The sequence below is a fragment of the Streptomyces sp. CB01635 genome, assembly GCF_002803065.1.
Taxonomy (GTDB): domain Bacteria; phylum Actinomycetota; class Actinomycetes; order Streptomycetales; family Streptomycetaceae; genus Streptomyces.
This window is the reverse complement of record NZ_NNBL01000024.1, coordinates 1-114107: the sequence shown is the minus strand read 5'-3', so window position 1 is coordinate 114107 and position 114107 is coordinate 1. Positions and strand designations below refer to the sequence as shown.

At 69.0% G+C, this 114107-nt stretch carries 99 protein-coding genes and 12 pseudogenes (1 of these 111 running past the window's edge); 56 read left to right on the top strand and 55 right to left on the bottom strand.

Annotation, left to right across the window (positions count from 1 at the left end; translation table 11 throughout):
• The 5 genes from CG723_RS36710 to CG723_RS36690 form a co-directional block, all read left to right on the top strand.
• Positions 1–937, top strand: partial view of an alpha-galactosidase gene (locus CG723_RS36710; RefSeq protein ID WP_100597863.1) — the 3' portion only. The gene continues 1163 nt to the left of window position 1, outside the view; 937 of the gene's 2100 nt are visible here — the last part of the coding sequence; its start codon lies beyond the left edge, outside the window; it ends in the stop codon at positions 935–937.
• Between the two features lie 80 nt (positions 938–1017).
• Positions 1018–2316, top strand: a complete 1299-nt coding sequence (locus CG723_RS36705; RefSeq protein ID WP_100597862.1) for an ABC transporter substrate-binding protein — start codon at positions 1018–1020, stop codon at positions 2314–2316.
• A 1-nt stretch (position 2317) separates the two neighbouring features.
• A complete protein-coding gene (locus CG723_RS36700) occupies positions 2318–3262 on the top strand; it encodes a carbohydrate ABC transporter permease (protein ID WP_100597861.1) in 945 nt (314 codons plus the stop codon).
• On the top strand, positions 3262–4104 hold the full coding sequence (locus CG723_RS36695; RefSeq protein ID WP_100597860.1) for a carbohydrate ABC transporter permease: 843 nt from the start codon (positions 3262–3264) through the stop codon (positions 4102–4104). The genes CG723_RS36700 and CG723_RS36695 overlap by 1 nt, the downstream gene beginning before the upstream one ends.
• Positions 4101–6245 carry an alpha-galactosidase gene (locus CG723_RS36690; protein ID WP_100597859.1) on the top strand — a complete coding sequence of 715 codons (2145 nt, stop codon included), beginning with the start codon at positions 4101–4103 and terminating at the stop codon, positions 6243–6245. Before CG723_RS36695 ends, CG723_RS36690 begins: the two co-directional genes overlap by 4 nt.
• A 490-nt stretch (positions 6246–6735) precedes the next feature.
• Here the strand turns inward: CG723_RS36690 and CG723_RS36680 are convergent, their stop codons facing one another.
• The 9 genes from CG723_RS36680 to argH form a co-directional block, all read right to left on the bottom strand.
• The gene (locus tag CG723_RS36680) at positions 6736–7530 is read right to left on the bottom strand and encodes a hypothetical protein (RefSeq protein ID WP_159032626.1); all 795 of its coding nucleotides are present in this window, start codon (positions 7528–7530) and stop codon (positions 6736–6738) included.
• Positions 7531–7616: 86 nt separating this feature from the next.
• Positions 7617–7757, bottom strand: coding sequence for a hypothetical protein (locus CG723_RS46560; RefSeq protein ID WP_159032625.1), 141 nt, complete (start codon positions 7755–7757; stop codon positions 7617–7619).
• Between the two features lie 161 nt (positions 7758–7918).
• Positions 7919–9277 carry an MmgE/PrpD family protein gene (locus CG723_RS36675; RefSeq protein WP_100597857.1) on the bottom strand — a complete coding sequence of 453 codons (1359 nt, stop codon included), beginning with the start codon at positions 9275–9277 and terminating at the stop codon, positions 7919–7921.
• Positions 9274–10170 carry a polysaccharide deacetylase family protein gene (locus tag CG723_RS36670; protein WP_100597856.1) on the bottom strand — a complete coding sequence of 299 codons (897 nt, stop codon included), beginning with the start codon at positions 10168–10170 and terminating at the stop codon, positions 9274–9276. The genes CG723_RS36675 and CG723_RS36670 overlap by 4 nt, the downstream gene beginning before the upstream one ends.
• Positions 10167–11039 (bottom strand): polysaccharide deacetylase family protein, encoded by an 873-nt coding sequence (locus tag CG723_RS36665; protein WP_100597855.1) that lies wholly within the window; start codon positions 11037–11039, stop codon positions 10167–10169. The genes CG723_RS36670 and CG723_RS36665 overlap by 4 nt, the downstream gene beginning before the upstream one ends.
• Positions 11040–11042: 3 nt before the next feature.
• Positions 11043–11915 (bottom strand): ABC transporter substrate-binding protein, encoded by an 873-nt coding sequence (locus tag CG723_RS36660; RefSeq protein ID WP_100597854.1) that lies wholly within the window; start codon positions 11913–11915, stop codon positions 11043–11045.
• A gap of 23 nt (positions 11916–11938) precedes the next feature.
• Positions 11939–12721: an amino acid ABC transporter ATP-binding protein gene (locus CG723_RS36655; protein ID WP_100597853.1), complete on the bottom strand. Its 783-nt coding sequence runs from the start codon at positions 12719–12721 to the stop codon at positions 11939–11941.
• A complete protein-coding gene (locus tag CG723_RS36650; protein WP_100597852.1) occupies positions 12721–13635 on the bottom strand; it encodes an amino acid ABC transporter permease in 915 nt (304 codons plus the stop codon). Before CG723_RS36650 ends, CG723_RS36655 begins: the two co-directional genes overlap by 1 nt.
• An 82-nt stretch (positions 13636–13717) precedes the next feature.
• Positions 13718–15151: an argininosuccinate lyase gene (argH, locus tag CG723_RS36645; RefSeq protein ID WP_100597851.1), complete on the bottom strand. Its 1434-nt coding sequence runs from the start codon at positions 15149–15151 to the stop codon at positions 13718–13720.
• Positions 15152–15415: 264 nt separating this feature from the next.
• Here argH and CG723_RS36640 point away from each other — a divergent pair, with 264 nt between their 5' ends.
• The gene (locus CG723_RS36640; protein WP_100597850.1) at positions 15416–16072 is read left to right on the top strand and encodes a GntR family transcriptional regulator; all 657 of its coding nucleotides are present in this window, start codon (positions 15416–15418) and stop codon (positions 16070–16072) included.
• A gap of 542 nt (positions 16073–16614) precedes the next feature.
• Positions 16615–18825: a sulfatase-like hydrolase/transferase gene (locus tag CG723_RS36630; RefSeq protein ID WP_100597848.1), complete on the top strand. Its 2211-nt coding sequence runs from the start codon at positions 16615–16617 to the stop codon at positions 18823–18825.
• Between the two features lie 61 nt (positions 18826–18886).
• Here CG723_RS36630 and CG723_RS46555 read toward each other — a convergent pair whose 3' ends face one another.
• Complete coding sequence (locus CG723_RS46555) at positions 18887–19024, bottom strand: hypothetical protein (protein WP_159032623.1); 138 nt, start codon at positions 19022–19024, stop codon at positions 18887–18889.
• A 488-nt stretch (positions 19025–19512) separates the two neighbouring features.
• Here CG723_RS46555 and CG723_RS36625 point away from each other — a divergent pair, with 488 nt between their 5' ends.
• The 5 genes and pseudogenes from CG723_RS36625 (at position 19513) to CG723_RS48190 (ending at position 23950) form a co-directional block, all read left to right on the top strand.
• On the top strand, positions 19513–20157 hold the full coding sequence (locus CG723_RS36625; protein WP_100597847.1) for a LysE family translocator: 645 nt from the start codon (positions 19513–19515) through the stop codon (positions 20155–20157).
• 81 nt (positions 20158–20238) lie between these two features.
• Positions 20239–20743: pseudogene (locus tag CG723_RS36620) on the top strand (integrase core domain-containing protein); the annotation flags it as partial.
• Between the two features lie 382 nt (positions 20744–21125).
• The gene (locus CG723_RS36615; protein ID WP_100597846.1) at positions 21126–22466 is read left to right on the top strand and encodes a hypothetical protein; all 1341 of its coding nucleotides are present in this window, start codon (positions 21126–21128) and stop codon (positions 22464–22466) included.
• A gap of 138 nt (positions 22467–22604) precedes the next feature.
• Positions 22605–23159 (top strand): NUDIX hydrolase, encoded by a 555-nt coding sequence (locus tag CG723_RS36610; protein ID WP_159032622.1) that lies wholly within the window; start codon positions 22605–22607, stop codon positions 23157–23159.
• Positions 23122–23950: pseudogene (locus tag CG723_RS48190) on the top strand (integrase core domain-containing protein). The gene CG723_RS36610 and the pseudogene CG723_RS48190 overlap by 38 nt, the downstream one beginning before the upstream one ends.
• A 152-nt stretch (positions 23951–24102) precedes the next feature.
• Here the strand turns inward: CG723_RS48190 and CG723_RS36600 are convergent.
• Positions 24103–25134 (bottom strand): glycoside hydrolase family 5 protein, encoded by a 1032-nt coding sequence (locus CG723_RS36600; RefSeq protein WP_100597844.1) that lies wholly within the window; start codon positions 25132–25134, stop codon positions 24103–24105.
• Positions 25135–25735: 601 nt separating this feature from the next.
• Between CG723_RS36600 and CG723_RS36595 the strand changes: the two genes are divergently transcribed.
• From CG723_RS36595 to CG723_RS36590, 3 genes are all read left to right on the top strand, one after another.
• A complete protein-coding gene (locus CG723_RS36595) occupies positions 25736–28594 on the top strand; it encodes a family 43 glycosylhydrolase (protein WP_100597843.1) in 2859 nt (952 codons plus the stop codon).
• Positions 28595–28748: 154 nt separating this feature from the next.
• A complete protein-coding gene (locus CG723_RS48185) occupies positions 28749–29078 on the top strand; it encodes a hypothetical protein (protein ID WP_234374709.1) in 330 nt (109 codons plus the stop codon).
• Entirely contained in the window at positions 29006–29821 is an 816-nt protein-coding gene (locus CG723_RS36590) for an integrase core domain-containing protein (protein ID WP_234374708.1), read from the top strand. Before CG723_RS48185 ends, CG723_RS36590 begins: the two co-directional genes overlap by 73 nt.
• Positions 29822–29852: 31 nt before the next feature.
• Here the strand turns inward: CG723_RS36590 and CG723_RS36585 are convergent.
• Together CG723_RS36585 and CG723_RS36580 are read right to left on the bottom strand one after the other, a co-directional pair.
• A pseudogene (locus CG723_RS36585) lies at positions 29853–30331 on the bottom strand (RNA-guided endonuclease InsQ/TnpB family protein); the annotation flags it as partial.
• 194 nt (positions 30332–30525) lie between these two features.
• Entirely contained in the window at positions 30526–31215 is a 690-nt protein-coding gene (locus CG723_RS36580; protein WP_100597842.1) for a FadR/GntR family transcriptional regulator, read from the bottom strand.
• Between the two features lie 242 nt (positions 31216–31457).
• Between CG723_RS36580 and CG723_RS36575 the strand changes: the two genes are divergently transcribed.
• Together CG723_RS36575 and CG723_RS36570 are read left to right on the top strand one after the other, a co-directional pair.
• Positions 31458–32678: an aminotransferase class V-fold PLP-dependent enzyme gene (locus CG723_RS36575; RefSeq protein WP_100597841.1), complete on the top strand. Its 1221-nt coding sequence runs from the start codon at positions 31458–31460 to the stop codon at positions 32676–32678.
• A gap of 73 nt (positions 32679–32751) precedes the next feature.
• On the top strand, positions 32752–34410 hold the full coding sequence (locus CG723_RS36570) for an AfsR/SARP family transcriptional regulator (RefSeq protein WP_100597840.1): 1659 nt from the start codon (positions 32752–32754) through the stop codon (positions 34408–34410).
• Positions 34411–34417: 7 nt separating this feature from the next.
• Here CG723_RS36570 and CG723_RS36565 read toward each other — a convergent pair whose 3' ends face one another.
• Genes CG723_RS36565 through CG723_RS36545 form a run of 5 tightly spaced genes read right to left on the bottom strand, consistent with a single transcriptional unit; the run spans position 34418 to position 40038 of the window.
• A complete protein-coding gene (locus CG723_RS36565) occupies positions 34418–35437 on the bottom strand; it encodes an ABC transporter ATP-binding protein (protein WP_100597839.1) in 1020 nt (339 codons plus the stop codon).
• On the bottom strand, positions 35434–36438 hold the full coding sequence (locus tag CG723_RS36560) for an ABC transporter ATP-binding protein (RefSeq protein ID WP_100597838.1): 1005 nt from the start codon (positions 36436–36438) through the stop codon (positions 35434–35436). Before CG723_RS36560 ends, CG723_RS36565 begins: the two co-directional genes overlap by 4 nt.
• 15 nt (positions 36439–36453) lie before the next feature.
• Positions 36454–37356 (bottom strand): ABC transporter permease, encoded by a 903-nt coding sequence (locus tag CG723_RS36555; RefSeq protein WP_100597837.1) that lies wholly within the window; start codon positions 37354–37356, stop codon positions 36454–36456.
• Complete coding sequence (locus CG723_RS36550; protein ID WP_100597836.1) at positions 37349–38275, bottom strand: ABC transporter permease; 927 nt, start codon at positions 38273–38275, stop codon at positions 37349–37351. Before CG723_RS36550 ends, CG723_RS36555 begins: the two co-directional genes overlap by 8 nt.
• Before the next feature lie 53 nt (positions 38276–38328).
• Entirely contained in the window at positions 38329–40038 is a 1710-nt protein-coding gene (locus CG723_RS36545) for a peptide ABC transporter substrate-binding protein (RefSeq protein WP_234374707.1), read from the bottom strand.
• Positions 40039–40217: 179 nt separating this feature from the next.
• On the opposite strand from CG723_RS36545, the gene CG723_RS36540 reads away from it, so the two are divergent.
• The 10 genes and pseudogenes from CG723_RS36540 to CG723_RS47125 all read left to right on the top strand — a co-directional run bounded on the left by CG723_RS36540 (position 40218) and on the right by CG723_RS47125 (position 50378).
• Positions 40218–41816: an ABC transporter substrate-binding protein gene (locus CG723_RS36540; protein ID WP_199842033.1), complete on the top strand. Its 1599-nt coding sequence runs from the start codon at positions 40218–40220 to the stop codon at positions 41814–41816.
• Positions 41817–41863: 47 nt separating this feature from the next.
• Entirely contained in the window at positions 41864–44893 is a 3030-nt protein-coding gene (locus CG723_RS36535) for an alpha-mannosidase (RefSeq protein ID WP_100597833.1), read from the top strand.
• 148 nt (positions 44894–45041) lie between these two features.
• Complete coding sequence (locus CG723_RS49395; protein ID WP_442802623.1) at positions 45042–45215, top strand: hypothetical protein; 174 nt, start codon at positions 45042–45044, stop codon at positions 45213–45215.
• A 9-nt stretch (positions 45216–45224) separates the two neighbouring features.
• A pseudogene (locus CG723_RS49390) lies at positions 45225–45447 on the top strand (integrase core domain-containing protein); the annotation flags it as partial.
• A 68-nt stretch (positions 45448–45515) separates the two neighbouring features.
• Positions 45516–46609 (top strand): annotated as a pseudogene (locus CG723_RS36525) (integrase core domain-containing protein).
• A 9-nt stretch (positions 46610–46618) separates the two neighbouring features.
• A complete protein-coding gene (locus CG723_RS36520) occupies positions 46619–46840 on the top strand; it encodes a transposase domain-containing protein (protein WP_442802622.1) in 222 nt (73 codons plus the stop codon).
• A 99-nt stretch (positions 46841–46939) separates the two neighbouring features.
• Entirely contained in the window at positions 46940–48625 is a 1686-nt protein-coding gene (locus CG723_RS36515; protein ID WP_100597832.1) for a ribonuclease J, read from the top strand.
• 150 nt (positions 48626–48775) lie between these two features.
• Positions 48776–48949 carry a hypothetical protein gene (locus CG723_RS48180; protein WP_234374706.1) on the top strand — a complete coding sequence of 58 codons (174 nt, stop codon included), beginning with the start codon at positions 48776–48778 and terminating at the stop codon, positions 48947–48949.
• Positions 48950–48958: 9 nt separating this feature from the next.
• Positions 48959–49594: pseudogene (locus CG723_RS36510) on the top strand (helix-turn-helix domain-containing protein); the annotation flags it as partial.
• A 61-nt stretch (positions 49595–49655) separates the two neighbouring features.
• Positions 49656–50378, top strand: coding sequence for an IS3 family transposase (locus CG723_RS47125; protein WP_199842032.1), 723 nt, complete (start codon positions 49656–49658; stop codon positions 50376–50378).
• Here CG723_RS47125 and CG723_RS36500 read toward each other — a convergent pair.
• Positions 50341–51078, bottom strand: coding sequence for an SDR family oxidoreductase (locus tag CG723_RS36500; protein WP_100597831.1), 738 nt, complete (start codon positions 51076–51078; stop codon positions 50341–50343). The genes CG723_RS47125 and CG723_RS36500 overlap by 38 nt on opposite strands.
• Positions 51079–51188: 110 nt before the next feature.
• Between CG723_RS36500 and CG723_RS36495 the strand changes: the two genes are divergently transcribed.
• The 3 genes from CG723_RS36495 (at position 51189) to CG723_RS36485 (ending at position 55166) form a co-directional block, all read left to right on the top strand.
• Positions 51189–51989, top strand: a complete 801-nt coding sequence (locus CG723_RS36495) for a helix-turn-helix transcriptional regulator (RefSeq protein ID WP_100597830.1) — start codon at positions 51189–51191, stop codon at positions 51987–51989.
• A 67-nt stretch (positions 51990–52056) separates the two neighbouring features.
• The gene (locus CG723_RS36490) at positions 52057–52527 is read left to right on the top strand and encodes a MarR family winged helix-turn-helix transcriptional regulator (RefSeq protein ID WP_100597829.1); all 471 of its coding nucleotides are present in this window, start codon (positions 52057–52059) and stop codon (positions 52525–52527) included.
• Positions 52524–55166: an FUSC family protein gene (locus CG723_RS36485; protein WP_100597828.1), complete on the top strand. Its 2643-nt coding sequence runs from the start codon at positions 52524–52526 to the stop codon at positions 55164–55166. The genes CG723_RS36490 and CG723_RS36485 overlap by 4 nt, the downstream gene beginning before the upstream one ends.
• On the opposite strand, the gene CG723_RS36480 is transcribed toward CG723_RS36485, so the two are convergent.
• On the bottom strand, positions 55163–55570 hold the full coding sequence (locus tag CG723_RS36480) for a Ser-Thr-rich GPI-anchored membrane family protein (protein WP_100597827.1): 408 nt from the start codon (positions 55568–55570) through the stop codon (positions 55163–55165). The two genes, CG723_RS36485 and CG723_RS36480, sit on opposite strands and share 4 nt — an antisense overlap.
• Before the next feature lie 227 nt (positions 55571–55797).
• Here CG723_RS36480 and CG723_RS36475 point away from each other — a divergent pair.
• Positions 55798–56018: pseudogene (locus tag CG723_RS36475) on the top strand (integrase core domain-containing protein); the annotation flags it as partial.
• Between the two features lie 373 nt (positions 56019–56391).
• Here the strand turns inward: CG723_RS36475 and CG723_RS36470 are convergent.
• From CG723_RS36470 to CG723_RS36445, 6 genes are all read right to left on the bottom strand, one after another.
• On the bottom strand, positions 56392–56622 hold the full coding sequence (locus CG723_RS36470) for a DUF6480 family protein (protein ID WP_100597826.1): 231 nt from the start codon (positions 56620–56622) through the stop codon (positions 56392–56394).
• 302 nt (positions 56623–56924) lie between these two features.
• Positions 56925–57269 (bottom strand): hypothetical protein, encoded by a 345-nt coding sequence (locus CG723_RS48175; protein ID WP_234374705.1) that lies wholly within the window; start codon positions 57267–57269, stop codon positions 56925–56927.
• A gap of 85 nt (positions 57270–57354) precedes the next feature.
• On the bottom strand, positions 57355–57678 hold the full coding sequence (locus CG723_RS46550) for a hypothetical protein (RefSeq protein ID WP_159032621.1): 324 nt from the start codon (positions 57676–57678) through the stop codon (positions 57355–57357).
• Positions 57679–57791: 113 nt separating this feature from the next.
• Positions 57792–59006: an enoyl-[acyl-carrier-protein] reductase FabV gene (fabV, locus tag CG723_RS36460; RefSeq protein WP_100597825.1), complete on the bottom strand. Its 1215-nt coding sequence runs from the start codon at positions 59004–59006 to the stop codon at positions 57792–57794.
• Positions 59007–59341: 335 nt separating this feature from the next.
• The gene (locus CG723_RS36455; protein ID WP_100597824.1) at positions 59342–59767 is read right to left on the bottom strand and encodes a DUF4267 domain-containing protein; all 426 of its coding nucleotides are present in this window, start codon (positions 59765–59767) and stop codon (positions 59342–59344) included.
• Positions 59768–60132: 365 nt separating this feature from the next.
• Positions 60133–60579, bottom strand: coding sequence for a DUF1772 domain-containing protein (locus CG723_RS36445; RefSeq protein WP_100597823.1), 447 nt, complete (start codon positions 60577–60579; stop codon positions 60133–60135).
• 90 nt (positions 60580–60669) lie between these two features.
• Between CG723_RS36445 and CG723_RS36440 the strand changes: the two genes are divergently transcribed.
• The 3 genes from CG723_RS36440 to CG723_RS36430 all read left to right on the top strand — a co-directional run bounded on the left by CG723_RS36440 (position 60670) and on the right by CG723_RS36430 (position 64175).
• Entirely contained in the window at positions 60670–61248 is a 579-nt protein-coding gene (locus tag CG723_RS36440; RefSeq protein ID WP_100597822.1) for a TetR/AcrR family transcriptional regulator, read from the top strand.
• 1095 nt (positions 61249–62343) lie between these two features.
• Positions 62344–62883: an ArsR/SmtB family transcription factor gene (locus tag CG723_RS36435; RefSeq protein WP_100597821.1), complete on the top strand. Its 540-nt coding sequence runs from the start codon at positions 62344–62346 to the stop codon at positions 62881–62883.
• Positions 62880–64175 carry an MFS transporter gene (locus CG723_RS36430; protein ID WP_100597820.1) on the top strand — a complete coding sequence of 432 codons (1296 nt, stop codon included), beginning with the start codon at positions 62880–62882 and terminating at the stop codon, positions 64173–64175. Before CG723_RS36435 ends, CG723_RS36430 begins: the two co-directional genes overlap by 4 nt.
• 176 nt (positions 64176–64351) lie before the next feature.
• On the opposite strand, the gene CG723_RS36425 is transcribed toward CG723_RS36430, so the two are convergent.
• Positions 64352–65404 (bottom strand): FUSC family protein, encoded by a 1053-nt coding sequence (locus tag CG723_RS36425; protein ID WP_100597819.1) that lies wholly within the window; start codon positions 65402–65404, stop codon positions 64352–64354.
• Positions 65405–65721: 317 nt separating this feature from the next.
• On the opposite strand from CG723_RS36425, the gene CG723_RS46545 reads away from it, so the two are divergent.
• Together CG723_RS46545 and CG723_RS36420 are read left to right on the top strand one after the other, a co-directional pair.
• Positions 65722–65868, top strand: a complete 147-nt coding sequence (locus CG723_RS46545; protein WP_159032620.1) for a hypothetical protein — start codon at positions 65722–65724, stop codon at positions 65866–65868.
• A 280-nt stretch (positions 65869–66148) separates the two neighbouring features.
• A complete protein-coding gene (locus CG723_RS36420; RefSeq protein WP_234374704.1) occupies positions 66149–67249 on the top strand; it encodes a PP2C family protein-serine/threonine phosphatase in 1101 nt (366 codons plus the stop codon).
• A gap of 92 nt (positions 67250–67341) precedes the next feature.
• On the opposite strand, the gene CG723_RS36415 is transcribed toward CG723_RS36420, so the two are convergent.
• Together CG723_RS36415 and CG723_RS36410 are read right to left on the bottom strand one after the other, a co-directional pair.
• Complete coding sequence (locus CG723_RS36415) at positions 67342–67785, bottom strand: TrmO family methyltransferase domain-containing protein (RefSeq protein WP_234374703.1); 444 nt, start codon at positions 67783–67785, stop codon at positions 67342–67344.
• A gap of 234 nt (positions 67786–68019) precedes the next feature.
• Entirely contained in the window at positions 68020–69342 is a 1323-nt protein-coding gene (locus tag CG723_RS36410) for a UDP-glucose dehydrogenase family protein (RefSeq protein WP_100597817.1), read from the bottom strand.
• Between the two features lie 243 nt (positions 69343–69585).
• On the opposite strand from CG723_RS36410, the gene CG723_RS36405 reads away from it, so the two are divergent.
• Together CG723_RS36405 and CG723_RS36400 are read left to right on the top strand one after the other, a co-directional pair.
• Positions 69586–70257: a HEAT repeat domain-containing protein gene (locus CG723_RS36405; RefSeq protein WP_100597816.1), complete on the top strand. Its 672-nt coding sequence runs from the start codon at positions 69586–69588 to the stop codon at positions 70255–70257.
• Between the two features lie 3 nt (positions 70258–70260).
• The gene (locus CG723_RS36400) at positions 70261–71265 is read left to right on the top strand and encodes a MerR family transcriptional regulator (protein ID WP_100597815.1); all 1005 of its coding nucleotides are present in this window, start codon (positions 70261–70263) and stop codon (positions 71263–71265) included.
• A gap of 691 nt (positions 71266–71956) precedes the next feature.
• Here CG723_RS36400 and CG723_RS36395 read toward each other — a convergent pair.
• The 3 genes from CG723_RS36395 to CG723_RS36385 form a co-directional block, all read right to left on the bottom strand.
• On the bottom strand, positions 71957–73198 hold the full coding sequence (locus CG723_RS36395) for an IS110 family transposase (protein ID WP_100597814.1): 1242 nt from the start codon (positions 73196–73198) through the stop codon (positions 71957–71959).
• A gap of 661 nt (positions 73199–73859) precedes the next feature.
• Positions 73860–74975, bottom strand: a complete 1116-nt coding sequence (locus CG723_RS36390) for a PP2C family protein-serine/threonine phosphatase (RefSeq protein WP_100597813.1) — start codon at positions 74973–74975, stop codon at positions 73860–73862.
• Between the two features lie 377 nt (positions 74976–75352).
• Positions 75353–75988 carry an ATP-binding protein gene (locus tag CG723_RS36385; RefSeq protein ID WP_351255330.1) on the bottom strand — a complete coding sequence of 212 codons (636 nt, stop codon included), beginning with the start codon at positions 75986–75988 and terminating at the stop codon, positions 75353–75355.
• Between the two features lie 177 nt (positions 75989–76165).
• On the opposite strand from CG723_RS36385, the gene CG723_RS36380 reads away from it, so the two are divergent.
• Together CG723_RS36380 and CG723_RS36375 are read left to right on the top strand one after the other, a co-directional pair.
• Positions 76166–76801, top strand: a complete 636-nt coding sequence (locus CG723_RS36380) for a TetR/AcrR family transcriptional regulator (protein WP_234374701.1) — start codon at positions 76166–76168, stop codon at positions 76799–76801.
• Between the two features lie 400 nt (positions 76802–77201).
• On the top strand, positions 77202–77702 hold the full coding sequence (locus tag CG723_RS36375; RefSeq protein WP_100597811.1) for an SMI1/KNR4 family protein: 501 nt from the start codon (positions 77202–77204) through the stop codon (positions 77700–77702).
• Between the two features lie 778 nt (positions 77703–78480).
• Here CG723_RS36375 and CG723_RS48165 read toward each other — a convergent pair.
• The 3 genes from CG723_RS48165 to CG723_RS36355 form a co-directional block, all read right to left on the bottom strand.
• A complete protein-coding gene (locus CG723_RS48165; RefSeq protein ID WP_234374700.1) occupies positions 78481–78624 on the bottom strand; it encodes a hypothetical protein in 144 nt (47 codons plus the stop codon).
• Positions 78625–79658: 1034 nt separating this feature from the next.
• Positions 79659–79871, bottom strand: coding sequence for a hypothetical protein (locus CG723_RS36360; RefSeq protein WP_159032619.1), 213 nt, complete (start codon positions 79869–79871; stop codon positions 79659–79661).
• An 874-nt stretch (positions 79872–80745) separates the two neighbouring features.
• A complete protein-coding gene (locus CG723_RS36355) occupies positions 80746–81015 on the bottom strand; it encodes a hypothetical protein (protein WP_199842031.1) in 270 nt (89 codons plus the stop codon).
• A 244-nt stretch (positions 81016–81259) separates the two neighbouring features.
• Here CG723_RS36355 and CG723_RS36350 point away from each other — a divergent pair, with 244 nt between their 5' ends.
• From CG723_RS36350 to CG723_RS36335, 4 genes and pseudogenes are all read left to right on the top strand, one after another.
• Positions 81260–81646 carry a hypothetical protein gene (locus tag CG723_RS36350; protein WP_234374699.1) on the top strand — a complete coding sequence of 129 codons (387 nt, stop codon included), beginning with the start codon at positions 81260–81262 and terminating at the stop codon, positions 81644–81646.
• 23 nt (positions 81647–81669) lie between these two features.
• Positions 81670–81920 (top strand): annotated as a pseudogene (locus CG723_RS36345) (helix-turn-helix domain-containing protein); the annotation flags it as partial.
• A 148-nt stretch (positions 81921–82068) separates the two neighbouring features.
• Positions 82069–82470, top strand: a complete 402-nt coding sequence (locus CG723_RS36340; protein WP_234374698.1) for an integrase core domain-containing protein — start codon at positions 82069–82071, stop codon at positions 82468–82470.
• Positions 82471–82767: 297 nt separating this feature from the next.
• Positions 82768–83463, top strand: coding sequence for an alkaline shock response membrane anchor protein AmaP (locus CG723_RS36335; RefSeq protein WP_234374697.1), 696 nt, complete (start codon positions 82768–82770; stop codon positions 83461–83463).
• On the opposite strand, the gene CG723_RS36330 is transcribed toward CG723_RS36335, so the two are convergent.
• Both CG723_RS36330 and CG723_RS36325 read right to left on the bottom strand, forming a co-directional pair.
• Entirely contained in the window at positions 83358–84164 is an 807-nt protein-coding gene (locus tag CG723_RS36330) for a TIGR03084 family metal-binding protein (RefSeq protein ID WP_100597808.1), read from the bottom strand. The genes CG723_RS36335 and CG723_RS36330 overlap by 106 nt on opposite strands.
• Before the next feature lie 76 nt (positions 84165–84240).
• Positions 84241–84750 carry a flavin reductase family protein gene (locus tag CG723_RS36325; protein ID WP_100597807.1) on the bottom strand — a complete coding sequence of 170 codons (510 nt, stop codon included), beginning with the start codon at positions 84748–84750 and terminating at the stop codon, positions 84241–84243.
• Between the two features lie 76 nt (positions 84751–84826).
• Between CG723_RS36325 and CG723_RS36320 the strand changes: the two genes are divergently transcribed.
• Positions 84827–85348, top strand: a complete 522-nt coding sequence (locus tag CG723_RS36320) for a MarR family winged helix-turn-helix transcriptional regulator (RefSeq protein ID WP_234374696.1) — start codon at positions 84827–84829, stop codon at positions 85346–85348.
• A 104-nt stretch (positions 85349–85452) separates the two neighbouring features.
• Positions 85453–85987: pseudogene (locus tag CG723_RS49385) on the top strand (helix-turn-helix domain-containing protein); the annotation flags it as partial.
• 227 nt (positions 85988–86214) lie between these two features.
• Here the strand turns inward: CG723_RS49385 and tcuA are convergent.
• The 8 genes from tcuA to CG723_RS36270 all read right to left on the bottom strand — a co-directional run bounded on the left by tcuA (position 86215) and on the right by CG723_RS36270 (position 95650).
• The gene (tcuA, locus tag CG723_RS36305) at positions 86215–87711 is read right to left on the bottom strand and encodes an FAD-dependent tricarballylate dehydrogenase TcuA (protein WP_100597805.1); all 1497 of its coding nucleotides are present in this window, start codon (positions 87709–87711) and stop codon (positions 86215–86217) included.
• Between the two features lie 84 nt (positions 87712–87795).
• Positions 87796–88731 carry a pyruvate carboxyltransferase gene (locus CG723_RS36300; RefSeq protein WP_100597804.1) on the bottom strand — a complete coding sequence of 312 codons (936 nt, stop codon included), beginning with the start codon at positions 88729–88731 and terminating at the stop codon, positions 87796–87798.
• 9 nt (positions 88732–88740) lie between these two features.
• Complete coding sequence (locus tag CG723_RS36295; RefSeq protein ID WP_100597803.1) at positions 88741–90384, bottom strand: AMP-binding protein; 1644 nt, start codon at positions 90382–90384, stop codon at positions 88741–88743.
• Positions 90381–91409: an LLM class flavin-dependent oxidoreductase gene (locus CG723_RS36290; RefSeq protein WP_100597802.1), complete on the bottom strand. Its 1029-nt coding sequence runs from the start codon at positions 91407–91409 to the stop codon at positions 90381–90383. The genes CG723_RS36295 and CG723_RS36290 overlap by 4 nt, the downstream gene beginning before the upstream one ends.
• 7 nt (positions 91410–91416) lie before the next feature.
• Entirely contained in the window at positions 91417–91917 is a 501-nt protein-coding gene (locus CG723_RS36285; protein ID WP_100597801.1) for a PaaI family thioesterase, read from the bottom strand.
• Positions 91910–92902 (bottom strand): Ldh family oxidoreductase, encoded by a 993-nt coding sequence (locus CG723_RS36280; RefSeq protein ID WP_100597800.1) that lies wholly within the window; start codon positions 92900–92902, stop codon positions 91910–91912. The genes CG723_RS36285 and CG723_RS36280 overlap by 8 nt, the downstream gene beginning before the upstream one ends.
• On the bottom strand, positions 92899–94215 hold the full coding sequence (locus tag CG723_RS36275) for an MFS transporter (protein ID WP_100597799.1): 1317 nt from the start codon (positions 94213–94215) through the stop codon (positions 92899–92901). Before CG723_RS36275 ends, CG723_RS36280 begins: the two co-directional genes overlap by 4 nt.
• Positions 94216–95032: 817 nt before the next feature.
• Entirely contained in the window at positions 95033–95650 is a 618-nt protein-coding gene (locus tag CG723_RS36270; RefSeq protein WP_100597798.1) for a TetR/AcrR family transcriptional regulator, read from the bottom strand.
• Between the two features lie 311 nt (positions 95651–95961).
• Here CG723_RS36270 and CG723_RS36265 point away from each other — a divergent pair, with 311 nt between their 5' ends.
• Together CG723_RS36265 and CG723_RS36260 are read left to right on the top strand one after the other, a co-directional pair.
• Entirely contained in the window at positions 95962–96159 is a 198-nt protein-coding gene (locus tag CG723_RS36265; protein WP_100597797.1) for a hypothetical protein, read from the top strand.
• 36 nt (positions 96160–96195) lie between these two features.
• A complete protein-coding gene (locus tag CG723_RS36260; protein ID WP_100597796.1) occupies positions 96196–96810 on the top strand; it encodes an NIPSNAP family protein in 615 nt (204 codons plus the stop codon).
• Here CG723_RS36260 and CG723_RS49380 read toward each other — a convergent pair.
• Complete coding sequence (locus CG723_RS49380) at positions 96711–97169, bottom strand: DUF6879 family protein (protein WP_351255525.1); 459 nt, start codon at positions 97167–97169, stop codon at positions 96711–96713. The genes CG723_RS36260 and CG723_RS49380 overlap by 100 nt on opposite strands.
• On the opposite strand from CG723_RS49380, the pseudogene CG723_RS36255 reads away from it, so the two are divergent.
• A pseudogene (locus CG723_RS36255) lies at positions 97170–97646 on the top strand (IS5 family transposase); the annotation flags it as partial.
• Positions 97647–98341: 695 nt separating this feature from the next.
• On the opposite strand, the gene CG723_RS36250 reads toward CG723_RS36255, so the two are convergent.
• Genes CG723_RS36250 through CG723_RS36240 form a run of 3 tightly spaced genes read right to left on the bottom strand, consistent with a single transcriptional unit; the run spans position 98342 to position 100922 of the window.
• Positions 98342–99124, bottom strand: coding sequence for an FAD:protein FMN transferase (locus tag CG723_RS36250; RefSeq protein WP_234374694.1), 783 nt, complete (start codon positions 99122–99124; stop codon positions 98342–98344).
• Positions 99117–99548 (bottom strand): FMN-binding protein, encoded by a 432-nt coding sequence (locus CG723_RS36245; protein ID WP_100597795.1) that lies wholly within the window; start codon positions 99546–99548, stop codon positions 99117–99119. The genes CG723_RS36250 and CG723_RS36245 overlap by 8 nt, the downstream gene beginning before the upstream one ends.
• 9 nt (positions 99549–99557) lie before the next feature.
• Positions 99558–100922, bottom strand: a complete 1365-nt coding sequence (locus tag CG723_RS36240) for a ferredoxin reductase family protein (RefSeq protein WP_100597794.1) — start codon at positions 100920–100922, stop codon at positions 99558–99560.
• Positions 100923–101094: 172 nt separating this feature from the next.
• Between CG723_RS36240 and CG723_RS36235 the strand changes: the two genes are divergently transcribed.
• From CG723_RS36235 to CG723_RS36225, 3 genes and pseudogenes are all read left to right on the top strand, one after another.
• Positions 101095–101826 (top strand): response regulator transcription factor, encoded by a 732-nt coding sequence (locus tag CG723_RS36235; RefSeq protein ID WP_100597793.1) that lies wholly within the window; start codon positions 101095–101097, stop codon positions 101824–101826.
• Positions 101823–103247 carry a sensor histidine kinase gene (locus CG723_RS36230; RefSeq protein ID WP_100597792.1) on the top strand — a complete coding sequence of 475 codons (1425 nt, stop codon included), beginning with the start codon at positions 101823–101825 and terminating at the stop codon, positions 103245–103247. The genes CG723_RS36235 and CG723_RS36230 overlap by 4 nt, the downstream gene beginning before the upstream one ends.
• Positions 103248–103269: 22 nt before the next feature.
• A pseudogene (locus CG723_RS36225) lies at positions 103270–103686 on the top strand (alpha/beta hydrolase fold domain-containing protein); the annotation flags it as partial.
• On the opposite strand, the gene CG723_RS36220 reads toward CG723_RS36225, so the two are convergent.
• From CG723_RS36220 to CG723_RS36200, 5 genes and pseudogenes are all read right to left on the bottom strand, one after another.
• Positions 103661–103954: a hypothetical protein gene (locus tag CG723_RS36220; RefSeq protein ID WP_159032618.1), complete on the bottom strand. Its 294-nt coding sequence runs from the start codon at positions 103952–103954 to the stop codon at positions 103661–103663. The pseudogene CG723_RS36225 and the gene CG723_RS36220 overlap by 26 nt on opposite strands.
• Positions 103955–104004: 50 nt before the next feature.
• Positions 104005–104499 (bottom strand): Dps family protein, encoded by a 495-nt coding sequence (locus tag CG723_RS36215; RefSeq protein WP_100597789.1) that lies wholly within the window; start codon positions 104497–104499, stop codon positions 104005–104007.
• Positions 104500–104767: 268 nt separating this feature from the next.
• Positions 104768–105439 carry a TMEM175 family protein gene (locus CG723_RS36210; RefSeq protein WP_100597788.1) on the bottom strand — a complete coding sequence of 224 codons (672 nt, stop codon included), beginning with the start codon at positions 105437–105439 and terminating at the stop codon, positions 104768–104770.
• Between the two features lie 129 nt (positions 105440–105568).
• Positions 105569–106284 (bottom strand): annotated as a pseudogene (locus CG723_RS36205) (HD domain-containing protein).
• A gap of 35 nt (positions 106285–106319) precedes the next feature.
• The gene (locus CG723_RS36200) at positions 106320–107087 is read right to left on the bottom strand and encodes an SDR family NAD(P)-dependent oxidoreductase (RefSeq protein WP_199842030.1); all 768 of its coding nucleotides are present in this window, start codon (positions 107085–107087) and stop codon (positions 106320–106322) included.
• A gap of 703 nt (positions 107088–107790) precedes the next feature.
• On the opposite strand from CG723_RS36200, the gene CG723_RS36195 reads away from it, so the two are divergent.
• The gene (locus tag CG723_RS36195) at positions 107791–108654 is read left to right on the top strand and encodes an NAD(P)-dependent oxidoreductase (protein WP_159032617.1); all 864 of its coding nucleotides are present in this window, start codon (positions 107791–107793) and stop codon (positions 108652–108654) included.
• A 201-nt stretch (positions 108655–108855) separates the two neighbouring features.
• Positions 108856–109803 (top strand): NAD(P)-dependent oxidoreductase, encoded by a 948-nt coding sequence (locus tag CG723_RS36190; RefSeq protein WP_100597786.1) that lies wholly within the window; start codon positions 108856–108858, stop codon positions 109801–109803.
• Positions 109804–109950: 147 nt separating this feature from the next.
• On the opposite strand, the gene CG723_RS36185 is transcribed toward CG723_RS36190, so the two are convergent.
• Positions 109951–110748 (bottom strand): VIT1/CCC1 transporter family protein, encoded by a 798-nt coding sequence (locus tag CG723_RS36185; protein ID WP_100597785.1) that lies wholly within the window; start codon positions 110746–110748, stop codon positions 109951–109953.
• A gap of 269 nt (positions 110749–111017) precedes the next feature.
• On the opposite strand from CG723_RS36185, the gene CG723_RS36180 reads away from it, so the two are divergent.
• Complete coding sequence (locus CG723_RS36180) at positions 111018–112445, top strand: Dyp-type peroxidase (protein WP_234374692.1); 1428 nt, start codon at positions 111018–111020, stop codon at positions 112443–112445.
• 82 nt (positions 112446–112527) lie between these two features.
• Positions 112528–113583, top strand: coding sequence for a YVTN family beta-propeller repeat protein (locus CG723_RS36175; protein WP_159032616.1), 1056 nt, complete (start codon positions 112528–112530; stop codon positions 113581–113583).
• Positions 113584–114107: the final 524 nt, after the last annotated feature.

Below are 114107 nucleotides of genomic sequence, written 5' to 3'. Positions count from 1 at the left end.
CGACGCGGGTCTGACCGGTCCTGTGCGGGTGCGCGATCTGCGGGCCCGCGCGGACCGCGGCGTCCACGACAGCTCGTACACGGTCGAGGTCCCCGGCCACGGCACGGCCTTCCTGAAGCTGGACGGCAAGGACACCGCGCCGGGCACGCGTCTGGGTGTGCGCTCGCCCGCCGATCCGGCCGCCGTCGGCGACGACGTGTTCTCAACCACCACCTCCGGAACGGTGGTTGAGAACGGCACTTCGCTGGGACGTCCCGGCGACGGTCGCGTCACGGGCAGGCCAGTGGCTCGCGCCAACGGCAAGGGACGTACCGAGGTGTACGTACGCGCCACCGACGGCCACCTGTACCGCAGGCAGATCACCGACGGCCGGGCCGTCGGCGACTGGCGGCGCGTCTCGGGCCCGGCCGTCTCCTCCGCTCCCGCGACGGCCGGAACCGGCACGGCCCCCGACACCCTCGCCGTGCGCGGCGAGGACGGCGGCCTCCTCGTCCGCTCGGCCGCGGGCGACTGGCAGCGGCTCGGCACCCCCGACGGTCTCGGCCTGTACGACGACCCGGCGGCCGTGACCGATGCCGACGGGCACGTGCATGTCGCCGTGCGCGCCACCGACAGCGCCGTGTGGACCCGCGTCCGCGACACCGACGGCTCCTGGTCCCCCTGGGCCTCGCTCGGCGGCGCCACCAGCGCCTCGCCCGCCCTCGCCCTCGACGGCGACACCGTACGACTCGTGTCCCGGGCCGGCGACTACACCGTGTGGCAGCGCTCGCTCGCCGCGGGCCAGGGCGACGACGCCTGGAGCGGCTGGTCCAAGCGCACCGAGTTCGCCAGCGCGGCCCTCGCTGGCACGCCCTCCCTCACCGGCACGCCGCTGACCGCCACGTTCCGGGGCGTCGACGGGCAGCTGTGGCAGGCCCCGCTGCCCGCGTCCGACTGACCGGCATGCCCTCTCCCCCACCCGCACACCGCCCGGGACCGCCACCGCACGGTCCGGTCCCGGGCCTTCCAGGAGTCACCATGTCCCCCTTGCCCACCGGCAGTTCACGTCCCAGCAGACGGCGCCTGCTCACCGGCGTCGGAGCCCTCGGCGCCGGTGCCGCACTGAGCGGCTGCGTCACGTCCGTACGCTCCAACGTCTCCTCCGGCGGCGACGTCACCCTGCAGTCCAACCTCTCGGCACCGCAGGCGAAGACCGCGCTGCAGAAGGTCGTCGACGGCTTCAACCAGCGCGGCGGCGCCTCGGCCTCACTGAACACCGTGGCCTCGGAGACCTTCCGCACTCAGCTGCCCACCTACCTGACCTCGGCCAACCCGCCCGATCTGTACACCTGGTACCCGGGGTCGGTGGCCGACGCGTACGCGCGCCGCGACCTCCTGCTCAGCCTCGACGACGTGTGGCAGAGCCCGGACCTGTCCCGCTACAGCAAGGCGCTCAAGAGCTTGTGCACGTCGCGCGCGGGCCACAAGGTGTTCGTGCCGACGAGCTACTACTGGTGGGGCTTCTTCTACCGGAAGTCCAACTTCAGGAAGTGGGGCGTGGACGAGCCGCGCACCTGGGACGACTTCCTCGACCTGTGCGAGACCCTGCAGCGCAAGAAGGTCACCCCCATCGGGCTCGGCGCTGGCAGCGGCACCGCGTGGGTCGCGTCCTCCTGGTTCGACTACCTCAACATCCGCATCAACGGCGCCCAGTACCACCGCGACCTGCTCGCGGGCCGGCACCGCTTCGACGACACGGAGGTGCGGCGCGTCTTCGACCGCTGGGACGAGGCACGCCCCTTCATCGACAAGCGCGGCACCGCCCTCGCCTTCCAGGACGCCACCACGGAACTGCTCCAGGGACGTACGGGAATGATGCTCATCGGCACGTTCTTCGCCGACTCCGTACCCAAGGACCAGCTCGACGACATCGACTTCTTCCGGTTCCCCGAGATCGACCCGAAGGTGCCGATGGCCGAAGAGGCGCCCACCGACGGCTACTTCGCCGGCGCGCGCACTCCGCGCGAGCGCCAGACCAAGGAGTTCCTGCGCTACCTCGCCACCGCCGAGGCACAGGAGACCTACCTCAAGAGCTCCTCCGGCACCGCGCTGCCGACGCATCCCGACGCCAAGGACAGCGGGACCGCCCTGGTGAAGAAGGGCCGCGCGCTCGTCGAGTCGGCCGCCGAGGTCACCCAGTTCTTCAACCGTGACTCCAGCGACCAGCTCTCCCCCACTGCCGACACCGCCCTCATCCGCTATCTGTCCGAGCCGGACCGCGTCGCGTCGACCCTGACCACGTGGCAGCGGGACGCCGAGAAGATCTGGGGGAAGTGACATGGCCCTCCTCGACACCGATACCCGCCCGGCCGCGGGCCCGCGCAAGACGTCGTCCGCCCGCCGCCCACGCCGGGGCGCCGCCACCCGCGTACCGCCCCTCGTCGTCGCCTTCGTCCTCGTCCCCCTGCTCGCCGAGGGCTTCTGGGTGTTCTGGCCCGCCCTCCAGGGCTTCTATCTCGCGATCACCGACTGGGACGGCATCTCCGCCGCCCACCTGATCGGCCTCGGCAACTTCCGTGAGATGGCGCACGACACGGTCTTCTGGCACGCCCTGGCCAACACGGCGAAGTGGCTGGTGCTGTTCGGCGGTCTGTCCGCGGTACTCGGGCTCGGCGCCGCGCTGCTGCTCCAGCAGGAGCGCCGCGGCGTCGGCTTCTACCGCGCCGCACTCTTCCTGCCCGTCGTCTTCTCGCTCGTCGCCACCGCCCTCGTCTGGCAGGCGATGTACCAGCCGGACGGACTCATCAACCAGGTCCTGGAGGGTGTCGGCCTCGACAACCTCACCCGCTCCTGGCTCGCCGACCGCGACACCGCCCTGTACGCGGTCCTGCTGCCCGCGCTGTGGCGGCAGATCGGGTACGTGATGGTCCTCTACCTGGCCGGTCTCAAGGGCATCGACCCGATGCTGTACGAGGCCGCCAAGGTCGACGGCGCCAGTCGTCTCCAGCAGTTCCGGCACGTCACGCTCCCCCAGCTCAAGAGCGTCAACGCGGTCGTCCTCTCGGTCATCATCATCGACTCGCTGCGCTCCTTCGACGTGGTCTGGTCGCTGACCCGCGGCGGCCCGTACCACTCCTCCGAGCTCCTGAGCACCTACATGTACTCGACGGCGTTCCAGTCGCTGCGCCTCGGCTACGGCTCCGCGCTCGCCGTCGTCATCTTCCTGCTGGCCTTCGGCGTCATCGCCTCCTATCTCGTCCGCGCCTTCCGGGAGGCAGACTGATGAACAGCCCCACCCTGCTGCGCCGCCGCGCCGCCACGGCCGGGTTCCACCTCGGCGCGGGAGCCCTCGCCGTGCTGTGGCTCGTCCCGATCGTCCTCGTCGTGATCACCGCGACCCGCACCTTCGACGACATCGCCGCCAACGGCCTCGGCTCGGCACCGCACTCCTTCAGCCTCGACGGTTTCCGTCAGGCCTGGACCGAGGGCGGACAGAAGCAGGCTCTGATCAACAGCCTGCTCGTCACCGTACCCAGCGTCCTGATCTCCCTGCTGCTCGCGTCGATGGCCGCGTTCGCGCTCAGCCGCTACTCCCTGCCGGGTCGGCGCACCCTGCTGCTCGTCATGCTGGCAGGCAACCTCCTGCCCCCGCAGATCCTGCTCATCCCCGTCTCCAAGATGAGCGAACTCGTCGGCATCTACGACTCGTTGTGGGCTCTCATCGGCGTACAGGTCGGTTTCGGCATCGGCTTCTACGTCTTCGTGCTCCACGGCTTCATGCGGTCGATCCCGCCGGAGGTGCAGCAGGCGGCGGTGATCGACGGGGCCGGGCCCGCGACGATCTACTGGCGGATCGTGCTGCCGCTGGCCCGCCCCGCGCTCGCCGCCCTCAGCGCCCTGTCCTTCACCTGGATCTTCAACGACCTGCTGTGGGCGATCAGCGTGCTCCGTACGGAGACACACATGCCGATCACGGCGTCGCTGATCAATCTGCAGGGCCAGTACGTCTCGCAGTGGAACGTGATCGCGGCGGGCTCCGTCATCGCCGCGGCCCCGACCGTCCTCGTCTTCCTCCGCTTCCAGCGCCACTTCGTGGCCGGCCTCAATCTTGGAGCAGTCAAGTGAGCACCACCGACCGCCCGTTGGACCGCTGGGTCCTGCGCACGGCCACCACCGTCTACGCCGTCACACTGGGCGGGGACGGCGAGGGCGACGGTCCCGGCGCGGGGATCTGGCCCGAGCTGTCGGTGTGGGGGCCGACGGGCGCGGAGGACGGCCCGGCCCCGCTGGAGTGGTCGCGCCGCACGCACTTCGTCACGCCCGCCGACCTGGCGCCCGCCGAGTACATCCCGCACGGCCTTCGCCCGTTCAACGGCGCCGACCTGACCGCGAGCCGCCCCGGTGGCGAACGCGGAGTCTGGTGGCGCTTCACCGAGGCGCGCCAGGAGAACGACGCCGCTCTCGACCTCACCTTCGACGACGACGTCCTCGGCCTGCGCGTCACGGTCCGCTACGCCACCGTTCCCGGCACCGACATCATCCGCCGCTGGTCCGAACTGACCTGCACGGGCGACGAGACGCTACGCCTGGAGCGGATCGACTCGGCGGCCGTCAACGTGCCCGTGTCGGCGCAGGGCACCCGCGTCACGTATCTGACCGGCCAGTGGTCGCAGGAGTTCAGCTTCACGCAAACCCAACTGACGCGCGGCACACTGGAGTTCGGCAGTACCCAGGGCGTGCCGGGCCACGCCTACGCACCGTGGCTCGCGGTCCAGGACGCGGCGCACCCGGACCGTGGCGCCGACTCCCCCACGTACGGCATCGCCCTGGAATGGGCGGGCAACTGGCACATGGCCGTCGACGCGGAGCCCGGTGGCGCAGTGCGGGTGCGCGCGGGTCGGGTCCCGCACGAGGGTGCCGTACTGCTCGCCCCCGGCGAGACACTGGTGACGCCCAAGCTGGCCTGCGCGTTCAGCCCGGACGGCCTGGACGGTCTGTCCCGCGTCTGGCACCGCTACGAGCGCCACCTGGCGGGCGACCGGCTCACCCGCCGCCGTCCCGTCCTCTACAACTCGTGGGAGGCGACCGAGTTCGACGTGCGGGCCGACCACCAGCTCACGCTCGCCCGCCGGGCCGCGGACCTGGGCGCGGAGCTGTTCGTGGTCGACGACGGCTGGTTCACCGGCCGACACGACGACACCGGCGGACTGGGCGACTGGCACCCCGATCCCGCACTGTTCCCCCAGGGCTTCGACCGCTTCATCGACGACGTACGCGCCCTCGGCCTCGACTTCGGACTGTGGGTGGAGCCCGAGGCGGTCAGCCCGGCATCGAAGCTCTACGCCGAACGCCCGGACTGGATCTACCAGTTGCCGCATCGCACAGGCCGCCGCGTCCGCAACCAACTCCTCCTGGACCTCGGCCGCGAGGACGTCCAGGACTTCGTCCTCGGCACCCTCGACCGACTCCTCGGGCGCTACGACATCTCGTACCTGAAGTGGGACATGAACCGCCCGCCCACCGAGCGCGGCCGCCCCGGACCGAGGTCGGCGCAGCAGCTCGACCTCGACGCCGCGCACGTGGCGGGCTACCTCCGCGTCCTGGACCACCTCCGCGCCCGCCACCCGCACGTCACCGTCGAGGGCTGCGCGGGCGGCGGCGGCCGGATCGACCACAGCACGCTCGCCCGCACCGATGTGGTGTGGCCGAGCGACAACACCGCCCCGCTGGACCGGCTCCGGATCCAGTACGGCTACCTCCACGCACACGCGCCGCACACCATGAGCTCCTGGGTCACCGACGCGCAGGGGTTGTTCGACCCACGGCCGCGCTCCCTCGCGTTCCGTTTCGTCAGCGCGATGACGGGCGTCCTCGGCATCGGCGCCGACCTCGGCGCGTGGAGCGAGGAACAGCTGGCTTCGGCCGCACGGTGGATCGCTCGCTACAAGGACGTCCGGGACGTCGTCCACCACGGCGACACCTACGTCCTGGGCTCGCCGGACGAGCCGACATTCGGCGTCGAGTCCGTCGCGCCCGACGAGGCCCGTGTCGTGGTCGCCGCCCTGAGCACGGGCCGGCTCGACGGATCGCCACTGGTCCCGGGCCGCCCCGATCGCCTGCGCCTCAAGGGAGTTGACGCCGGGGCGCGGTACCGGGACGAGACCGATGGCCAAGAGTACGGCGGCGCGTACCTGCGCCACGTGGGCCTGCCGTTTTGCTGGAGCGCCGAGCACGACGCCGAACTCACGGTGCTGCGCCGCCTGTGACGCACGTCGAAACGGCGGGCCTCCGGCCGGATCCGAGGGGACGCGTTCTCTCCCCACTCACTCACCCGCCCCAGGAGTCACAGTGCGGCGTATGGCGCCGTCCTGCGCGCGTTGTAGCGCTACCGTCGGGGGTCGAGGGTGTCCGCGCGGGCGAGTTGGTCGCGGCGTGCTCGGTCAGCCGCCGGCCACGAGCGCAGGGCGTATGTCATCAGGGAGCGCTGCACGGCGGACGAGGGTGCTCATCGGCACCGGCATGCGCAAGGGCGAAGCCCTCGGCCTCTACTGGGACGCCATCCACCTCGACCAGGGCGTCCTCTACGTGCGCTCCACACTCTCCGCCATCAACAACAACCGCCTCGTCCTCACCACCCCCAAGACCCGATCGAGGCGCAACTGGGTCGCCATCTCACCCCGCGTCACCACCGGCACCCGCAGTGTTGGGGCCGTTGTCTTTATCAGGCCGTTTCGGCGGGGTCATGCGGCTGTTGCCTCACGGCTTAAGCACATCCGCGCCTGCAGACACGAGGGTCCCCACCATGGCTAGTCCCGCCAGCACGGCACCAACAGTCGCGATCTTGTCGGTAGAGGAAAGGCGGTGCCAGGTGTTCCCCGTCGGCAGATCGGCAGTCACGGCCAGGGCCGCCTTGTCACCCCGCATCCTGACAAAGTGCCGAACGGCCCCACTGAGGCACCACAGGATGAGTGCGCTCAGCACTATCAGCCCGCTTGTAGGGGCCTCGCCACTGGCCTGGGTCAGCGCGCGCTTGCCGTTCGCGAGTACCACTTCCTCCTGATAGCCGGGGTACACGGTAGTGCTGTACCACAGGGCGAAAGCCCAGAGCAGGATGCCGTAGATGGAGGTACGCAGCCTCTTGGCGGATGGAGGACTGGGCTGTTCCAGGCGCCCAGCGGCCTGCGCGGTCAGGAATTCACTTACGCGGGCTTCGATGCCACGCGCCCACGTTGAGTCAGTGGGAGTCTCGACTGCCAATGCCGTGCGGTCAGAGTCTATTTCGATCTTGCATACCGAGTCGGGAGCGGGCCCTTGCACCGCGATGGTTAGGTTGTCCCAGGGCCGGTTGACCGCTACATCGGGCGAAGCCTCCACGTCGGCCACGAGGGCAGCCAAGGAGCCGGCCCGAAAGGGAGACGTGCCAAATTGAGTGGCGAAGGACACCGATCCCGGAGGCAGGTCATCCTCAACCATGTCTGAAAGCTTGTTGAGTTGAGCGCGGCCGAAGCGGCATCCGTAGTACCGCTTGATGTGGGCGTACGGCGAGGGCATGTCCATATGTTGGCAGCGCACGGTCGGCCACCGCCACAGATTGGCCTCAACGCAGCAATCTACCGATCGTGTTGGTCCGTCCGGGGCTATCGACGACCTTCGAGGCGGTTGCCGACGAGGGCGCTGCGGCCGGTGGCGAGCTGGTCGGGGTCGGCGAGTTCGGTGAGGCGGTGGCCGGCAGCGTCCATGCGGTCGGTACTGTCCGTGCCGACGACACAGGTATCCATCTGGTCCTCAAGTTGGGGGAATTGCCCTACCGGGTGGACAAGGCCCCGTTCCGCCCCGATTCGACCATCGCGTGGAGCAGTCGACACACTCCTGGACCCCGACAAGACCGACTCCGACTCAGCGGCACCCGCAACCCGAGCCGCGCCCTGATTCGCGCGCCTTACGCGCCTGCCAACAGCCCTGCGAGCTCGCGCACATCGCCCGTCGCGGCCATGCCGAACGCGGCGTCCTCCAGCACCCGTGTCCGTTCCGGTGCGAGGACCCGCCCGGCCAGTGCACGGAACTTCTCGCGGACGACTGGCTCGGTGAGCGGGTTCCCCGGCGAGCCGCTGGCCTGGGTGATCCGTCGCGCCCAGCATCGCCCGGCGGTACCGGTCACGGTGACGACCGGTTCCTCGGTGGCCGGCATCTCCTCGTCGACCTCGAGTGCGATCCGCTCCATGGCGGCGCGCAGCTCAGACCCGGTCCTATGCTCCTGCGCGTACGCGTCGAGTCCCGCATGCCCATGGGCGAGTACGGCGGCCACCGCGTAGGGAAGGCTCAGCTGCGCCGCGGCCAGCGTCGCGGTCGACCGGCCCCCGCACATGCCGTGAAGGAACGGGCTGAGGCGCACGTGGACGGAGGCTATGTCGGCCGCGTCCAGCCGCTGCTCGGCCATGATCGCGAGCAGCGCGTCGACGGACGAGTGGGTGCCGCGGCACGAGGCGTATGGCTTGAGAGAACTGCGCATGATCTTCCAGTTGCGGCCCAACTCCTTGGTTAGCGCAGCCGGTTCGGCCTCCTGGCCGGCGTAAGTGGTGAGCAGACCGCCCCAGGTGTCGTCGAGCAGCGTCGAAGGGCCCGTCATCCCGGCGGCCGCGAGGCGTGCCGCGAGCAGACCGCTCTCGGCGGCGCGGCCCGCGTGCAGGCGTTTGGCCATGGCTCCGTCGTGGACGAAGGCCCACAGTCCCGCGCTGCCGCTGGAGGCCAGGCCGAGGGCCGCCTGCGTCTCTCGGGCGGGGAGGCCGAGGACGTGTGCCGCGGCGGCTGCCGCACCGAAGGGACCGCAGGTTCCGGTGGAGTGCCAGCCTGCCCCGTTGTGCGCCTCGTAGCCGCCGAGTGCTTCGAGCATCCGGCGGCCCACGTCGTAGCCGAGGACGATCGCGGTGAGCAGGCGGGCGCCGCTCACCGGGGAGGTACTGGCGTCGGCAGCCGCGAGCGCGGCGGGTACGACGACCGCGCCCGAGTGGTCGCAGCCGCCGGTGTCGTCGACTTCGTAGGCGTGGCTGGAGATGCCGTTCACCAGAGCGGCCGCTCTGGGGGTGAGCCGCTCTCCCGTCCCCCACACCGGGCAGTCGCCCCGCTCGTCGCCGAGCACCGACAGCGCGATCCGGGTCTCCTCGCTGTGCGCCCCGGCGAGCCCGGCGCCCAGCGTGTCCAGGAGGTGAACGGTCGCCTTGCGCATGACGGCGTCCGGCAGATCGTCGTACGTGGTGTCGGCAATCAGGTCCGCGAGATGGTCCAACGACGCGGCGGTCATGCGGCGCCCTCCCGGTCCGCCGTCAGCCGTGCGAACAGGTCGGCGGGGTGTCCTGGGTCGTTGGCCGGGTGCTGCGCCCGCCACCGGTCGGCGATCTGCGATCCGGTGGCGAGCCAGACGTCCGGGTGGCCTTGGATGTGGGTGATGAGCTCCCGGACGAGTCCGATCCTGCCCGGCGTGCCCGTCACCTCGGGGTGCAGGCGCAGCACGTAGCAGAGCCCGAAGCGGTGGTACGCGGTGAACTCCTGGGTCCAGTTGCCGAGGACGTGTGCGTACGACGCGATGCGCGACTGCCCCGTCGGGAAGGGCGGTTCGAGGTTGAAGAAGAAGTACTGGTGATCCTCGAGTTCGTACTGGACCGGGATCTCGACGACACCGTGCGTGCCGGGGTGGAGGTAGGGCAGGTCGTCGCCGGGTGACGACGAGGACCAGTCGATGCCGAATCCGGTGAGCCGACTGCCGAGACCCGGCTTCCACTCCCCCGCCGGGGTGCGGAATCCGCGCACATTCGAGCCGGTCACCTGGCGCAGCCGGTCGGCTCCGTCGCGGGCGGCGCGGGTCTGTTCGTCGAGCGTCAGGTCCTGGAAGTCCTCGTGCGTATCGCCGTGACAGGCGAGTTCGTGCCCGGCCGCGGCGATGCGTCGCACTGCCTCTGGGTGCCTCTCGGCGTTGCGTCCCGGCACGAACCACGTGGCGGGGACGACGAGTTCGGCAAAGAGGCCGAGCAGCCGGTCGATGCCGCGGTCGGTTCCGTACCTGCCGACGGACAGGGTCTTGCCCCGGTCCGCAGTGGCGGGCGAGCCGCTGAGGATGGCGAGATCGGCGTCGTGGTCGACGCTGATCATGACGGCGGCGCGGGCGCCGTTCGGCCAACGGCCTCGGATCTCCTTCATGCGGCCGCCACCTGCGCTCCCTGCCCGCTCTCGATCCACCAGTCGGCCACGTCGTCACAGCGCGCGAACCAGACGTCGTCGTGTGCCCGCATGTGGGCGATCAGTTCCTCCAGGATCAGCAGCCGGCCCGGCCTGCCCGAGACCTTCGGGTGGAAGAGAGTGGTCAGGCAGAGCCCTTCGGCGCGGTATCCGTCGAACTCGCGCTTCCAGTTGTCGAGCGCCAACGCGTAACTGGCGATCCGGTCCTGGCCGCTGGGGTAGTCGGGGTTGCGGTGGTAGGCGAGGAAGGCATAGTCGTCGAGGTCCCAGCGCGCCGGGATCTCCACCAGGTCGGTGGTGACGCCGTCGACGGTGTGCCGGTAGGGGCGGTCGTCGCCGCGCATCGAGCTCGAATAGCGGAACCCGTGGTCGCGCAGGATGCGCGGAGTCTCGGGGTGCCAGTCGCCGGACGGGGAGCGGAAGCCGGTGGCCTCGGTGCCCAGGACGTCGCGGAACACGCGCTGGCTGCGGGTGATGACGTCCGCCTGCTCGTCGGCCGTCAGGTCGTAGTAGCACTCGTGGCGGTAGCCGTGGTGGGCGACCTCGTGACCGCGCTCGACGATCTGACGGCAAGCCTGCGGCCAGTGCTCCACCACCCAGGCGGGGGTGAAGAACGTGGCGGGGACACCGCCGTCGTCGAGGAGGTCGAGCAGGCGGGGCAGCGCCCGGTGCGGGCCGTAGCCGCCCAGGGCGAAGTAGCCGGGCCGGTCCCACAGGGAACCGTCGAGCATGGCTCCGCCTGTGGGGCCGTCCAGGTCGAAGGCGAGGGCGACCGCGCTGCGGCGCCCGTGCGGCCAGCGCGGCGGGCGCGGGTCTGCGGGGGTGTGCATGAGTCAGCCCTCAACTCCGTTGAACTTCGGCACGGTTGATCCGTAGGACAGGCCGGCCTTCTTGAGGATGCGCTGGTACGTTCCGTCGGCCCGCAGCTTGCGCAGCCCCTTCATCACCAGCGCCGCCATGGGTCTGTCGTCCTTCTTGACCACGGCGGCGAACGGTTTCGCGGGCATCGGCTCGAGGACCGCGCGGAACCGGCCGGGTTCGGTGCGGTCGAAGAAGGCCAAGTTCTCGCCGCCCTGGATGGCGACGTCCGCGCGCTTCTGCTCCAGTTGGAGGCGGGCTGCGGCGCCGGAGTCGGTCGGCAGGATCTGCACGGCCGGCTTCCCCTTGCCGGTGCAGTACTTCTTGTTGAAGGCGAGGGCCTGACCGTAGTAGTCGGTGGTCTTGCTGACGGCCAGCTTGCGGCCGCACACGTCTGCGGCGGTACGGAAGTCGCCGGCCCGCGAGGGCAGGGTGTAGAGGCGGCCGACCGTGTCGAAGTAGTCGACGAAGTCCACGGTCTCCTGACGCTCCACCGTGTCGGAGATACCGGACATCACCAGGTCGACGCGGGAGGTCGCGACCGAGTTCATCAGCTGGTCGAAGCGCTGCTCCACGAACGTGACCTTGAGGCCGAGTTCGTCGCCGAGCGCCCGGGCCAGGTCGACGTCGACGCCCACCAGGCGGTTGGTCTTCCCGTCGCGGTACTCCATGGGCGGGAAGTCGGGCGACAGGCCGACCTTGAGCTCCTTGCCGTCGACGACGGAGGGCGGGAGGCCGCCCTGGCCGCCGGCGGATGCGGGCAGGGTGGTGCTGACGCAGCCGGTCAGGGCGGCCGTCGCACCGAGGCAGACGGCGACGGACACGAGCGCGCGGATCGGACGGGACATGACTTCTCCTGCCGACGTGCGGCTCACAGGACGCGCGCCAGGAACGACTGGGTGCGCGGGTGCTGAGGGTTCCCGAGGATCTCGGACGGCGGGCCGATCTCCAGGACCTTGCCGCCGTCCATGAACGCCACCCGGTCTGCGACCTCGCGGGCGAAGGCGATCTCATGGGTGACGACCATCATCGTCAGGCCGCTGCGCGCCAAGTCCTTCATGACGTCGAGGACTTCACCGACCAGCTCGGGGTCGAGCGCGGAGGTCGGCTCGTCGAAGAGCATCAGGTCGGGTTGCATGGCGAGGGCGCGCGCGATGGCGACCCGCTGCTGCTGCCCGCCGGAGAGCTGGCGCGGGTAGGCGTCCGACTTGTCCTTGAGCCCGACCTTGCCGAGCAGGGCGACGGCGCGTTCGCGGGCGGCCTCGCGGGCCACCCGCTTGACGCCGACGGGCGCCGCCATCACGTTCTCCAGGGCTGTCATGTGCGGGAAGAGGTTGAACCGCTGGAAGACCATGCCGATGCGCCGGCGCTGCCGGGCGATGGCCCGCTCGTTCAGCCCGTGCAGCTTGTTGCCCTGCTGCCGGTAGCCGATGGCTTCGTCACCGACCCAGATCCGCCCCGAGTTGACCTGCTCGAGATGGTTGATGCAGCGCAGGAAGGTGCTCTTGCCCGAGCCGGACGGGCCGAGCAGGCACACCACCTCGCCCTGGTGCACCTCGAGGTCGATGCCCCTGAGGACCTGGAGGTCGCCGTAGCTCTTGTGCACCGACTCGGCCCGCACCAGGGCGCGTTCGTTGGTCGTGGTGACGCTCATCACGAGACCGCCTTCTTCTGGTTCAGGCCCGTGCGCAGCCGCTGCAGAGGCGTCGCGGGCAGCGCGCGACTGCTGCTGCCCTTGGCGAAGTGCCGTTCCAGGTAGTACTGGACGACCGAGAGGACCGAGACCGCAGCCAGATACCACACGGCACACACGATCAACAGTTCCATGATCCGGTTGTTGACGAAGTAGATGTGCTGCGCCTCCGAGAGGATCTCGCTGACACCGATGGCCGAGGCGAGCGAGGTCGTCTTGAGCATGCCGATGGTCTCATTGCCGATCGGCGGCAGGATCACCCGCATCGCCTGCGGCAGCACGATCTGTCCCAGGGTGCGCAGGCGTGACATGCCGAGCGCCTGGGCCGCCTCGGTCTGCCCCTCGTCGATGGAGAGCATGCCGGCTCGCACCACTTCGGAGGTGTACGCGCCCTGGTTGAGGCCGAGACCGATGGCGGCGGCGACGAACGGGGTGACCAGGTCGACGGTGCGGGCGCCGCCGATGCCGGGCAGGGACACGTAGGGGAAGAGAAGCCCGATGTTGAACCAGGCGAGCAGCTGCAGATAGACCGGGGTGCCTCGGAACACCCATACGTACAGCCAGCCGACGCCGGAGGTGACCGGGTTTCGGGAAAGGCGCATCACCGCGGCGAGCACGCCGAGAACGATGCCGATGACCATGCCGACGACCGTGAGGACGAGGCTGATGAGGAGCCCCTTGAGGAGCACGCCCATCGTGAAGTACTCCTTGACGACGCCCCAGTCGATCGCCGCGTGGGCGAGGGCGTAGCCCAGCCAGCACAGAAAGGCCACGACCGCGAGGGCGCCGATCCACCGGCCGTAGTGGGTGCGCGGCACCGCGACGAGTTCGCTCGTGTCCACGGTTTCGGAGCCCGCCGCTACTGCTTCGGACATGGCCTGGCTCTCTTCTCCGGGTGTCCCGGTGTCGGTGGGCAAACAGGAGGGAAAGGCGTGGGAGGCACGGACCGGCCTGTGCTCATGTGCGGGGGCCCGCGTACTCGGCGGCCCACGCGCGCTGCTCGGCGACGAGTGCCACCAACTCCCCGATCTGCTCGTCGACTCGGACGGGCGCGGTGCCGCCCTGTCCGCTGCGCGCGGCAAGGGCCGCTTCCACGGAGAGGACGGAGCGCACCTCGGGCGTGAGCCGGGCGTCGACGCCCGCGTAGTCCTCGTCGCTCAGCTCCTCCAGGTCGACCCCGCGCTCCTCACAGAGCCGCACGACGGCCCCGGTGATCTCGTGGGCCTCGCTGAACGGGACGCCGCGCCGCGCCAGCCAGTCCGCGATCTCGGTGGCGAGGGTGAATCCGGCGGTGGCCTGCGCGCGCAGCTCCTTCTCGTCGACGACGAAGGTGCGGACGAGCCCGGACATCGCGGGCAGCACCATGAGCAGCGTCTCCACCGTGTCGAAGGCGGCGCGCTTGTCCTCGGCAAGATCCCGGTTGTAGGCGAGCGGAAGGCCCTTGAGCGCACCGAGGACCCCCGTCAGATTGCCGGTGAGACGGCCCGCCTTGCCGCGGGCCAACTCGGCGATGTCCGGGTTCTTCTTCTGCGGCATGATCGACGAGCCGGTGGCGAAGCGGTCGTCGAGCGCGATCCAGCGGAACTGGCGGCTGGCCCAGAGGCAGATCTCCTCGGCGAGCCGGGACACGTCGACGGCGAGCATGGAGCCGACGAAGAGGAACTCGGCGACGTGGTCCCGACTGGCCACCGCGTCGATGGAGTTGGCGCAGGTGCGCTCGTATCCCAGCTCGCGCGCGGAGTGCTCCGGGGTCAGGGCGATGGCCGATCCGGCGAGAGCCGCGGCGCCCAGCGGGGACCGCGCGCTGCGCCGGTCCCAGTCACGCAGCCGATCGATGTCACGGCCCAACGCATGGGCATGCGCCAGGAGTTGATGCCCGAAGGTGATCGGCTGGGCGGGCTGCAGGTGCGTGAAGCCGGGGGCCGGGGTCGCGCGGTGCCGCCGGGTCTGGGCCAGCAGGGCGTCCGTCAGGTCCACCGTGGCCTCGGCGAGCCTGCGCACCTGGTCGCGCAGGTAGAGCCGCAGGTCGTTGGCAGCCTGGTCGTTGCGGGAGCGTCCGGCGCGCAGCTTGCCGCCGACCGCGCCGAGCCGCTCGCTGAGCACCCGCTCCAGGAACGTGTGGACGTCCTCGTCCTCAAGGTTCGGGTGGACCTCCCCGCGCCGGTACTCGCCGTCGAGTACGTCGATGGCGTCGAGCAGGGTCGCCAGCTCGGCGTCGTCCAGGAGACCGGCCCGGTGCAGCTCGCGGGCATGGGAGCGGGAGCCGGCGAGGTCGTAGGGCGCCATAGCAAAGTAGCTGGGATCGGAGCGGGACAGCGTTGTCAGTGCTTCATCCGGAGCGCTGCGGAAGCGCCCACCCCACAGGCGTGTGGTGGCAGCGGTATCGGTCATGAACGGGTCTCCCTGGTGTGAGGGGGGCGGCTCGACGGCCGTGGCCGGGAGGTTTCGATCACATGGAGAAGGAGCGGAAGGAGGTGGGCAGAACGAACCACCAGGCTTCGTCGGACTGCCCGCTTGTCGGACAATTTCAGCAAGCACCGTGATCGTCAAGAGCTCGGGGGGAATAGGGCTCTCCAACTCCCCCACTCCTATTGGCCAGTAGGCTGTCGTCCCAGATCGTCCGGCTGTCCGACCAAGACTCTGAGGAAGTGCGCCATGGCCCTAGGACCCATAGAGATCGATCGCTCCAGCACCGTGGACCGCGTGGCTCACGCACTGCGCGAGGAGATGTACCGGGGCACCCTCACGGGGGGCACCTCGCTGCGCGAGAGCAATGTCGCCGAGAGCCTCGGTGTCTCGCGCAGCACCGTGCGCGAGGCCCTGCAAATCCTCACCAGCGAGGGCCTGTTGGTACGACGGCCGAATCGCGGGGTCGAGGTACGGCAGCTCACCGAGGAGGAGATCGAGGACATCTTCAAGGCTCGGCGCGTCCTGGAGACGGCGGCGGCGCGCTCGGTGGTGCAGGCAACTCGCACCGACCTCATGACGCTCATCGCGGTCCAGCGCGACTTCGAAGAAGCCGTCGCCTCGTCGGCCGCTGCCAGCGTCGTCACGGAGGCGCATCTCGCCGTGCACGTGGCGATCGTCGGGCTCCTGGGCAGCCCTCGCCTGACAGCGACGGCCCGCGATCTCATGTCGGAGATCAAGCTGGCGGTGGCCACCACAGACCGCACCAGCGACGATCTGCCCGCACAGGTCGAACAGCACCGGGCGATCGTGGAGCTGCTCCGTCAGGCGAAAGGCGAGGAGGCGGCCCAGCTCCTGGAAGCCCATCTCGCACACGCCAAGGCGTTCATGCCAACGGTTGGTTGACCTCGTACCCTGCGCCTGCCGAGAATGCCGTCCGTGCAGCTCAGGGTCTGTGCGGTGATACGGCAGCATGAGCACTCGTGTTGCTTCGTCTCACCTCCCTGAGCGTCACCAACCTGTTCGGCGCACTGCGGTTGCTGCCGATGAGCGACCGCGACAAGGACGCGGAGATTCTCGCTCTGCGCCACCAGCTCACCGTCCTTGAGCGGCAGCTCGGTACGGACCGGGTGAGACTCGCACCGCAGGACCCGGCGTTGCTTGCCGCTCTGCTAGTGCCGCTACCCCGTCAGGTCCTACGCCGGTTACGGCTACTGGTACGACCCGACACCATGCTGCGATGGCACCGCGATCTGATGAAGCGGCGCCATGCCCGCACGTGCCGGCCGAAGAGGCCAGGCCAACCGCCCACGGGGTGCGGCGCAGCAGGCCTGGGTGCCCCCACTGGCCACACTCGGTGACGCCATGAGGTCTTCATGCTCTCGCAATGGCCTTGCCCTCCACACTTCCCCCAGGATCTTCGACATAGCCGTCCGAAGGAGTCCCTGGTGTCAAGTCGCCGTCAGTTTCTTGCCGGATCAGCCGCCGCACTCGGTCTGAGTGCACTGCCGTCCGCCCCCGCGTCGGCAGACGGTCGCGCGCGCCCGCGTCGGCCGAACATCGTGGTGGTCCTGGCCGACGATCTCGGCTACGGCGACCTCGGCGCGTACGGACAGCAGCTCATCCACACGCCCCGGCTCGACGCACTCGCAGCCGAGGGCCTGCGCTTCACCCAGGCCTACTCGGCAGCCGCCGTGTGCGCACCGTCCCGTGCCTCGTTGCTGACCGGCCTCCACGGCGGCCATGCGCCCGTGCGCGAGAACCCCTTCGACGGCCCGCAGGACCCGATCGGTGACGGCGACACGACCTTCGCCGAAGTACTGCAGGCACGCGGCTACCGCACCGCGTGCATCGGCAAGTGGGGTTACGGTCCTGAGGAGGCCGACCAGCCGAGTCATCCCAACTCCCGTGGTTTCGAGGAGTTCTACGGGTACATCACGCACGGTCACGCCCATGAGTACTTCCCGACGTACCTCTGGCACAACGGCGAGCGGGTCCAGTTCCCCGAGAACACCGACGGCAAGAAGGGCACGTACGCGATCGATCTGATCCAGGAACGCGCCAACGCGTTCATCACCGAGCACGCACACGAGCCGTTCCTCCTGTACCTCACGCCGAACGTGCCGCACGGGCCCAGCGACATCCCGGACGTGAGCGAGTACGACAACCAGCCGTGGAATGCCGCGAACAAGGGCCACGCCGCCCAGGTCACCCGGCTCGACACCCTCGTCGGCTCGGTCGTGGACACCCTGCGCGCGCTCGGCATCGACAAGGACACGCTGGTCCTGGCCGCGAGCGACAACGGCCCGCACGAGGAGGGCGGCGTCAACCCCGACCTCTTCGACGCCAACGGCCCGCTCACGGGCTACAAGCGCAACCTCTTCGAGGGCGGAGTGCGGGTTCCGCTGATCGCCTGGCAGCCCGGCACCATCAGCCCGGACACCACCGACCGGCCGACCCCGCTGATCGACCTGCTTCCCACCTTCGCCGACCTCGGCGGCGCCCCCGCACCACGCGATATCGACGGCCTGTCCGCCGCCTCGCTGCTCACCGCCCGTCCGCGCAGCGCCCCGCTGCACGGACACCTCTACTGGTACCGCAACGACCCCGGCTCGACCTCTCGGGCCAACGCAGTCGACAAGGGCCGAATCCTCAAACTGGCCGAGGCGGTCCGCCGCGACGACTGGAAGGGCATCCGCTTCGCCCCGGGCCGTGATCGTGAAGCCCCGGACGATCAGTGGCAGTTCGAGCTGTACAACCTGGCCGCCGACCCGGGCGAGACCACCGACCTGGCCGCCGCTCACCCGAAGGTGGTGAGGGAACTGACCACACTGCTGAGGGCGTCGTGGGCGGACACGTACGAGCGCGAGCGCTTCGGCGTACGCGTCGAGGCGCCGGAACTCGTCTTCCCCGGGCAGAAGTTCACGGTCACAGCAACCCTGGGCAACGCCTCCGGCCGGGCATGGACCAACGCCGCCGTGCGCCTCGGCGCACCGGAGGGCTGGCGGCTGCGCCCCCTGACGGCGCGCGACGCCCGCCGCCTCACGCCCGGTTCGGCGCTGGAAACCCGTTGGGAAGTGACCACGCCCGCCGGCCTCACCTCCGCCGGCACCTGGGCGCTGCGCGCCGAAGGTACGGCCCGGTACGGCCGCGACACGGTCCGCTACGCGTCCGCCCGTCCGGTGGCCACTCCTCCGCCCGCACCGGCCCAGGACGCCTACCTGAGCGATCTGACCTGGCTCTCGGCCACCAACGGCTGGGGCCCGGTCGAGCTCGACACCAGCAACGGCAAGAAGCCGGCCGGCGACGGGACTCCGATCGCCTTCGACGGCACGACGTACGCCAAGGGCCTGGGCGTCCATGCCCCCTCGGAGATCGTCTACTTCCTCGGCGCCAACGCCGCCCGCTTCACCTCGGTCGTCGGCATCGACGACTTCTCGGCGCTGCAGAACGCCCGGGGAGGGGTCGTCGCCGAGGTGTGGGGCGACGGCACCAGGCTGTTCGACAGCGGCCCGCTCACGGCGGCGGGTGGCCCGCGCCCGGTCGATGTGGACGTAACGGGCGTACAGCTGTTGCGTCTTGTGGTGCGAGACGCCAACAGCGACGGCTCGTACGACCACACCTCCTGGGCCGCCGCCCATGTGCAAGTCCGCGACTGAGCGAGCTCCGGGCCGCATCCGAACGCCAATGGGTGTAGCTCGTTCTGAGAGAGGTGGCTGATCAGTCCGGCCAGTCCAGCTGCGGCTCAGGGTTTCCGATGGAGCGTCCGTAGACCTGTGCTTCCCGGCGTCCTTCGGCTTGGTGGCGCGGGTGTCGGAAGACCTTGCCGGAGAAGATCACGAATGCCTCGGCTGCCATGTTGTAGTTGACGTACCCGCCCGCAGACGTCGTTTCTGAGCCGAACCGATCCGTTCGCGGGAACGTACAGTGCCGGCGGAGGGCCCACAATCGCGCGATGGGAGGATGACTGCGTTGTAAGGGCGGCCATGATCCGGAGCGGAAGCGCCCAGGTCACTCCGGCTGTAGTGGCAGCCCAGGTGAACGGCGCATCTCGACTGCGCCGAGCCGCCATTGCCCGTGGTTGACCGCATGAAGTGGCACAGCTATGGCACGCGCTCCCGCTGATCGGCCAGTTCTCGCGAACCACGTAGGGAGAACTGAGACGGGGCTGTCGGCTGTCGTCGGCGGGCTAGGAAAGGGGTCGCGGGTGCATGAAAGATGCCGAGCGGCAAGGCCGTATTCTGCAGCAGGCGAGGCAGGCGCCGCAGATGCGTTGTTGCCGTCCGTTGCAGCCAGGTGACCCCAATCCGTATCGGGTACCCGACGAACAACCAGGAGGTTGACCGGTGATCACTCTGACCGCAGTCGGAGGAGTGGCCCTGGTCGAACTGGGCATGGCCCTGACTCCGGGACCGAACATGATCCACCTCGCCTCCCGCGCGATCACCCAAGGCCGCAGGGCGGGCCTGGTTAGCCTCGGTGGGACCGCCGTGGGATTCGTGTGCTACCTGCTGGCCGCGGCTGCGGGCCTGTCCGCGCTGTTCGCCGCCGTACCGGTGGCGTTCACGGTGGTCAAGCTTGCCGGGGCCGTTTACCTGGCCTACCTCGCCTGGGGCATGCTCAAGCCCGGCGGCCGCTCGCCCTTCGCCCCGGCCCAGGACCTGCCTCCGGTCTCCGACGCCCGCCTGTTCTCGATGGGGCTGCTGACCAACCTACTTAACCCCAAGATCGCTCTTATGTATGCCGCCCTGCTGCCCCAGTTCCTGGACCCGCAGGCAGGTCCGGCCTGGGGGCAACTGCTCCAGCTCGGTGGTGTGCAGATCATCGTGGGGATCTCCGTGAACGCTCTGATCATGCTGGGCGCAGCACGGGTGTCGGGTTTTCTGGCAGCCCGGCCCCGCGCCATGACCGTCCAGCGGTTCACGGCAGGCGGCCTGCTCGGCACCTTCGCGCTGCGCACCGCCCTGTCCCGCACTCCTGTCTCCACCTGAGCCAGGCCCGCCCGCGGGTCTGTGACACCAGTCCTGCTGTGAGCGCCGATACAGGAACGTTGACGGCACCCGTGGATGCAGCGCCAGTACATCCTCGCCGTCATCGAACACGCCACGCGCCGCATCCTCGGCACCACTGCCCACCCCACCACGGCCTGGGTGACCCAGACGGCCCGGAACCTGGCCATGGACCTGACGGACGCCAACGCCACCCTCACCTACCTGATCCGAGACCGGGACGCAAAGTACCCCGCCCTCTTCGACAGATCCTGGCTGACGCCGGCATTCAGGTCGTGCGAACCGGCGTACGAATACCGCACATGAACGCGATCATGGAACGCTGGGTCCAAACCTGCCGCCACGAACTACTTGACCACACCTCATCTGGAACGAACAACATCTGCGCCACACGCTCCGCCAGTTCGAACTCCACTACAACCTCCACCGTCCCCACCAAGCGATGCATCAGGCAGCACCCTTACGCGCTGTCCCCGAACCGCTCACCCCTGCACAGATCTCCCACCTCGACGTACGACAAAGAGACCGCCTCGGCGGAGTCCTCCACGAATACCAGCATGCCGCTTGAACAGCACGGATAGAGTTTTCGGCAGGCGCAGAGTCGCGGCGCGGTCACCCGATGCCAGGTCGGACCGAGTGAGCGCGAACGAGCCAGGTTGCACCGCGCATCCTCGACAAGCTCGACGCCAGAGCTGCGCCGGACGCTTCCTGGCTGTGGCCGATCACTGCCGTCCTGTACCGATCTCGCACCGAACCCCGTCTACAGGGAAGCGGCCGATTGCCTTAAGGTCCCTGCCATGCGCGTGGTGGTGACGCGCTCATCGGTCAGGGCGGACAGCGCTGAATCCGGCGGATGTGCCGCACAACGCACCGGTGGGGAACGGGGAGAACACCGTGGCATTGGTCGCCATGGCCTTCAACTGAACGACAGCACAGGGGGTTTGGAGCACATGACTACCGTTCTGAGCACGGAATGGGACAGCGTACGGCAGCGCGCCAGGCTGAGTTCCCAGGCCGCCGGAACCGGAGTGCCACTGGAGCGGCCGACGGCGCTGGAGCGCGCGGAGCTGCTCGGGCGGCTGCGCTGGGAGGTCATTCAAGGCGGCTCGCTGTTCCTCGTGTACCCACAACTCCTCGACGGCGCCGTCTTTGCCGGTCTGCGGCCCGCCGAGCTCCTGGACGAACTGACGATCCGCGCGATCGACGGGGGTGCGGCGCTACCACTGCGGGTGAACGCCCGCGGCGCGGACCTGGCAGGTCAGTTGATCGCGATGCTTTCGACAGGTTTCGTCTTCTCTTCTCTTCCGGTTCCGGACGATCAGTGTCTGCGCCTCCAGCAGGAGTTGAGCGCGCGAGCGGACCACCGGGCAGCAGCCGAACTCCTCATGGCGGAGGGGCCGGCCGGCGCGGCGGACCGGTTACTGGCGGCGACGGGCGTGCTCGACGCGCCGCTGCGGCGACGCACGGTCGCCCGATGGCGGGACTGGCTGGAAGCAGCCGAGCGCGGACTCCTGCAAGTCAGCTCCTTGGTGCCAGCCGACTACCCCGCCGCGTACGCCCTGTGTCCCCCGCCGCGTCCGGAGGCGCTGGCCAGCGACTCGGGGAGGGCAGCGCTGGCCTCATGGATCGGCGGGGAGTACGACAGGAACGGCCTGCCCAATCGCAGCCTCCTGTACGAGAGCCTCGACCCCCTCCTGTATTCGGGAGACGGAGCGGAACGCGCGGACGCACAGTTGCTGCGGGAGTCCTTCGACGAGACGTACTACCGGGCCATCGCGGTGAGTGAGGGCTGCGCACTTGGCCTCGCATCGCCCCGGCGCGGTCTCCGGCGGCGCGAGGCCGCAGTGCTGCCCGCGTCGACTCGCGTCGTGCTCTTTCCGACCCGGTTCGAGCTGCGGCTCGGTCTGATGACGGCCGCAGCGTGGCAGCGCTACACGGACGACGTGGCCGACGCCCTCACCAGCTGGTGGCAACACCGGGACCTGACCGCGCTGCAGGACGTGGGGGACCTGCTTGCGGCCCGTACGAAGGAGCCGGCATCAGGCGGCGAGGACGAGGTCTCAGTGACACGGCTGCAGCAGCTCGTCCGGCAGGCGAGCGGCGTCACCGCGCAGGTCGTGGCGGGCGGCGGGATGAGCGCGGCGACCGGGGTTCTGGGCGGCGGGACGCCCGGGGCGTTCGCCGCCGGCGCGGGCGGCGCACTGGCCCCCATGCTCGTGGCGGCGGTCACGGCCGGGGTGAACCACCTGAGCTCGTTCCGCGGGCGGTACGACGTGATAGAGCTGCCTTGACCTGCGGGGGCAGCCTCATGGCCGTCTTAGATGGCTGGGCTCCCAAGTGTCAGCCCTGTAGCTCCGTTACGTCTCCCGGGTATGTGTCCCTGATACTTGTCCCTGATACGTGCCCCTTATCAACACCGGAGGTTTCCCGTGGACGCCGAGACACCTCGTGCACAGTCCCGGAGGGCCTACGTCGACTCCGACGGCGGCCGATGGTGCGAGGTCCACCTCGATACCTACCGGTCTTCCTCCGGCGTGGAGACCGTCCTGCACCGAGTCCGCATCGGCGGCGGTCGGACGGGAGTGGTGGTGCTGGCCCGCCGCGGTGACGACATCCTGCTGGTCCGGCAGTGGCGGCCGACGATCGGCCGGTGGGCCTGGGAACTGCCGCGGGGCTTCGGCGAGAGCGACCCGGTGTCGGACGCCCTGCGTGAACTGCACGAGGAGGCCGGATTGGCTGCCTCGACGGCAGCCGTCGTCGCATACCTGGACGTGGACTCCGGCCTGTTGGAGAGCGAGGTGGCCGTGGTCGAGGTCCAGGTTCCGAGCGACGCCCCGCTGCGCCCCGACGCAGCGTGCGACGGCGAGGTCGCCGCCGCGCGCTGGTGGAGTCCCTCGGAGATCGCCGAGTCGATCCGCATGGGATCGCTGCGGGACGGTTTCACACTTGCCGCGTTCGGGGCGTCGAGCGCCGCGGGGCGCTGAGTCGGGCGGTCCTGTCCGGAAGGCATCGAAGGCCTCGGCACCGGTGCGACCGGACGAGGTAAGGCCTTGGCGCCGACCGTTGGGCACCGCACGCCCTTCAGGCGGCCGGCGGTGGTCCAGATGCCGGCGCCTCCACGGCGAACTGCTAACCCTCGGCGTGAAGGTGGCTGCCTCCACCGTATGGGAGATCCTCAAGGAGCCCGGGATCAACCCAGCGCCCGAACGGAACTCCAGTACCTGGGCAGACTTCCTGCGCTCCCAGGCCGAGGCCGTGCTGGCGTACGACTTCTTCGAGACGGTCACCCTGTCCGGGGCGCGGATGTACGTGTTCGCGGTGATCGAGCACAGCACCCGACGGATCCGGATCCTGGGCGCGACTGCGCACCCAACCGCTCTCTAGGTGACGCAGGCCGCAAAGAACCTGGTCATGGACCTCGAAGACGCCAGATTCAAGGCCAAGTTCCTGATCCGAGACCGGGACGGCAAGTTCCGGCGTCCTCAGCGGCGTCCGGATGCCGCGGATGAACTCGGTCATGGAGAGGTGGGTGCAGACCTGCCGGCGCGAGCTGCTGGACCGCACGTTGATCTGAAATCAGCGGCATCTGCTCCACGCCTTGCGCGAGTTCGAACAGTCCTACAACTCCCATCGTCCTCATCAGGGCCTTGCGAACGCCCGCCCGCTACGTCCCCTGCCCGTGACGGTCGCCGATCCGGAGGAGCTCAATCGCCTCGACATACGAAGACGCGATCGCCTGGGCGGCATCCTCCACGAGTACCACCACGCCGCCTGACCTCGATGGATGAGGTTTCCGGCAAGCGCAGGGCTACCGCAGGGTGCACGGCGAACTCGCCACCCTCGGCATCCAAGTCGCCGCCTCCACCGTCTGGGGCGGCGCGGGGAGCGGGGCGGGCCGACGAGGCCCGCCCCGCTCGCACGCGACCCTCAGCCCCCGACCGCCTCGCCGCGCCCCCACGCCCAGGCGAGCCTGTCCGCACCCGACTGATTGGTGGTGGCCAGCCAGGGGCGGTCCTCGGTGCCGGTCAGGGTCTGCAGCGAGTACGTGTCGTCGCTGCGCAGGCCGGGCCAGTAGACGGAGCCCATCTTCAGCTCGCGGAAGGTGTCGGTGACGGCCTGGAGGTAGTTGACGAAGTTGCCGTCCGGGGTCGGCACGTTGTAGTCGAGGCCGGTGGTCATCGGGGAGCCGAACTCGTCCGCGACCGTCCGGCCGGCGCAGTCGCCGATGCGTTCCTTGAGGTCGGCGACCCACTGGTCGTAGGTGGCGTACGACTTCCAGAAACCATAGTGGTGCAGCGACAGATAGGTGCCGGCCAGGCGCGGGTCGGCGCAGACGGAGGTGACGTGGTCGTTGTAGCCGGCGCCGCTGACGAAGACCCGGTCGCGCGGGACGGAGGAGTAGGTGTCCAGCCACTTCGCGGCCAGGTCGGCCCACTCGGTCTCAGTGTAGCCGTGCGGCTCGTTCATGGGCTCGAAGTAGACCCGCGAGTCGTTCTTGTACGTGTCGACGACTCTGGTCCACATGGGCCAGTAGGTGGTGGTGTCGTCGATCAGGCCGTCCTTGCGCTCGCCCGTTCCCTCCCAGTAGGAAACGATCACCTTGAAGCCCTGGTCGGAGGCCGCGTCGATGACCCCCTGGTAGGAGTCCCAGTAACTGCCTTTCACCGTGTACGGGTTGATGGGAAGCCGGACGGTGTTGGCCCCGAGGTTGGCGCGGAAAGCCGAGATGATCCGCTTCGCCTTGCTGTACGTCTCGCGGTAGCTGTCGGTGGTCAACAAGCCGGAGAGCTGGAGCTCGTCGTCGGCGAAGTTGTCCCGGGGGTCGGCCCAGTTGACGCCCTTGAACTGGGTGGTGTCCGCTCGCGGGGCCGCGGTGGCGGGTCCGGCGGAGAGAGCGGCGACGCCGAGAGCGGCCGCCGCGACAGCCACGGCGGAGGAGATACGACGGGTTCGGGCCATGCGCACGGATATTCCCCTTCAGGAGAGAGCGACTCGGTGAACAGCGGTGCCGCATCGCCGGGTTGGGCGCGGGAAACGCGCATACACACGCTGGGACAGGCGTGGGCCGGGCATTGCGGCAGGCCCGGCCGCTGCCAATGTTTACGCAAACATCGCAGCGCCGGAATCGTCACATCCAGCCCTTCTGCCGTCAAGGTCTCGTGCAAGGGGGACCGTTGAGAACCGCTCGTTGCTCATGACGCGCGGGCGGCTTGGCGTAGGGCTGCTCGCCGGGGGACGGGACCGGGGGTTGGTCCGGCTCGCAGGGAAGGTGCGGGCACTCGTGTCAGAGGGGCGCCAACTCGGGCTGAACGGCGAGGAGATCATGGAGATGACCCGGGGCTGGCTGACCCCGTAGACCCACCGGAAGCCGTCCCTTATCGATGACATTCCACTGTTTGCCGTTCGGTATATCGATCAGCCTTCGAGTTTTCGGACCAATCCGTGTCCGGGACCTTGACCGGGCCCCTGAGGGCTTCTTCACTGGCCAACGCCGACACCACCGCCACCCCCACGAGCTCTGCCCCCACGGGCTCCCCCCGCACCCCGAGGACCAGTACGTATGCCCCGTAACGGAACATCCCGTCTGCCCGCTGCCAACCTGTCGCGGCGGCACCTTCTCGTCGCCGGAGCTCTCACTCTGGGGGCCGCGACGCTTGCCGCCCCGGCCCCCGCCCGTGCGGGGGACAAGAGCGCCGCCGCCTACGAGGGCTACCTCTTCGTCTACTTCACCGGTGAGGGCACCGCCGACGGCGAGCAGATCCGTTTCGCGCTCAGCCGCGGCAACGACCCGCTTCACTGGCGGGAGTTGAACGGCGGTGAGCCCGTGCTGACCTCCGCCCTCGGCGACAAGGGCGTACGCGATCCCTTCGTCATCCGGTCGCCCGAAGGGGACACGTTCTTTCTCATCGCCACCGACCTGAAGATCTACGGCGGGGCCGGCTGGGACTACGTCCAGCGGCACGGCTCCCGGTCGATCATGGTGTGGGAGTCGACGGACCTGGTGAACTGGTCCCAGGAGCGTTTGGTGCAGGTGTCTCCGGCGACGGCGGGCAACACCTGGGCGCCCGAGGCCTATTGGAGTGAGGAGGTCGGTGCGTACGTCGTCTTCTGGGCGTCGAAGCTGTACGCCGATGACGACACGGAGCACACCGGGGACACCTACAACCGGATGCTGTACGCGACGACCACGGACTTCGTGACGTTCAGCGAGGCCAAGGTGTGGAACGACCCCGGGTACTCGGTGATCGACTCGACGGTGATCGCGCACGACGGGACGTACTACCGGTTCACGAAGGACGAGCGGTCGGCGGAGCAGTCCTCGTGCGGGAAGTTCATCCTGGAGGAGAAAGCGACCGATCTGCTCGACACGGACTGGGACACGGTGTCCGAGTGCATCGGCAGCGGGGCCATGACGCAGGGCGAGGGGCCGCTCGTCTTCAAGTCCAACACGGAGGAGAAGTGGTACCTGTTCGTCGATGACTACACCGCGAGCGGCTACATGCCCTTCGAGTCGACGGACCTGGCCGGCGGGGTGTGGACCAAGTCGGCCGAGTACCGGCTGCCCTCGGCCCCTCGGCACGGCACCGTGCTGCCGGTGACGAAGGACGAGTTCGACCGGGTCAACGCCAAGTGGGGCGTCGCCCCTGTCCTGGCCGACGCGGACGGGCTCGTCGCCCACTGGCCGCTGGACACCAGCGCCGACGACACCTCCGGGCACGGCTGTCACGGCACCGCCACCGGGGACATCAGCTGGGCCGAGGGGGCTCTCGTACTCGGCGGCGCGAGCGGGCACATCAAGCTGCCCGACAACATGCTGTCCGGGGTGGACGCCGTCACCGTGGCCGCCGATGTGTGGGTGGACAGCGATCAGGCGACGCCCTACTTCCTCTACGGGTTCGGGAACACCGCCTCCGCCACCGGCTACGGCAACGGCTATCTCTTCGCGACCGGCGGCAGCACCAGCAGCGGGTTCCGGGCCGCCCTGTCCGACGGCAACTGGAGCAAGGAACAGGAGACGAACGCCAACAGCGGCCTGGGGCACGGGCGTTGGACCAACGTCACGTACACCGTCGACGGGGACACCGCTCTGCTGTACCTCGACGGCGTTGTCGTCGCGCGCAACACCGCGATCACCCTCATGCCCTCGGACATCGGCGGCGGTCGCACCACGGCCAACTACCTCGGCCGATCGCAGTACACCTCCGACCACACCCTCAAGGGGCGGCTGCGGGACGTCCGGCTGTACAACCGGGCCCTGTCGGACGACGAGATCGCCGCGCTGCCCGCCAACGCGACCCGCGTCCGCGGCGTGGAGGTGAAGGAGCTCAAGGTTCCCGCCGTCATCGAGGGGGAGGGCGCCACCGTCGTTCTGCCGGTCATGCCGGGGACTGACCGGCGGAGGCTGAGGCCCAAGTTCACGCTCGCGCCCGGTGCGCGGATCAGCCCGGCGAACGGGAAGCGGATGGATCTGCGCAAGCTGGTGACGTACACCGTCACCTCGGCGGCGGGCGCGCAGCGCGCGTGGAAGGTATCCGCGGTGGAGATGCGTACGCCGGTGCTGCCGGGGCTCTATGCCGATCCCAACATCGTCGCGTTCGGCGGGACGTACTACATCTACGCGACCACCGACGGGTTCGCCGGCTGGAGCGGCACTACCTTCAGCGTCTGGTCGTCGCAGAACCTTGTCGACTGGAAGGACGAGGGCGTCATCCTGGATCTCGGGAAGGATGTGGGCTGGGCGGATGCGCGCGCCTGGGCGCCCACCATCGCCGAGAAGGACGGGAAGTACTTCTTCTACTACTGTGCCGAGGCGAAGATCGGTGTCGCGACCTCCGACTCACCCACCGGGCCGTTCACGGACTCCGGCAAGGTCCTGATCGCGGCCAACCCGGACGGCGCCGGGCAGGCCATCGACCCGGCCGCCTTCACTGACGAGGACGGGCAAGCGTATCTGTACTGGGGTAACGGTTCGGCGTGGGTGGTCCCGCTCAATGACGACATGGTGTCCTTCGACTCGTCAAAGATGCAGCAGATCAAGGGACTTGAGGATTTCCGCGAGGGCACATTCGTCGTCCGGCGGGGGGACGTGTACCACCTGACATACTCGATCGACGACACCGGAAGCGAGAACTACCGCGTGGGATACGCCACTTCCGACTCCCCGAACGGGCCGTTCATCTACCGCGGTGTGGTCTTGGAGAAGGACCCGGCCCAGGGGATCCTCGGCACCGGGCACAACTCCCTGCTCCAGGTACCCGGGACCGACGACTGGTACATCGCCTACCACCGCTTCGCGATCCCCGACGGTGACGGCACGCGCCGTGAGACGACCATCGACAAGGTGACGTTCGGGGCGGACGGGCTGATGCGCCCCGTCACGCCCACGCTGGAAGGAGTGCGGCCGCAGCGTATCCCGTAAAGCCGGACCCGGCGCCCGCCTCGAGGGGACGGTCGCCGGGGTGTGGGCTCATGCCTGGTCGCAAGGGGTCACCTGAGGTGACCCCTTGCCGGTTGGCGCCCTGTAGTACTCCCGAAACTCGGCCACGGGCCCGGAGCTGTGATGATGGGGGACCATGCTGATTCGGCTGATCTACCGGTTCGCCCTCGCGGGGCTGTCCTGGCTGGTGCTGCTGGCCAGATCGTCGGCGTCGAAGAACGCCGAGATACTGGTACTGCGCCAAGAGGTCACGGTCCTGCGGCGTGCCAGCCCGAAGCCGCGGCTCGAATGGACCGACCGGGCTGTGTTCGCGGCGTTGTCCAGAATGCTGCCGAAACCGTTACGGCTGCACCGGATCGTACCCCAAGAACGCTGCTGCGATGGCACCGCCGCATGGTCGTCAAGAAGTGGACCCAGCCTCGGTCACCGGGACGTCCACCGCTCGACGACGAACTCGTACAGCTGATCGTCCGGCTCGCCACCGAGAACCGGACCTGGGGCGTGGTCCGGATCCAGGGCGAGCTGCGCCGCCTGGGGCATCGCCTCGGGGCGGGCACGATCCGAAGAATCCTGCGCGGCCGCCGTATCCCGCCGCCGACCACACGCGACGACCAGTGGCGCACGTTTCTTCAGGCCCACGCCGAGTCGATCCTGGCGATGGACTTCTTCCACGTGGACCGCGCGCCCTTCCTGACTCGGCTGTACGTGGCGTTCGTCATCGAGCACCGCGCCCGCCGGGTCCACCTGCTGGGCGTAACCCGGCACCCGACGAGCGCCTGGGCCACGCAGCCGGCCCGGAACTTCACCACCGATCCCGAGCAGACCCGTCACCGGTTCCGTCGTCTGATCCGGGACCGTGACGCCAAGTTCACCGAGGCCTTCGACGCCGTACTCGCCGCGAGCCGGATCGGCGTGCTGCTCACGGCTCCCCAGGCGCCGCGGATGAACGCGATCGCCGAGCGGTTCGTGCGCACCGTCCGCGCCGAGTGCACCGACCGGATGCTCATCGGCGGCGAGCGGCACCTGCGCACGGTCCTTGACCACTACGTCGCTCACTACAACGGCGGGCGCAGCCATCAAGGCGCCGGACTGAGCCTGCGCGCCCCCGACGACGACCCAAACGTGATCCCGTTCCCGGTCCGGGCGGGGCGGACCCGCCGGATACCCGTTCTCGGTGGGCTGATCAACGAGTACGAAGCCGCAATGTGAACCACCAGGTGAGACCTGGTGACTGAGTTTCGGAAGTAGTACAGGGAGTGGTGGGCAGGGTGCGGGACCACTTCACCTTCACCGCCCCGATCTTCGGCAGGTTCAGACGGCCGCTGTCGGTGATGCTCCAGCGGGCGTTCGCGGTGAACCGGATCGACTGCCGGGCATCCTTGCGGGACTTGAAGCGGGGCGGGCCGATCCTGGCACCCTCACGGGTGCCCTTGAGCGAGGCGACGAAGTTGCGGTACGCCTTCTCGGCGTCCCGCAGGGACTGCTGGAGCACCACCGCGGACACCTCACCCAGCCAGGACCGCGAAGCGGTCTGCTTGGCCTCGGTGATCAGCTTCCGCGACAGTTCACCGACAGTCGGGAACGGCTGGGCAGCCTTACGCGCGTCCTCGCGGGCGCGGACCGCGTCGTTGACACGACACGGGCGCACCCGAACGCCCTGGCCAACGCGGACTGCTGGACGGCGTTCGGATACAACCTGAAGCCGTACCGAAGCTGCATGATCCGGACGCTAACACCGCACACTGACAGTCCCGGGGCGGATCAGCCGTATCCAGCCCCGCTGGAACGATACGGCGACGCTCCGCGCCGCCCCCACAAGATTCGCTTCACCCCTGGCCTGAAGACCGGAGCACTGCGAATGAATCCCGGTAGCCGTACCCAGGTCGTCAAGCCTGCCGGGAACGAGCCTCCGGTCAGGCCTGTCGCTCCTGGTCCAGAAGATGGCGCAGCCACTTCTCCGAATGCGCGATGTGCGCCGCGGCGGCCGACGCGGCCGCCACCGGGTCGTGGCGACTGATCGCTCCGACGATCTCGCGGTGGCCCGCGTCGCTGACCCGCTTGATGTCCGGGCCCTCGGGCAACGTGAAGATCTGGTGGCGGCGCGAGCGGGTACGGAACACGGTGAGCAGTGAATCCAGCGCGGGGTTGCCCGCGACGCGCGCGACCTCCGAGTGGAACCGGTGGTCCAGGTCGGAGACTTCCGCCGGATCATCGGTGGCCTCCATTGCCGCGAGGTGGGCATGCATGCGCTCCAACGCTTCGGCGCCCACTCGCGCGGCGGCCTGCGAGGCGGCGTGCGCCTCCAGGACCCGGCGCAGCTCGTAGACCTCGAGCAGGCCGGGCAGCGGCAGCAGGTCCACGGTGAGGGAGAGGCTGCCGATGATGTCCTCGGGCCGCAGTGCCGAGACGTAGGTGCCCGAGCCGTGGCGCGGTTCGACCACGCGCAGCGCGGCGAGCATCCGCACGGCCTCCCGCAACGGCCCGCGGGAGACTCCGAGTTCGGCGCACAGGTCCGCCTCGGGCGGCATGCGCGCACCGGCTGTCAGCCGCCCGTCGGCGATCATGTGCCGTAGGCCGTGAAAGGCCTTCTCCACTGCGGACATATCCCGCTCCCCCGATCCGTGCCGTGCCCCACGGCCCACGGCCCGTGCTCCGTCATGCGTGCTTCGACTGATGAGACCCTAGCAAGTCATCTGATGTCTTCAGGAGACTGAGATCAACTCGCGCTCCTGTCATCAGCCACCTTCCCTGAAAACTCGGGGAAGGAGCACTTTAATCGCAGCGATGCACATGCCAGGATGCTGCATGTCATCATACGTCTTGGGTAGTTCCTCCTAGGAGTCGCATGAGTACGGGCCTGGCCGTCGCCCCGCCGAAACCCTTGTCCCTGCCCAACGGCCGACCCGCCGCGGATGCCTGGTCGCTCGACCCGGAGTTGCTGCATCTCAACCACGGTTCGTTCGGTGCGGTGCCGGTGGCGGCACAGCGTGAGCAGGACCGGCTGCGGGAGCGGGCCGAGCGGGCGCCGGTGGTATGGTTCCCGGCTCAGCCGCGGCGGATCTCCACGGCCCGCGCCGAACTCGCCGCGTTCTTGCGTGTGGACGCCGACGATCTGGCCCTCGTACCGAACGCGAGCGCCGGAGTCAGCACCGTCCTGGCCTCGCTCACCCTGCCGCCCGAGGCCGAGATTCTGGTCACCGATCACGGATACGGCGCGGTCACCATGGCCGCGCAGCGTAGGGCCCTGCGCGGCGGCGGGCGGGTGCGGACCGCGCACATCCCTCTCGCGGCCGACGCGGACGAGGCGTTTACGGCCGTGGCCGAACAGGTCGGCGATCACACCGCGCTGATCCTCCTCGACCAGATCACGTCGTCGACCGGCCGACTGCTGCCGGTCGAGCGGATCGCACGGCTCGCCCGACGGCGCGGCATCCCGTTCCTGGTGGACGGCGCGCACGCCCCCGGCATGCTGGCCGAGCCGCTGGACGGTCTCGCCTGCGACTTCTGGACCGGCAATCTGCACAAGTTCGCCTGCACCCCGCGCGGCACCTCCGCCCTCGTCGCGCGCGGTCCACTGCGCGCGGCCCTGTACCCGCTGATCGACTCCTGGGGCACCCAACTGCCTTTCCCGGAACGCTTCGATCACACCGGGACCCAGGACACCTCCGCCTGGCTCGCGGCCCCGGCCGCGCTGTCCTTCGTCGAGCGGACGTGGGGGTGGGAGACGGTCCGCGGTTATCTGAGCGCGCTCGCCGACTACGGGCAGCACACCGTCGCGGACGCGTTCGCCCAGCACATCGGACAGGACGCCGTGCCGGCGGTTGGCACACCCGCGCCGGCGCTACGCCTGGTAAGACTGCCCGACGAGCTCGGCCCCGACCGGTTCGCGAGTGATGTGCTGCGTGACCGGGCCGCACAGGAACTCGGCGCGGAGACCGCGTTCACGTCCTTCGACGGGGTCGGCTATATCAGGCTCTCCGCGCACGTCTACAACACCCCAGCCGATTATGAGGAGTTCGCCGAGCGGTGCGTGCCTCGGCTGGTGGCGTGGAGCCGCGCCGCCTGAGCCCGCGCGCGCCCCCGGCCCAGCAGCCCGCACGGCTCTCCGAACACGGCCCCGACGAGGAAGGTAACGACCCGTGGCCCCGAGCATCTCGACGGACCTCCCCCCACTCCCGCCCGCGTGCGACAGCGCTCTGGTGCGGTACCGCCTCCTAGGCCAGGTACGCGCGGAGCGTGCCGGAGAGCCGCTACCGCCGGGCACCCCGAAACAGCAGGCGCTTCTCGCGGCGCTGCTGCTGCGCGGCGGTGAACAGGTCGAGCGCACCGAACTGGTGCGGGCCGTCTGGGGCGAGCACGCGCCGGACAGCGCGGCGGGCCTGCTCGCCACGTACACAGCACGCCTGCGCAAGGCGCTGGAGCCGGACCGAGCCCGCCGCGCCGCACCCCGGCTCCTGATCACGCGGGGCACCACCTACGGGCTGCATCTGCGGCGGGACGCACTGGACCTGTGGCGGTTCGAGGACGCGCTGTCCGAGGCGCGCCGGGAGCGCCGCGCGGGCCGGGTCGGCGCCGCCCGCACCTGTTACGAGCGGGCCCTCGCCCAGTGGCGGGGCGAGCAGGCGCTGAGCGGGGTGCCGGAACGCTGTGCGGCGGATGCCCGGCACCGGCTCGCCGGGCTGCGCCTCGACGTCCGCCTCGAACACGCCGAGGCACTGCTCGACCTCGGTGAACATGCCGAGGCCGCCGAGCGGATCGCCCCGCTGGTGCCGGGCAGACCGTACGACGAGCGGTTGCAGGCGCTGCTGATGCTGGCGCTGTACCGCAGCGGGCGCACGCCCGAGGCCCTCGCCCTGTTCCGCGGAGTGCGGCGCGCCCTCGTGCACGACCTGGGTGTCGAACCGCGCCCGGGACTGAGCCGGCTGCACGCGCGCATCCTGCACGCCGACCCCTCGCTGGCCGCGCCCCGGCAGCCGCCACGGTCACTCACGCCCGCGTGTCCGGCACCGGCCCACCGCCTGCCCGTGCCCGCTCAACTGCCGCGCGACAGCGCCGACTTCACCGGTCGGGAGGAGGAGGTGCGGCAGCTGCGCGAACTGCTGCGGCGCCCCGACTCCCCCGCCGCCGTCTGCCCCACCGTGGTGATCTCCGGTGCGGCGGGCCTCGGCAAGAGCACCCTTGCCGTGCACGTCGCCCACCAGGTGCGGGACCGGTTCCCCGACGGCCAGCTCTACGCGGTGCTCGGCGGGCGCGCCCCTGCCGACGTGCTCGGCCGATTCCTGGAGGACCTCGGGGTGGCGCCGCACGAGGTGCCCGACGGTCTGGAGCGGCGCGCCGTCCGGTTCCGTACGCTCACCGCCGAACGTCGGCTCCTCGTCCTGCTCGACGACGCCCAGTCCACGAACCAGTTGCGGGAGTTGCTGCCCGCGGCGCCCGGCTGCGCGGTGCTGGTGACCAGCCAGGCCCCGCTGCGGGACCTGCCCGGCCGGGTGCCGCTCCGGCTCGGCCCGCTGGACGCGGCCCAGTCCCTGCGGCTGTTGCGCCGGTTCGCTTCGGGGGCGCCGCTGGCCTCGGTCGCGGCGCTGCCGTACCGTTCGGCGGCCACCGCCACGGCTACGTCCGCTCTGCACAGCCTCGCGGACGGCTGCGCCGGGCATCCGCTGGCGCTGCGGCTCGCCGCCGCGCGGGCCGCCGACGAAGCGGCCCGGGTGGACGACATCGGCGGGCCGCCCGCTTCGCACCCGGGGTTCCCGGACGGCCCGCGCACCGCCAGGACCCGTATCGCATCGGCAGGTTGACACCCCGTCAGTCCACACTCCCGGCGAGCATCGCGTCCGTGAAGTGACAGGCGCCGGCCCGCTGTCCCCGCACCGTCAGCAGGGGCTCGGTGTCACGGCACAGGTCCTGTGCGCGCGGGCACCGGGTGTGGAACCGGCAGCCCGGCGGCGGTGCGGACGGCGACGGCGGATCGCCCGCGAGGACGATGCGGGTGCGGTGCGGGGCGTGCGGGTCGCGGATGCGGTCGAGGGAGGGTTCGGCCGACAGGAGCGCCTCGGTGTAGGGGTGGCCCGGGGCCGCGTAGAGGGCGTCCACCGGGGCCTGTTCGGCGACCTTGCCCAGGTACATCACGGTGACGTCGTCGCACACGTGGCGTACGACGCCGAGGTCGTGGGAGACGAAGACGAGCGCGAGACCCAATTCGCGACGGAGCTTCAGGAGCAGGTTGACGACCTGGGCCTGCACCGACAGGTCGAGCGCCGAGACGGGCTCGTCGCACAGCAGCACGTCGGGTCCGAGGGCGAGGCCGCGGGCGATGCCGATGCGCTGGCGCTGTCCGCCGGAGAACTGGTGCGGATAGCGGTCCGCGTGACGGGCGTCGAGGCCGACCAGTTCCAGGAGTTCGGCGATCCGGGCCCGCCTCCCGGCGCGCGGGACGACATCGGGATGGACGTCGAAGGCCTCCCCGATGATCTCGCCGACCCTCAGCCGTGGGTTGAGCGAGGCGTACGGGTCCTGGAAGACGACCTGGACGCGGCGGCGCCACCGCTTGAGGGCGGCGCCGCGCAGCCGCGCGACGTCCTCGCCCTCGAAGAGGAGCCGCCCGTCGGTCGGCCGCTCCAGCGCGCACAGCAGCCGCAGCAGGGTCGACTTGCCGCAGCCGGACTCGCCGACGATGCCGAGCGCCTGACCGCGCCGCAGCTCCAGGTCGACGCCGTCGACGGCCCGGACCACGGCCGCGCCCCGGCCGCGCCGCCACGGCAGCGCGGGCCCGCCGCCGTAGTGCTTGACCAGCCCTTCGGCCCTGAGGATCACGTCGTCGGTCATCGTGCGGCGCCTTCCGGGCTGAGCGGCTGGTCGAGGAGGTGGCAGGCGCCGAAGCGGAGCTCGCCGGGGGCGGGCTGCAGGGCGGGGCGTTCGGTGACACACCGGTCGTGGGCGTGCGGGCAGCGCGGCCGGAACGGGCAGCCGGACGGCAGCCGCATCAGGTCGGGCGGCGTGCCGGGGATGGCGGGCAGGTCCTGGCCGCGCCTCTCGGCGGACGGCACCGACTGCAACAGCCCCTGGGTGTACGGGTGTTGTGGATCACCCAGCACATCGGCCGTGGCCCCCGACTCCACGACCCGGCCCGCGTACATGACGACCAGGTCGTCGGCGATCTCCGCGGCGACGGCCAGGTCATGGGTGATGAGCACGACCCCCATGTCGGTGTCGGCCTGGATCTCCGCGAGGAGTTCGAGGATCTGGGCCTGCACGGTGACGTCGAGCGCGGTGGTCGGCTCGTCGGCGATGAGCACCTCGGGGCCGAGGGCGAGCGCCATGGCGATCATCACGCGCTGGCGCATGCCGCCGGAGAACTGGTGCGGGTAGTCGTGGACACGGGCCCGCGCGCCGGGGATGCCCACGCGGTCCAGCATCTCGGCCGCCCGCTTCATGGCGTCGGAGCGGCTCGTGCCCCGGTGTACCCGGTACAGCTCGGCGATCTGCCGACCGACCGTGTGCACGGGGTTGAGTGCGGACAGCGCGTCCTGGAAGACCAACGAGATCCGGCTGCCGACGACGCCGCGGCGTGCGCGCTCGGTCAGCGTCAGCAGGTCCATTCCGTCGAACAGGGCCTGGCCGCCGGTGACATGACCGGGCGGGCTGTCGAGGATGCCCGTGATGGCCTGGGTGGAGACGCTCTTGCCGGAGCCGGACTCGCCGAGGATGACGAGGGTGCGGCCGCGGTGCAGGGTCCAGGAAACGGAGTCCACGGCGCGCAGGCGGCCGGCGCGGGTGTCGAACTCGACGCTCAGGTCACGTACGTCGAGCAGAGGTTCAGCTGCCATGGGGCGGTTCACCGCTCACCTCTTCAGTTTCGGGTCGAGAGCGTCGCGGACCGTGTCGCCCATGATCATGAAGGCCATGACGGTGATGGTCAGGAGCAGGGCGGGGAAGAGGAAGAGGTGGACGTCGTCGCGGTAGGAGGCGGCGATGGCGATCTGAAGTCCCCAGGAAATGGTGGGGGGTTGGAGCCCGATGCCGAGGAAGGTGAGCGCGGCCTCGGTGCCGACCGCCGCGCCGACGGTGAGCGTGGTCAGGGCGAGCAGCGGCGCCACCGAGTTGGGCAGGATGTGCACCCGCAGGATGTGCGGGGCCCCGGCGCCGAGCGCGCGGGAGGCGAGGACGTACTCGCGCGTGCGCACGCTCAGAACGGTGGAGCGCATCAGCCGCATGCCCGCGGGCCAGCCGAGCAGCACGATCACGAAGGCGATGGTCCACACGGAGCGGGACGAGAAGGCCTGCAGGATGACGATCATCGCGACGAGGCCGGGCAGGGCGAACAGCACGTCGGCGGTGCGCGAGACGAGGCTGTCGACGAAGCCGGGGAAGTATCCGGCGAGCATGCCGAGGACGCAGGCGACAGCGAAGCCGACCACACACACGGAGACGCTGACCAGGACCGAGGGCCGGGCCCCGTAGATCACGTTGGCGTAGTAGTCGCAGCCCTGGATGTCGTAGCCGAACCAGTGCGCGGCGGACGGGGCGCCCTTGGAGAGCTTCAGGTCGCACACGGTGGGATCGGTGGCGGTGAACAGCCGGGGAAAGGCGGCCATCAGCGCGATGACCAGGATGGCGAGGGCGCTGAGGACGAAGCGTGGCTTGCGCAGCAGTTCGCGTAGGACGGCGGCGCCGCGCGGGGTGTCCTCGCCGACGGGCTCGAGTTCGGCGGCGGTCGCGGCGGTCGCCAGGGCGGTGTCAGACATGGCGCACCCTCGGGTCCAGGAGGCCGTAGAGCAGGTCGACGACCAGGTTGACGAGCATGTAGCCGAGCAGCAGCACCGTGGAGAGGGTGACGACCACTCCGCCTTCCTTCATGGCGATGGAGCGGAACATGAACTGGCCGATGCCGTTCAGGTTGTAGATGCCCTCGGTGATGATCGCGCCGCCGAGAATGCCGGCCAGGTCGAGCCCGATGTACGTGATCACGGGCAGCATGGCGTTGCGCAGCACGTGCCCCCACAGAATGCGGTTCGGGGCGAGCCCCTTGGCGCGTGCGGTGCGGACGAAGTCGGCGCTCGCGACCTCGGCGATGCTGGTGCGGGTGACGCGGGCGAGTCCGGCGAAGCCGAGGACGCCTAGCACGGTGGCGGGCAGCAGATAGCTGCCGGGCCAGCCGTCGGTGGCGCCGGAGACCGGGAACCAGCTGAGTTCGACCGCGAAGAAGGACTGCGCGAAGAACATGGCGACCAGACCAGGCACGGCGAGCACCCCGAGCGTGGCGCCGAGGAGCGCCCGGTCCACCAGGCCGTCGCGCCGCCATCCCGCGTACACACCGCTGACGAGCCCGAGGACGAGCTGGATGGCGAGGGCGGTGAGTCCGAGCTGGAGCGTCACCGGCCAGCGCAGCGCGAGTTGTTCGCCGATGTCCTGCCCGTCGAAGGTCTGCCCGAGGTCGCCCTTGAGCAGGTTGCCCATGAAGTGCAGGTACTGGACGAACAGGGGATCGTTCAGGTGGTAGTAGGCGCGTTTGGCCGCGATGACGGATTCGGCCAGGGGTTTCTGTCCTGACAGGGCCCTGATCGGGTCGCCGGGGAGGGCAAAGACCATCGCGTAGACGAGGAACGTCACGATGACCGCGATCGGGATCATGATCAGGAGGCGGCGGAGCGCGAAACGCAACACCGTGTCCTCCTTTGGGAGTTACGGAGAGGAGTTACGGGATTGGGGGGGCGGGGTCAGTCGGCGAAGGTCGACCGGACGGGATCCACGTTCGCGAAAGGGGCGTTGAGGGGTTCGACGCCCTCGGCATGCAGATAGACGTCCCGTGAGTGCGACAGCGGAAGCACCGGCATCTGCTCGGCGATGCGGTCCTCGATCGCCTGGTAGTCGCGCGTCGCCTGGGCCTGGTCGACCTGGGCGTTGGCCTCGCCGAGCATCCGGTCGACCTTCGCGTCGCGGTAGCGGCCGGTATTGACGTCGCCGTAGGACGCGAACATCGGGGTGAGGTAGTCCTCGAGCGCCGGGTAGTCGTGCCCCCAGCCCATGATGCGGATGCCGTCGAGCTTGCCCGCGTTGGCGAGCGGACCGATCTCGGCGCCTGGCTTGCCGACATACTGGATCTTCAGCCCCAGTTTCTGCCGCCACATGTTGCCCAGCGCCTCGGCGTACACCTGCTCGCCGGGGTTGTCACTGGCGAAGAAGAGCCGCAGCTTGCCCGGGAACCCGCCGGCTTCCCGCAACAGCTTCTTGGCCTGGGCCACGTCAAGCCTGCAGTCACTGCAGGTGTTCTCGCGGTGGCCGTCGACGCTGGGCGCGGTGAACGAGGTGGCGGGGAAGTTGCCGGGCTTGAGCTTGGCCAGGGAGTCGCGGTCCAGCGCGAGCGAGAGCGCCCGGCGGACGCGGGTGTCGGTGTACGGCTTCAGCGTCACCGGAAGGTTGAGGTAGTTGATGCCGGCGGCGGCCTTGGCCTGGCTCCACTTGCCGGGTGCGTCCGTCTTGTACGAGTCGATCTTCGACGACGGTACGGCGACGTAGTCGACGTTGCCGGCGAGGAACTCGTTGTACGCGGTCTCCGGGTTGGAGAAGAACCGGAACGTGATGTGGTCGGCCTGCGGGGCGTCCTTGCCGGCATAGCCCTTGTTGCGCGTGAGGCGCACCGGCTGCCCCGCCTTCCATCCGCCGTCCAGCTGGTAGGCGCCGTAGCCGATCGGCTTGTGCTTGAACTGGTCCGGGTCCTTCAGCGTCTCGGCGGACAGCGCGGCGACGCCGAGGTAGCTGAGCGTCGTCGGATACGGCGAGAAGGGCGCCTTCAGGGTGACGGTGAAGGTGAGGTCGTCGACCACCTTCAGCCCGGACAGCGTGGTCGCCTTCGGCTTGCCCTTGGCCGGGTTGAGGTCCTCGTAGCCCTCGACCCGCTGAAAGGCGCCGTTGTTCGCGAAGGCGTGCGGGGCGTACGCGGTGTAGTTCCACGTGTCCACGAACGACTTGGCGGTGAGCTTCTCACCGTTGGTGAACTTCCAGCCGGGCTTGATCTTGATCGTCCACGTCTTCGCGTCCTTCGACGTGACCGAATCGGCGACGACATTCACCAGCTTGCCGGTCTTCGCGTCCACCCGGGTCAGCGGCGCCCACAGCGCGGACTCGATCTGGATGCCCGTGGTGCCGTTGTCGTTCGACGGGTTCAGATAGGGCGCCTCGGCCGCGGTGGCGATCGCCATGGAGTGGCCGTCGTCCTTTCCCGCGCCGTCCCCGCTCCCGGCGCCACTGCATCCGGCGAGCAGCACCGCCAGCGCGGTGCCGGTCGCCGCTTTGACGATTCTTCGTGTCCGGGCCATGAGTTCTCCCGCAGTCCTGGCCGGACCGGTCGCGGCGAGCACCGCCGTGACCAGCCCGGACGCGCCGGTCGGTTGGGCCGCGACAGTAGGAACGGCCCAGGTGGGCGTCAAGGCGGATGCCCTTCGGCGTCCATCCGACGTCCATTCCGCATCCCTCGCACCCGCTGAATGGGCGCTGAATGGACGTTCAGCAGGGGGAACTTGCGCGCAGGAACGCCGCGTTCCTAGCGTCACCGCCCGACAGTAGGCGCGCCGGGTCCCCGATTCCGGCCGGACGCACGGGAGTCCACATGGTGCGAACACGAAGAGCCGCCGCGGTGGCGGCGATTGCCGCGCTCGCCCTCGCGGCGACCGGATGCAGCGGCGGCGGCTCGGACGGCAAGGGCTCCGGTGCCGCCGGCCGTACGGTGACGGTGGCGACCGGCGCGGAGATCGCGGCGATCAACCCGGAGAAGGACAACAGCTCCGCCAACATCCAGCTGGCCTTCGCCATGTGGGCGCCGCTGACCCGGGTGGACCCGAAGAGCGGCAAGCTGGTGAACGTCGTCGCCGATTCGGTCACGTCGAAGGACGCGAAGACGTGGACGATCAAGATCAAGCCCGGCTGGAAGTTCACCAACGGTGAGAAGCTCACCGCCAAGTCGTTCGTGGACACGTGGAACTACACCGCGTACGGACCGCACGGGTACCTCAGCAACGGCTTCTTCCAGCGGGTTCAGGGCTACGAGGACCTCAACCCGGCCAAGGGCAAGCCGAAGGCGACCACGCTGTCCGGGCTGAAGGTGGTCGACGACCTCACCTTCACCGTGACCCTCAAGGCGCCCTTCTCGCCGTACCCGTCGACGCTCAGCTACTACGGACTCGCCGCCCTGTCCGCGGAGACGCTGAAGGACCCGGACGCGTACAGCCACAAGCCGATCGGCTACGGCCCCTACAAGCTGGACGGCGCGTGGAAGGCCGGACAGCCCGTGCGCCTCACGCGCAACAAGGGCTATGCCGGCAAGGACGCCCCGCAGGCCGACCGCCTCGTCTACCGCTTCTTCTCCAACCCGGAGACCGCCTACAACGAGTTCCTGGCCGGCAACCTCGACTACGCGACGCTGCCGTCCTCGAAGATCGACGCGTACAAGACGGACGCTCCCGGCAAGTGGAGCCAGGGCAAGTCCGCACCGAACCTCAGCTACCTCGAACTTCCCGTCAACACACCGGGGTTCAAGGATCCGAAGGTGCGGCGCGCGCTCTCGCTCGCCCTGGACCGCAAGGCCCTCGTCAAGCTGAAGCCGGGCGCGTTCCCCGCCACGTCCTTCACCGCCTCGACCCTCGACGGGCACCGCGAGAACACCTGCACCGCCTGCACGCTGGACGTGGCCGGGGCGAAGAAGCTGCTGCGCGAGGCCGGCGGTTTCTCCGGGCGCCTCAAGATGTACTACGCGAGTGACAACCCGGGAGACCAGGTCTTCGCCGAGGCGCTCGGCAACATGTGGCGGCAGAGCCTCGGCCTGAAGATCCAGTACGTGGGCAAGCCCGGCAGCGACCTGAGCGCGATGGCGTCCAAGGGCGCGCTGGACGGCGTGCGGTCCTCGGGCTGGGGGCACGACTATCCGTCGCTCGAGGACTACCTCACGCCGATCTTCGCCTCGTACGGCGATTTCAACTCCAACGGCTACCGCAACCCCGAGGTCGACAGCCGTCTGGAGCAGGCGAACAAGATCGCCGACCCCGCGAAGGCCACGCGCGCCTACCAGGGCATCGAGGACCTGATCGCCCGGGACATGCCGGTCGTGCCGCTGTTCCACACGCGCACGATCTATCTGCACGCGACCGACGTCCACCCGCTGGACTCCCGGTACGCGGACATCAATCCCGTGCGCTCGACGATCGACCGCTGAACCGGGCCGCCCGCCCCGCCTTTCGTACTCCAGGAGACTCAACGCCCATGCATGACGACCGTTCGCTCATCGAAGACCGGCTGCGACGTGTGCTCGAGGAGCGCATCAGGCCCGCCGTGTACCCGGAGACCGTGCCGCTGGACGTACGGGTGTGGCACGCGCCGGACGAGCCCGTGCCGGTCGCGGAGGGGCTCGCGGCGCCCGCGCTGTCCATCGGGGAGGGCGCCCGGTGGGGGCGGCCGTGGGGCACCAGCTGGTTCACGGTGACCGGCACGGTTCCCCAGCAGTGGGCGGGGCGGACCGTCGAGGCGCTGATCGACCTCGGCTTCGACGGGCACGGCGGTCCCGGCTTCCAGTGCGAGGGCCTGGTCTACGAGCCGGACGGGACACCGGTGAAGGGCCTGCACCCACGCAATCACTGGGTGCGCGTCGGGGCTCCGGCAGCGGGCGGGCAGCAGGTGGAGCTGCGCGTGGAGGCGGCGTCGAACCCCGGGTTCTTCAACTCCCGTGCGTTCAAGCCCACATGGCTCGGTGACACGGACACCGCGGGTCACGATCCGCTCTACACGCTGGGCCGTGTCGAGCTGGCCGTATTCGACGAGACGGTGTGGGAGCTGCTGCACGACCTGGAGGTGCTGGGCCAGCTGATGGCCGAGCTGCCGCTGGACCGCGCCCGCCGCTGGGAGATCCTGCACGCGGTGGGGGCGGCCCTGGACGTGGTGGACCTCGGCGAGGTGAACGGCACCGCGCAGGCGGCCCGCGACGTGCTGGCACCGGTCCTCGACACCCCCGCGGGACCGTCGGCGCACCGGATCAGCGCGGTCGGGCACGCGCACATCGACTCGGCGTGGCTGTGGCCGCTGCGCGAGACGGTGCGCAAGGTGGCGCGGACCGCGTCGAACATGACGCAACTCCTCGACTCCGAACCGGACTTCGTCTTCACCATGTCGCAGGCGCAGCAACTGGCCTGGATCAAGGAGCACCGGCCCGAGGTGTACGCGAAGGTCAAGAAGGCCGTGGCCGAGGGGCGGTTCGTGCCGACGGGCGGCATGTGGGTGGAGTCGGACACGAACATGCCGGGCTCGGAGGCGATGGCCCGTCAGTTCGTGCACGGCAAGCGGTTCTTCCTCGACGAGTTCGGCATCGAGAACGAGGAGGTGTGGCTGCCGGACACCTTCGGTTTCGCGGCCGGGCTGCCGCAGATCATCCGCGAGGCCGGCTCCAAGTGGCTGCTGACGCAGAAGATCTCCTGGTCGCAGACGAACACCTTCCCGCATCACACGTTCAACTGGGAGGGCATCGACGGCTCCCGGGTCCTCACCCACTTCCCGCCCGTGGACACGTACAACTGCGCCATGGAGGGACGTGAACTCGCGCACGCGGAACGGAACTTCAAGGACAAGGGGCGGGCGAGCCGTTCGCTCGCACCGACCGGTTTCGGTGACGGCGGGGGCGGAACGACGCGCGAGATGGTGGCGCGGGCCAGGCGGCTGCGGTCGCTCGACGGCTCCCCCACCGTGGAGTGGGAGGCCCCGGCGGCGTTCTTCGAGAAGGCCGAGGCCGAGTACACCGATCCCGCGGTGTGGGTCGGCGAGTTGTATCTGGAGCTGCACCGGGCGACGCTGACGAGCCAGGCGCAGACCAAGCAGGGCAACCGGCGCTGCGAGCACCTCCTCCAGGAGGCGGAGCTGTGGGCGGCGACGGCAGCCGTCCAGTGCGAATTCCCCTACCCGTACGAGGAGTTGGACCGACTCTGGAAGACGGTGCTGCTGCACCAGTTCCACGACATCCTGCCGGGCTCGTCGATCGCCTGGGTGCACCGCGAGGCCCGCGCGACGTACGCACGGGTCACGACCGAACTCGAGGAGATCGTCGACGCCGCGCAGCGCGCTCTGGCCGGCCGCGGCACGGGTGTCCTGCGCTTCAACTCAGCGCCGCACGGGCGTAGTTCGGTACCCGCGCTCGGCGCTGCGGGCCCCCAGCCTGCAGACCTCGCGGCGACGACGGTCCGTGAGCGCGACGGCGGCGGCTTCGTCCTCGACAACACGACCCTGCGGGCCGAGATCGACGGCCGCGGCCTGGTCGTCTCGCTGGTGCACCTGGCGAGCGGCCGCGAGACGCTGGCCCCGGGCCGTGCGGCGGGCCTGCTCCAGCTCCACCCGGATCTGCCGAACAAGTGGGACGCGTGGGACGTCGACAAGTTCTACCGCAACACCGGCACCGACCTAACGGACGTGGACGCGCTGACCGCGACCGCCGACGGGGTGCAGGTCACCCGCTCCTTCGGCAAGTCCGTCGCCGCGCAGACCTTCACCCTCTCCCCCGGCTCCGGGCGCCTCGACGTCGCGACGGAGGTGGAGTGGCACGAGACCGAGAAGTTCCTGAAGCTGGCGTTCCCGCTCGACGTGCACGCGGAACGGTACGCGTCGGAGACCCAGTTCGGGCATGTGTACCGGCCCACGCACACCAACACGAGCTGGGAGGCGGCGCGCTTCGAGGCCTGCAACCACCGGTTCGTGCACCTCGCGGAGCCCGGCTGGGGTGTCGCACTGGTGACCGCTTCGACGTACGGCCACGACGTGACCCGTACGGTGCGTGAGGACCGCGGGACGACCACGACCGTGCGCGCCTCGCTGCTGCGGGCACCGCGCTTCCCCGACCCGGAGACGGACCAGGGAACCCATCGCTTCCGGCACGCCCTGGTGCCGGGCGCGGCCGTCGGGGACGCGGTCCGCGAGGGCGCGGCGCTGTCGCTGCCGGAGCGGGAGGTGACGGGCACGGCCCGCGCCGAGGTCGCGCCGCTGGTACACGTCGACCACGAGTCCGTCGTACTCAGTGCGGTCAAGCTGGCCGACGACGGCTCGGGCGATGTCGTCGTCCGCTTCTACGAGACGCGGGGCGGCCGGGCGACCGTGCGCCTCACTCCCGGGTTCGACGCGGCCGGTGCGGTCCGCTGCGATCTGCTGGAGCGTCCGGTGGCCCCGGCGGAGCCGGACGTCGCGGACCTGTCGTTCGCGCTGCGTCCCTTCCAGCTGGTCACGCTGCGGCTGGCACGGGCGGCCCTCACGGCGTCCTGAGCGTGCGGGGCGCCGTGGCGCCCCGCACCTGGTCGTCGGCGTGAACCGGCGAACCGCTCAGGTGGCTATCGTGTGCCGTTCGGAAACTCATCGCTACTGCTCGGAGGCGGTCTGGTGCGGCACCACTGTCTGCTGGAACCCTGTCCGAGTGATCGCTTCACTGGAGTACCAGGTGGCGCGGAAACGGCCCGCGGTTCCGGCGGTGCTGCTGGGCCGGGACGTGGCGAAGGACGCGGAATTGCTGGTGCCGCGGCACGAGAACGCGGTGCTGCGCAGGCAGCTCACGAAGCCGGTTCGCTACGAGCCGGCGGATCGGCTGTAGTTCGCAGGGCTGTCCTCGCTGATCCCCCGGCGCCAGTGGGCGCAGGTGTTCCCGGTGGCGCCCACGACGGCTGCTGGCGTGACACCGCAGGCTGCTCGCCCTGAGGTGGGACTACAGCAAGCGCCGGAACAGGCCCGGCCGACCTTCGACCGGGCCTGCGGTGAAGGCTCTGGTGCTGCAGCTCGCCAAGGAGAATCCGCGCCGGGGCTGCCGACGGATCCAAGGGGAACTCTGCGCCTGCCGAAAACGTCGTCCATGCAGCTCAGAAGCGTCTTCGACGGTGCGGCAAGATAAGCACTCGTGCTGCTTTCTCTCGCCTATTTAACCGTCACCAACCTGTTCGCCGCGCTGCGGTTGCTGCCGATGAGCGACCGCGACAAGGACGCGGAGATTCTCGCTCTGCGCCACCAGCTCACCGTCCTTGAGCGGCAGCTCGGTACGGACCGGGTGAGACTCGTACCGGAGGACCGGGCGTTGCTTGCCGCTCTGCTAGTGCCGCTACCCCGTCAGGTCCTACGCCGGTTACGGCTACTGGTACGACCCGACACCATGCGCGCTGGCACCGCGATCTGATGAAGCGGCGCCATGCCCGCACGTGCCGGCCGAAGAGGCCGCGCCGACTGCCCACGGTCCGCTCAATTCGCGCGCTGATCCTCCGCCTGGTCCGGGAGAACCCATCGTGGGGCTACCGCAGGGTGCACGGCGAACCCACCACCCTCGGCATCCAAGTCGCCGCCTCCACCGTCTGGGAGATCCTCACGGCCGAGGGCATCGACCCCGCGCCAGACCGGGCCGGCACCACCTGGGCCGACTTCCTTCGCTCACAGGCCGACGCCCTCCTGGCCTGCGACTTCATCAAGACCGTCACCCTGACCGGCAGACGCCAGTACAGCCTCGCGGTCATCGAGCACGCCACCCGCCGCGTCCGAATCCTCGACACCACCGCGCACCCCACCGCGGCCTGGTTGACTCAGGCCGCCCGCAACCTGGCCACGGACCTGACTGACACTAACGCCACCGTCACGTACCTGATCCGGGACCGGGACGCGAAGTACCCAGCCCTCTTCGACGAGACACTGAGCGACGTCGGCATCCGGGTCGTGCTCACCGGCGTCCGGATACCACGCATGAACGCCATCATGGAACGCTGGGTCCAGATTTGCCGCCACGAACTCCTGGACCGCACCCTCATCTGGAACGAGTACCACCTGCGCCACGCGCTCCGCCAGTTCGTGTTGCACTACAACCTCCACCGGCCTCACCAAGCGATGCATCAGGCAGCACCCCTGCGTGCCGTCCCCGAACCGCTCCCCCCTGCACAGATCTCCCACCTCGACGTGCGCCGAAGAGACCGCCTCGGCGGAGTCCTCCACGAATACCTACATGCCGCCTGAACAGCATGGATGGACTCTTCGCCAGGCGCAGAGTTAACGCAGGTCGTCCCGCCAGAGTTGCTAGATGCCGTATTGGAGGAGACCGGGGCACGTGAGCAACGATTGCGGAGCCTCCCCTCTCCCGTCGGGGTGAACTTCGTGCTCGCGCTCAGGCTGTTCGAGCATCTGGGCGCCGGGCTGGTGTGGGGCAAGCTGCGCCTTCACCACTCCCTGTACCATCCGCCGGCGTAATCCGATTGACCCGCGGCAACCGCTGCGGGTGCCCCGCTCCGTCGGGAAGAAGAGATCACACAGGCAGTGGATCACCCCGCCCCCGGGTAACGTCAAGGTATGAGTCATCCGCACCCCGAGCTGAAAGCCGCCCCGCCCCTTCCCGAAGGAGGGCTGCGGGTCATCGCCCTGGGCGGCCTAGGTGAGATCGGCCGCAACATGACCGTCTTCGAGCACGCCGACAAGCTGCTCATCGTCGACTGCGGCGTGCTGTTTCCCGAGGAGACCCAGCCCGGCGTGGACGTAATCCTGCCGGACTTCACCTCGATCCGGGACCGGCTGGACGACATCGTGGCCGTGGTACTCACCCACGGCCACGAGGACCACATCGGCGGCGTGCCGTACCTGCTGCGCGAGCGGTCCGACATTCCCGTCGTCGGCTCCAAGCTGACGCTGGCGTTCCTGGAGGCCAAGCTCAAGGAACACGGCATCCGGCCGCGCACGGTGCGGGTGCAGGAGGGCGACCGGCGCAGCTTCGGGCCCTTCGACTGCGAGTTCGTGGCGGTCAACCACTCCATCCCGGACAGCCTCGCGGTCGCGATCCGCACCGGCGCCGGGATGGTGCTGCACACCGGCGACTTCAAGATGGACCAGTTCCCTCTCGACGACCGCATCACCGATCTGCGCGCCTTCGCCCGCCTCGGCGAGGAGGGCGTGGACCTGTTCCTCACCGACTCCACCAACGCCGAAGTACCCGGCTTCACCACCTCCGAGCGTGAGCTGAACCCGGCGATCGAGCAGGTGATGCGCACCGCGCCGCGCCGGGTCATCGTCTCCAGCTTCGCCAGCCATGTGCACCGCATCCAACAGGTCCTGGACGCCGCCCACCAGCACGGCCGCAAGGTCGCCTTCGTCGGCCGGTCGATGGTCCGCAACATGGGCATCGCCCGTGAACTGGGCTATTTGAAGGTCCCGTCCGGTCTGGTCGTGAGCACGAAGGAGCTGGAGAAGCTCCCGGACCACAAGATCACTCTGGTGTGCACCGGCTCCCAGGGCGAACCGATGGCCGCGCTGTCACGGATGGCCAACCGCGACCACCAGATCCGCATTGGCAAGGGCGACACGGTCCTGCTCGCCAGCTCCCTCATCCCCGGCAACGAGAGCGCCATCTACCGCGTCATCAACGGACTTACCCGGTGGGGCGCCCACGTGGTCCACAAGGGCAACGCCAAGGTCCACGTCTCCGGGCACGCCAGCGCCGGCGAACTCGTCTACTGCTACAACATCGTCAAACCCCGCAATGTCCTGCCCGTGCACGGCGAATGGCGCCACCTGCGGGCCAACGGCGACCTCGCCATCCGTACCGGTGTCAACCCAGACCGGGTCGTCATCGCCGAGGACGGCGTCGTCGTCGACCTCGTCGACGGGCGCGCGTCCATCACCGGCAAGGTCCCCGCCGGCAACGTCTACGTGGACGGCATGGAAGTGGGCGGCGCCACCGAAGCGTCCCTCAAGGACCGCCTCACCCTCGCCGCCGAAGGCGTGGTCACGGTGGTGGCGATCGTCGACGCAGACACCGGCGCCCTCGCCGAGGCCCCCGACTTCCTGGCCCGCGGCTTCGTCCACGACGACACCACCTTCGAGCCGGTCGTGCCCGTCATCGAGAAGACCCTGTCCACCGCGGCTGAGGAAGGCGTCGGGGACGCGCGCCAACTCGAACAGCTCCTCGCCCGCGCTGTGGCGAACTGGGCGTTCCGCACCCACCGCCGCAAGCCCCTCATCATCCCCGTCATCATCGACGCCTGAGCCCCAGCAGCACGGTCCCCGGTTCCGGTCGCGGCCCCGCGAGCATCGAGGTCGGGCACGGAAGTCAGCAGCCTGTGCCGTTCGGAAACTCATCGCTACTGCTCGGAGGTGGTCTGGCGCGGCATCACTGTCTGCTGGAACCCTGGCCGGGTGATCGTTTCACTGGTGTACCAGGTGGCGCGGAAACTGCTCGCGGTTCCGGCGGTGCTGCTACGCGGAGAGGTGGCCAAGGACGCGGAATTGCTGGTGCTGCGGCACGAGAACGCGGTGCTGGGCAGGCAGCTGACGAAGCCGGTTCGCTACGAGCCGGCGGATCGGCTGTAGTTCGCAGGGCTGTCCTCGCTGATCCCCCGGCGCCAGTGGGCGCAGGTGTTCCCGGTGGCGCCCACGACGGCTGCTGGCGTGGCACCGCAGGCTGCTCGCCCTGAGGTGGGACTACAGCAAGCGCCGGAACAGGCCCGGCCGACCTTCGACCGGGCCTGCGGTGAAGGCTCTGGTGCTGCAGCTCGCCAAGGAGAATCCGCGCTGGGGCTGCCGACGGATCCAAGAAGAACTCGTCCGGCTCGGACACCCGGTCGGCTCGACGACGATTGGGAGATCCTCACCGCAGCGGGCATTGATCCAGCTCCACGCCGCAGCGGCCCGACGTGGCGCGAGTTCCTGACCGCGCAGGCCGAAGGCATCATCGCCTGCGACTTCGTCCACATCGACCTGGTCGATCTGCGCCGGGTGCACGCGCTCGTGTTCCGCGAGCACGGTACACGCCGGCTACACATCGCGGGAGTGACTGCCCATCCCACCGGGCCCTGGACGGTGCAACAGGCGAGAAACCTTGCCGTCGAGTTGGGCCAGCGGGCGGACTCGCTGCGTTTCTTACTCCGGGACCGGAACGCGAAGTACACCGAGTCCTTCGACGCGGTTTTCGCCGCCGACGACATCCAGGCTGTGAGGACCGCGCCGCGGGCCCCTCACTCGTACTCCGCCACGAGCTCGCGGTACTGCGACGGCAGGCAAAGCGACCAAGACCGTCGTGGGCGGACCGAGCGGTGATCGCCGCTCTAACCCGGCGACTCCCCACGAGCTGCGCCGGCACCGGATCGTCACCCCGGCCACCCTGCTGTCCTGGCACCGCAAGCTGGTTTCCCGCAAATGGACATACCCCCAACAAGGGCCAGGACGGCCGCCACTGGGCGCCGCGCTCGTGGACCTGATCCAACAACTCGCTCGCGACAATCCCACCTGGGGCTACATTCGCATCCAGGGCGAGCTGCGCCGGTTGGGCCACCGCGTCGGGGCGAGCACGATCCGCCGGATCCTGCATCGGCATCGGATCCCGCCCGCCCCTCAGCGTGCCGACACGTCCTGGCGGACCTTCCTGCGCGCCCACGCCGATACCCTGCTCGCCTGCGACTTCTTCCACGTCGACTGCGCAGTCACCCTCCAACGGCTATACGTGTTCTTCGTGATGGAGGTCGGGGCCCGCTACGTCCACGTCCTCGGCGTCACCGCGCACCCCACCGGGGCTTGGGTGACGCAGCTCGCCCGGAACCTCATGATGACCCTCCAGGACCGGTCCGGCAGCAGCTTGCGCTTTCCGCTCAGGCTGACCGGGGAGCGGGCGGTCGGCAGCGATGCGCCTCCAAAGAGACCTCGTCGGCCCGGAGATACGTCGATCGCCCGAGACCCACGGCACGTCTTCGACAGGGGTGCACCGCTCAGGTCTGCGCGGTCGGCCGGACGACGATCTCGTTGACGTCCACGTCGGCAGGCTGCTCGATCGCGAACGCGATGGCCCGGGCGATCGCCGAGGGCGGGATCGCGACCCGGTCCCGCATCCCGGCGATCTCGGCGCGGACCCGCTCATTCGTCGACGCCTCGGGGAAGTCCGTGTCGATCACCCCGGGCGAGACGGTGCTCACCCGAACCGTGGGACCCGCCTCCTGGCGCAGGCCCTCGCAGATGGCCCGCACCGCGATCTTCGTTCCTGCGTAGACGGCCATCGCCGGTGCGACGCGGAACGCGGCCGTGGACGCCGTCGTGACGAAGTGGCCGCCGCCCTGGGCCCGGAAGACGGGCAGTGCGGCGCCGATGCCGTGCAGGACGCCCTTGATGTTGACGTCGACCATGTGGTCCCACTCGGCGGTGCGCAGATCGTCCAGGGGCGAGATGGTGCCCACCCCGGCATTGCTGATGAGCACGTCGAGCCGGCCGAACCGCTCGCCCGCGAGCCCGACCAGGGCGCGTACGTCGTCGAGGCGGGTCACGTCCGTACGGATCTGCACGGCCTCGCCGCCGGCCTTCTCGATGCGTGCGACCAGTTTCTCCAGCCGCTCCGAGCGGCGCGCTCCGAGGACGAGGCGCGCTCCGCGCTCGGCGAGCAGCAGTGCGGTCGCCTCGCCGATGCCGCTGCTCGCCCCCGTGATGGCCACGACCTTGCCCGTGATGCCTGACATCGCCTTCTCCTCACTTCTCGCCGGTTCTGCTCCGGCTTCTCTGTCAGTGTGGTCCGGCTTTACCCTGGTATCCAGAGCCCATTTATTCTGGAACCAGAGGTGGTAGGACCATGTCCGAGACGGCGGAGCGACGTCGTGAACTCGGTGCGTTCCTGCGCAGCCGCCGGGCGCGGATCACGCCGGTCCAGGCGGGACTGCCGTCGACCGGCCGGCGCCGGACCCCGGGGCTGCGGCGGGAGGAGCTGGCCCTGCTCGCAGGGATGAGCGCCACTTGGTACACGTACCTGGAACAGGGCCGCGAGATCCGCGCCTCCGACCAGGTCCTGGACGCGCTCGCCACGGCCCTGCGGCTCGCACCGCACGAGCGCGAGCACCTGTTCCAGCTCGCCGGGCGCGCGCCGGCGGCCGACATCCCCGACGTGGAGCCGCTCGCCCCGGAGGTCGCCGCCGTCCCGCTGCTGCTCCAGCCGCATCCCGCGTACGTCATCGACGGCACGTACGACGTGCTCAGTCTCAACGGAGCGACGGAAGAGGTGTTCCCGCGCCTGGTCGCCGAGGACGGCCGGCGGCCCAACTTCGTGCGCTGGGTCTTTCTGGAGCCCCTGGCGCGGGAGGTGCTGGTCGACTGGGAGCCCGAGGCGCGGGGCCTGCTCGCCCGGGTGCGCACGCTGGCCGGCGGGCATCCGGGCGATCCCCGCTACGCGCGACTCGTCGACGAACTCCACGAGGGCAGCCCTGAAGTACGGGACTGGTGGCCCCGGTTCGAGGTCGAGGCGCGCCGGGGCGGGCGCAAGCGGCTGCGGAGTCCGGGGCGCGGCGTGGTCACGTACGACTACACCGCGTTCCACGTGGCCGGACAGCCGGAGCGGACGCTGGTGATCTACGCGGAGACGAGTGGATCGCGGGAGTAGGGCCACGCGGTCGCCGGGAGCAGGGACCCGGCTGGATGGTTGCCTGCGGCATGTATATAGTTTCAGTATGCATCTATCCTCGAGGTCGTCCGACGCCGTCGAGGCCCAGCGCATCGAAGGCGCCGCCCGCGGCCTGCTGCGAGGGCTCGGGCAGCTGACCCAAGCCCTTTTCCGGGCCGGGGAGTTCGGGATCACGCGCAGCCAAGCAGCCCTGCTCGACGCGCTCGAACCGGGGCCGCGCCGGGTCACCGAGCTCGCTGCCGCGACAGGCATGGTGCAGCCGCGGGTCACCGTGATGCTGCAGAAGCTCGAAGAGGCCGGACTCGTCGAGCGGCAGCGCTGCGCCGCCGACCGGCGCGCGGTGGAGACGTCCCTGTCGCCCGCCGGGCGCGATCTGCTCGAGGGCGGGCGACGACGCATGGCCGCCGTGCTGCTCGCCGCTCTCGACGGCGGCGTCGAGGACTCAGAGCGTGCGGTAGGTGCCGCACGGGATGCCATCGCCGCACTTGTGAACGCCATGGAATCGGAGACCAGTTGACCACCCCGGACACACTGCCGCACACCTCCACCGCACTCGGAACCGCTGCCGTGGATCTCGCGCCCCACCGGGTCGCCGGACCGCGCAGATGGTGGGACTGGGTGCTCGCGGCCGACCCCGGACTCGGTCAACTCCAGGCGGGCTGGCGGTCGTTGGTCGCGATGGTCACCTCCCTCGCCGTCGGCTACGGGATGGCCCAGGCCCTGTCGATCCCGGTCATGATCGGCATGATGGTCGCCGGGATGATGGGCCTGATGAGCGCTTTCGCGGTCGCTGAGAACAGCTGGGACCGGCTCGCCCGGGCCATTTTGTGGATGCCGTTCCCGTACACGGCCGTGCTGTGGCTCTGCGCGACCCTGAACGGCGAGCGCGTGCCGCAGATGGTGCTGATGATCGCGGCGCTCGCGCTGACGTTCTTCCTCGCCAGGTTCGGGCCGATGGCCCTGCTCACCGGCATGATGCTGTTCAACGGCCTGATGGTCGGCATGCTCGCGGGCATCCCGGCGGCACTCGTCGGCAAGGCGTTCGCCGTCGCTCTGGTCTCCGCCGCGGCCGTTCTCGTGACCCGGCTGCTGCTCTGCTACCCGATGCCCCGCGAGGACTTTCTGCGCACGCAGCGCGCCTTCGTCGTGGAGGCCCGGCGGGTCGCCGACGCCGCCGTCGACGCGCTCGACCCCGACGCCGACCGAAAGCGCGCGGTGCGCCGCACGAACCGCGCCCTGCGCCGCCTCAACATCACCACCGTCACCATCGACGGGCGCCTCGCCCAGCCCGAGGTGGCCGCCGACCCGGCCGCCGCCGAACTGCTGCACCGGCACCTGTTCGACGCCGAACTCGCCCTGCGCGGCATCGGCCAGGCCGCCGCCGACCTGACCCGGCTGCCCGTCCCCGAGCCGCTGCGCGAGGCCCTCGCCGTCGGCCTGGTGCTGGCCCGCGACACCCCCCTCGGCCAGGCGGAGGGACTCCGTCCGGCCGCGGCCCACATCCAGGATCGCGCCGAGACGATCCTGCGCGACGCGGCCGCCCCGGCCGACCACGTCGAGGCCGCCGTCCTCGCCCGCCGCGTCGGGCACCTCCTCGACTCGCTCGCCGCGTCCCTGGACAGCTGGCTCACCCTCGGCCACACCACGGCGACCGGCCCGGGCGACGTCCCGTTCCAGCCGACCGTCGTCCTGGAGAACAACCGGCTGCCCGGCTCGGCGGGCCCCGCGCGCCGCGTCCTCGCCGCGGGCTCGGAGTCCGGCTGGCGCCGCGTGATCCCGTTCGTCCGCGTCCCCGCGCACGCCGCCGTGGCCGCCGCCATCGTCTGCCCGATCTCCGACGCCATCGACCCGGCCCGCTTCTACTGGGGCCTGGTCGGCGTCATGATCACGCTGTTCGGGACCAACACCACGCATGAACGCCTGCGCAAGTTCGGGCACCGCATGGTGGGCACGGCCGTCGGCGCGGTCCTCGGCCTCGTCATCCTGCACCTCATCGGTCGCGACCACGTGTACGCGACGCTCGTCGTCATCGTCGCCGGACTCACCCTCGGCGCCTGGGGCATGCAACGCGCCTACGCCTGCTGGGTGGTCGGCCTGGTCGTCGCCCTCGTCCAGCTGTACGCCCTGTCCACGCCCGACAACGGCATGAACCATCTGCTGGGGGAGCGAATCCTCGACAACGGCCTCGGCGTCCTCGTCGCCACCGCCTGCGCCGCGCTGATCTTCCCGCTGTCCCGTGGCACCGTCGTCAAGGAGGCCGAACGCGGCTACGTCGACGCGCTCGCCCAGGTCGTCATGCAGGTCGAACAGCGCTGGTCCAGGCCGGACGAGCCTGTACGGCTGCGTGGCGCGGCCCGCGCGGTGGACGCCGCGCTGAGCCAGGTGCAGAGCGTCGTACGGCCGCTGGTGCGGATGCCGGTCGGCGTGCGCGGGCCCGCCGCCGACCACCGGGTCGCGCTCCTCGCCACGGCGACGGGCCACGCCCGCGCACTGGCCGTGGCCGCCGACATCGACGTCGACCTGTCGCCGCGCCTGGCGGAACGGGCCCGCCTGATCACCGCCACCCTGACCGCGTCCCTCAGGGAACTCGACCAGTTCTTCGCGAGCGGCGAGGCGGAGGGCGCCGGCGCCTGGCGGCGGGTGGGCCCGCTCATCCGCGAGCTGGAGGCGGAGCTCGCCCCGGCCCCGCAGGGACCGCGCGCCCGCAGCCTGGGGACCGCACTGCGCGAACTCGACGCTCTCGACGAGACCCTCGCCGCCTACGCCGAACAGGCCGGCCTCCCGGTCGCCGCAGAGGGTCGCACCGCGCAGACCCCCGCCTCGCCCATGCAGCGGCGCACCCGCGCCCTGATGGCGGCCTGGAACGAACCGCAGCAGCACCGCGCCGCCGCGCCCACCGGGACGGCCCGCGTCGAAGGCCGCGTGCACTGCGCCGCGCACCCCGAAGGCTGCCCCGCCTGGGTGACGATGATCAGCTCCCGCGGCAAGAGGCTCGCCAAGTCGCAGGTGACAGTCGGCAGTTACGCCATGGAAGCCCTCCCGCCGGGCACGCACACGCTGGTGATCTCCGCCTCCCGGCACACACCGCGCGCCGAACTGGTCACCGTGGACGGGCCGTCGGGGACGGTACTGCACGACGTCGAGCTGCGGTCCTAGAACGCGGCAGGAGCCGCAGGGCCTGCCGCGCCCTGCGGCTCCTGCCCCACGGAGAAGGACGCGCTGTAGCCCTGCTCGCCGCCGTCGCGGGCGACGATCTCGATCGTGTAGCCCGCGCCCTCGGGCACGTCCGGCAGGACCGTGGCCGTCTCGCCCGACGGGGCGTCGGTGAGCTTCGCGGCGAACTGGACCACGCGGTCCGCCTCGCCCCGGACGAGCCACATGCCCACCTCCTGCCCGGTGCTGTTGTCCCAGCCCACGAACAGGCTGCCGCCCGCCGGGGGCACGGAGTCCGCGGCCGGCGCGGTCACGGTGACGGCCGCGTCGGGCTCGGCCGCGGCGACGGGGCCGGGGGCGAACAGCAGCGAGGCGGTGGCCAGGGTCAGGAATCCGGTACGGCGCATGTGACGACCTCGTTCCGATAGGGAGTCCGATCAGTTGAATCGACAGGGAGCCGACATGGTCGGCCCTCCCACCCACGCAAGATCACGTAAGGGATCCACGGGCAGCGCCACCCCATGGGGTATCACTCTGTCCCCGAAGCGGACGACCTGACAGGACAGGGCGACCGACGGCGCGCATGCTCGCGCGCACCACGACGCGGAGACCACCGGTGCCCAGTTGCGTCACCACACGCGCCTACCACCCCCAGACCAACGGCAAAGTCGAACGCTTCAACCGCACCCTGCTCAAGGAATGGGCCTATATCAGGCCCTACACCAGCAACCCTCAACGCAGCAGCGCAGCCCTGGCAGACTTCCTCCACCACTACAACCACCACCGCGGACACACCGCACTCGGCGGCCAGCCACCCATCACCGGGCCAACAACGCTTCAGGTCAATACAGCTAGAGCCCGTCCCCGAAGGTTGACGGCCCAGAGACAGCCCAGCAAGGAACAGCAGGCGTCCTGCCCGCACCAAAATGCTGGCAGGACGCCTGTTGCTGCCGCGAGACTGCAAGTTTTCCGGGAACTGTCGTGGGCTCTCACCGTCGTCCACTCCGCGCAGCGAGTGCCTCCCGCATGTCGACTTCAGGGCGGCGCGGTGCGAGTCCTCCCATGCCTTCCTCAGGGTTCGTGACACTCCACGGGATACGACTAGGACCCGGGCAGCCGGCTTGTACTCGTGCCCGGCTTTGTGAGGGACGCCGGGTGTCCGCTCGCGCGTCTGACCGGGTAGCCGTCCAGCTTTCTCCCACCCTCCTGGCGCCCGCGCTTCCCACAATCAGAGCAGCAGCACGAGCGCGTACGCGAGGAAGAAGGCCGCGACCAGCACCACGAGGACGAGGATCACCGTCAGAGGCGCCCTCGCCCATCCCCTGAACGGGTTGTAAGTCTCCTGAGGACCCGCCCCCGACATGCTGCCCTCGGCCGGCGGCGCCTCCCCCGGCTGCACGCTCCCGCCGGGTTCCAGTCCTGTGGTCCTCTGCGGATCCGGATTCGCCGAAGTAGTCATATAGTGCGAGTTCCCCGATCGCCACAGGATTCGCCTACCACCACAGAACATGCGGCGCGCGTGGGGATTGAGGTGCGTTGCCGAGGAGCCACCGACGGCTCTGGCTTCCTTCCCAATCCGCTGATCAATGTCGGTCCCACCGGAAGGCGGTCCATCCAGCACGGGCTCCGAGGCTTGTCTTCTCCATTGGAAAGCCCCTGAGCGTTCTCGTTGGCCGGCCTGAGCACTTCAGGTGTCGCAAGTTGCGCCCGCGAGCAGGTGGATAGAAGGCAGGTGCTCGACACCGGCCTGGCGTGCCAGATCTAGGCATGTCTACCGAGGTCAGCAGCATGGTTGAGTGTCGGCCGGGTGCCCGCCTGTGGGGTCCTGACGATGAGGACTCGATATGGCACGCCGCCATCGATCTGTGGTTGCTGCGAAGCCCCCCGGGCGGGGGTGGTGAACACCTCGTCCCCGTCGAGCAGCACGCGTGTGCTGGAGACACGGCCCTCACCGGGCCACCACAGCTCGATCGCGGTCACCACGTCCCCGTCCTCCTCGGCCATCGCGTCGTCCTCGGAACGGCGCAGGACGCCGGCCTCGCCCCACTCCCGCGGCGCCGCGGCGACCGCCTCCTCCAGCGTCGTGCCGAGCCGCAGCGCGGCCACGCCGTGCGGCGGGTCGAGTACCAGGTCCTTCGGTCGCTGCGCACCTCATGCTCGGGCAGAGCGCGGCTACTCGTCGTCGAGCTGGTCAGGGCCGGCGAGGACGAGCTGTGTCGCTTCGGGGTCGTAGTCGGCCCTGGCGATGATCCGGTACAGGCCCGCGTCGGGCAGGCTGACGCACGCACTGAGGCGGGTCGTCGCCGACGACGTAGAACGAGAAGTCCTCGCTGCTCCAGGTCCCGTCGACGGCGGCGATGCTGCATCCGACGTCGTCCGGTACCGCCACCTTGGCATCCAGATGTTCGAGGGCTACGCCGGCACCAGCGACTCCGGCTTCCGCGCAGAAGTTGAAGCCGAGCATGCCCTGGCGCGCGGCGAACACCTCCTCGCCCTGCCAACGCATTATCAGCATGACCTGCGCGGACCGGGCTCCGGCGAAGCCGCGTACTCGCGCTACCGCGCGCCCTGTCGATATGGGCGAGGCCGTCGAGCAGTGCCTTCCCACTATCGCCTTCCGGACGGGTATCAGGGGGTGTGGTCGGGCCAGGGGACATCCGTGGCGACCGGCGCCGCGTAGTCGATTCCGGGCACGGAGAATCCGTAGAGACGTCGGAGTTCAGCGCGGAACCAGTCGAGGTCGGCCAGGTCGGCGATGTTCGCTGTGGTGGCGGTCTCCCAACGTTCGGCCACGGCCGCCTGGACGTCGTCGGTGAGTTCGAACGCGTCCAGACGAACACGGCCCTCGTCGTCCAGCGCGAGCGGGACAACCCCGGTGAGCTCGTCCCACAGAGCGGCGAGTTGGCGGATCGGCGGGACGAGGCCCGCTCCGAGAACGCCGCGCAGCAGGCCGGTGTACAGGGCGATGCCGGGGATCGCGGTGGAGGACTGGGTAACGGCGGCGCCGTTGACGGAGGTCACGGCCCGCCCGCCCACCATCTTGTCGAGCCGGTCGTTCAGGGTGCGGGCGGTGGCCTCCAGATGGGCCTTGGCCGCGCCGATGGTGCCCTGTCGGTAGATTGCAGCCGTCAGTGGCGAGCCGATATAGGACAGCGCGGCGGTGGCAAACTTGCCGGCAAGCAGTCCCCGCCCGGCGAGGTGGTCGATCCAGCGCTCCCAGTCCGCGCCGCCCATCACGGCGACGGTCTGATCCACGTCGTCACCCTCGGCCGGCCCGGTCTCCACCTCACGGACCTCAGGAACACCCTCCTCGTCGAAGACGAGGGTCTTGGTCCGGTTCGCCTGGCCAATCGGCTTGAGGACCGAAGCGTAGGTGGTGGCGGTGTCGGGATCGGTGCGCCGGGGCGCGGCCACCGAGTAGATCAAGTAGTCCAGCCGACCGCCGAATCGCTGCTCGATGAGGTCGGCGACCTGGTCCTTCATTTGGTCGGAGAACGCGTCGCCGTTGAGGAAGATCAGGTCCCGCCCGGCGGTGCGGGCGATGTCGGCGGTGGCGGCGGTGCGGTACCAGCCAGCCGTCGCGGTGCGCCGCACAGTGGGGGCCTTCTCGAAGGACACCGCGATACCGCGGATACCGGCCCGCTTGAGTCCGGCGAGCGTGGCCGCGAGGCCGTATCCGGCGGAGGACCCGATTACCAGCGCGACCGGCCCGTCGCCCTCCGGTACGCCGACAGGGGCGGGGCATACCTGCCACATGTCGGCCACCACCTGCCTGCACCCCGCCGGGTGGGAGTCGAGAAAGAGGAAACCCCGATTGCGGGGAGTCAGAACGCGCTCGTTCACGATGGCAGTCCTTGGGTCGGCCTCTGGACAGGGACGCCGCGGCCAGCCTGGCCACCGCGCCCTGAAAGTCTGCGCCAGCACGAACTTCAGCAGAGGCCCTGCCAGCAACAATGATCACGAGCCAGTCTTGGAGTGTTTCCCCACTTCCAGCCGGGCAAGAAGCGACCGCCACCTGCTCGGCATTGGGGTGCAACGCTTCAGGCGGACTCCGCCTGATCCACATCTGGCCACACGATCCGCCCGGCGGACTGCATTCCCGGCCGCCGCTGACACGCGAATACCGGCGCGCGCTGAGGAGGCCCGGCCGGAGTCCGGGCCACCTTGAACCGATGGGATCAGGCGGGCTGCGGGGCGAGCGTCGCCGGAGCGGCCTCGACCTTGCGGGTCTCGCGCATCATCAGCAGGCCGTTGACCACCATCAGAGTCGCGGTCAGGCCGTGGACGCCGAGCGCGGTGGCCACGGAGCCGTGGTGGGCCAGCACGTTGGTCATGTCGCCGTACGCGGCGAGGGCTTCCACCAGCAGCGCCCAGCCCAGCGCACGGCGGTGGCCCGTCACCAGCAGGATGCCCAGGACCAGGGCCAAGACGACGTCGCGGATTCCCTTGATGATCAGGAAGCCGTCACCGTCGCCGGACGGCCAGCTCGGCAGGCCGTAGCCCGGCGCCGTCGTCTCCGGGCTCAGGATGAACTCGGTCCCGAACCAGAGGATGAAGAGGATGAAGGCGGCGGCCAGGACGGTGTTGATCTTCTTCAGCGACATTGTTCTTCTCCATGCGAGTCTTGGTGAGCTTGGTGGAGCCTGGTGAGTCGTATGGGGCCTGGTCAGACGGCGCGGACGCGGCTGATGTGGCGGGCGTAGCGGGGCGACCGACGGCGTGCCAGATGTCGCGTACCGGCGCGGGGAGGGCGGACGGGAGCGTGCGCGCTCGGCCGGGTTCGCGTCCTCCAGGACGAGGCCGAAGAGGGTGAGCAGGGCGTGCCGGCCACCAGGTGGTCGCCCAGGGAGGCCCATCCCTCTTCGGTGATGTGCTCGGCCGCAAACGGAAGGAGGGTGGGTATCGGTGTCCTGGGGATGCCCGCGGAGTTCGAGGGTGTTGGCGTCCGGGTCCTGGTGAGCCCGCGGGCTCAGGTGAGGGCGGTGACCAGCAGGGCGAAGGCGGCGATGATGACCGCGACGCGGACGTAGTGGAAGCGGTCCCAGCGGTTCATCTGCTCCTTCCAGTCCTCAGGCCGGTTGTCAGGGGTCCACGTCTTGCCCCGGTTGTTGATCGGGACGAGCAGCAGGATCGACATGACCACGCTCAGGATCAGCAGCGCGCCGGCGGTGACGACGAGGCCTGTGCCGTGGTGGTGCCATCCGGCGACGGCCCAGACCGCGACGAGGACGAGCGATCCGATATACCAGAACGGCATCACGGCGCCGAGCATCCGGCCCCCGTGGGCGCGGCCGAGTTGGCCACTGTCCTCCGGGAGTGCGTTGAAGATCCGGTTCATGACGAAGGCGACGGAGAACTCCACCCCCACCATCACCCCGACGACCACGGTGGTGACGATCTCAAGTGCGTTGAGCATGACTACCCCTCTGGGATCTAGCATCGCTAGGTGATGAGGCAACGCTAGCTCTTCTGCCGCTCGCTTGTCTAGCGGTGCTAGGATCGAATCATGTCGGTAAAAGAACGCAAGGAGCGCGAACGGGCGAGCCGGGAGCGCCTCATCGTGGCCACCGCCCGCGAACTCGCCGAGCAGCAGGGCTGGGACGCAGTCACCACCCGCCAGCTCGCCGAGCGCATCGAATACAGCCAGCCCGTCCTCTACAGCCACTTTCGCGGCAAACGGGAGATCATCGGCGCCGTCGCCCTGGAGGGCGCCGCCGAGATGGCCGCGGCGGTGCGGGCCGCGACCGCCGCCGCACACGGCCCGCGCGAGCGGGTGTACGCCCTCGCGCGCGCCTACCTCGACTTCGCCGCACGCAACCCGGCGGTCTACGACGCCATCTTCCAGCTCGACGGCGGTCTCCCGTACGCACGGGAAGACACCCCGGAACCTCTCAAGGACGCCTTCGCCGCGCTGCTGGAGAGCCTGGGCGAGGTCGCCGGGGACGGCGTCCACCCAGGGCTGTTCACCGAGATGTTCTGGGCGTCCCTGCACGGGCTGGCGACCCTGACCCGGTCGGGACGGCTGCCACCGGAGGACACCGAGCCGAGGGTGGAGCTGCTGGTGGACCGGCTCGCCATGGTCTGACACACCATCCCTGCGGGCACGCACCCGAGGCCCTCGGGCCCCGCCGCTGCCTGCCTGCGGCATCGCTTCCGATCGCACGCGCCCACACGGCGCAGCCACAGATCGACGGGCCCCGCACCCCAAACAGTCGCCCGCCCCGGAAGCTGCGATGCTCATTGATCACGGCCCGATACGCACCCTAACGCCGCGTCTTTCGCCGGTGCCCTCGTCGCCCTCGTCGAGGTGGACGGTCGCCGGGTCACGCAGTGGGCGTAGGCCCTCGACCGTACAGACAAGACAAAGCTCAAGACAAAGCTCACCGCACCCCACAAACGCGTTCGATCCCTGGCTCCCACGTCCCTTACCAGACACGGCAGTTGTGCCTAAACAACCCTGGCTCTGCAGCGTGTCGCACCAGGGCTGCGCGACGTCCGCATCATCTGTGGCGGGTAGGCCTGGATCGGGCGCGGCACGTCGTGGAGCAGATCGAGCAGGAGGCCGCGCCGCTCGGTGTACGGGCGTCCGCGGGCGTCGCCGGTTCGGGGTGGGCCAGGAGGTCCCACACGGCGTATGAGGCGGGGAGCACAGCGGCGAGCTCGCGGGCGCGGGCCGGGCCGGAGGCCGCACGGGACTGCGCGGCCGCGAAGTCGCCCCCCCGTTGCAGATCACCGCCTCCCCGTCGAGGACCGTGCCGAGGCGTAGCGAGTTCATGCCGGCCACGGCCAGATCCATCCACGCCGAGGTGACCGTCGCCCAGACCGGGCCTGCAGCCGGACGGTCTTGGCGTCGCGCCACAGGACGGTGCGGTGCCCGTCGAACTTGATCTCATACCACCAGCCCTTGCCTCGGGGCAGCGTCGGTACTGCCTCGGCGCGGGCGACACTGCGACGGGGCACTCCACAGGACCGGTGCGCGGCGGCCGAGCCGGAGATGCGCGCTGGCCCACGCTGCGCGGAGGGGGCCGGTGGTGCGCCCTGTGTCCGGCCGGTGCCGAGTTCCCCCGATCGGCAGCGGGTGGGGGACTTTGACAGAAGGTCTCGCGCGCCGGACAGCGGATTCTGGAGGTTCATGCGAATCGCCTTGCGCAATGGTCAAGAATCGTTGACCATTACTCGCATGCCTACCGATGATCTTCCCGAGACGTTTCACGTCACCACGGACGAGCAGCTGCGCGCCGTCTCCAATCTCACGCGCCACCGGATCATGGCCGTGCTCCGCTTCGAGCCGGCGACGATTACGCAGATCGCCGAGCGGGTGGGCCTTGCGAAGGGGAGTTCCAGCTATCACGTACGGCTGCTGGAGCGGGCCGGCCTGGTGAAGGTGGTGCGGACGCGGAAGGTCCGGGGCGTCACCGAGCGGTACTACGCGATGGCCGCGCGGGCGATCGCGCTGCCGGATCCGGGCGAGGGAGGGCCGGATGTGCTGATGCGCCATGCGGTGGCGGACCTGGAGGCGTCGCCGGCGGGCGGCGAGCGGCACGTGCGGATGGCGCATCTGCGACTCACCGAGGAGCAGTTCGCACAGCTGGGGGCGCGGCTGCAGGCACTGGCGGACGAGTACCGGGAGCTGTCCGATCCGTCGCTGCCGGACGCGTCACTCGTCTTCGCACTGTTCCACCCGGCATCGCGCGAGCAGGCCGAGGGGGACGCCAAGTGACCTCAGGCAGTCGGAAGTTGCCGACCGGGTTCGGACGGCTGTGGACCGCGCAGACGATCTCCTCGCTCGGTGACGGGGTAACGCATGCCGCGCTGCCGCTGATCGCGTTGACGTTGACGCGGGATCCGATGGCGCTCGCCGTCGTCACGGCCGCAGGGACGCTGCCGTGGCTGCTCTTCGGGGTGCTCGGCGGTGCGCTGGTGGATCGCTGGGACCGTCGGCGCACGATGTGGGCCGCGGACGCGGCGCGTGCGGTGCTGCTCGCGATACCCGCGGCGGCGGCCGCGCTCGACGTGCTGAGCATTCCGCTACTCGCGGCCGTCGCCTTCCTGCTCGGCCTCGGCGGACTCTTCTTCGACACGGCCGCCACGGCCTTCCTGCCGGACCTGCTCCGCCGCGACCCCGCACTCCTGGAGAGCGCCAACTCCCGCCTGCGCGGCGCCCAGACCGCCATGTCCGGCTTCGCGGGGCCGCCTGCGGGCAGTGCGCTGCTCGCGCTCGGGCGGGCGGTTCCGCTGCTCACCGACGCGGTGTCGTTCCTGCTCTCCGCACTGCTCGTACGTACGCTGCCCGCCATGCCCCGCCCTGTGCCGGAGGTCCGCGAGTCGCTGCTTCGGCAGGCGCGGGCCGGGGCCTCGTACGTCTTCCGGGACCGGTTGCTGCTCGGGCTCGCGCTCCGCCCGGCGGTCGGGAATGTCGCCTTCCTCGCTGTGGAGACCGTCCTCGCCCTCTTCGCGCACGACCGCCTCGGCATCGACACCTACGGCTTCGGCCTGCTCCTCACGGCGGAGGCCACCGGCGGTCTGCTCGGTGCAGGCATCGCCTCCTACCTTGGCCGACGACTCGGCACCGGCACCGCGCTGACCTGCACGGCCGCCGTCGAAGGGCTTGCCGTCCTGGGCCTGGCCGCTGCCCCGAACCCGTACGTGGCCGGGCTGGCGCTCGCCGTCTGCGGGGCCGGCATGGGCGCCACGATGGTGCTCGCACCCTCCCTCCGGCAGGCGATCGTCCCCGCCCACCTGATGGGCCGGGTCGCCTCCACCTCCCGCATGCTGGCCATGTGCGCCGCCCCCGTCGGGGCGTTCCTCGGTGGCTGGCTGGCCACCACGTACGACATCCGCACCCCGCTCTACGCCGCCGCAGGCCTCCTCCTGGCGATGACGGCCGTCACGGCATCCATGACCAGCAACCGCCGGGTCGAAGCGGCGCTGCGTGCCGCCGCCCCGGCCGGCGGCCTGGATCACCCGGCATCCCAGGATCCCGCCCAGGAGAGTGCACCCGACTTGCTTTGACATCCTCCCGTACGGCAGCAGATCGAGCGGCACGCCCAGGCGTCGCAGTTCGTCGTCCATCAGGCTGAAGAAGGTGGAGGGTTTGGGCCGCCCCCGTTCTCAGGGTCGCCCTCCGGACCACCGGTACGGAAGTCCACCAGATGGCCAGTGGAGATCTTCGCGCTGCGCCCTCGGATTCAGAACCTGTCGACGTGGTCCAGATCGGCCAGGAGGCGCTCCACGTCGGTCATGAGGGATCCGTAGACATGCCAGGCACCCGGCTTGACCAACGCGCCCCGGCCGATGAGGTCGGTCATGGTCTCGTGCCACGCCCGAGCACCGTCGATCGCTTCGCGCAGTCCCTCGCGGGCTTCCGCCGGGCGGGCCGCGCTCTCGGCCTCGGCCTCGACGAACGCCTCGACCGCCTGCCCCGCCAACTCGAGCATCTCGGCGTACCGATCGAGGAACTGCTGTCCCAGGTGGTGGTCGGCGTGGTCGTCGTACACGTTGTCGGCCAGCGTTCGAGCGATTCCGCGCACCTGGAGTGACACTCCGTGCAATGTGTTGAGCATGTCACCGTAAGTCACAGGCCGGTGTCGCGGACGCACCACCCAGCAGGTATTCCAGCGCAGGCTCTCCTGCCCCTGCTGCACATGCTCGCGCGCATCCGCGACCCGCCGCCCCAGTCCCCTGCCGTCCCGCACCCAGCCATGCGCGCGGGCGGCATGCTGCCGCTCCCGCAGCCCGTGGCCCATATCGCGCAGCAATGCCCCCATGACCCGGGCAAGGTCTCGAACCGCGTCATCGGATTCCTCCAGATGCATCGGCGGCAGCACCAGCGCGTTCACCGCAACACCCACCACCGCGCCGCTCAGCGCCGCCACTGCCGTGAAGACGACGTTCCCGACCGGCACTGCGGCCGCAGTGGTGAGCGTGAGAACCGCCGTCGATGCAACCTGGAGCCGCTCGTCGGAGGCTCGACGCCCGGCCGCGACCAGGGCGATCCCCACGATGCCCGCGATGCTTCCGGCGGTGGATCCCAGCAACCACACGGTGCCAAGAGCCAACAGCACGCCCATCGCCCGGATGGCAACGCTCCGAACGGCCTGCGTCACAGAGCGGTACACCGTCGCGGCATTGACCATGAGCAACGCGGTGGCCACAGCCACATACGACGACTCTCCCGGGATCCAGAGAGTGGCGGCCTCCCAGGCAAGCAACGCCGCGATCAGATTCTTGGTGCCGTGCACCAGGACATGCCGTCCCCAGCCCGGACGGGCCGCCCCAACGATTCGCGACAGCAGAAGCCGCGGGCCCAGCAATGACGGCACCCGGCCGTGCCGGGGAGCGATGGTTGAAGATTGCACAATTTAGAGAGTCGCATATTTTGCCCGGTTTGAGTGAGTGGCGTCCCCCACAGCGCTCCCTGATCCAGCCAACCAGGCAAACACGTCGCCCTCACGGCACCGAAGCGGCTACCTCAGCGCAAAGATCCCTCTGCCGTCCATCTGTGCGGCGCGGTCGGTACAACGAAAGGTTCAGGGCCGATCTACAGGAAGCGGGGCCAATGACGGACCACGAACAGCAGCGCAGGCGGGGGCAGTTCCCCCAGCGAGGCAAGGGAGCGCAAGATATCTGGGGCCATGAGATCGCCTCCCCCAACGGGCCGCTGGCGGGCGCGGTGCTTGATGTGCCGGAGCACGACGACGGCTGAGTCAGGCACGTGCAGCTCGTGACGGCCGACCAGCGAGCGACATCACCAAAGCCCGCGGCCGCCATCGAGGAGGCGTGGACCTGCTGCCTGGGTCGGTGGTGGTCGACTCCGGCGCCAGCGGTGCGGAGCTCTAGGTCTACCAGCGGCCCTCCGCCCGCCTCGCACCACCGGCTCCGGCCGATGAGTGTCGGCTCCCGGCGCGGACAACAGGCCTCAGCTGGCTGATAAAGCCACGCGTGCCGGGGCGGTGGGGCGGGTGGTGTGGTTCTACAGTGCGCAGGTGTCCTTGGAATCCTCTTCGCCGAGTGGGCGGCTGTCCGTGTGGAGCCGCGGGTGGGTGTGGTGGCTGCCGTTCGCGGCGGTGGGCCTGGACTTGATCTCGGAGGCCGCCCTGGGCGGGCGGGAGCCGGTCAGTTTCCTGCTCACGGGCGTTCCCCCGCTGGCCGCCGCGACGCGCGGGCCCAGGGGCACCGCCGTCTCGGTGGTGGTGAGTCTAGGACTGCAGATGCTGATGGCGTGGCGACGTCCGGGCCACTTCGACGAGCAGCACCATGTCGCGCTGTATGTGGCGACGTTCCTCATCGGCGTGGTCAGCGTCCTGCTCTCTGTGCAGCGGGAGCGCGCGCAGAGTCATCTGATCCGGGCGAATTCGGTGGCGGAGGCCTTGCAGCGGACCCTGCTGCGGCCCGTACCGCCCCGGATCGGGCATGTGCGCGCCGCCGCCTTCTACACAGCCGGGGAGGGAGGCACGCTGGTCGGTGGTGATCTCTACGACGTATGTGAGACGCCGTTCGGAGTACGGGCGATCATCGGCGACGTGCGGGGCAAGGGACTGGACGCGGTGCAGGCGGTTGCCGCGGTCCTGGGGGGTTTCCGGGTGTCCGCGCACGAATGGAAAGATCTCCCCCTCCTGGCCGACCGGCTGGAGCTCAGCATCGACCGCAACGTGACACGCAGAACGGTCGGCGACCCCGAGCTGTTCGTGACCGCACTGGTCCTGGAACTCGAGCAGGACACCGTACGCATCATGGACCGCGGCCACCCGCCCCCGATCGCCGTCGGCCCCCACGGAGCCCGCATCCTGGCGACAGCCCCCGCACTCCCCCTCGGACTCAAGGAGCTCTCTCCCGTCCCAGGGCTGACGACCTTGCACAGGCTGCCGCCCGGCGAAGTCCTCGTCCTCTACACGGACGGCATCAGCGAGGCCCGCAATTCCGACGGCGACTTCTACCCCGTCCTGGAAAGGCTCACCGAACACTTCCGCGGCACACAGAGGACGGATCCGGAGGCGGTCGTGGCGTTCCTGGAGACCGACACCAGAAACTGGTCGGCCACCTCCGAGGCAGACGACCAGGCCGTACTCGCCATGGCCCTCATCTGAAACGGCCAGGCCGCACATCGCACTCCCTCTCACGGCCATCGCCGTCTTCTTCTGACCGCCACACCGGTTTCCTGTTCCGTGGCAAGGCGCTGTCAGGAGTTGTCCGTCCAGTGGTCGGCCAGCATCTCGCCAGGCCAGGCCAGTTCGTGGACCGTCCCGCGTGGCCCCATCTCGGTGAAGTGTGGCGACAGGTCGTGAATCTTCGTGCCCACCACCGCATCCAGATCGGCCACCCTCAAGCAGAGTCCATCGACCTTGAGTAGTCGGGGAGAGCTCTGTGCCAGTTGGTTGGGACGTCGGTGGTTGCGGTGGGCGAACGTGCCCGTAGCCGGCCACTGGGTGTTCCCGCGCGGGCTTCGGACGTAGTACTCGACATCGCCGGGCGAAGCCTGGTCGAAGTGCCACACGCCAACCAGGTGCGAGAACTCCGCACGGCCCGGTACAGCGTCGCGGGGGAACTCGGCCTCATCGAGTTGAATCACCGACTCGACGCCACCCCAGTAGTCATCAGCGATCTCAGCGCGGCCTTCGACCACTTCCCCGATCGGGCTTGATCTCCAAAGCCGTGCCCCAGCTCTTCGAACCAGCCTCAACGACACTTGCGATCAATCTACTTGGGCCAGGCGCGCGGCCGCTCGGGCGTCGAGCACACCGACGGGGATGCCGCGCGTACGGCAGGGCGACAGGAGTTGCCGCAAGTCTGCTTCGTCCACGAGAACGGACAGCGCTTCCGCAGGGGAACGTCGTCTGTGTTCGTGGCGGGGCCGGTTCTACGTCCCTGGGCGTCCGAGCTGGTGGATGGTCCAGCCCACCGAGCGCCAGGGATCGGGGTCAAGGGTGGTACGGCAGTCGACGAGCACAGGGTTGGCCGGGCGGCCGACCAGGGCCTGGGGGTCGGCCTGCCGGTATTCGGGCCATTCGGTGGCCAGGACGACGAGTTCGGCGCCGTCGAGGGAGGCAGCCAGGTCGTCGGTGTAGTCCAGCTCGGGGTTGCGGAGCATCGCCGTGGGCACCGCCTGCGGGTCGTGAACCGTGACGATGCCGCCGGCCTGCTGGAGGGCCTGGGACAGGGCGAGGGCCGGGGACTCGCGCACGTCGTTGGTACCGGGCTTGAACGCGGCGCCCCACACGGTGATCCGGGAGCCCTTGACGGGGCGCTCCCCCAAGGCGCGAGTGATGAGACCCAGGGCGACGGCGGTGCGGTTCTCGTTGATCTCCTCGGCGGCGCGCAGGAGGGTGGCGGCCTGGTCGGCGCCGAGTTGGCGGGCGGAGGCGGTGAAGGCGCGGACGTCCTTGGGGAGGCAGCCGCCGCCGTAGCCGATGCCGGGCCTCATGCCGCCGCTGCCGATCCGGGGGTCGATGCCCAGGATGTCCACGATCTGGGAGACGTCGCCGCCCGCGGCCTCGCACATGTCGGCGACGGCGTTGATGTAGCTGATCTTCAAGCCGAGGAAGGTGTTCGCCGCGCCCTTGGCCAACTCGGCGGTCTGCGGGTCGGTGACGAAGATCGGGACACCGGCGTCCAGGATGGGGGCGTAGACCGTGCGGATCGCCTTCTCGGCCTCGACGGTGGTCAGGCCGGCGATGAGCCTGTCCGGGCGCAGGGTGTCCTCGACGGCGTGGCCTTCGCGCAGGAACTCGGGGTTCCATACGACGTCGACCTGCTCGCCTGCGGGGGCCAGGCGCTGAGCAAGGGCCGTGACCTGGCCGGTGGTTCCGACGGTGACCGTGCTCTTGCCGACGATGGTGCACGCCCGGTCGAGGTGGGGGGCGAGCTGACGGATCGCGCCGAAGACCTGTGCGGTGTCGTAGGAGCGGCCGTCGGCGTCGATGGGGGTTCCGACGCCGATGAAGTGCAGCTCGGCGAAGGCGGCCGCCTCACGGATGTCGGTGGTGAAGCGCAGACGTCCGCTCTGGGTGTGGCGGGCGAGCAGGTCCGGCAGGCCAGTCTCGTAGATGGGGCATTCACCGGCGTTGAGTTTGTCGACCTTGGCCTGGTCGACGTCCACGCCGATGACCTCGTGGCCGAGTTCGGCCATCGCCGCAGCGTGCGGGATGCCGAGGTGACCACAGCCGATCACGGAGACACGCATTGCAGGCCGTCCTTGTCTGGTCGGGGGGCACACCGACTTCGGTGTGCCCCCCGACGCTATCGGTTGGGGAGTATGGCCCATGTCAGGTCACTCATAGGTTCGTTGGAGTGTTCGAGTCGGTGGCACGGGCGATCGGGGCACCGCCTCGGTGTGGGCCGGTGGGTCAGCCCACGGCCTGCAATGGGCCTGCTTGACCTTGACACGGTGTCAGGGCCTTCACTGCTTGCCAAGGAGGTGGTCTCGATGACGATCACGACACAGGACACCGATGCGATACGGGCGCTCCAGGGGTTGGAGGACGGCCGTTCGTCCGTGCGACTGCGGGCTGCCCTGGCGGCCGGCACGACGCCTGACCCGCACTTCATCGACAAGCTCATCGAGCGATGCGCGATCGAGCCCGAGTTTTTCGTCCGCGACATGCTTACCTGGGCGCTCACCCGCCACCCGGTGTCGATGACGCTTCCCAAGCTGCTCCGCGAAGTCCGCTCGGAGCGAGTGCAGGCACGGAGCCAGGCGCTGCACACGCTGTCCAAGATCGGGGACCGGCAGGCGTGGCCGGCCATCACACGGACGCTCCTGTCCGACGCCGACGACGAGGTGGCGCGGAGCGCCTGGCGAGCCGCGGTCGTGCTCGTGCCGGAAGGCGAGGGGGCCGCGTTGGCCACGGTGTTGGCGACGCAGCTCGGGCGCGGTGGGCGGGAGACACAGCTGAGTCTCAGCCGGGCGCTGGTCGCGCTGGGGGAAGTGATTGCGCCGGCTCTCCTTGCTGCGACGACAGCCCCTGACCCGGGCATCCGCGCGCACGCGCTCGCCACACAACGGGTGCTGCGCGACCCAGACACCGGATTCGAGTCCGCGATCGAGGAGGCTAAGCGGGTCGTGGCCCTCGGCAGGCCAGGCCAGGAGGGACGATAGGACGTGTTGATCGGTGAAGTGGCGCGACGGTCCGGGGTCAGCGCCCGCATGCTCCGGCACTACGAGTCGCTCGGTCTCGTACGGCCTTCGGGCCGTACCGGCTCCGGCTACCGGGAGTACTCCGGGGAGGACATCCGGCGGATCTTCCATATCGAGAGCCTGCGGTCGCTGGGTCTGTCGCTGCGCGAGATCGGACGCGCGCTCGACGATCCCGGCTTCACGCCCTCAGCGCTCGTCGACGACCTCATCCGTCAGACGCGCGAACGCATCGCGACGGAGACCGAGCTGCTCACGCGGCTGCGCCGGATCGATGCCGCAGACCCCGCCGGCTGGGAGGGCGTCCTCCAGGTCGTTTCGCTCCTCCAGGCACTGGGGTCGAAGAGCGCCGATGCGCGCCAGCGCGCGGCCCTTTCCTCGGTCGACGAGGTTCCCGTGCCGGTGGAGGCCCTGGTCGAGGCGGCACTGAGCGAGACGGAGCCGAACGTCGCCGGGGCCCTTCGGTGGGCGCTGGCGCGATCGGGCGACCGCGGCACGGCACTGCTGTCGAAGGGCCTCGGCTCACCGGCGGCCGAGGTGCGGGAACGCGCCGTTCGGTCCCTCGCCGAGATGCCGGGCGGTGAGGCTACCGCGCAACTGCGGGGTGCCCTCACGGACCCCGACAGCGTGGTGCGCAGGTATGCGGCTCTGGCGCTCGGGACACGTGGTGTGACCGATGCGGTCCCGACGCTCATCGACATGATCGTGGAGGGAAGGAACGACACCGATGCAGCCGATGCACTGAGCGCACTGGCGAGCAACACCACGACGGCGGATCAGATCGCGACCAGGCTCGTCGACCGCCTCGCCCACGACACCACCAAAGCGCCTGCACGCGGACGGCTGACCCAGGCGCTGGGAGATATCCCGGGGACGAGGGCGTCACGTGCCCTCGTGGAGTTGTCGCATGACGTGGACCGTGCCGTTGCGCTGACTGCGGCATACCTTCTTCAGCTACGCGACGCACGATGACGGTCCTGGGGCGCCGCGTAAGCGGCCTGCGGGGGCGGAGGGTTCCCGGGCTGATCGCCATCCACCCGAAGGGAGACAGCAGACTTTTAGGCCCGGTTTCCGCAGCACTACCCCCAACCTCTGTCGCAGCGGACGACGAGGTCACGGTCGTCCACTTTCGGGTGCTGCTCCAGCGCCCATAGCTACAGGGCGCCGTCATCCCAGCACGCCTCAACTGAGGTTCATAGAACACCCACCACCCGGCCCCAACCCGAATGGCGAAGTCAGCAACGCTCACCCCATCCGGCGGTCCATCCGCGACGCTCAGCCGGGCCAACTCGGGCGCTAAAGGGCCAACTGAAAGGCTCCGACGCCTCGTCGGCCGGAAGCCGGTCAGGGGACACCTACGCTGCGAACAGCACGGCGACAACTCAGTGCAGCAAGACAGCTCAGAGCTCGTAGAAGGATCTTGGGTGTTGGGGCTGGTAGAGCGTGACCGGTGTGATGATGCGGCCGTTCGTGAGGTGTGAGTACGCGGCCCTGCCGGTTGGGGAACGCCGCTCCACGTCATCACGACCGAAGCCAACGTCAACGACATCACCCAGACCCTAGATCTGGTCGACGGGATCCCGCCGGTGGCCGGACGGCCGGCCGTCCGCGAAAACGCCCCGCGTGCGTCCTGGGCGACAAGACACCCCATGCAGCTATCGGGTCAAGCAGCTGCGGTGAGTGGTGATGGATTTGGCGGGGCGAATGCGATCGCCTCGTTGAACCTCTGGCGGGTGGTCAGGCAGTGGTGGAGCTGGCCGAGCATGCGGTTGAAAAGGTTTCGGAGAGCCGCGTAGTAGCGATCGCCGGTCTCCCTTCGACGGTTGTAGTGGTCGTGGGCGCCGATTGAGGCAGTGAGTGCGGCGAAAGCCCAGTGCCGGCCGGTTGCGGCCAGGCGGCTGTTCTTGATCCGGCGGTGGCTGACGCGGCGGCTTTTGCCGGACTCGCGCGTCACGGGGGCACTTCCGGCGTAAGCCTTCAGATCGCGGGCTGTGTCGAACCGGGTGCGGTCGTCGCCAATTTCGGCGAGGAGCCGGGCGCCGGTCAGCGCGGCGAGACCCGGGAAGCTCGTGATGATCTCCGCGTCGGGGTGCTGCAGGAAGAGCTCCTCGGTGGCGCTGGCCAGCTCATCGCAGGCCTTGCAGGCGGCTTCGAGCTGGGCGAGCAAGGCAAGTGTTTGGTGTCCCATCGCTGTTTCCACCAGAGTTGGCTGACGAAGCCAGGTCCGGCGGAACACCTCGAGCAGGCGGTCGGTCTCGGCATCGATCCGGCGCTGGCGGCCTGCCTGTTTGACGGCGGCTTTGAGCTTGCTGCGTGCGAGCTTGGCGGCTTTGGCCTGTGTGGGCGCGATCGCCAGGATCGCTCGAGCCTCTCGTGCCAGTAGCTTCTCGCGCTTGTCGGCAAACGCTTCAAGGACTGCCGGGTAGTACTCGCGCAGGTGCGAGCTCAGACGGTTGTGGGCACGGGTGCGGTCCCAGACCGCGTCCTGCTGGGCTCTGGCGAGGACGGCGATCGCCTTGACCAGCTCAGTGTCGCCCGGCAGAGGACGGTGAAGCTCTGCGTCGGTCCGTAGGATGTTCGCCAGGACGACGGCGTCCTGGTGGTCGGACTTTTTTCGGGAGACGGAGTGCCGGTCCCGGTAGCGTGCCACGGCCATTGGGTTGATCGCGAACACTTGGCGCCCGGAGGCCCGCAGACAGGCCACCATGAGTCCGCGCGAGGTCTCGATCGCGATCGGGATCGGATCGTCGGGAGTATCGCCGTGTTCGGCGAGCAGACGGAGCAGGTCCTGGAAGCCCGCCGCGTCGTCGCTGACCCTGAGCTTGCCGAGCAGGCGAGCGTCGGAGTCAACCACCGCCACGTCATGATGGTCTTCGGCCCAGTCGATTCCGCAGGTCACCTGCATACCCGCCTCTTTTCGATACGTCGCTGTCCGCTGGCGTCGAGCCGCGGCAGGACCACTCGGCGACCTAATAGAAGCGCTCGCCGGCGCACCACCCCATCAGCCGTCCGTGGCCCCAGCTGTTCTCAGGGTCCTCGCTCTCGTGAAGAGCTCCACGACTCCGGCTGATCAAGAGGTGGCCCTGGGAACGGCTCGAACCACGGCACGCTACGGCGGTCGAGTCCTAAGCGGCAGGGGTCGCGCACGCGTCGCTCTTGTCGAAGCACTCAAAGCGCGGCATACAGCAAGACATCTGGCTCGACCCCTGCCCAGAGCTGATCCAACTCCCAGCCCTCAACGCCTATTAGGCATACGATCCCCGGGCGGTGCAGCGTGAACTACGGAGCCGAGGAGTACGCCCCGCTCGGCACGCTCCTCAAATCAGGCCGGACGCTGTTCCTGCAATCCGATGTGGACCACGCCTGGTGTGTGCGTCCGGTCGGCGACATCCAGGCGGAGATCCTGGCCCGGCGCTTGTCCGCCTCGGGCAACATCTCTGCAGGTGAGCGCCCGACCGCGCGTCACCCAGGGCGCGCGGGCGGTTGCCGCCTCAAGGCTGTCCCGTGCCAGCGAACCTTGAGTGCGTGCCACGGTAGTTTGTGTGGTCCATGAGGTTGCCGGGTGATCAGGCCCCGGGAGTGGCGGTGCGCTTTACGGCGATCATGGCGGCGTCGTCGTTCAGGTGTCCGCCGACGTGGTGCAGCAGGTCGCGCCGGAAGAGGCCGAGGAAGGCGTCGGGGTCGTTCTCGGTCCAGCCTGTGATGCGCTCGGCGAGCGGGTAGAAGGTGCCGGTGGAGTCGCGGGCCTCGGTGACGCCGTCGGTGTACAGCAGCAGCAGGTCTCCCGCCTCGAACTGGAAGCTGTCGACGTGGTATCGCGGTTGCGCCAGTTCACCCAGGCCCAGCGGAGGTGCGGGATGAAGGGCGTCCATCGTCGTCGGTCGGCCGTTGTGCAGGACGACCGGCGGAGGGTGCCCGCAGGCAACCATCTGGACCCGGCCGTCCCGGTCGGGGATGTCCAGGATGTTGGCGGTGATGAACGTTTCCCCGAAGCAGCCCGTCTCGCCCGGCTCCATCAGGTCCCAGCACACGCTTCGGTCGAGGTAGCTCACCAGCTCGCCCAGGCTCGCCTGACGGTGGGCGGCGACGCGGAATGCTCCGAGCAACAAGGCGGCGTCATTGACCGCGGTCATCCCCTTGCCTCGCACGTCACCGACAAGCAGCCGGGTGCCGGAGGCGGTGCGCGCCGCCGCGTACAGATCCCCACCGATCTGGGCCTCGGCCTCTGCGGCAAGGTAGAGCGAAGCCACCCGCAGCGGCCCGATCTCCTTGGGCAGCGGCGGCAGGACCACACGCTGGGCGGCCTCGGACACGTACCGCACTTGCGCCAGCTCCTTTACGCGACGCTCCCGGAATACACAGAAGATCACCAGGCTCGTGCCGACCAGCACCAGGGCGATGATCTGTGCCTGGTGATTCGACGAGAGCATCGCGTCAGGATCGCGCACCAGCCCGATGGTCGTCTGCGCGAACACCGCCAGCGCAGCGACGAGGCCCACCGACCGGGGCCCGCCGAACAACGGCGTGATCGCCGGGGCCGCGACGAGCAGCGGACCCAGATGGATGTCGGGCGGAGCAAGAATGTCGATCACGGACACCGCAACAATCCACGCGATCGGGATGGCGAGCAACGCCCGCCCCGCTCGCGCCGGCTGTCGACGTCGTTCGCGGCGCTGCGGCATGACTCCTGTCTACACCGCCCCCGCTCGGCTCGCACCGGCGGAAACGGGCAGTGCGGTCGCCTGCCCCCGGCCCTGGGCGTGGAACCCGGTCACCCGGCACACCTTCGATGGTGTCGTCGTGGGACTGGCCGTCACTTCACTGTGGTGTTGTTGCAGGTGGGTGAGGACTGAGCCCTCGGCTGGGAAGAAACACCCCGTCTTGCCCGACCGCCACCCCCGGATGGAAACCCGTATCGTCAGGGGGTCCCGTGACCTGGGCGTTCGCTACCCGCGCCCGTAGCCGGCCTGTCACTGGTGGTCGCCGTAGGTCGCTACCGAACGGCCTCGCACGGCCCAGGGACGGCCGAGCGATGCCGTCCGGACCTACCGGGACCAGCTCAGTCGGAGGCAGGCGATCCCTTTGGTGAAGGCGTCTGCGTCAGCATTTCGCACCACGTGGTCTTGCCGGTGGGCGTACAGGTGCTGCCCCAGGCATCCGCGAGCAGGTCGAGGAGTTCCGTGCCGCGTCCGCCTTCTGCGTCGGTGTCGACGACGCGGCGTACGGGGCCGGCGGGGTCAGTGTCCTCGACCTCGCACCGCAGCCGGGAGCCGCGCACCTGCAAGTTGAGCCGCAGAGGGCCGCGCGTGTGACGCAGGGCGTTGGTGACCAGTTCGCTGACCAGGAGCTCGGCGGTGTCTGCGAGGCCCTCCAGATCCCAGTCGTCCAGTTGGGCTGTCACCAGGCGCCGGGCCTGGCGGACCGACGTCAGTTCCCGCGGTATGGGCCATGAGGCGTCCCAGGCGGTTGCGCGGGCGCGGGGCCTGTCAAGCGGCCGCACGGGCTCCAGGGTGCGCGACCAGAGAGCCCGGTTCCGGGCGACCCACGAAGTGCCTGCGCCCTCCGGAGACTGACCCTCGCCCTGTGCCGGGTCCGCGGCACCCTTCCGCCCCGACTCCTCAAGTCGGCGGCGGTAGAACCGGGCAAAGCATCCCCGGTGAGAGGTCATGGAGAGGCCGATGGACCGGGAGGCCACACGAATCAGTCCCTTCTGAAGCCCTGGCGACCATGGCCGCCAGGGAGGCGCAGGGCCGTCGATGACCGGGCCGGACATGCACCAGGTCCTGCGTCACGTAGCACTCGCTACGCTTAAAAATATACACGTAGCAGGTGCTACAGTAAATACCTGAGCGAACACCAATAAATCGGACACATGGAATTCCGTCTCGCGCAGCTGCAGCTGGGAGCCTTTATGCCGCGCCCGCCCGACCCGGCCAAACGACGCGACCTGCTGAACGGGGTCCGTGAGTACGTGATCCGCAACGGCCTGGCCGACCTTTCCCTTCGCCCGCTGGCCCGGGCCCTGGGCACCAGCGACCGCATGCTCTTGTATTACTTCGGAACCAAGGAACGCATGGTCGCCGAGGCACTCGCCCTCGACGAGAGGCGACCGCTCCTGCGCGCCCGCAATCTGCTCGACCCCACCGCCTCCCCCAAGAACCCTGCGTGGCTCCGCCGCTTCGCGGAGCAAACCTGGCAGCAGCTCAGCACTCCGAACCTGCGCGCCTGGCTCCCCCTCTACCTCGAGATCATGACCGCCAGCCTGCTCCATCCCGACCGGTACGGGCCCGTCATGCGCGACGTGATCACCGAGTGGACGGACCTGATCATCTCCGTCTTCCGCGGCCTGGGCATGACCGAGGCCCGAGCCCGAACGGAGGCCGCCCTCCTGGTCGACGCGATCTTCGGCCTGCTCATGGCACCCCTGGCCGACAGCGACTGGGACCGAGCCGACGCGGCCTTCCACACCCTTCTCGACCGCCTCGAACCCGGCTGGCACAACACCTAGATACTCGGGCCAGCAGCTTAGGTCTGGAGCGCTCGAATTCCTCCTGGGTGATCGCCCATCACTGTCTGTCCCACGATCTCTTCGTCCCGAAGCAACTTGGGTGAGGGCGCTGCCTTGGGCTGGTGCGGCTCTCCCCTGCGCTGATGGTCCGCAGACGTTCGCGCTCGTCCGCTGCTGCGCGCCGCCGTTGTCACGCAGTTAGACACTCACCCCATCCCCGCCCCAGGGGTCGCCTGGGCGGATCAGATCGCAAGTAGGCTCTCGCCTATTGAGAGGGTGGGGCTGCTAGATGTGGTGGAAGCGATGCCAAGACGAGAGCCCAGCGACGCCTTTGGCGAAAGCGTGGCCGGCGGCATGGAATGAACCGGGCCTGCTGGCACCGAAGGAGCGGGTCCGGGCTGTGGTCGACGCGATCACCGATGGCATCACAGCCGGCCCCGATCAGCTTCAGGGCCTGCCAGCCGAGGCCGTCCTGGCTGTCGAGCGTGATCAACAAGCTCCGATGGCAGATGCGTACCGAGAGTTCCTTTCCTTGATTGGCGGTGGCGCCGGGCGGTTCATGCAGGGGGAGGCCGTCTACCACCCTCACGTCCTTGGCCTGGGGACGGCTGCCCTTGAGCTGCTCGAAGAGAACGAATCGCCGTTCCTCTTCGAACCCACCGACCGTGTCTTCTTCATGCACCAGGGCTATCAGTTCGAGTTCATGCGGGGCACCGGACCTGATCCCGAGGTCTGGTCATACTCCGAAGGCGAGCACGCGAACGTTCCCGTCCACAGTTACGCCTCCTTCACCGACTGGCTCCGTGCGACTGCCGAAGCAGCGATCCCGGCCTGGAAGCATCACGTCGAGACGGTGCGCGAGGAGATCAACGCCGACGGCAGCATTACGTTGCACTGGTAGCAGTCCTGGGCCTAGATGGTCGGGGGGGACATGCAGACGGCGCTCCTCCGCCACCCACCGCTCACCCTCAACTCCCATCCCGTCTGCCGTCGGCCCACACGCATGTGGAGCGGCCGCGGTGCCGGGCGTCGAGATGGAGCGCGCCACTGTACGAACAACCTTGACGCCCGGTGCCGTGGCTGCTCGGCTTGTCCTGGATCGATGGCAGACGGGATGGAGTTCCGGCACCGCCATACCCCACCGGCTGGCAAGGCCGAACAAGCGCGGGCTCGCCCGTGCGGCTACGGCGACGTCCCCTTCGGTGGAGATTGAGCGCGTACTTGGCCGGACGGGCCAACTACGCGCTCAATCACAGCAGGACAGCCGCAGTGACTGTGACGCAGCACGACAGTTTGCAAGTCATCCAGAAACGGCAGGTCCGCGGCCTGGTGGTGCAAGTCGCCCTGCGAGCGTGGAACATCACACACTGCGAGTCAGCGCATGGTCTAACTCTCGTCAGCGTTCCCTGTAGAAGTCGGCGTCTTCTTCTAGGGGGCGAGTGGTGCGTACTGCGCCAGGCTGCCTTCTCTGATCATCCAAAGGCGGAAGAACGACTCCTCCTGATCCATGACCAGGAGCTGCAGCGCATTGAGCTCCTGCCATGGAGCAGCTGCAACTCGGCACCGGAAAGCAGCCAGATCCGCGTGATTGAGGGCACCAGCCCAGACCGCGCACTCAGGACGCTTCGCGCTTCCCCATAGGGCGTCCGGGCCATTGATGAGGCGAAGCGAACCCACCCCTACCACCCTGGTTGCTCGCGTCGCGGTGCCTCGTCAAGCAACCAGTGGCTCAGTGCTTCGACGTTCGCCGCGTCCGCCTGGTCCGCCTGGTCCGCCTGGTCCGCCTGGTCCGCCGAGATCATCACATTGGCCACCCAGCTCATGCGCTCTCCTCCTGCACCACGCTCTGTGGGTTCCGGCATTCGCCTCCGCGTCTCTCGCCGCCGGACGCGAGGCCGCCCGTGCTTCGCCTGACATCCACCCCGCACCCGGTAGCCGTCGCGGGCGAAGCGATGGGCGGTGGCGGCGCCGATGCCGGCACCGATCACGAGTAGGTGGTGCGCGTCAGCGGGATGCGGCGAGGGGGACGTAACGTCGGACACGGTAGGAGGGCTCCTGCAGCGCAGGGTGCACCAGGCCGATGGCCGTATCGTTTCAGGCCCGAAGACTGGTATCCAGTAACTGCTGATGCTGGTTTCAAGACTGAGTGGGGCTGACCGACCCCCCGGAGGATCCTGATGGTTGTGCACAGCGTGCTGCGATCTGAGGAGCCGGCCGACCCGTCGCCCGGTTCCGGCAATGCCATCGGTCTCGAGACCCGCGGCGACTCCGACGGCGCGTCTGTCCGGCGCCGAGAGCTGGCCGTCTTCCTGCGCAGCCGGCGCGAGCGCTTGTCGCCGAGCGAGCTCGCTATCGTGGCGACCACTCGGCGGCGCACCCCCCGTCTGCGCAGGGAAGGGGCTCTCGCCTGTTTGCGCAGCTCATTGCCGCAATCACTCTGTGGCAGTTCTTGTCCGATTCTGGAGGCCCGCCCGAACTGGGTGGAAGCGCGCCAGGGTCGGAGTCCTCAAGCCACTGACTCAAGCAATCTCGCGAGCGTCGCGCTGGGTGCAGCAAAACCGTGAGTGATCAGTGTGACCAGTCAGTCGGATTGGGCTTCCCTGGGCCATGTATGGGCCATGGAGCGAGGGAAGGCAGCGCATCGATGAGTTCCCGCAGGTCAAAGGCCGTTGTCTATGTGCCGTCGTGACGTCTTGAAAACCGTCGCGGCGAGAATCACCGTGGGTTCGAATCTCACACCCACCGCGCAGGTTGAAGGCCCCTGACCAGCAACACCGGTCGGGGGCCTTCGTCATGCGTACTACCTGTTGATGACCGCCATTCCCCGCCAGTCCCCGGTCGATCGGGCACGGGCACGCTAGCTGCGTGGATTGGGGATCTGCTTCCAGCCGTCAACAGACCGGGTTATGAACAGCACCCGGTAGACGTCACGGGTCCACACGGTGGCACCCTCCCCATACTCGGCGAGCTCCGCGAACGCCTCCTCCTCCGAGTCGTAGTGATACTTCCGACCCTTCGCATTTCTGATCATCCACTCTCTGCCGGGTAGTCCCGCGAGTCCCATAGCCACGATGATCGTCCTTTCCCCTCGTGTGGGCGAGATCGTAGCTTGCAATGTCCCAGGTCGGTTGAGCCAATCTTGGCTGCCTACCTCAGCCCACCACGCTCGCCAAGATGTGCCCGTGGCCGGGAACGACGCCCCCATCCCGGTGCTGGCCGCTCCCCCGCCGGAGGCATGTCCTTGACCGTGGGCCGTGAACGTCGAATGCTCGACTCATGACCTCCGGGCCTATCCATATGTGGGCGGGCGTCGGCGCAGCCGAGGCGGAGCGGGCCGAAGGCAGGAGCGGCGCCCCGAGCGGAGCCGGGAAGCCCGCCCGGCGGAGCGGAGCGCAGCCGGGTGCTTGATGAGGTAGAGAAACCTGTAACAGCTACCTGACCCAGGGTAGTTGGACTAGTTGCTTGTCGGTTCACCACTCCGACCGGCGTCACCACAACTTGGCAGTACGACGCTGTGGGCCGTCCGGCCCGGATGAGCGCCGCGGGCCGCACCATGGACTCGCCTACGATGCGCCGGGATGCTAGGTCTCCCGCCTCATCGGCAACTCCCTCTCCTGGCCACGTTCCGTGCGTTCACCGGAGCGTGACGACGCCTTCGGGTCTGAGACTCAGCGCCGGCAGGAGGGACTGAGGTTCCTCTTGCGGGACTGGGACGCGAAGTTCACCACCTGCTTCGACACGGCTTACCCGAGGCAGCCTGCCTTGAGCACGGCGAACAGGCCACCCATCGCCATGTAGACGATCCAATAGAGGCCGCGCAGCACGGCATCATGCCTGTGCGCAACACGCCCCTTTGCAATCCAGGGGCAGTGTTGTACGGCGACGACCGCGTGGACGTGTGTGCCTGTGGATATCCGCCCCTTCGTTACGCGAGCGGCCGGCTCTCACTGCCCGGCCGCGTGTCGCCGCCCATTGAGGAGCGCCGACACCGCGGGCCAGTATTGTCTGCGTGCGAGGGTGACCGTCACCGGCGCGTTGGGACAGCGTGCCGAGTTCTCGGCAAGCGCCGCCTCTTCCGGCGGATCGATCGCGAGCTGCCAGCGCACCTTCACGGTGATCCAGTCAGTAATGTACTCGCACCAGTCCCCGTCCAACGGTGGCATCCAGGTGGACGGGTCCTGATCCGCCTTGGAACGGTTCGACTTCGCCGACACAGCAATGAGGAGCGCTCGTCGCCGAGATCATTGGCATACGCCTGCCGTTCAGCCGCACTCCAGGCGGAGGCACCGACTGGCGGGAAGCGTCATTCCGATTGTGTGGTATTCGGAATCGCCGGCGGTGTCGGGGGCGAGGGCTAAGGGGCGTCCCGTAATCCCTGTGACCTGCCGCGCGGGCGCCGGGCACGGTCTGCGGGTGACATCGCCGGAACCGCACGAGTGTCCGCTGCATGGAGCGGGGGTGGACCCCGACCGCCTGGCGGGACGTCGTGTGAAGCAGGTCGTGGCTGCCTGGCACCGCCACGATTGCGAGGATGCGGCCGGCCCGCTGGAGATATGGCTCGTCGACGACGTCGGTGACTACATCCACATCACCGCTGGCTCCGACTGGTGCCTGATCGTGGATGAGACGGCACCCCACGTGGGATACGACCTTGGTGAGAGCGGCCGGGTCGAGGTGGTGGCGAGTGAGCGCGGGACGCCGTTTGCCCGCTACGCGGGTGAGGTCGTGCTCGCAGTGGACCAGAGGTTCGACGTCCGTACCGGACGGGTCGGCCTGGAGATCTGCTTCTCCACCGGCAGCGTGCAATGTGGGAGTTGGCGTGGGGATCTGCATCTGGTCGGCTGATTGCCGGTGGGATGATCTTGGATGTGGCTGGTGTGATCACGGCGTCGGAGCCGTCCTGGATAGCCCTGTTCACCGAGCTGAGCCCCGCGCCTTCGGCAAGTTGGTGAGCCAACTGCGTCGCGAGGGCGCTGACGTCGGCGGGCGGGGCCGACCGTGGAAGCTGTCGCTGGAGGACCGGGTGCTGCTGGTCGCCGCGTACTCGCGGACGAACCTGACCATGCGGCAACTAGCCCCGCTGTTCGGGGTGTCGAAGTCGACCGCCGACCGGACAATCCCTCCTCGCCTGCGACTTCATCGAGGCATCACCTCACCGGCCAACGCCAGTACATCCTCGCGACCATCGAGCACACCACCCGCCGCGTCCTCGGCACCACCGCACACCCCACCGCAGCCTGGTCGCCCAGGCAGCCCGGAACCTGGTGATGGACCTGACGGACGCCGACGCCGCCATCACGTACCTGATCCGGGACCGGGACGCAAAGTATCCCGCCCTCTTCGACCAGATCCTGGCCGGCGCCGGCATTCGAGTCGTCCTCACGGGCGTCCAGATACCCCGCATGAACGCCATCATGGAACGCTGGGTCCAGACTTGCCGCCACGAACTCCGGAACCGCACCCTCATCTGGAACGAGCAGCATCTGCACCGTGCGCTACGCCAGTTCGAGCTGCACGACAACACTCACCGTCCCCACCAAGCAATGCAGCAGGCAGCACCCCTGCGCGCCGTCCCCGAACCGCTCACCCACCCACGGATCACCCGGCTGAAGGTACGCAGCAAAGACCGCCTCGGCGGAGTCCTCCACGAATACCAACATGCCGCCTGAACTGCACGGATGGAATTTTCGGCAAGCGCAGGGCCGGCCCGGACGGTTGGCTAAATACCTGCCGGGCTTGTGATGCTTCCAGCGGATCCGGTCGTGGTTCCCACCTGAGACTGCAGGACGCTCACGCAGCTTTCCGGGCTGCGGCCACCCCGCGGTAGCGGCGGCAATCCACCTCTGGTCCGCGGGGAAGCAGCGCGAATGCGCAGGCGGCGCCGCTGCGGCGATTTGACGAAGAGCGACGGGGCACACCGGACGCGGCTTGGTCTGCTGCAGTTGGTCCGGCTACACCGTCTCCTCATGGCCCTCAGCGGCCTGGTGCTGCTGGGCGGCGGTCTGCTGATCCTCACCGCAGGCCTCGACCTCTACCGCCGGCTTCACCTGGCCGCGCCCGCCGACTGGCCCCTCACCACGCCCCACGACGTCCTGCTCAGCAACGCCGACCGCATCGGGTGGAGCGACCAGGGCTGGTGGTGGTGGCCCGCCGTCATCGCCGGCCTGGTTCTGGCCGCCGTTTTCGCCCTGCTCTGGCTGCTCGCACAGTTGCGCCACCGCCCCGGTTCAGTGCACCTGGGCGGCACGCCTCCACCAGAAAGCGTCGAACTGCGGGGCCGCGCCCTCAGTAATGCGGTCACCGCCGAAGCGCGTGCCCTGCCCGGCGTCGAGCAGGCGAGCACCCATGTCACCGGACGGGCGGCGCGCCCCAGCCTCCACGTGGCCCTCACACTGACGGACCACGGCACGCCCGCCCCCGTCCTGCAGGCCCTGTGCCACGGCCCCGTGGCACGACCGCATGCTGCTCCTGTCGCCGTCCACACCGTGCGACAGAATGCCTATCGGCGCTGGCCCCGTCGCCGCGGTGGCCCTCCCGCCTCCCCCAAGTACTGCAACTACTGCCCACGCGCGGACGGTACTTCGCTCGGCGCCCGCCCCGGGCCGGGCGGACCCGCGAAACATTGGGCGATGGCGAGCCATTGCTCGGCGACCTCGCCCTGATAGGTCAGGGAGGTGTCGAGCCAATGCCTGCGCTGGGTGACTGCCAGGGCGAAGTCGAGTGCGTCGCCGGTGACGACGGCATGGGCGTCTTCGGGGCCGCGGACCCATGGTCGGCCGCTGGGTAGGCGCAGTTCGACGCGTGGCGGAGATGGCGGCACGGGCAGACCACGGTTGGCGAAGCTGAATTCGAAGGTCGCGAACCCGAGGTGGCAAACGTGGCGGATCCGGTCCGTGTGCTGGCGGACGACCTTCAGGGCTTCGGCGACATCCTGTCCGTGGGCCCAGTATTCCATCAGGCGAGCTGTGGCCAGCGTCGCCGGGCTCATCGGCGGCCCGAACCAAGGAACCTTCTGGTGCTGATGCGCGGACTGAAATGCCCGCAGCAGTGCCGTGAAGGCGTCAGTCCATTCCTGTCGCAATTGCTCCACCCGGAGGTCTTGGCGGGCCGCGATGTGGCCTGCGAGGAGCTCGGTCAGGCCATCGTCCGCGGCGGGAAGGGCACACTGGAATGCGCCGGGAGTGGCGATCGCTTTCTCGGCCAGAAGGTCGCAGCCGATCAGGTGCGACACGCTTGCTCCGATGTCCCAGCCTGCGGCCGGAGTTGGCTGCCGTAGGTCTGTCCCTGATGTGATGAGTGTCTGCAGCGAGTTGAACTCTGCCGCGAGATCGTCGATCAGTTCGCACGGAACTCCGCAACCCATGTCGATGGCCCTTCTCCTGCCGATGTTCTGAGGCTCCTGCTTCTGAGCCTCCCGTAGGCGTGTGGGGTGCTGCCGATCAGGCGGGTACGAGGTGGTTGTAGCGGCTTCGGAAGAACAGCAGGGGTGACGCCGTACTGTCGGCGTCGAGGTCGTCGACACGTCCGATGACGATGTGGTGGTCACCGGCGTCGTGCACGGCTTCGATCGTGCAGCCGATCCAGGCGACCACGCCGTCGATGACCGGGTCTCCATTCGGTCCGGGCCGCCAGGTCACCTCGGCGAACTTGTCGCCTCCCGACACCGACAGAGCACGGCAGATCCGCTCTTGGTCGGTGGCGAGGATGTTCACACAGAAGGTGCCTCGCTCGGCTATGACCGGGAACGTCGACGACGACTTGCCGGGCAGGAAGGCCACGAGCGGTGGGGTGAGTGAGACCGAGGTGAACGACGCGACGGTCATCCCCACCGGCCTGCCCTGCGCATCGCGCGAAGTGATCGCGGTGATGCCGCTGGGGAAGTGCCCGAGGACGGTACGAAAATGCGCAGCGTCGAGGCCTGAGTGCTGAGAGGTTGTATGTGTAAGCATGCTGATAGCATACAAGCATGCTTACTTGCCTGCAAGCATGCTGATGCTCCGCCTCCACAGGCCATATGCTGCATGGGTGACAAGCGAACTGCCCTACATCAACCCGTTCGACGACGGTCGCTCGCCGACCGGGGCCACCGCCGGCATGGACGAAGCGTCCTCGATGATCGACGCTGCCTTCCGGTTCGAGCGGGCGGTCACCAGGATCGGGAACGCGCGACTGCGTCCCTGGAAGATGACGCTGTCCAGTTACACCGCCCTGCGGATCCTGGCCCATCAGCCGCATCTCAGCCTCGCTCAGCTGTCACGACGCTGCTACGCGCGGCCGCAGACCATGACGCGGATCGTCACCCAGTTGGAGAACCGCGGCTTCGTGGCCCGTGACGCACACCCGGAGAACGAACGGGCCCTCTCGCTCCAGCTCACCGAGGCAGGCTCGACCGCCTTGAGAGAGATGAGCGACGAGGTCCTCAAGATCAGCGACACGCTGAACGCCATGCTCGGGCGGGACGACGTCGTCGCCACCGACCACCGCCTGCGACAGGCCGCGCTCGTGGTGGAGAAGGAACTCCGGGACATGGACCGCCGCGAGGATTAGGCCCGCCGATGTAGCCCAAACAGCTAGAGATCTTCAAGGTGTGGGTTACGTAGGGTCGTGTCGGCTGTTGTGGGCTGCGCCATGCCGGAGGGATGAGGTAATCCGATGGCGAAGGGCCGACGACCGAGGAGCGGGTTCGGCGTGAGGGGGTCCGATTGGCGGCCGCTGATCTGATCGAGGCGGGGGCCAGTGGCCGGGAGGTGGCCCGGCGTTTCCGGGTGACTCGGATGTCGGCGATTCGCTGGCGGCGGGCGTTGGCTGCGGGTGGTCGGCAGGCCCTGGCCTCCAAGGGGCCCGGCGGTGCCCGCTGCGAGCTTGATGCGAGTCAACTGCGTGTGCTGGAGGCGGTGTTGGATGCCGAACCGGCGTCGCACCACCTCGGCAACCCTTGCCAGGGTCCAGCACTGATCGCTCCAGCCCGCGGCTGCCGGGCAGAGCGTCGAGTACACCTTGGCCGGGCTGGACCTGCTGCTGCACCGCATCGGCTGGAGCGTGCAGGTCCCCTTCCGCAAGGCCGCCGAGCGCGACGAGGATCGCCGCGTGGAAGGACGAGCAGTGGCCCGTCATAAAAGGACGGCGGCGGACCTGGGCGCCTGGTTCTGCTTCGAGGACGAGGCCGGCCAAGGGCTGAGGCCGCCGGTGGCGTCCCCGATCCGCAACGGATCGAGCGTCCGTGTCCTGTTCGGCCACGGGCACACGCTCGTCGTAGAGCAGGACACCTTCGCCTCGATGACCGTTGACGAGGTCATTGCGCGATTCCACCTGGCTGCCGACCCGCTCTACGGGCGGGCAGGCAGCCAGGCGATTGTGGGCCGGATCGACGAGCTCGACCGCAGCCCGTCCCTGTGCGGCCTGCCCCGCGCCCTTCAGGCCGGGTGAGGAACAGGCTTGGTTTCGGTCGCGGCAGTGTGTCCGGCCGCGCGGCCGAACACTGCGGCTCGCATGAGGGCGGCGCCACCCGGATAGTCGCCGTAGAACAGACCGCCGATAGCCTCGCCGGCCGCGTACAGACCGGGTACCGGCGTCCCGTCCGCTGCGAGCGCCCGCCCGTCCGGGTCGATCCGGATGCCGCCGAAGGTGAAGGTGAGCCCCGCGACGGCGTGATAGGCGACGAACGGTGGCCGGTCGAGGGGCGAGGCCCAGCGGGACTTGGGCGGTGTAATGCCGACCGTGCCGCGATCTTCGGTTGTGTCGTTACCGGGCGGACAGGCGTTGTTGTACGTCTCGAGCGTGTGCGCCAGCCGGTCGGCGGGCACCCCGATCCGCTCGGCGAGCTCCGGGACCGTGCGCGCGATGATGGGCACCGCTGCGCCGGCGAACTCATCGGCCACTTTGGCCGCGGTGCGCTGGTCGAAGATCTCGAAGGCCTCGCACCCGGGCTGAGTCATGATCGCCTTGCCCATCTTCGAGTAGTTCTTGACCCACGGGCCTGGGCCCTCGTCGACGAACCGCTCGCCGTCGCGGTTGATGAGCACGCCGAGCCAGAAGCCGTGCAGCGGGAACGGCGGTGAGGCCTCACTGCGCTGCGGTGAGGGCATGATCGGATCGACCGCGGCCGAGTGGCAGCTCGACCAGGCCCCGGCCTTCTCCGCCCCGGCGCGAAGTGCGGCCTGGATCCCGTCGCCCGTGGCCAGGCGGGTGCCACGCAGCCGCACCGTTTCCCACTGCGGCCCCAGGTACTCGCGCCGCAGTTCACCACTGGCCTGGAAGCCGCCGGTGGCGACCACTACGGCATCGGCAGGCACGGTCTCGCCACCGTCGCCGAGCGTGGCACCTGTGACGCGGCCGTCGCTGCGCAGCACCTCCGCCAGCGGTGCGGACCAGCGTATTTCGACGCCGATCCGTTCGGCGTGCGCAAGCAGGGGTCGGATTACCTCGAACCCGCGCGACATTCCCTCGCCGGCGCATGTCAGGATCTGGCCGGGGGGAACGTGCAGGGTGCCGTCGCGGACCTCGGCCCCCAGGGTTCGGTTGAACGTGAAGCGGACGCCATTCGCGGCCAGCCAGCGAACCGTGTCCAACGATTGTTCAGCGAGCGCGTTGACCAGCCGTGGCTGGGATTGGCCGCCGCTCATTGTCATCAGCTCGGCTGCGTAGGCCTGGCGGGTGTAGGGCGGTGCCTCGATTCGGTCGGCCTTCATGCCTGGCTCGAAGTCCTGCGTGATCGACGTCAGATCGTCCGGCCCGTCATAGCAGAACAGAAACAACCCGCCGGAGAAGGCGGCGTTCCCGCCGACGTCCTGGCGGCTGCCCTTTTCCAGCAGCACCACCCTGGCGCCGGCCTCGCGGGCGGAGACCGCCGCGCAGAGGCCGCTCAGCCCGGCGCCGGCAACGATGATCGTGGGCGTAGGGGGTTTCGTCACTGGTCCTCCTTGACTCATAGCGATGAACCGGCATTCGCCGGTTCGAGTGGCTGTGGTGCACAAGACGGAAGCTCGTGGTGGCTGTCACCAGGCGAAGGCGAGTGGCTTGCCGGGCTCGGCCGAGCCCGGTACGCAACCGGCGTGGCGGACGAATCCCTTACCGGGCACGCCGATCTCGCTGGTGAGCCAGTTCGCCGTCTCGATGAGGCGGGGCAGGTCGATACCGGTGTCCACCCCGCACAGTTGGAGCAGTTGCACGGCGTCCTCGGTGCACAGACCGCCGCCGCGGGTGCCGGGCATCGCCGGGTGGCCGCCGCTGCCGGCAAGGGAGGTGTCGATGGCGTGGATGCCGAGTTGGAGGAGTGGGAGCAGGGCGGCGAGGCCCATGCCGCGGTCGTCGTGGATCTGCACGGTCAGGTTCCCGGGCGGCACGTGCGCGAGCGCGGCGGTGACGAGTTCGCGGATTTGGGGCGGTGCCGCGTACCCGGAGGAATCGGCGAGGATCCAATGATCCACTCCGATGTCGAGGAGCCGCCGGGCCAGCGGTTCGAGATCCTCGCCGCTGCGGGCAGCGCCGGTGGGTCCACCCCAGGCGAAGATGATGTAGGTGCCCAGCACAACATCGTGGTCTGCGGCGAACGCGGCCATGCGCTCCAGTTCGCGCAACGATTCCGGCGTGGATCGTCCGGTGTTGGCGCGGGCGAACTCTTCGTCGGCGGACAGCAGGAAATACGCCGTGTCGGCCCCTGCGCCGACCGCGTGGGTGAGCCCGCGCGTATTGCCGACGCAGCAGCCGAGGCTGAGCCCGGGCACCCGTGGCACCCTCGCGAACACCTCCTCGGCGTCGGCGAGGCCCGGTACGAGATCGGGACGGACGAAGGAGGACAGTTCGAACGCGCGGACGCCGGCGTCGATGAGCCGCCGCACGAGTTCGATCTTTACCTCGGTCGGGACCACATGGTCCTGGAAGGTCAACCGGGGCGCGATCTCGCGGATGCGTACTGCGTCGGGTAGGGACATGGTGGTTCCTCAGACGTGGCGGGTGGGATTGAGTCCTGCGGCGAGCGCATCCCAGGCATCCGCGCGGCCCTGGTCACGCAACTGGTGTTTGCGTACCTTGCCGTTCGCGGTGGCGGGGAGCTGGTCCACGACGCGGAAGTAGCGGGGGACCATGAAGTGCGGCATCGACCGGTCGCAGTGAGCGAACAGTTCCGCGTAGTCCAGCTCGTGTCCGAGGTCGAGCTGCACGACGGCGAGGACCTCGTCCTCGCCCAGCTCCGACGGCGTGCCGATGGCGGCGGCGGCCACGACGCCCGGATAGGCCAGCAGGACCGACTCGACCTCGTGGGAGGAGATGTTTTCGCCGCGGCGGCGCAGGGCGTCCTTCTTGCGGTCGATGAAGTAGAAGTAGCCGTCTTCGTCGGTATAGCCCAGGTCTCCGGTGTGCCACCACAGATCCTTCACGGTCGCGAGCGTCGCCTCGGGGTCGTGGTGGTAGCCGGAGAACATGATGTTCGCCAGGCGGGGCCGATACACGATCTCCCCGGCCTGGCCGGGCGCAGCGCGGTTCCCGGACTCGTCGTGGATCTCCAGGATGGTCGACTCGGTGGGCCGGCCCAGCGAGCCGACCTTCCGGGCGCTGAGTGGGTTGTAGAGAACGTTCTTGATCTCGGTGAGCCCGTAGCCCTCGATGATGTGCACGCCGAAGCGCTCCTCGAACGGATGCAGCACTTGGGGTGGGGCGGGTGCGGCAAACGCCTTCGTCGCCTGGTGGTGGCGGTCGCGGTCGGACGGGCGCTGCGCCAGGAGCATCGGCAGGATGGAGCCGAGCGCGTTGAACTGGGTGACCCGGTGGGTGCGCAACTCGTCCCAGAACCGGCTGGCGCTGAACCGACGCCCGAGGACCACGGTCGACCCCGCGTACAACGCGTGCATGCTTATGTTGATCTGCGCGGCGCCGTGGAACAGAGGTAGGCACGTGTAAAGCCGCTCATCGGCAGTCGTGGCCATCTGCATCGCGCACTCGCGCGCGGCGACCAATTGCATCAAGTGCGGGTGCACCACGCCCTTGCTCCGCCCTGTGGTGCCGGAGGTGAGCATGATCGCGACCGGGTTGTGCGACGCGACGCGGGGGAGCTCTGCCGCCGGGTCGCCTGCCGCGAGCAGGTCGCTCCACGTCTGTACCGTCACTCCGGGCGGGATGCGGCGGGGACGGTCATTGTCGAGCAGCACGACGGTCTTGAGCGTTTGCGGTACGTCCGGCAGGTCGGCGACGAGTTCCAGCAAGGCCGCTTCGGTGACCAGCACGCGCACGTCAGTGCTGCGGAGCGCGTGGTCGAGAAAGGAGCCCTTGTAGGCGGTGTTGATCGGGACTTCGACGAGGCCGGCGCGGGCCGCTCCGAGCCAGGCGAGCAGGTATTCGGTCCGGTTGGGCAGGAAGATCCCAACCGAGCTGCCCGGGGCTGCGCCTGTCGAGAGGAGACCGCGCGCCACGTCGGTGGCTGCCGTGTCGAGTGCGCCGTAGGTCAGTTCGGTGTCTTCGCAGACGAGTGCGAGCTTGTCCGGATGTTCTGCGGCGCGGACAGTGAGGAGGCCGCCGACAGTGCCGTCAGCGAGGTCGGGGAAGTCCTCCAGGCCCCGGGCGCCATTGCCCGGGGCGGTGGTTGCCGTCATGCCAGCTCCTTCTTCACCCGGGCCAGGAAGCCCTCCAACGACGGGTCCCAGGCCGCTTCGGCGCCGGTCGTCACGAGAAAGGTGTCAACCCCGAGCTCCCGGTACCTGGAGAGGGTGTCCAGGACTCGCTCCTCGGTGCCGACGAGCGCCTGGGAGTTGGCGAACCCGCCCAGCAGCTTGGTCAGCCCGGTCCAGAAGCAGTCGTCGTGCAACTCGTGGTCGGTGAGTGCGAGGGCTCGTTGCCGCCCGACGGAGGTGTCGGTCGACGACGAGCGCAGGAAGGTGGGGGTTCCGGCGGCCTGGGCGATCTGCCGCTCCGCGGCACGGGCCTGGGACCAGGCATCCTCGTCGGTGTCACCGATGAACAGGCGCAGGCTCAGTGAGAACCGCATCGGGCGGTTGTAGCGCTCGGCTGCTGCAGTGACCCGGTCGATGCGTTCCTGGGTGCCGGCGAACGGTTCCCCCCAGAGCATGTACAGGTCGGCGTGCCGGGCGCCGAAGTCCACGGCGTCGGCGCTCTCGCCACCCATGAAGATCGGCACCTGCCCCTGCACCGGCTTGGCCTGCAGCTTCACTGCCTCGGCCGTGTAATACTCGCCGTGGTGGTCGAAGGGCTCGCCTTCGGTCCAGGCGCGGCGGACGATGTCGAGGTACTCGACGGCCCGCCGGTAGCGTTCGGCCTTGGGCAGGTCATCCGATTCGCGTCGCAGGTCCTTGTCGGAGCCGCCGACGACCACATTGATGGCCAGCCTCCCGCGGGCCAGCACGTCGAGGGTGGCGAAGTAGCGCGCGGCGGCCACCGGTGCCATCACTCCGGGGCGGTGCGCGACGATCGGCGAGAATTTTTCCGACATCGCCAGCGCAAACGGTGCCGTGGCGTGGTTGTGCGGCCAGGTGGAGGAGTACCCGACGAGGACCCGGTCGATGGCCTTCGAGCGGTCCAGTTCCTGGATCCTGGACATCATTTGGTCGGGGTTGGTTTCGCCGCCCTGAAGGGGCTGCAGCCCGGTGAAGAATTGGACCATGGTGTCCTCAGCTTTCTGCGTGGGATCCGTTACGGACGAGGGGTTGGCGGGCGAGCCAGGCCTCGTGCCGGGCGAAATGGTGCGGGTGGCGCGTCCGCAGCTCGGCTCGGGCGACGGCCAACACTGTTCTGGCGAGCGTCATTTCGGCGGAGACCTCCCACTGGCTGCCGGCGTGCCGGTCGATCCGCGCGAGCACTTCCACGGGCTGCTCGACCGGGACCGGACGGAGGTAGGAGATCGCCAGTGACTTGGTGACCAGCCGCGGTTCGACCCGTAGCCCGACGACGCTGAGTACGTCGTCGAAGACGGCGGCCGTCCAGCCGCCGTGCGCGACGTCGGGCCCGCCGTGCCAGGACCGGGGGCAGACGACGTCGAATCGCACCTTCCCGTCCTGCGCGTCGGCGATCTCAACGCCCAGGCGGCAGGCGTCGTGCGGAGCGCAGCCGCCGCACAGGAGCCGGCCCGACGGGGAGGGCTCGATCGCGAAGTCGTCGGGTGCCTCAGACACTTGTGGCCTCCTCGCGCAGCGCCGCGACCACCGCTTCGGGCACATCAATGGTGCCGCGCCGCAGCGTCTCGTTGCGGCGGGCCACCGAGCCGTCGAACGGCACCCGGACCGGGCTGCCGGCCTCGACGGGACGGGTAGCGCGGATCGATTCCGCGAAGGCCGTGACCCGCTGTCTGTAGTCGTCGGGATCGGTGAGCGCGCCGGGATCGAACAGCACGACGAAGAAGCCGCAGTCCGAAATACCGGGCGGGTCGGCGGCCGCGCCGGTCATCATGCCGAGCAGCTGGACGACCAGAGCGAGCCCGGAGCCCTTGTGGCCGCCCCACACGCCGAACGCGCCCTCGAGCGCGGCGGCCGGGTCGAGCGTCGGGATCCCGGCGGCGTCGTACGCCTGGCCGGGCGTCAGCTTCTCCCCGAGCCGCGCCTTCAGCGTCGCCTCCCCGTACATCACGGCTGAGGTACCGATGTCCCAGATGACGGGAGCAGGCGTGGCCGGGAAACCGAAGGCGATGGGGTTGGTGCCGAACCGGGCCTCGGTGCCGCCGTGCGGCGCCACAAGCGCCGGCGCGCTGCCTGCGATCATTCCGGCGAGCCCGGATTTCGCGGCCTGCTCCAGGTAGTACGAGAACATGCCGGTGTACCAGGTGTTGCGCGCGCCGACGACCGCGATCCCCTGAGTGCGGGCCTTCTCCACGGCCAGCTGCAGGGCGTGCATGCCGACGAGGTAGCCCACCTGGTCGCCGCCGTCCACGGTGGCGGACACCGGGGTCTCGGCGACGACCCGGATCGGCTGCGGCGGTACGTCGGTTGTGCGAATGCGCTCAGCTATGGACAGCGCGCGGGCGAGCCCTCCGAAGGACAGTCCGCGTAGTTCGCAGTCGAGCAAGTGGTCGGCGATGGTCTCGGCTGACTCGGCGGAATGCCCGTGGGCGGTCATGGCGGCCGCGACGAGTGCGCGGGCGTCGGGCAGGGTCAGGGTCGTCATGAACTGGCCTCCGCAGAGAGGGACATGGGCGAGGGGGAGGGCTGGAGGTGCCGTCTGGTCCGGCGGGTGAGAGCAAACGCGGCGATCGCGCTCACGGTGGCCGCGGCCAGCAGCAGGTAGGCGGGTGAGCGGCTGTCACCGGTCAGCTGGACCAGGACCTGGCAGATGAAGACGGCGGAGCCGCCCAGGGCGGCCACGGCGATGTTGTAGGCCACCGCGACGACGCTTCCGCGCCTCCGGACCGGGATGAGTTGGACGTAAGTGATCGGCGCGATGCCCGAGTAGAACGCTGGGCCCGCTGACAGCAGTACGGTGCAGACGATCACGAGCCACAACGGGGGCGCAGTGGACAGCACGGCGAACAGCGGATACGTGACGATGAGCACGGTGAGAGAGGTCGCCAGCAGCACTCTGGACCGGCCCTTCCGGTCGGACGCCCGGCCACCGGCGATCACCAGGAACAGGCCTATCAGCAGCGCGAAGGCGATGACCGAGGTGGCGGTGAAGGGGGACAGACGCAGCCGGATGAGGTAGCTCTGGACGTAGGTGTAGGTCATGTAGAAGCCGATGATGTGCAGCACGGACACCCCGACGAGGAGGAACACCCGGGCCCACTGGTCGGTAACCTTGACGTCCTGTTGCGACGGTTCGTTACGCGCCGCGAGGAACTCCGGGGTCTCGCCGAACCGGCTGCGCAGGTAGAGGCCGATCGCGCCTATGGGCAGCGCGAGCAGGAATGGCACCCGCCAGCCCCATGCGAGCATCTGGTCATGTGTCAGCGCCGCGTTGAGGAAGAGCACGACGACGGCGCCGATGAGCAACCCGGCGAGACTGCCGACCTGTACGCGGCTCGACAAGGCCCCGCGCCGGTGCGGTGGGGCGAACTCGGCGACGTAGATGATCGCGGTCGTGTACTCGCCGCCGCCTGCCAGTCCCTGGGCGAAGCGCAGCAGTACGAGCAGGACTGGCGCGGCGATTCCGATGGTCGCCGTCGACGGCAGCACGCCGATGAGTGTGCTGACTGCAGCCATTAGCAGGAGCGACGCGACCAGGGCGGGCCGGCGGCCCAGCCGGTCGGCGATCGGCCCGAAGACCAGCGCGCCCGCCGGGCGGGCGAGGAAGGCCGAGCCGAACACCGCGAACGACGACAGCAGTGCGGTCTCAGGAGTCGAAGCCGGGAAGAAGGCCTTCGCCAGGACGGTGGCGAGGAAGCCGTAGACGGCGTAGTCGTACGTTTCCACCGTGTTGCCGATCGCCGCCGCGAGCGTCGTACGTCTCAACGTTGCGGCCGGGATGTCCACTTGAGGGGTCATGACACGCCTCTCCATTGAGGTTTGGGATGACGGTCCGCTGGGTCAGGCGGCTAGTCGCGGTGCTCCCTGCCGGAGGAACCGCAGGGGGAGGTTGTGGGCGTCGGCCGCCGAACCCTCAATACGGCCGACCGGGCCGCTGCGCCGTCGCAGCCCAGGTCGGGCCGGAACCGCGCCTGGCCGGGGCCTGCAGGAAGAAACCCAGAAGTCACGGTGATGTAAGCATGCTGAGACAATATGAGCAAGTGGTGCTTGATGCAAGCATGCTGATAAAGCCGCCCGGGCGGCCTTGCTCGCCGGCTGGACACGCGATGCCGCAGGTGCTGGGCTGTTGAGCCGGATGCTCCGACAGGCCCCTTGCTTCACGCGAGCTCGTCACGGTCATGACTCCGCACCCCCTCCGGCGCTGGACGACCTGGGCCGTGTTGGCCGAGCAAGATCTGGCCGAGTGGGCGCTCCGAAGTCCGGCGGCCGTCAGTCACCTTCCACCAGAATCCGACAGGCCACCTCACCGGTGACACGGACGACGGGGCGCCACGGAGAAGCTCGTGGCGGGCTTCGCGCGAGTGGCGCCGCCTTGCACGGGGATCGCGGCCTGCCGCAGCTGCTGACCGACCGCGCGTAGGTCCGTGGCCCGCTTCGCCACCTACGGACGGCGCCTCTCTCCCGGCTTCATGCGCTGTGCGAATACCGTGCACGCGCCGGGTTCGTTCCGGTCCACCAGGCGGGCAGTCGCGCCAGGACCCAGGTCCTTGGTCGACCTGCCCACTTGGGCGCTGCGTATAAACGCGGCTGCCGCGGAGGCGGCGCCGGGTGCAACTTAAGGCTGAGCCGCCGGAGCGAGCAGGCCATGCAGGGCGTACTCCACCAGCTTGCGCCCCTCATCGCGGGCGAGCGATCCGTGCCCGGACAGCAGGCGGAACACCAGCGGGCCCATCAGTACGTCCGTGGCCGTCGCCGCGTCCACGCCCGGCCGGGTCAACCCTGCCTCGGCGGCCCGCCCCCAGCACGGCTCCAGTGCTCTCCGGCGGGGCGTCAGGAAGAACTCGTGGAAGTACGGTGCGGCCTGCGGCTCGGTCGCGCAGGCTGCCAGCAACTGCCCGAAGAGGGCGCCTTCCGAGCTGGTGTAGTAGGTCAGCAGATCGGCCGCGTAGGTGACAAGGTCGTCGATGGGGCGGCCGGTGTCGGGGAGTACTACCGCCTTGGCGGTGTCGCGGCCGAACGCCTCCGCGATGATCGCGGCCTTGCAGGGCCAATGCTTGTAGATCGTGGCCGTGCTCACGCCGGACCGGCCGGCGATGCGGTCGATGGTGATCGCCGGGATGCCGTCCTCGCGCATGAGTGCGCTGGTGGCCGTCAGTACGGCGTCATGCGCTCGGGCGCTGCGCGGGTGCCGGGGCCGTTTCGGCGCTCCGGGTGTTCCGGTAGGGGTGTTCATTGGCCTGCCTCCCCTCTGGGGTTGCGTCGAAACTAAAGTACTGTTTCACTTTAGTTCTTGCATGGCGTTGCCGCAATCCTGCCGCTGTCAGGCGGCCGCGCGAACCGCCGGAGATCAAGAAAGGCAAGGCCGTGCCGCACTTCGTCGTCAGCTATGTCCACCGTGACCCCACCGGCTGGGCGCGATACCTCGATGCGCACCTGCGGTGGCTGGTTGGGTGAGCGGAGTCGGGTCAGCTGCGCGCTTCAGGGCCGACCACCCGCACAGAAGCGACGCCGGGACAGCCAGGCCAGGCGTGGGAGCGCACCGCGTTGCCAGTTTTCGCAGCGGCCGATCAAGAGGAGCTGTACAAGATCGTCGCCACCGACGCACACCTGGCGGAGGGGCAGGTGCAGGAGATGACGTGCACTCGGTGGGACCCGATCTTCGGGGTGCTCGGTGAGGAGTCGAGCCGCGCCGGCCTCAGCGACGCCCAGCTGTTCGAGCGCCTTGCGGAGCTCACTCAATAAGAGAAGCAGGATGGAAACCACCGGGAGACGCCCACCATGCTTTACGAACTCGCCACCTTGTCACTCGACCTGTACTCGGTCCCGAAGGCGTTGTCCGCGCTGGAGGCCTACACCACAAGCGATTCCACCGGTGGCCAGCTTCTCGGCTGCTGGGAGCCAGAACACGGCATCATCGTCGGGCAGTTGCTCCTCCTTCGCGGCTTCGAGAACGCCGAGGAACTCAGCGAGGAACGAAGGCGCCTCCTCACCAGCTCGGACCCGTTCGGCATCGGGCAGCATCTGACCGCCTTCCAGGTGGAAAGCTACGCTCCGTTTCCCTTCCTTCCACCGGTCGAACCCGGACGCTACGGCTCGGTATACGAGTTCCGCACCTACCACCTCAAAGTCGGGGGTCTCGTTCCCACGATGGCCGGATGGGAGGCCGCAGTGCCCGAACGCACCCGCCTCTACCCACTGACGACCGCGATGTACGGCCTGGACGGCGTCCCCCGTATCACCCACATCTGGCCTTTCCCTGACCTCAACGCCCGGCTGGAGATCCGCCGTGATTCCTACGAACGTGGCATCTGGCCCCCGCAAAACGGTCCGGAGAACATCGCCCACGCCACCTCCACGATTGCCCTACCCACCCCCATCTCCCCGCTGTCCTGACCGGGTTTGCCCCGAACCGCTCGGCCGTCGCGCACTGCCGGTCTCGCTCGCGGATGGGCGAGCGGCCAGGCTGCCTCCCGGACGCGGCAGGCGGCCCGCACCTCTTCCGGATCGTCTCGCGGTTCCATGCTGAGCGAGGTGGACCCGTCTTGGTGGAAGCGGCCGAGGAATCGGTCATCGAAGAGCCAGTAGTCCCGCATGCTGACGCCGAGATGGGGTGGTGCACCGATGAGCGCTTCTATTAGGGCGTGTCCGATGAGTCGGAGCCCAGCTGGCGCTGAGGACTGCCGCTGAGTTCCAGGTCCGCGGCTCCGTAGTAGGCCGCTTGGCCCGGTTCTTCCGGATCTCGAACATCCCACCCCTCAAGGCAAGGTGTTGCGACGACCGCTAGAACTCAAGGGGGCAAGCCGGGTTCCAAGATGCACGTCCTGTCGGACGCGAACGGACTGCCCCTCATCGTCGGTCTCTCCGCCGCCAACGTCCACGACAGCCTCGCGCTGAAACCCATGGTCGCAGGTCACCAAACGAGACATGACCCCTACCGCGGACGCTACTTCAAGCCACAACGCCTTCACGCCGACAAGGCCTACGACATCACTCACCTGCGGCGATGGCTCCGGGGAAAGTACATCGGGGTCGGCATCGCCCGCAAGGGTGTCGAGTCCAGCGAACGATTAGGGCGCCGCAGGTGGGTGATCGAGCGGACGATGTCGTGGCTGACGGGCTACCGCAGACTCAGCCCTCGTTACGAGCGCCAACCCGCCAACTACCTGGCCCTTCTCGGCCTCGCCGCAGCCCTCTGCTGCTACAAACGGCTCCTCAAACTCACCATGTAGGACACCGTCTAAAGCGGAGCACGGCGTCCGCGGCTGGCAGTGAGCCGTCGCGCAGCGGAGGCGGGGCAGCAGACCCGGCCTCGTAAACACGTCAAGCGCGTGCTCACCGTCTCCGAAGCCAACATCGGCCGTCTCGGCGATTGTTTCCCGCCTGGCACTACACAGACACGTCCCCCAAGGCCGCCCAGCCACTTCCAGCAGCTCCGTCAAGGCTGACGGCCTAGAGATCACCAACATCATCCAGGGAAGAAAACAGATCCAGCGGCATTTCCTGCCCCCGTCCGATCTAGGCCCAGATCGTCTTGCCCTGACGGTCGTAGCGCGGAGCCTTCAGCCAGCATTTCGGATGCTATCGACGGAAGGTCCACTCTGCTACCGGCCGTACGCGCGCACCGCTCGCCACCAATTCTCCTACCCGAGACCAAGGTTGCCGAATGGGAATTAGCCTCTCGCCGCCCCTTGCGAGTCACCACCACACGTATGCCACCAGCAGCGAATGTTTCTAGCCCTACGACGCACCTGCACCCCATCCGGCGTTCCGCTGGCCATGACACAGGGCTGGACGCGAGTCGAGCGACGGGCGACTGGAAGATTCCGGTCCGCGCCCTGCTGCGGACCATAGCGCAACGGCTCAATGCTAACGAGCTCGTGCAGCTTCTCCCCATGAGTGCATCAAAAGACGAGAAGTTCGGATTCTAGATCCCGGCCGGGATCCGCTCGTAGCGGGCGAATCCCGGTGTTTGCCATGTCTGGCCGTCGGGCCGGACCGCGAGTGCCTCGTACCCGTCGAGGGAGGTGAGCCAGCCCCGCGCGTCCTCGCCTCGGGCGAAGGCGGCGGTGGCGTAGGCGTCGGTCATGGTCAGGCGGGGGCCTACGACGGTGAGGGAGGCGAACGTGGTGGCCGGAGCGCCGTGGTGCGGGTCGTAGATGTGGGCGCCGCGTTCGGCGACGCCCGACGTGGCGATCGCGAGGTCGGTGTCGGCGGTGATGACAGTGAGCAGTTCCTTCGGGCGGAGGGGATGGGCTATGCCGATCCGCCAGGGGCTGTCCAGGGTGGCCCCGCCGCGGAGTTGGAGGTCACCGCCGCCGTTGACGCATGTGTGGTGCGCGCCGGCTTCGCAGAGGAGTTGGGATGCTGTTTCGGTGGCCCAGCCCTTGACGAGTCCCGAGGGGTCGAGGGTTCCGGCGGGGGTGATGCTGAACCATCCGTCGCTGCGGTGGGCGGCCCGCGCGCACAGGGACAGGGCCTCGTGCACCTCGGGCGGGCAGTCGGCAAGGCGGATGTCCCCGCGGTCGAGTCGGCTGATGTGGCTGTCTGGCCGGTAGGTGGAGAAGACGGCGTCCATCCGGTGGAGGTGACGCACGGCCTCGGCGAGGGCGCAGTGGATGGCGGGGGTGGGCGTGTCACGGATGTCGAACGAGAAGACGGTGCCCATGACGTGCTCGACGTGGTGGAGCCGAGTGGCGGTCTCAGGCATGGGCCTGGTCCAGGGCGCTCTGGAGGGACTGGATGTAGCCCTGGCTGGTGTAACTGGCGCCGGAGACGGCGTCGATGTGCGCGCTCTGCGCGCCGAGCGCTTCCTGAGTAAGCCGGGGAAGTGCGTAGGAGGCGATCTGCTGGTCCCGGCCGTTCTGGTCCGGGGCCCGCAGCACCTTGATCGCGGTGATCTTTCCCTTGGCGAGGGTGACTGCCACCTGCACGGTTCCGTACTGGGTGTCGATGGGGTCCCCGGCAAAGGTGCCCGTTCGGGTGGCGCTGCCTGCCGAGGTGGACGGGGATGCAGCGTCCGAGGGTGTGCGCGCTGCGCCGCCGGCGACGGTGGGGAGCTGGTGGGGTTTGAGGGCAAGCAGCGTGACGATCAGGGCGCTGATCCCTGTGGTGGCGAGGACGGCACGGCGCATGTCTTCTCCTCAGAACTCGAACGACTCGTGGTGGATGCGGCGTGCCGGGACTCCGGCCTGGCGCAGGGCCGGGATAGCGACGCGGGTCATGCCGGGCGGCCCGCACAGGTAGACGTCGTGCGCTGCCAGATCGGGCACCAGCGCGACCAGGCCGCGGGCCGTGAGGGGGGAGGAAAATCCAGCGGGTTCGTCGACGACGTAGCGCACGGTGGCCCGGCGGTGGGCGGCTATCGCGTCGAGTTCCGCGCGCAGGGCGAGGTCGTCGGAGCGGCGGGCCCGGTAGACGAGGGTCACCTCGCCCGGGAGCGTCTCGAAGAGAGCGCGCAGGGGTGTGATGCCGACGCCGCCCGCCAGGAGCAGGACCTTCGGAGCGGTGCGGCGCCTCGCCGTGAATCCGCCGTACGGACCCTCGGCCCAGACCCGGGTGCCGGGTGCCAGGCGGGCCAGTGCGGCGCTGTGGCCGCCGGCCTTCTTCACCGTGATGCGCAGGTGTCGCGGGTGCGGCGGGGCGGAGAGGGAGTAGGGGTTGGCGGTCCACCACAGGCCGCGGGCCAGGAAACGCCAGCGCAGGAACTGTCCCGGCTCGGCTCCCATCTCGTTGAGGTGTTCTCCGGTGAGGTGGACGGAGACCACGCCCGGCGCCTCCGGTTGGACGGCGGCGACCCGCAGGCGATGGCGTAGCCCGCGCCGGACGGGGACGGCGAACCGATACCAGGCAACGAGCGCGGCCACGCTGAGGAAGAGCGTGTACCAGGCGGCCTGGGCGGTGCGGTTCCCGACGAAGTCCGCGCCGTTGGAGAGCTGGTGGCCGAACGTGAGGAAGACCGCCAGGTACGTGGCGAAGTGCAGGTAGTGCCAGGTCTCGTAGCTCACCCTGCGGCGGGCCGCGCGGGCCGAGAGGACCCCGGTGGCCACGAACAGCAGAAAGCCGACTGTGCCCTTGAGGAGGTCGGGGTAGTTCAGGACGAGCGTGGAGGTCTGGCTGACCACGTCCGTGTGGGAGGTCAGGGAGTAGCCCCAGACGATCAGCAGAGTGTGGGCGAGCATCAGAGAGATCGTGCAGCGGCCGCCCAGTGCGTGCCAGCGCGCGAGGCGGTCCGTGCCGATCGTGTGGTCCAGGAGCGGGACGCGGGCCATCAGTGCGAGCAGCACCGCACAGGCGTATCCGGCCAGTAGTCCGGTGATGCGTCCCGCGCCCGTCAGCCAGCCGGCTGGGCCCACCACCGAGTTCGTGTCGCTCCACCACAGGGCGAGCACCCCGGCGGCCCCGGCCCAGATCACCAGCGGCACCAGGGTGGGCACGACGCTGCGACGCGGGCGCCGGTGGCGCATCCCGCCGCTCGTATGCGTCGTCGTGTCGAATGTGGTGGTCATGGCACTCCTCCGGAGGGGACCCGTTCCGGCGATGGGCGGCCCAGCCTCACAGCTCAAGCTCTGTGAACCCTCTGAAACGGCTCGGGCAGCCGCCCTCAGAGCCGATTCAGAGGAAACTCAAAGACACCCGCTCGCCTGTGCTGGGTCCTCGTCGGGGGATGCTGAAGGAACCATGAACGAGCTGCCCACGACATCCCTGCACCGCGCCGACGGAGGACCCGTGCGGGTCCTGGTCGTCGACGACGAACCCGACGTCACCGATGTGCTGTCCGGGGTCATGACCGCGGAGGGCTGGCAGGTGCGCACCGCGGCCGACGGGGCAAGTGCACTCGCGGCCGCCCGCGACTTCAGGCCCGATGCGGTGGTCTTGGACTGGATGCTGCCCGACATCGACGGGCTGCAAGTGCTGCGGGCGCTCAGACACGACGAGCCCAGGGTGTGTGTGCTCTTCCTGACGGCCCGGGACGCGGTCGAAGACCGTATCGCGGGCATCACCGCGGGCGGCGACGACTACGTCACCAAGCCCTACAGCCTGGAGGAGGTCCTGGCCCGGCTGCGGGGGCTCCTGCGGCGGGCCGGGCTGACCGCTGAGTCGGGCGCGAGCCAGCTCATCGTCGGCGACCTCACCATGGACGAGGAAGCCAGGGAAGTACGCCGTGCGGGATCAGTGGTGGAGCTTTCGCGCACCGAGTTCGAACTCCTGCGGTTCTTGATGCGCAACCCGCGCCGGGTGCTGTCGAAGGACCAGATCCTCGACCGGGTCTGGGCCTACGACTTCGGCGGGCGCGCCCACATCGTCGAGCTGTACATCAGCTACCTGCGGAAGAAGATCGACGCCGGGCGCGCCCCGATGATCCACACGGTGCGCGGCGTCGGCTACGTGCTCAAGCCGGGCCCCGCATGAGGCGCCTGCCGCCGCGTACGCTGCGCGGCCAACTCACCGCCGGCCTCGTCGCCCTGCTCGCCCTCGCCTGCCTCGCCGTCGGGATCACCACCGCCCTGGCCCTGCGAGGGTTCCTGATGGGGCGCCTGGACGAGCAGCTCGTCACGTCAGGCGGCCGGTTCCCCGCGAGCCTGGAACACGAGGCCGAGCCTGACTCCGACAACCGCCCCGACACCCGGGGCCAGGCCGACGACACCTTCGGTGCCCGCCTCCTGGCCGGCACCGTCACCCAGGCCGCCGTCGTCGACGACGCCACCGACCGCCCCATCGACCTCACCTCCGAGGACCGTCGCACCCTGGCCGCGGTCCCCACCGACGGGCGGGGGCACAGCATCCGTCTCTCCACCCTGCGTAGCTACCGCGTCATGGCCTTCCAGGGCGACGACCAGGACACGCTGATCACCGGCCTGTCCCTGCGCCCCGTGGAGGAGACCGTTCACCGCCTCGAAGCGGTCGAGACGGTGCTGTTCGGCGCCGCCCTCGTGATCACCGGCATCGCCGGTGCGGTATGGGTACGGATCTCCCTGCGGCCCCTGCAACGGGTCACAGCCCGGTCGGCAGAGGTGGCCGGACTACCGCTCGCCAGTGGAGAGATCGCCATGCCGGGGCCGTTGCCCGACACCGATCCCCGTACCGAGGTCGGTCAGGTCGGCAGCGCCCTCAACCACATGCTCGGTCACATCGAGAACGCCCTCACCAGCCGCCAGGCCAGCGAGGAACGCCTCCGGCACTTCGCCGCCGACGCCAGCCACGAACTCCGCACTCCCGTCGCCAACATCCGCGGCCACGCCGAACTCGCCCTGCGCCACTCCGGCCCCGTCCCCCAAGAGGTCCGGCACTCCCTGGAGCGCATCGGCAGCGAGTCTCAGCGCATGACGCGTCTCGTCGACGACCTGCTCCTGCTCGCGCGCCTCGACGCCGGACGTCCCCTCGAACACGAGCCGGTCGATCTGACCCTGCTGATCCTCAACGCGACCGACGACGCGCGCGCCGCGGGCCCCGACCACCGCTGGCTGCTCGATCTGCCCGAGGAACCGGTCACCGTCACCGGCGATGCCCACCGCCTTCAGCAGGCAATCGGCAACGTCCTCGCCAACGCCCGCACCCATACCCCGCCCAGCACTGAAGTGTCCATCACCCTCACCAAAGGGCCGGCCGATGTCTGCCTGAGCGTGAGCGACAACGGGCCGGGCATCCCCGAAGAGCTCCAGCCCGAAGTCTTCGGTCGCTTCGTCCGCGCCGATCACGCCCGCTCCCGCAGCACGGGGAGCACCGGTCTCGGCCTCGCGATCGTCCAGGCCGTCATCACCGCCCACGGCGGGACCACCGTCCTCAGGAGCCGCCCCGGACGCACCACCATCCGCGTCACGCTCCCGATCTGAGACCGTCCGGCACGGCGCCGCCCAGACCATCCGTCAGCGTGGCCTGCCCCAGCCCCTGCAACTGGTGCTCATCAGCCCGGTGCTGGACGTGTCCAAGGCCAATCCGGCGATCGCCTCAATCGCGCGGTACGACCGGGTGCTCAGTGTCGAGGGCAGCACGATCGGCGGCCGGCTCTACGCCGGAGAACGGGGCAGGAAGGATCCCCTGGTCAGCCCGCTCTACGCGGATCTCACAGGGCTCGCCCCCACCGCGGTCTTCACCGGCACCCACGACATCCATAACCCGGACGCCCGTGACTTCGCCGCCCGCGCGCGGGACGCCGGCGTCGCCCTCGAATACCACGAAGAACCCGGCAACCAGCACGCGTACGCACTGCTGCCGACCTCAGAAGGAGCCGCAGCCCGCAACCTCATCACCGCACTGGTCGCCAATCGCTAGATGCGCCGACGACCTTGAAGTCCTGGCTGACGAAGACGTGGTGTGGCCAGTTCACGCCGATGTAGTGGACCTCGTACTCGCCGCTGCTCAACTGCACCGCACGGTCCACGACGCCCCCGGGGTAGGCGGCCGGCGCAGCCTCCGTCGCCTTGTTCGCTGCCCTTCCGCCGACGATCGTGCCCGACCCCTCCGTGTAATTCGTCGGGATCTGACCGGCCTGCTTCGCCTTGCTCGGTGCACCTTGCTGGAAGGGGACCACCCCTGCCACCGAAGAAGCCGCGGATCCTCCGCTGCCAGTCGGTTCCGGGGGAAACGGCATCAGACGGATCGGTTTTCCGCGCTGACCATCCAGGCGTGCTTCTCCAGGGAACCGATGATCGCGTGCAGCAGGTCGGCCGTGGAGGGATCCTCGCTATCGACCTGGTCATGGAGGGTCCGCAGGCTATCGACGGTGGCGCGCAGACCCACGGTGACAACGCCGACAATGGCGCTCACGCTCAACTCGCCCTCCGGGAACGGGGGGAGGGTGGTGGTTGCTGCCACGGTGCTGGAGCGGCCGTCCGGACAGGCCGCGAGAGCGCGCATGCGTTCGGCGATGGTGTCGGCCGCCTCCCGGGCGTCGTCGACGACCTCATCCAGTTGCAGGTGCAGGTCCCGGAAGTTGTGGCCGACCACGTTCCAGTGGGCCTGTTTCCCCTGGAGGTGCAGTTCGACGAGGTCCACAACGATCTGTTGCAAAGCTTGGGCAAGCTGCGGCGAGGCCGTGAACCCGGCGACATCGGACTCCGAACGTCGTGCAGAGGAAGAGGTCATGGCGTCTTTCCTTTGAGAGCACAAGGGAGCGGGCAGAACAGGAGGCTTGTTGGCCGACCCCATCCAGCCTACGAAGGTCTCTCTCTGTCGCCACCGGGCGTTTGTCGGTCCGCATGTCCGAATGCGTCTGTCGGCACTGCCCCGCCGGTCGGCGCGCACTCACTCGAGGTCTCTGGACCACGGCACGGTCATCCGCTCGGACGCATCCATCCGGACCGCGCGGTGTCCTGGTGCCGTCCGCGACACCAGGGCAAGCGCTGACGGCACCTCATTGCTTGGGCGGCGGGCGGCGCCCGAAGACTTGCAGCTGGGCGTAGCCATGGCTCGTGATGCCGTAGAAGAGCGGTAGAAGTACGAAGATTGCGAGCGCGAGAGCAGGGATGGTCAGCACGCCGATAAGGCCGGCGGCCGCGTAGAGCAGGGCCCCTACGAAGGCTCGAAGGCGTTCGCCGTGGAAGAAGGTCTCCTCCACGCTGTCTTCGAGGAGCTCGGGGTGGCGGAAAAGCACGTGGAAGAAGATCATCCAGCTTACCCATAGCATCGCGCCGATAAGCGCATAGAGGCCGACGGCTACACGGTCGTCCGGGGGGTTGCCCTCCGCGATGGCTTCAGAGACGAGCGCGGTGGGCCAGGGCAGCAGCGCAGTGGAGAACGGCACACCGAGGTTGGCCCAGTGCAGGCCACGGGTCATGGCCTTGATGCGCTGGAATGCCGCCTTGTGGTTGAGCCATACGACAGCGATGTAGAGGTACGAGGCGACATAGGCCAGATAGGTTGGCCACTGGTTGAGCAGCTGGGTCAGCAGGCCACCCGAGGCGATTGGGGGAGGCTTCAGGTGGAGCACCAGAAGCGTAATGACGATCGCCAGGACGCCGTCGCTGAAGGCCTCGGCGCGCCCTGTGTCCGAATGCGGAACTTCCTCGTACCGGCGCCGTGCCACGAGCGTCTCCTTCTGAGCTTATTCCGCTTTGGCGGACACCATCAGCGCAATGGTCAGGTCGCCAGGACGGCCTCCTATCCGGCCGCTGGACTGCGGTAGCCGGACCGGATGCCAGTCCGACACCCTTGCCTACAGCTGGTAGTTCATCACCCAGCACCAGGTACTGCCCCCGCGCTCGAAGCCGGGCACGTAGTGTGCGAGCACGTCGCTTTGACGTCGCCGAACGTGGTCTGTGGCTTGGGCCGGATCCCGTCGACGAACGCCTCCAGGATGCGCGGCTTGAAACCGGGGCGCGGGTGCAGCGCGACGACTGCGGTGCTCCGCCTCGTCGATGTCGTGGTAGCCGATGCCGAGGGCGTCGTGCTCCACGCCTGCGGTTACCAGCGCCACCTCCGGTTCCATGAACTCGGGGATGCCCAGGCGGTGTGCAGGGCGATGACGGTCCACACCCGTCGGATGCTGTCCTCCGGTACCTGGTGGGCCTGAAGGAAGCGGCGGACCTCATCGGCGCTGTCCACCTCGAAGCGCCGCCCGCTTCCGTGGAAGGGTTCGTTCAGGCCCAGGTCGTGGAACATGGCCGCGATGTAGAGCAGCTCGGGGTCGAAGCTGAGATCCCGGTTGCGCCCTTGGAGGCTGCCGAAGAAGTACACACGGCGCGAGTGGTCGTAGATCAATTCACTGGTGCTGTCCCGTACAAGCTCGGTCGCCTCCCGCGCGAGCTTCGAGTCCGGCACACGGACCCCGGCCCGGGTGGAGGATCGCAGCCACGTTCTCCTTCGGTCTGATGGTCTGTTGGTCTTCCCGGCGACACTTCCAGTCCGCGAATCACCAGATGGGCGCGCCATGGCTGTGCGGCCGCATGGCCCACTGTGTTTCCTGGTCAGAACCAGCCGCCGTCGGCCTGGATGGTCCGGCCGGTGATGAACGAGGCCTCGTCTGACACCAGGAACGAGACGACTGCGGCGATTTCAGCGGGCTGGGCCATCCTCCCGAGCGAACTGGCAGTACGGATGACGGTATGGAAGTCAGCGTCGATGTCGGGGTGGACATACTGGGAAGCCGCATGGTCGGACATGTCGGTGACAGTTCCCCCCGGTGCGATGGCATTGATGTTGATGCCGCGCCGGCCGAGTTCGGGGCTGAGGTTGAGCGCGATGCATTCGACGGCGGCCTTACTCGACGCATAGAGGGCGTGGTGAAAGACCGCCTTGTGGGCACTCCCCGATGACGTCAGTACGATCCTCCCTCCTTCGCCCATATGCCGTACCGCGTTCTGTACGGCGAAGAACTGGCCCCGTGCGTTGATGGCGAAGACACGGTCGAAGTCGGCGGGGGTGATGGCTTCCAGCTTGCCGAAGTGCTCGATTCCGGCGTTGCTGGCCAGGATGTCGAGTCCGCCAAGAGCGTCGGCGGCCTCATCGGTCAGCCGCTGGATCTGGTCCGGATCGCTGACGTCCGCTTTGATCGCGACCGCGCGGCGGCCATCGGCGGTGATCTCGTCGGCGAGTGCTTGGGCCGCGTCACTGCTGCTCCGGTAGTTGATCGCCACGTCGGCCCCGTCAGCGGCGAGCCTGTGGGCCACTGCCGCGCCGATCCCTCGTGCGCCACCGGTGACCAGGGCCTTCCTGCCTGCCAGCTTTCCGCTCATCGGTCGTCTCCCGTCACGGCGATCCGGCGGTCGTGCCGAATAGAGGTAGCACGGTGTGCGTGCCCCAGAACTCAGGGCAGCAGGTGACTTTTTCACCTCTCATACGGCGGCAGTAGGGGGGCCTGCCGTGGTCGTTCTCGTCACGCGGGCGCGTCCATGTTCACCACCGGGCCATCGGCACCAGAATTGCCCGGCCGAAGCCAGGGCGCCACTCGGAGGGCGGCCCAGCCCCGCCTGCCGCAGGTTTTCCAGCCGCCCTCATAGTCATTCAAGCTGGCGGTGTGGCGGCGATGAGGTCGGCTAGGCCAGAGGAGGCACGTGGCCAGGCGTATCGCTGCGTCCCGCCGAAGGCGGTCCTGAGGGCGCTATGCCCTCACCGGAGAACCGGGTGTCGGGCGGCGCGGGGCTGGTCTTGGCCTCCGGCCTTCCTCTGTGGGTTGCTGACGGGAATTCGTGGCAGCGCGGAAGCCCGCCGAGCAGTGAGGCTCCCGCTGGAGGATCTTTGCTCTCGCTCGGTGAGCGGTTGCGGCATTGCGCAGGATGGAGGAACTCGAGCGGGTTGGGGGCCAGACCAGCGGACGCCACCGTCCTGCCCGACTTGCCGATGTTCGGCTCACTGCTCGTGAAGGGCGCTGCGTTTCTTTGCCAGGGAAGGCCCCGGTGCCAGCGGATGATGAACAAGGGGAACAGAAAGGGATCTTCCATGTCTCACGCTTCCACCGTCGCTGTTCTCGGAGCAGGCGCACTCGGCGCCGCGATGGCGATGCGGCTCGGAGAGAGTGGCCACGAGGTTCGGCTGTGGAACCGTACGGAGGAGAGGGCCCGTGCGGTGGCGGAGCACGCTACCGGGGTCACGGCAGTGAGCGCGGTAGCCGATGCGGTCTCCGGCGCGTCCGCAGTCCTCACTGTGCTCCGTGATGGCGATGCGGTCGCGGGGGTCATGTCAGATGCCATCGGCCGGCTCGACAACGACGCCGTTTGGGTGCAGGCGAGCACGGTAGGGCCGCGGAAAGCCGACGCGCTGGCCGGTCTGGCGCGTGATCACGGTGTTGCGTACCTCGACGCGCCGGTCTCGGGAAGCACCGCTCCCGCACGGCAGGGCAAGCTTGTCTGGCTGGTTGCCGGCCCCGAGGACGTCCTTGCACGGGCGCGTCCGCTGCTCGACGATCTCGGCTCGTCTGTGCTTCACGTCGGGACGGGGGTCGAGGGAAACGCCGTCAAGCTTGCGGTCAACGCCTGGATGGCTGCCTCGACGGTCGCCATGAGCGACGTCCTCGCGCTGTGCGACACCCTCGGTGTCGACCACGCGACGTTCGTCCGGGTGCTTGAGGCAGGCCCGCTCGCCATGCCGTACGAGTTGCAGAAAGTGCGCGTCATGGACGACGCCTCATACGCCCCCGGATTCGCGGTGCAACTCGCCCTGAAGGACATCGAACTGGCCGCGGTAGCCGCCGCCCCCAGCGCTCTGCTTCAGGTCGTCCGAGACCGCCTGGAAGCAACCGTCGCAGCCGGCCACGACACCGACGACCTCGCCGCCGTCGACTACCTCAGGAAGCCACCGTCGTAGTCCGCCTGCAGGCAGTCGTTCCGGTCCCGGCCGTACGAGGGTCACCGGAGCAGTAGCAGAGCGGCGGCGTTCAACGACGACCTGTCAGACGCTTCCGCAAGAGATCTCGCCCGTCGCCTCTTTGTCGGTCGTATACCGCGTCCGGTCGGTCAGCTGCGGGGCCGCATCGGTCGAGCCGTCTTCCAGGATCGAGGTACAGAAATGACGATCGCCGCCCAGAACCGCCCGCGTATCGGCTGGATCGGTGTTGGCCGCATGGGCTTCCAGCTGGCTGCCCTGCTGCTGGATGCGGGGCACGACGTAGCCGTCTACAACAGGGCCCGCGCCAAGGCCGAACCGCTGGCTGAACGGGGAGCGACGATCGTCGACCGGCCGGTAGATCTGGCCGATCGGGACGTCGTCTTCACCATGGTGACCGCCTCGGCTGCTCTGGAAGCGGTCACCACGGGCCCCGACGGTGTGCTGACCTCGCCGGATGCTGCGCCGGGGGTGCTGATCGACTGCTCCACGGTGTCCACCCAGGTGTCCGCGCTGATCCGGGACGAAGCCGCCAAGCGTGGGACCGACTTCCTGGCCGCCACGGTGAGCGGGAACCCGAAGGTGATCACCGCAGGCAAGCTGACGGTCGCGGTCTCTGGCTCGCCCGAGGTGTTCGGTCAGGTTGAGCCGTTTCTGGCTCTGCTGGGGCGCGGGGTGACCTATGTCGGCGAGGGCGAAGTCGCCCGTCTCGTCAAGATCGCGCACAACGTCTTCCTCGGCGTCGTCACCCAGTCGCTCGCCGAGATCACCATCCTCGCGGAGAAGGGCGGTGTCAGCCGCGCCGCCTTCCTGCAATTCCTCAACGACTCCGTGATGGGCTCGGTCTTCACCCGCTACAAGTCGCCCGCGCTGGTCAACCTGGACTTCACGCCGACGTTCACCATGCCGCTGCTGCGCAAGGACTTCGACCTGGGGCTCTCTGCGGCCCGCGAGCTGGAGGTCCCGATGCCACTCGCCGCCGCAGCCGCCCAGCTCGTCGCGGCTGCCATCGGCGCGGGGCATCTTGAAGAGGACTTCGCCTCCTTGATCCTCGAGCAGGCCAGGAATTCCGGCATCACGCCGAAAGCCGAGAACGTGCCAGTGGACGACGGTCTGTCACCGCAGACCTGATGATGGCGGTGTCGCCGCGGTCGGCGAGTCGCTGTGCCAGAACCCGTCCCAGGGATCCGTTTGCTCCGACGATGATCGACGTGGACACGAGACAGGGGCTCCCTTCGACGGACATGCAGCCAGTCAGGGGTCTTATGAAGACCACCTTCAACTCACCGCGTCTCCTGCCAAGGCACCCAAGGCATAAGTCACCGCCGATGCCGCGGCAACAATGAGCAGTTGACGCGCTGCGGTCCAGGCCACACGGCGACGAGCGGAACCGATGCCGAGTACCGCGCCGACGGCAAGCGAGGCGAGGGCTGTCACAGCCGCGGAGGCGGCCACCGCCGGGCCTCCAGCGGTAAAGAACCAGGGCAGCAGCGGCACGAACGCACCGACCGCGAACAGGAGCAGCGAACTCATTGCGGCGACTATAGGCGAACCGGTTCCCTCGACGCTGACGCCGAACAGGATGCGCAACGCCGTCTCCCGAGTGGTGCGTTTGGCCGTGGCGACTCCCCAGCTGGCCCGAGTCGCGGTCTCGACATCGAGGCCACGGTCACGCATACCCTGAGCCATGTGCGCCAGCACAACAGGCGGTGAATGTGTCCACGCCCGGTGCAGCGCATCCTCCATCCCGCCGGCGATCTCCCTCTGACCACGCAGGGAGACCCACTCACCGGCCGCCATCGACAGCGCACCGGCAAGCAGACTGGCCAGTCCCGACAGTCGTACCGTGCCTGCACCGGCATGTGCGCCGGCCAGGCCCAGGATCAAGCACAGGTTGGTGACCAGGCCGTCGTTGATGCCCAGTACGGCAGCCCGGATGCCGCCGCCGGCCACCCGGCGCGCAGTGCGGCCAACCGCACCGAGTTCGGCCTCCGCGACCGCGTCACCCTGCACGCTGCGCTGGGATGGATCCCAGCGCGGCGCGAGCATCGACCAGTCGGGGCCCGTCGACTCCATGCCACAGCCTCCCTCGCCACCTGTCGGATCAAGCTACGTCGCAGCCATCCCGAGCCGGCGATCCGCCAGCGAAGCGGAGTGTCGTGCCGCTGCCCGCACGGCACGGAGGACCTCCGGCCTTTGCTCTGCTCGCCACCACGCGCTCCACAAGCTCCGAGCGGACGCACGACGTCGACGGTGGAGGCTTCGCCACCTGGCGGCACTGCGAGCGACATCAGCACGCGTGGCCGATATATTCCATTTTGTGGCCAGCCATGTAACTGGCGGTGATGCAGGCGCTGGTGGGGCTGCCGCATGCAGTCGTGCGCCCGCTCGGCTTTCGCCGCCGGACCGGCTCACGGAAACCGCTCACGCAAGTGCCGTACTGCTGCCACCTGGCTCACCACCTGAGGGAAACCATGACCAAGGAAAGACATACGAGCGTGGATGACGGGTGGAGCGGCGGAGGGTGCCCGGCGAGCGCCCTTGCTCGGCGGTCGCTTCTTCAGGGCGCCACCGCGGGTCTGGCCGGAGCGGCGGGCGGGATCGCCTTGGGCGGGGGCACGGCGCTCGCCGAACCGGTGGCCGAGACCAAGCGCACGCAATCCCGCGTGATTCCCTTCCACGGCGTTCACCAGGCCGGCATCCTCACCCCGCCCCAACAGGACGCAATTTTCCTCTCGTGCGACGTGACCGCCACCGACCGCGCGGAGCTCACCGAGCTGTTCCGCACACTGACCGCGCGGGCCCGATTCCTGACGGCGGGCGGCAGGCCCCCGAAGGTCCCCCCGACATCGACGCCATCGGACAACGGCATCCTGGGACCCACGGTCGTACCGGACGGTCTCACCATGACCGTCGGAGTGGGCGCCTCACTGTTCGACGACCGCTACGGACTGAGCGCGCGCAAGCCGGCCCAGCTCGTCACCATGACACCCTTCCTCCACGACGACCTCGATCCTGCCCTGAGCCAGGGAGACCTGCTGATCCAGATCTGCGCCGACCACCGGGACACGACGGTGCACGCGCTGATCGACATCCTGACCCACACCGCATCCGCGATGAAGCTGCGCTGGCGCATCGATGGGCAACGCAATCCGGAACGCCCCGTCGGCGTCCGGCGCGACTGGTTCGGATTCAAGGACGGCATCTCTAATCCGGACACCACCGATCCCGCCCAGATGACTCAGTGGGTCTGGGCCCAGCCGAAGTCCGGGGAACCCGCCTGGGCCGAGGGCGGCACCTATCACGCGGTGCGTATCGTGCACTTCCACATCAAGGCGTGGCAGAAGGTGCCCGTCGCCCAGCAAGAGCGGATCTTCGGCCGCCGCAAGGCGAGCGGCGCACCCATGTATGCCGTGGGCGAGAACGCCACGGACCTCCTCGACCCCATCTATACCAACGACCCACAGGGCCTGATCACCCCGCTGAACTCACACATCCGCCTTGCCAATCCCCAGACCCCGCAGACCGCGCCGACCAGCACCATCCTGCGTCGCAGTTACGACTACGACCGCAGCCCCAATCCGCCGGAACTGGACATGGGGCACGCCTTTGTCTGCTATCAACGCGAACTCAACACCTACATCGCCATGCAGAACCGGCTGGAAGACGAGGCACTGGTGCCCTTCATCACGCCGAAGGGCGGGGGCTACTTCTTCGCACTTCCGGGAGTCCGCGACAAGAACGACTACTACGCCCGCGGACTTGTGACCTGATCCCGGCCCATGCCGCCGGGCGGCCGTCGACGATCTGACGCCTGGTTTCGGACCGAACCTTGCGATGCACACAGGAGGCGAGATGTTCTCTGCCCTGCGGTCCCGGGCCAGTAATGGCTGCCGACGACCCCCCAGGACGGCCGGGCCCGCCCTCGCGGCGGCCATCGGGATCCTGCTGACCTCATGTACGACCGCCGGGTCGGCCGACACACATGCCGCCGCTACGACGCCCGCGCCCGTCGGACCCGGCTCCGGATCCGACGGCCGTGTGTATGTCACGAACCAGCAGGACGACACTCTCTCGGTGATCGATGCCCGCACCTACAAGGTCGTCGCAACCGTGAAGGCCGGCAAGGCACCCGAAGGTGTCGCGGTGGCCCCGGACGGCAGGCACGTATACATCGCCAACAACGGTTCGGCCCAGGTGTCGGTGCTCGACACCCGCACCAACAAGATCACCACGACCGTGCCGGTGGAGAAGAGCCCCACGGGTGTCGGCCTCAGCCCCGATGGTAGATCCCTCTATGTCGCCAACGGGGGCTCGAACACCGTGTCGGTGATCGACACCCGAACCAACCGGGTGGCCGCACGCATCCCGGTCGGTAAGTCCCCGGTGAGCGTGACCTTCAGTCGTGACGGCAGTACGGCCTACGTGGCCAATTCCGGGTCGGGCAGCCTGTCGGTCATCAACACCCGCACACGCAAGGTCACCGGGAACCTCGCCGCGGGGCACTCTCCTGTGGGCGTCGCCGTCACCCCCGACGGCAAGTCGGCATACGTCGCCGACGAGGTGGCAGCACGAGTCCTGGCCGTCGGAACCCGCACCCGCAAGGCGACTGCCGTACCAGTCGGCGAAGGGCCCTTCGACGTGGCGATCGGACCAGACGGCAAGTCGGTCTACGCCGCCGTTCTCGGCCCGGGCCAGGTATCCGTGATCGACACCGGCAACAACCGGGTCTCGTCGACCATTTCCGTGGGCCCTACTGGAACCGACCCGTTCAACATCGAGGTCACACACCAGGCGGTTTACGTCACGGAACAGGCCGCGGGCACCCTCACGGTCATCGACCCCAAGTCCAACAAGGTCGTCGCCACGGTCACCGTCGGCTCCAGCCCCTACGGCGTGGCAGTGGGCTGAGCTTGTCACATTCCTGCGATCACCCAACCCGAACGAATCACCTGCCTCGACGTACGCCGACGCGACCGCCTCGGCGTCATCCACGAGTACCAACATGTGGCCTGACCAGCGTGGACGAGGTTAACGGCACGCGCACCGTCACGCGCCTGATCGGTGGTACTTCTTATCCGTAGCCGAAAGCGCAACCGGCTGCAGTGACCGTGCGAACCGAACCCGTCCGTTATCGATCAATGCTTTGACCTGCTGGTGGGCTGTTGGCAGTTCTCGACGTTAGTCATGGTCGAGCGCCCTTCCACGGCCTTAGGAGGGCCCGGGAGGGCGCTCGTGCATTGCGAAGACGCCTGCCTTGTAAGTTCGCTCGAGGTCCGCTCCGGCTGCAACCGCTCGCTGACACGGCGGCCGAACAAAGACGCTGGGGTGCGTTTCCATCCGGCGTCGTTGATGTCAGCCATGGATGTCAGAGACCTTCTGATCCGTAGCTCTAGCCAGTTCGGTCAGCGACGGTCATTCCGGACGCTTCGAGG

What these genes read in the sequence shown, in the direction of transcription:
- CG723_RS36335 (WP_234374697.1), top strand. Translation starts at nt 82,768, where the DNA reads ATGGCCCTCAGCGGCCTGGTGCTGCTGGGCGGCGGTCTGCTGATCCTC.
- CG723_RS36580 (WP_100597842.1), bottom strand. Translation starts at nt 31,215, where the DNA reads ATGTCCGCAGTGGAGAAGGCCTTTCACGGCCTACGGCACATGATCGCC.
- CG723_RS36700 (WP_100597861.1), top strand. Translation starts at nt 2,318, where the DNA reads ATGGCCCTCCTCGACACCGATACCCGCCCGGCCGCGGGCCCGCGCAAG.
- CG723_RS36595 (WP_100597843.1), top strand. Translation starts at nt 25,736, where the DNA reads ATGCCCCGTAACGGAACATCCCGTCTGCCCGCTGCCAACCTGTCGCGG.
- CG723_RS36290 (WP_100597802.1), bottom strand. Translation starts at nt 91,409, where the DNA reads ATGGTCCAATTCTTCACCGGGCTGCAGCCCCTTCAGGGCGGCGAAACC.
- CG723_RS36660 (WP_100597854.1), bottom strand. Translation starts at nt 11,915, where the DNA reads ATGTCCCGTCCGATCCGCGCGCTCGTGTCCGTCGCCGTCTGCCTCGGT.
- CG723_RS36590 (WP_234374708.1), top strand. Translation starts at nt 29,006, where the DNA reads ATGGTCGTCAAGAAGTGGACCCAGCCTCGGTCACCGGGACGTCCACCG.
- CG723_RS36270 (WP_100597798.1), bottom strand. Translation starts at nt 95,650, where the DNA reads ATGAACACCCCTACCGGAACACCCGGAGCGCCGAAACGGCCCCGGCAC.
- CG723_RS36560 (WP_100597838.1), bottom strand. Translation starts at nt 36,438, where the DNA reads ATGGCAGCTGAACCTCTGCTCGACGTACGTGACCTGAGCGTCGAGTTC.
- CG723_RS36455 (WP_100597824.1), bottom strand. Translation starts at nt 59,767, where the DNA reads ATGTCGCTGAAGAAGATCAACACCGTCCTGGCCGCCGCCTTCATCCTC.
- CG723_RS36695 (WP_100597860.1), top strand. Translation starts at nt 3,262, where the DNA reads ATGAACAGCCCCACCCTGCTGCGCCGCCGCGCCGCCACGGCCGGGTTC.
- CG723_RS36295 (WP_100597803.1), bottom strand. Translation starts at nt 90,384, where the DNA reads ATGACGGCAACCACCGCCCCGGGCAATGGCGCCCGGGGCCTGGAGGAC.
- CG723_RS36480 (WP_100597827.1), bottom strand. Translation starts at nt 55,570, where the DNA reads ATGCGCCGTACCGGATTCCTGACCCTGGCCACCGCCTCGCTGCTGTTC.
- CG723_RS36215 (WP_100597789.1), bottom strand. Translation starts at nt 104,499, where the DNA reads ATGACCTCTTCCTCTGCACGACGTTCGGAGTCCGATGTCGCCGGGTTC.
- CG723_RS36490 (WP_100597829.1), top strand. Translation starts at nt 52,057, where the DNA reads ATGCATCTATCCTCGAGGTCGTCCGACGCCGTCGAGGCCCAGCGCATC.
- CG723_RS36535 (WP_100597833.1), top strand. Translation starts at nt 41,864, where the DNA reads ATGCATGACGACCGTTCGCTCATCGAAGACCGGCTGCGACGTGTGCTC.
- CG723_RS36245 (WP_100597795.1), bottom strand. Translation starts at nt 99,548, where the DNA reads ATGCGCCGTGCCGTCCTCGCCACCACAGGGATCAGCGCCCTGATCGTC.
- CG723_RS36665 (WP_100597855.1), bottom strand. Translation starts at nt 11,039, where the DNA reads ATGCACACCCCCGCAGACCCGCGCCCGCCGCGCTGGCCGCACGGGCGC.
- CG723_RS36650 (WP_100597852.1), bottom strand. Translation starts at nt 13,635, where the DNA reads ATGTCCGAAGCAGTAGCGGCGGGCTCCGAAACCGTGGACACGAGCGAA.
- CG723_RS36440 (WP_100597822.1), top strand. Translation starts at nt 60,670, where the DNA reads ATGTCGGTAAAAGAACGCAAGGAGCGCGAACGGGCGAGCCGGGAGCGC.
- CG723_RS36500 (WP_100597831.1), bottom strand. Translation starts at nt 51,078, where the DNA reads ATGTCAGGCATCACGGGCAAGGTCGTGGCCATCACGGGGGCGAGCAGC.
- CG723_RS48165 (WP_234374700.1), bottom strand. Translation starts at nt 78,624, where the DNA reads ATGAGCTGGGTGGCCAATGTGATGATCTCGGCGGACCAGGCGGACCAG.
- CG723_RS36330 (WP_100597808.1), bottom strand. Translation starts at nt 84,164, where the DNA reads ATGGGTTGCGGAGTTCCGTGCGAACTGATCGACGATCTCGCGGCAGAG.
- CG723_RS36175 (WP_159032616.1), top strand. Translation starts at nt 112,528, where the DNA reads ATGTTCTCTGCCCTGCGGTCCCGGGCCAGTAATGGCTGCCGACGACCC.
- CG723_RS36680 (WP_159032626.1), bottom strand. Translation starts at nt 7,530, where the DNA reads ATGCCCTCGCCGTACGCCCACATCAAGCGGTACTACGGATGCCGCTTC.
- CG723_RS36195 (WP_159032617.1), top strand. Translation starts at nt 107,791, where the DNA reads ATGTCTCACGCTTCCACCGTCGCTGTTCTCGGAGCAGGCGCACTCGGC.
- CG723_RS36230 (WP_100597792.1), top strand. Translation starts at nt 101,823, where the DNA reads ATGAGGCGCCTGCCGCCGCGTACGCTGCGCGGCCAACTCACCGCCGGC.
- CG723_RS46560 (WP_159032625.1), bottom strand. Translation starts at nt 7,757, where the DNA reads ATGGATACCTGTGTCGTCGGCACGGACAGTACCGACCGCATGGACGCT.
- CG723_RS36260 (WP_100597796.1), top strand. Translation starts at nt 96,196, where the DNA reads ATGCTTTACGAACTCGCCACCTTGTCACTCGACCTGTACTCGGTCCCG.
- CG723_RS36520 (WP_442802622.1), top strand. Translation starts at nt 46,619, where the DNA reads ATGGACTCTTCGCCAGGCGCAGAGTTAACGCAGGTCGTCCCGCCAGAG.
- CG723_RS36555 (WP_100597837.1), bottom strand. Translation starts at nt 37,356, where the DNA reads ATGTCTGACACCGCCCTGGCGACCGCCGCGACCGCCGCCGAACTCGAG.
- CG723_RS36495 (WP_100597830.1), top strand. Translation starts at nt 51,189, where the DNA reads ATGTCCGAGACGGCGGAGCGACGTCGTGAACTCGGTGCGTTCCTGCGC.
- CG723_RS36280 (WP_100597800.1), bottom strand. Translation starts at nt 92,902, where the DNA reads ATGACGACCCTGACCCTGCCCGACGCCCGCGCACTCGTCGCGGCCGCC.
- CG723_RS36675 (WP_100597857.1), bottom strand. Translation starts at nt 9,277, where the DNA reads ATGACCGCCGCGTCGTTGGACCATCTCGCGGACCTGATTGCCGACACC.
- argH (WP_100597851.1), bottom strand. Translation starts at nt 15,151, where the DNA reads ATGACCGATACCGCTGCCACCACACGCCTGTGGGGTGGGCGCTTCCGC.
- CG723_RS36180 (WP_234374692.1), top strand. Translation starts at nt 111,018, where the DNA reads ATGCAGGCGCTGGTGGGGCTGCCGCATGCAGTCGTGCGCCCGCTCGGC.
- CG723_RS36435 (WP_100597821.1), top strand. Translation starts at nt 62,344, where the DNA reads ATGCCTACCGATGATCTTCCCGAGACGTTTCACGTCACCACGGACGAG.
- CG723_RS36405 (WP_100597816.1), top strand. Translation starts at nt 69,586, where the DNA reads ATGACGATCACGACACAGGACACCGATGCGATACGGGCGCTCCAGGGG.
- CG723_RS36390 (WP_100597813.1), bottom strand. Translation starts at nt 74,975, where the DNA reads ATGCCGCAGCGCCGCGAACGACGTCGACAGCCGGCGCGAGCGGGGCGG.
- CG723_RS36515 (WP_100597832.1), top strand. Translation starts at nt 46,940, where the DNA reads ATGAGTCATCCGCACCCCGAGCTGAAAGCCGCCCCGCCCCTTCCCGAA.
- CG723_RS36235 (WP_100597793.1), top strand. Translation starts at nt 101,095, where the DNA reads ATGAACGAGCTGCCCACGACATCCCTGCACCGCGCCGACGGAGGACCC.
- CG723_RS36275 (WP_100597799.1), bottom strand. Translation starts at nt 94,215, where the DNA reads ATGACCCCTCAAGTGGACATCCCGGCCGCAACGTTGAGACGTACGACG.
- CG723_RS36240 (WP_100597794.1), bottom strand. Translation starts at nt 100,922, where the DNA reads ATGACCACCACATTCGACACGACGACGCATACGAGCGGCGGGATGCGC.
- CG723_RS46555 (WP_159032623.1), bottom strand. Translation starts at nt 19,024, where the DNA reads ATGGCAGCCGAGGCATTCGTGATCTTCTCCGGCAAGGTCTTCCGACAC.
- CG723_RS36575 (WP_100597841.1), top strand. Translation starts at nt 31,458, where the DNA reads ATGAGTACGGGCCTGGCCGTCGCCCCGCCGAAACCCTTGTCCCTGCCC.
- CG723_RS36185 (WP_100597785.1), bottom strand. Translation starts at nt 110,748, where the DNA reads ATGGAGTCGACGGGCCCCGACTGGTCGATGCTCGCGCCGCGCTGGGAT.
- CG723_RS36340 (WP_234374698.1), top strand. Translation starts at nt 82,069, where the DNA reads ATGGACCTGACGGACGCCGACGCCGCCATCACGTACCTGATCCGGGAC.
- CG723_RS46545 (WP_159032620.1), top strand. Translation starts at nt 65,722, where the DNA reads ATGACGGACCACGAACAGCAGCGCAGGCGGGGGCAGTTCCCCCAGCGA.
- CG723_RS36540 (WP_199842033.1), top strand. Translation starts at nt 40,218, where the DNA reads ATGGTGCGAACACGAAGAGCCGCCGCGGTGGCGGCGATTGCCGCGCTC.
- CG723_RS36395 (WP_100597814.1), bottom strand. Translation starts at nt 73,198, where the DNA reads ATGCAGGTGACCTGCGGAATCGACTGGGCCGAAGACCATCATGACGTG.
- CG723_RS36470 (WP_100597826.1), bottom strand. Translation starts at nt 56,622, where the DNA reads ATGACTACTTCGGCGAATCCGGATCCGCAGAGGACCACAGGACTGGAA.
- CG723_RS36250 (WP_234374694.1), bottom strand. Translation starts at nt 99,124, where the DNA reads ATGCCTGAGACCGCCACTCGGCTCCACCACGTCGAGCACGTCATGGGC.
- CG723_RS36705 (WP_100597862.1), top strand. Translation starts at nt 1,018, where the DNA reads ATGTCCCCCTTGCCCACCGGCAGTTCACGTCCCAGCAGACGGCGCCTG.
- CG723_RS36600 (WP_100597844.1), bottom strand. Translation starts at nt 25,134, where the DNA reads ATGGCCCGAACCCGTCGTATCTCCTCCGCCGTGGCTGTCGCGGCGGCC.
- CG723_RS36410 (WP_100597817.1), bottom strand. Translation starts at nt 69,342, where the DNA reads ATGCGTGTCTCCGTGATCGGCTGTGGTCACCTCGGCATCCCGCACGCT.
- CG723_RS48185 (WP_234374709.1), top strand. Translation starts at nt 28,749, where the DNA reads ATGCTGATTCGGCTGATCTACCGGTTCGCCCTCGCGGGGCTGTCCTGG.
- CG723_RS36615 (WP_100597846.1), top strand. Translation starts at nt 21,126, where the DNA reads ATGACTACCGTTCTGAGCACGGAATGGGACAGCGTACGGCAGCGCGCC.
- CG723_RS36200 (WP_199842030.1), bottom strand. Translation starts at nt 107,087, where the DNA reads ATGAGCGGAAAGCTGGCAGGCAGGAAGGCCCTGGTCACCGGTGGCGCA.
- CG723_RS36670 (WP_100597856.1), bottom strand. Translation starts at nt 10,170, where the DNA reads ATGAAGGAGATCCGAGGCCGTTGGCCGAACGGCGCCCGCGCCGCCGTC.
- CG723_RS36565 (WP_100597839.1), bottom strand. Translation starts at nt 35,437, where the DNA reads ATGACCGACGACGTGATCCTCAGGGCCGAAGGGCTGGTCAAGCACTAC.
- CG723_RS36445 (WP_100597823.1), bottom strand. Translation starts at nt 60,579, where the DNA reads ATGCTCAACGCACTTGAGATCGTCACCACCGTGGTCGTCGGGGTGATG.
- CG723_RS36190 (WP_100597786.1), top strand. Translation starts at nt 108,856, where the DNA reads ATGACGATCGCCGCCCAGAACCGCCCGCGTATCGGCTGGATCGGTGTT.
- CG723_RS36640 (WP_100597850.1), top strand. Translation starts at nt 15,416, where the DNA reads ATGGCCCTAGGACCCATAGAGATCGATCGCTCCAGCACCGTGGACCGC.
- CG723_RS36380 (WP_234374701.1), top strand. Translation starts at nt 76,166, where the DNA reads ATGGAATTCCGTCTCGCGCAGCTGCAGCTGGGAGCCTTTATGCCGCGC.
- CG723_RS36325 (WP_100597807.1), bottom strand. Translation starts at nt 84,750, where the DNA reads ATGCTTACACATACAACCTCTCAGCACTCAGGCCTCGACGCTGCGCAT.
- CG723_RS36300 (WP_100597804.1), bottom strand. Translation starts at nt 88,731, where the DNA reads ATGTCCCTACCCGACGCAGTACGCATCCGCGAGATCGCGCCCCGGTTG.
- CG723_RS46550 (WP_159032621.1), bottom strand. Translation starts at nt 57,678, where the DNA reads ATGCTGATAATGCGTTGGCAGGGCGAGGAGGTGTTCGCCGCGCGCCAG.
- CG723_RS36655 (WP_100597853.1), bottom strand. Translation starts at nt 12,721, where the DNA reads ATGAGCGTCACCACGACCAACGAACGCGCCCTGGTGCGGGCCGAGTCG.